Raw genomic sequence first — 113508 nt, forward strand, 5'->3', positions numbered from 1 at the left:
TCGCGGCGGCGACGTCGTTCCTCAGGTTGAACTCGGTCCCCTCGCCGGGCTCGCGGACCTCGTAGCCCGGCCCGCCGATCCAGATCACCGTCGTGTCCGTCTCCACGAGCGCGGGGTCCAGCAGCAGGGCGGCGGCCATGTCGGTGAGCGGGCCGAGGAAGGCGATCTGCAGCGGCCCGGCGTCCGCGCGCCGTGCCTCCTCGATGATGAGCCGGGCCCCGGGGGAGTCGACGGGCGTGTCCTCGTCGGGCAGGGCCTCGGCGGCGCCGTTCTCCGCCCGCACGTCGTCGCGGCCCATCATGCCCAGCAGCAGGTCGATCTCGGCGCGGGAGTCGAGCATGCTGGTCGCCGACCGCTGCGTGCCGAAGTGCGCGGCGATGATGCCGCGCACGTCCAGGGTCTCGGAGAGCAGGGCGTGGACGATGGCGAACTGGTCGTCCGCCTCGTTCTTGGCATCGGTGTCGATGATGACGCGGCGGGTGCGCGGGGTGCGGGACATCGGTGTCCTCCAGGAGGTCGGGATGCAGGTGATCGACCGGTTGACCACCACGCTACCAAGCTGCTCTCCGGGGGTCCCGGCCGCGCGGGGTCAGCCGTGGCGCGTCGGGCGGTAGCGGAGCTCCTGGATGCGGCCGTCCAGGGTGCGGGCGCCCAGCAGCTCGAGGTCGAAGTCCTCGGCGCCGGCGAGGATCGGCGCGGTGCCGGTGCGGCCGCTGATCACGGGGAACACGGTCACCTGCAGCACGTCCACGAGACCGGCGGCGAGCAGGGCCCGGTTCAGGGCGAGGCTGCCGTGGGAGCGCAGCGGCACCGCGGAGGTCTCCTTCAGGGCGCCGATGATCTCCCCGGCGTCCCCGCGCACCAGGCGCGCATCGGGCCAGTCCAGCGGATCCTCGAGGGTCGAGGAGACGACCGTGGTGGGCAGGAACCTCATGCGCGTGTTGACCGGGTCGTCGGCCTCCGATGCGCGGGTCAGGCCGCCCAGGAACCTCTGGAACATGCGGAAGGTCGATGCCCCGAGCACCAGGTGCGAGGCCTCGGCGTACTGCGCGGCGCGATGCGCGAGGAACTCGGGGCCCTGCTTGCCCCAGTAGCCGCCCCAGTCGCCGCCCGGCCCGAAGGAGCCGAAGCCGTCCAGGGTGCACAGCACGTCCCAGGTGTACGTCGCGGTCATGGCGGGCCTCAGAGCAGTCGGCGCAGCGTGGTGATGTTGCGGGTGGTCGTCGTCGCTTTGAACCGGGCGGCCGCGATCTTCTTCGCGAAGGGCTCGGTGGTGCTGGCGCCCTTCCGGCAGCGCCAGTAGACGACGCCCTCGCCTCCGGTGACCGGGTCCTCGGATCCCGCGCAGTCCAGGACGTCGGCCCGCGCCTGCGCGGTGGAGGCGAAGACGACATAGGCGTGATGCTCGGGGTCCTCCGCGAAGGGGTAGCCCTCCACGATGCCCGCGAGCTCGTCGTGAGGGAGCAGCACGATCCAGGCCTCGTAGCCGAAGCGCTCGCCGAGGGCCGCCTCGATGCGCTCCTTGAGCGCTGCGGCCGCCGCAGGGTCGTCGCCATCGACGTCCGCGGTGAAGTCGACGTTCCCGGTGGCCAGGACGGTGCGCACGTCCTCGAACCCGAGCTCGCGGAACAGCGCGGCGAGCTCGGCGCTGCGGATGCTCGCCCCGCCGACGTTGATCCCGCGCAGCAGGGCTACCCAGCGTGACATGCCCCGACGCTAGCACCGGCGCGGCGGGCCCGCGATAGCCTCGCGCATATGTCCTTCCCCTTCGTGCTCCCCGCGCCGCATGCGGTGCGCCGCGGCTCCGGCCTGCCGCTGCTCATGATCCACGGCAACGGGGTGGACCATCGCCTGCTGCTGCCGCTGGACGAGGCGCTCGCCGCTGCCGGCGCCCTCGAGCGCATCTACCTGGATCTCCCCGGTTTCGGGCGGACGGCCCCGCTGGACGGCCCGGGCGGGCTGCCCGAGATCGCCGACTGGCTCGAGGAGGCGGCCGCGGAGCTCATCGGCGAGGCGCCCTTCGCGGTGCTCGGCAACTCGATGGGCGGGCTGCTGGCCCGGGAGCTCGCCGCCCGCCACCGCGAGCGCTGCGCCGGGATCGCGCTGCTCGCGCCCGCGGTCGACCCGGTCCGCGAGCACCGCCGCCTGCCCCCGCGCACCGTGCTGCGCACCGACCCGGAGCTGCTGGCCGCCCTGGACGCGGCCGATGCCGCGGACTACGCGGAGATGGCGGTCGAGCAGTCCGAAGCCGGCTGGGAGCGCTTCGCCGCGGCCGCGCTGCCCGGCATCCGCGCCGCGGATCCCGGCGCCGGCGAGGGCCTCGGGGCCCGCTACGCCCTGCCCGGACTGCCCGATGACCGTCTCGCCGGGATCGAGGTGCCCGTGCTCGTGGTCGCCGGGCGGCAGGACCATGTCGTCGGCTTCGAGGACCAGCAGGACCTCGCCGCACGCTTCCCGCACGCGAGCAGCGCCGTGCTGGACCGCGCCGGCCACAACGTCCACCTCGATCAGCCGGAGCAGGTCGCGGCGATGCTGCGCGCCTGGGCGGGGCAGCTCCTCGCCTGAGGGCGCACGCCGCGGCCCTCGGGCCCTGCCGCCCTGCCTGGTCCGGCGGGTTCTGCCGGACCGCGCCCCTGGTGGCAAGCGCCTCCCGTACACTCCCGCCATGACGACGACGTCCTGGACCGATCTGGCACAGCTCCTCTCCGACCGCCCAGAGGTGGCGACCTCCACGGCGCTCGCCGCCGAGGATCAGGCCGGCTACTTCGACCGGAACCGGCAGCCGCTGCTGGATCGGGGGATCGACCGGGCCGACGGGGTCACCACGGCCATCGCCCTCGTGGACGCCCTCGCGGAGACCGGGGAGCTGGCCTACCTGGACGAGACGGCCGATGCCGAGACCGTCGCCGCGGCCCTCGGCGCCCTCGCCCCGGTGCGGGAGTCCGGGGTCGACCTCTCCTCGGTCGCGGAGCTGGACGTCAGGCTCGAACCGGCCCTCGGCGCCGCGAACCTGCTGCTCACCGAGGCGGGGCTGTACGTCCTGATCCTCGAGGAGGATGTCGACGAGTACCCGCTGGTGGTGGTGCCCACCGCCCGGGTGAGCGAGATCCTCGAGGCGGCCGGCCGGGCCGGCGCGGGGATCCGCGTCCCCGTCGCGCCGAACTGACCCCGGGCTCCGCCCGCTCCGTCCTCCGTCGGGGGAGGGCGCCGGCCGCGGGGTGCCGGCATTCCTCGCGCGTTCCCGGCAGCGCCTGCGCGGCCCGGTCCCGCGCCGGCGACGCTCAGCGCACCAGCTCCTCGGCCGATGCCAGCAGCCGGCCCAGCGTCGTCCGTCCCAGCTCCGCCATCGGCGGGTTGGTCTCGCGGTAGTACCAGACCAGGCCCATGGCCTGGGCGAAGGCCCAGGCGGCGCCGCGCAGCCAGTCGAGCTCCGGCACGTCCAGCCGCTCCCGCAGCGCCTCGCGCGCGGGGCCGTCCAGCAGATGCCAGGCGGCCACCAGGTCCAGGGCCGGATCGGCCGGGCCGAAGCCGCCGGCATCGAGCACTCCCACCAGGCGGCCCCCGCCCATCAGCAGGTTGCCGGGGATGAGGTCCCTGTGGCTCATGACGTCGGCGCTCTCGTGCGGCAGCGTGCGCCACCGCTCCCACAGCGCGGCCAGCTCCTCCACCGGCAGCAGGCCGCGGCTGTTCTCCAGGCAGGTGCGCATCCAGGCGTCGTGGTCGGGCAGCTCGCCGCCGCGTCCTCCGCCCGCGAAGCGTCGACCGCGGGTGGGCACCTCCCGCAGCGTGCCGAGGAGATCGGCGAGCTGCTCGGCGACGGGCACGGAGCCCGCGACGGAGGTCGGGGTCGCGACCTCGCCCTCGACCCAGGTCTGCAGGGAGAACGGCAGGGGGAACCCGGCGTCGCCCTCGCCGATCGCCACCGGGAGCGGCGCGGGCACGGGGCATGCGGCCGCGAACTCCGCCATCGCCGCGTGCTCGGCGACCAGGGCGGCGCGCACGGCGTCCGGGTCCTCGCCCGTCATCGGGAAGCGGGCCACCAGGTCGGTGCCGACCCGCAGCACGTAGCTCGTGGTGCCCGCCCCGGGCAGGGCGAGGACCTCCGCCGCGGGCGGGCGGCCCGCCTGCTCGAGGGCGCGGCCGATGAGCCGGCGCGCATCGGCCTGGGCCAGCGGGACCTGCGCCGCGTGCATCGTCGTCGTGCCCTGCGTGCTCGTGCCCTGCGTGCTCGTTCCGTCCCTCGTGCCCGTGGTCATGGCGGGAGACTACGGGGGCCGCGCGAGCACGTCACGGGGATTCCCTGCGCGCGGGCCGCGCAGTAGCGTGGTGGCCCTCGCGAGGAGGCGACCATGTCCGAGACCGGAGCATCCGCAGCAACGACCCCCGATCCGTCCCCGAGCATCCCGGGGCAGGGCCCGCCGCCCGGGCCCGGCGGCCAGGAGCTGCTGGTGGACTTCATCCTCTCCCTGGACGGCTGCGCCGCGGCGGAGGGCTGGCCCGGCTGGTGGGGTCTGCAGAGCCCCGAGTACCTCGACTGGCTGGGCCGGGAGCCCGAACGCATCCAGCTGATGGGCGCGACCACCTACCGCATGATGTCCGAGATGGCGCAGCAGGCCGAGTCCCTGGACGTCTCCGCGGAGGAGAAGGCGAGCTTCGCGCACATGGCCGAGGTGGAGAAGATCGTCTTCTCCTCCACCATCACGCCCCCGCTGACGTGGCCGAACTCGCGGCTGATCAGCACCGATGCGGCCGAGGCCGTGCGTGAGCTGAAGCGCACCGCGTCCCGGCCGCTGACGACCGTCGGCAGCATCCGGCTGAGCCATTCCCTGCTGCGCGCCGGGCTCGTGGACCGCTTCCGCATCATCCTGTTCCCGGTCATCACCGGGCGCACCGGGCTCGAGCGGATCTGGGAGCGCTTCGAGGACTTCACCCTCGAGCTGATCGGGACGCGCACCTTCGAGGGCGGGCTGCAGCTGCTCGAGTACGCGCCCACGCCGCTGGACGCCCCGCCGGGCACGGCCTGGCAGCGCCCCTGAGCGCGTCGGGCCGGCGCCCCGGTCACAGGACTCGCAGGCGGTGCTCCCCGGGCCGCGGCGTGATGAGCACCCGCGCGCCCTCGCGCAGGATCGAGGCCCGCGCGCCGTCGACGACGAGCTCGACGTCCTGCTCCTCGGGCACCCAGAACTCGGTGGGCGCCGGGCCCTCCGCCCCGTCCCAGGCCGCCTTCCAGCCGCCGCCCGCGGAGGACTCCGCGCGCAGCCCGCGGCCGGTGACCGCGACGGCCCGGGGCCGGCGCAGGTGCCGGGCCGCCTCGCTCCCGGGGAAGGACGCGTCGAAGGACCAGTAGAACCAGCTCCACGCCCAGCGGTCGAAGAGGTCCAGCTGGTGCTGGATGTGGGCCCCGATGCCGGCGAGATCCCCGAGCCCGCCCCATTCCCCGACGATCACCGGGACCCCGAGCCCCGCGGCGGTCTCCGCGGCGCGGGTGAGGATCGTCGTCACCCGGCGATCGCTGGGCGCGGACATGGCCTCGGTGTCCACCACGAGGTCGTAGCCGTGGGGCGAGTACGCCCACGCCCCGCCGTCCAGCGGCGGGATCGCGGCGGGGACGCCGAGGTTGCCGGGATACGAGTGCTCGCGCAGGATCAGCGCCCCGGGCCGATGCTCCCGGATCGCGGCGGCGGCCTGCCGGAAGAGGTCATGGACGGGGCCCTGCTCGAAGGGCGCGAGCAGCGGCGCGGCGGCATCGGCCACCGCCCGGTGCAGCGACTCGTCCTCGAGCCGCGCCAGCTGCGCGAGACGCGCCGCCGGGTCGGAGAGGTCCGCGGCGACCTGCTCCGGGGCCTGGCCGGTGCGCTCGGCGAGCGCCCCAAGGATCGCCTGCTGCACCTCGACCATGAGGGCGCCGGGGGCGGGCTCGTTGAGCACGTCGTAGCCGATCACCGCCGGATGGCCGCCCAGGCGCCGGGCCAGCTCGCCCCACATCGCGGTGAAGCGGGTGCGGATGCCCATCCCGTCCGGCCCGGGGGCATCGGCCCAGAACGCGTCCAGCGCCTCCTGCACGGCGGCGGAGGAGACGTAGGCGTCGCTCCACAGGTCGCTGGGGGTGAAGGGCTGCGCGGTGAGCGTCGCCCAGGCCGGCGCGCCGTCGCCGAAGGACTGGGAGTACAGGTCCTGATGGGCATCGAGCACCACCGCCAGCCCGGCGCGGTGCAGGCGGTCCAGCATGTCCTCGAGCCAGGCCAGGTGCCCGGTGTCGTAGCGCCCGGGCTCCGGCTCCACCGCCGCCCAGATCACGCCCAGGCGCACCGCGTCCAGCCCCGACCGGGCCAGGCCCGCGAGGTCCTCGTCGGACCAGTCGCCGCGGAACGCGGTGCCCGGCACTCCGGCCTGGCCGCGCGGCCCCTTGGCGACGAGGTTGATCCCGTGGAGGATCCGCTGCCGTCCGTGCTCGTCGACCAGGGTCGTCCCGTCGGTCCTCAGCTGCATCGCCTGCTCCGCTCGTTCGGGGCGGCCGCGGCGCCATCGCCGGGCCTTCCCCCGAACCTAGCAGCGACGGGCCCTCACCGGGTCCCGGCGAGGGCATGTGCCGTCAGCGCCTCCAGGACGGCGATCCCGTCGCGGGAGAGCACGGACTCCAGGTGCCCCTGGACCGAGGCGAAGCCCTCCCCGCGCAGGGCGTGGACGATCCCGGTGCCGGGATCGGCGGCGACCTCGGCCGCGAGCGGGCGCAGGGAGCCGGGCGCCTGCGCGGCCAGCTGCGCGGTGCCCGGGGCGACGCGGGCGGCGAAGGTGTTGTAGAAGCCGATCCGCGCCGGGCCGATGCCCGCGAACAGGTCCACCGTGCGGGGCACGCCCTGGTGCGGCGCCGGCAGCGGGGCGAGCTCGAGGCCCAGCTCCTGGCACAGCAGCTGGTGGCTGAGGCACACCGCCAGCAGCGGCTGCGACCGCTCCAGCCGGGCCCGGATCAGCGCGCGCAGGGTCGCCATCCGCGCCGAGGCGGGATCGCGCGGGTCCCCGGGGCCGGGCCCGGCGACCAGCAGCTGCGCGGCCGCGGCCCGCTCCGGCGTCACCGCGTCCCAGGGGAGGACCTCGGCCTGCACGCCGAGATGGCGCAGCTGGTGGGCGAGCATCGTGGTGAAGCGGTCCTCCGCGTCGACGATCAGGGCCTCGGCGCCGGCCAGCGGGCCGGGCGCGGCGGACTGCGGCTCCAGCCAGAACCGGGCCAGGGTCGCGTTGCGGGAGGCCAGCAGCTCGCCGATGCCGGGATCGGCGGCCAGATCGGGGGCCCCGCCGGCCGCCCCGGTGCGGGCGGGCAGCGCGCCGATGGCGCCGAGCACCCCGGCGGACTTCGCAAGGGTCTCGGCGACTTCCCCGTCCGGGTCGGAATGCCGCACGAGCGTCGCGCCGACGGGGACCCGCAGCCGGCCGTCCTCGAGATAGGCGGTGCGGATGAGGATGGGCGCGTCCAGCGCGTGCCCGCCCGCGCCGTCGGGGGTGAACAGGGCCGCCACCCCGGAGTAGTAGCCGCGCGGGCCCGCCTCGTGCCGGCCGATGACGGTGCACGCGTTCTGCATGGGGGAGCCGGTGACGGTGGGCGCGAACATCGTCTCGCGCAGCACGTCGCGGGGATCCAGGGCACTGCGGCCGCGCAGCATGTACTCGGTGTGGGTGAGGCGGGACATCTGCTTCAGGTGCGGGCCGGTGATGCGACCGCCGTCGGAGCAGACGGCGCTCATCATCTTCATCTCCTCGTCGACCACCATGAACAGCTCCTCCGTCTCCTTCGTGGAGGCGAGGAACTCGGCCAGGGCCTCCCGCGTCGGCGGGGCCTCGCCGTGGCGGAAGGTGCCGGAGATCGGGTTCATGAGCACCTCGCCGTCGCGGGCGACGACATGCGCCTCCGGGCTCGCGCCCACCAGGATCCGGTCGCCGGCGACGATCGCGAAGGTCCAGTACGCGCCGCGCTCGCGCTCCAGCAGCGCCCGGAACCAGGCCAGCGCCGCCGTGCGGGCCCCGGCGGCATCGGCCGCCCCCTCGACGTCGGCGAGGTAGTCGCGGCGGATCACGAAGTTCGCGCCCTCGCCCCGGCCGATCTCCTCCTCGATGACGGTGCGCACCACCTCGGCGTACCGGGCGTCGGAGACGTCGAAGGCGCCGCCGTGCAGGGCGGGGACGCGGTCCGGGAGGGCGGCGAGCAGCTGCTCGCGGGCGAGCTCGGCGCGGTCCTCGACGAGCAGGCAGCGCAGGGGGGAGTCCTCGGCGGGCACGTCGTAGCCGCGCTCGCGGATCTGCTGGTAGGGGACCAGGGCGAGGACCTCGCGGGGCACTCCGTCCTCGTCCAGGGGGATGTCGGCGAGCGCCTCGACGTCGCGGAGGCTCCCGCGCAGCAGCTCGATATCGGCCGGGTCGTGCCCGCCGCGGCGGTGCGGCCGCTCGGGGCGGGAGAGCAGGGCGAAGGGCTCGTCGGAGGCGACGAGCGCGGCGAGCAGGGCGGCCGGGTCGGCGGTCACGGGGGTCACGGGCTTCTCCTGGGATGTGCCCGGGACGGCCCACCGGCTCCACGACTGCGAAGACCGCCCCGGAAGGCGGTCTGGTTCGTGCGTACGAGAACAGGGCCGCCTAGGAGGCGGGCCACCAGCTGAGGGTCTCGTGCATCGGGAGCATGGCAGGAGGGTACACCCCCGCGCTCACTGCCCGACGCGGCCGTCCACGCACTCGCGCAGCAGGTCCGCGTGCCCGCAGTGGCGCGCGTACTCCTCGATGAGGTGGACCCGGATCTCGCGCACCGTGCCGTGCGCGCCGACGGCCGCGCCGAGGTCGTGGTCGTGGCGGGAGAGGGCGGCATCGGTCGCGGCCTGCTCGCGGGCCAGGGCCTCGCGGGCCTCGGCGACCACGGCGTCGTCGGCGATCGCGCCGTCGAAGTCCCCGTCGGGATCGCCGTACAGGCTGGGGCGGGCATGCTCGGGATCCAGCCAGCTCTGCCAGTCCCGCTCGACCTCCGCGAGGTGCCGCAGCAGCCCCAGCAGCGACATGGTCGAGGGAGGCACGGAGCGGCGGGCGAGCTGCTCGGAGTCCAGGCCCTCGCACTTCATGAGCAGGGTCGCGCGATAGTCGCGCAGGTACTCCTGCAGGGTCGCCAGCTCGCCCTCCGGCGCGGGGCCGTCGCTGCTGCGGGGGTCCTCGTCCGGGTCGACCCACATGTCGGGGTGCACGGTCGCCTTCGTCCATCGCTGCGTGAGCTCGTCCATGCGCTGATCGTCCCCCGTCCTCGCGCGATGCGCCAGGCGTTTTCCCCGGCCCGCGCGATCAGGGCACCGGGCGCACGGCCGCCCGGGCCCGGGCGACGTCCTCGGCCAGCAGGCGCGGCCAGGTCCGGACGTCCGCGGGGGTCCGCGCGACGCGCAGCTCCGCGTGCGGCAGCAGGCGGGCCAGCTCCTGCGCGGTCGTCAGCGGATGCGAGGGGTCCTCCTCCCAGGCGAGGATCCGCACCGGCACCGTGATCGCGGCGATCCGCGCCGGATCGGGCAGGTCGCTGTCCCCGGCGCCGCGCAGCACCGACGGCAGCAGCTCCGGCGGGATCTCCGGGGTGGCGTCGGCCGGGGGGACGGCCGCGGGCGGCTGCGGGGCCATGGCCCCCGCGGCGACGAACGCGCCCACCCCGCGCGCCTCGACCAGGGCGGCGGAGGCCCGGTAGGCCGCGGCCCGTGCCGTGCGCGTCGCCCACGCGGTCGGCGGGATCATCAGGGTCAGCGAGGAGAAGCGCCCGGGGTCGGCCACCGCCGCATGCAGCAGCGTGCCGCTGCCCATCGAGGGCCCGGCGCCGTGCACCCGCTCGCCGGGGAAGTGCTCCTCCAGCAGCGCCAGCAGGTCCTCCGCGAGGACCTCCCAGCGGTAGTCCCCGGGCTCCGGCCGGCCCGTGGAGCGGCCGTGCCCGCGGGCGTCGTAGCGCAGCAGACGGGTGCCGGACAGGCCCCGCCCCAGGTCCAGGTCGATCTCCCGCTCCCGGGCGCGGCTCGAGGTGAGCCCGTGCAGCTGGACGACGGGGTGGCCGCCCTCGTCGCTGAGCTCGGTGTCGAGCTCGGCATGCGGGACACGGAATCGCATCGGCGCCCGCCTCCGTTCCTCGGGTCGCGGTGAGGACGCTAGGTTAGCGCGCATGCGCCTGACCAACGTCTCGCACCTGCGGCTGCCCTTCGGGCGCCTGATCGGCTACGACGTGGCCGTCGGCACCCCGGGGCGGCCCCTGCCGGTCTCCTTCGACCAGCAGCGCCACGTCGGCGCCGGGGACCGCCCCGGCTCCTGGATGGCCCTGTCCGTCGCGCTGCCGCGGCGGGTGGAGCGGGAGGACCTCGCCGCGGCGTGGCTGTCGGTGATCGCCCGCCACGGCACGCTGCGCTCGGTGTTCTCTCCCGCCCCCGAGGGGCGGGCCGATGCCGCCCCGCTGCTGCACGAGCTGGAGATCGGCCCGGGCGCCTGGCGCGAGCATGCCATCGGCCCCGGGCAGGCGGTCGAGGAGGCGCTGCGCCAGGTGCTCGATGCGCACTGCCGGCCCTTCGCCCGCCCCGCGCACCGCCTGTGCGCCCTCGAGACGGCCGATGCCACCACCGTGGTGATCGGCGTGGACCACGCCCACGTGGACATGTGGTCGATGCTCGTGATCGGCCGGGACCTGCTGGCCCGGCTCGCCGCGCGCGGCGCCGCGCCCGCGCCCCAGGAGCTGCCGGAGCCGGTGCCGTCCTTCGCCGAGCACACCGCGCAGCTCGCCGGCCGGCCCCCGGCGCCCGCGGAGGTCCGCCGGCGCTGGGCGGAGGTCCTCGCCGCCAGCGGCGAGGTCATGCCCCGCTTCCCGCTGCCGCTGGGGGAGGCGGCCTCCCAGCCCGAGCGGGTCGAGGTGCGCGATGTGCTCGACGCCGACGACAGCGCCGCCTTCGCCGCGGAGGCCCGCGCGAGCGGCGCCTCCACGCTGGCGCTGACGGTCTCGGCGATGACCGAGGTGACCCGGGAGCTGGCCGATGCGCCGCTGCGTGCCGTGTTCCCGGTGCACAGCCGCCACGAGGCCCGATGGCACGACTCGGTGGGCTGGTTCATCACCAACTCCGTGCTCGAGTCGACCGACCCGGCGCCGACGGCGTGCGCCGCGGCGATCACGGAGGCGATCCGGCTGGGGTCCTGGCCGCTGGCCGAGGTGCTCGAGCCCTGGGGCGGCATGCCCGAGGCGCCCGGCATGTTCGCGATCTCCTGGCTGGACCTGCGGCGCCTGCCGGTGCGCTTCGACTCGGCGGGGCTCGGCGCCCAGTACGTGAGCGCCGCGATCCGCACCGACGGCGTGATGCTGTGGTTCATCCTCGACGACGCCGGCCTGCACCTGCGCTGCCGCTATCCCGACACGCCGCAGGCGCGCGACGGGGTCGGGAGCTGGCTCGACGCGCTGGTCGCCCGGATGCGCCGGCGCGCCCGGGAGTCCGCGGGGGACGTGCTGCGGTGCGGCGGGCGCAGCTACCGCATCCAGCGGGCCGCCCGGGAGGACGTGCCCGCGATCCGGGCCCTGCTGGTCGATGACGAGATCGGCCGCACCCGCGAGGGCGGGGATGACGCCGCCGAGTACGAGGCCGCCTACGACCGCGTCGCCCAGGACCGCGCCCACTATCTCGCGGTGGTCCGCGACGAGGCCGGGGCCGTGGTGGGCACCATGCAGCTGACGATCCTGCCGGGGCTCTCCCGCCAGGGCAGCGCCCGCCTGCAGATCGAGGCCGTCCGCGTCGCCCGCTCCGAGCGCTCCCGCGGACTGGGCTCGGCGATGTTCGCCTGGGCCCACGAGCACGGCCGTGCCCGCGGCGCCCGCCTCGCGCAGCTGACGACCGACCTCGGCCGCGAGGAGGCGAGGGCGTTCTACGCCCGGCTCGGCTACGTGGAGTCGCATGCGGGGCTGAAACGGCCCCTGTGAGGCGTTAGGGTGACGGCACCGATCCCGCCCCACCTCGGCACCGTCGCCCTGGGCCTCCTGCAGGCATGCCCCGGTGCCCGCACGACAGGAGGACGCCGTTGTCCGACACCCGTCACCCGCCCGGCTCCGAGCCTGAAGGCCCGCGGCCGCCGCGCCGGACCGCCCTGACCGCGATCGGCCTGGCGGTCTCCGCCGGTGCCATCGGCACCGCCGCCTACGGCTCCATCACCTCCGCCTCCGGAGGCGGCGACCTGCGGTCCTCCCTCACGATCATCGCCCCGGCCGCCGCCGGCGGCGGCTGGGACACCTGCGCCCGAGAGATGCAGGCCACCCAGCGCGCCGGCGGCATCGTGAACAACACGCAGGTCCTGAACATCCCCGGCGCAGGCGGCACCATCGCGCTCGGCAACCTCGCCGGGCTCGCCGGCCGCCCGGAGACGATCATGGTCGGCGGCACCGGGCAGCTCGCCGCGACCATCCAGTACGACTCCTCGGTCGTCCTCGAGGACGTCACGCCCCTGGCGACCATCGTCGCCGAGATCGGCGTCGTCGTCGTCAAGGCCGATGCCCCCTACGAGAGCCTCGAGGACCTCGCCGCGGCGTGGCGGGAGGACCCCGCCGCCATCCCGTGGACCGGCGGCGGCTCCTTCGACCAGCTCGTGGTGACCTCCCTCGCGATCGCCGCCGGCGTCGACCCGGTCGAGATGACCTACATCTCCTCCGACGGCGGCGGCGAGGCGATCCAGGCGATCCTCAACGGCACCGCCGTGGCCGCCACCGGCGGCTATCCCGACAACAAGGACCTCATCGAGTCCGGCCGCTTCAAGTCCCTCGCCGTCGTGGCCGACGCCCCGGTCGAGGGCATCGACATGCCCACCACCGTCGAGCAGGGCTTCGACGTGACCCTGACCAACTGGCGCTCCCTGCATGCCCCGCCCGGCATCACCGAGGAGGATCGCGCGGAGCTCGTCGCGATCATCCAGGAGACCGTCGCGGCCCCCGAGTGGCAGGAAGCCGTCGAGCGCTACAGCTGGATGCGCGCCGAGCGCTACGGCGAGGAGCTGGACGCCTTCCTCGCCGCCCAGGCGGAGGAGATCGCCGGACTGTACGAGGAGATGGGCGCATGACGCAGAACCCGACCCCGACCGACCCGGAGGCCACCGTGGAGACCGCCGCGGAGGACGAGGCTCCCCGCCTGAGCGGGCCCGGCGTCCTCGCCGAGCTCGCCATGCCCGCGCTGCTGGCCGCCTTCACGATCTATCTCGTGGTGGGCCTGGCGACCATGCGCATCCCCGAGGGCACCGATTTCCCCGGCCCCCGCTTCGTGCCCGGCATCATCGCCGCCGCCATCGGCATCCTCGTGATCGCGCAGGTGGTCCTCGTGCTGCGGCGGCACACGCCGCTGGCCGCGGACCGCCGCATCCCGGCGGGCCGCGACGACCTCGAGGGCATCGCCGGCACCGTCACCCGCCGCGCCGGGCTGGACTGGCCCTCGTTCGCGTGGGCCGTCGGCGGCTTCCTCGTGTTCTCGCTGCTGCTGGAGGTGCTGGGCTGGGTGCTCGGCGCCGCCCTGCTGTTCTGGTGCGTGGCGAGGGCCTTCGGCTCCCGCCGCGTGCTCCTGGACGTGGTGGCGGGGCTGACGCTGTCCTCCCTGGCGTACATCGCCTTCGACATGATCCTGGGCCTCTCGCTGCCCTCCGGCATCCTCGGATGGGGGTTCTGACATGGATGTGCTCTCCTCCCTGATCGGCGGCTTCGGCGACGTCCTGCACCCGATCAACCTGCTGTGGGTGCTCATCGGCTGCCTGCTGGGCACGGCCGTCGGCGTGATGCCGGGCCTCGGCTCCTCGATGGCCGTGGCCCTGCTGCTGCCGGTCACCTTCGCCCTCGAGCCGACGGCCGCGTTCATCATGTTCGCCGGCATCTACTTCGGCGGCCTGTTCGGCGACTCGACCATGGCGATCCTCATGAACACGCCCGGCCAGGCCTCCGCGATCGCCTCGACCTTCGAGGGCCATGCCATGGCCCGCGCGGGCCGCGCCCCGCAGGCCCTGGCCACCGCCGCCATCGGCGCCTTCGTGGGCGGCTTCGTCGCGAGCATCATCATGGTGTTCCTGACGCCGTGGCTGGCCGCGTTCTCCTCGAGCTTCGGCCCGGCGGAGTACTTCGCCCTGGCCCTGTTCGCCTTCATCTCCACCAGCTCGATGCTCGCCGACTCCGCGATCAAGGGGCTGCTGTCCCTGTCGCTGGGCCTGGGCATCTCGGTGATCGGCATCGACGGGGTCAGCGGCGCCCCGCGCTTCACGATGGGCAGCGCGCTGCTGTTCGACGGGATCAGCCTGGTCGTGGTGACCGTCGCGATGCTCGCCCTCGCCGAGGTCATCTACGTCGCCTGCCGCGAGCGCTTCGACCCGACCGTCCGGCCGATCCGTCCCTCGGGCCGCCCCTGGCTGAGCCGGCAGGAGGTGAAGGAGGCCGCACCGGCCTGGGCCCGCGGCACCGCCATCGGCCTGCCCTTCGGCGTGATCCCCGCGGGCGGCTCCGAGCTGCCCACCTTCCTGGCCTTCGGCCTGGAGAAGCGGCTGGACGGCAAGCGCAGGCCGCCGCGCTTCGGCACCGGCGCGATCCGGGGCCTGGCGGCCCCGGAGGCCGCGGGCAACGCCACCACCGGCATGTCGATGGGCGCGCTGCTGGCCCTGGGCCTGCCGGTCTCGGCGACGGCCGCGATCATGCTCGCCGCCTTCCGCCAGTACGGGATCCAGCCCGGACCGCTCATGTTCGAGCGCTCGGGGGACCTGGCCTGGACGCTCATCGCGAGCTTCTTCGTCGCGATGATCGTGCTGCTGGTGATCAACATGCCCTTCGCGGCGCTGTGGGCGAAGCTGCTGCTGATCCCCAAGCCGTACCTCTACGCCGGCATCAGCGTGTTCTGCGGGCTGGGCATCTACGCCACCAGCTCCTCGGTCGCGGATCTGCTGATCCTGCTGGGGATCGCCCTGGTGGGCTTCGTGATGCGCGTGGCGGACTACCCGCTGGCCCCGCTGATCATCGGCATGGTGCTGGGTCCGCTGGCCGAGACCAGCCTGCGCGATGCCCTGATGAGCGCCGCCGGGAACCCGCTGACCCTCGTGGACGGGCCCATCGTCACCCTCATCTACCTGCTCATGGTGGCAGCCATCGCCTTCACGATCATCACCCGGGTGCGCGATCACCGCGCCGCCCGGCATGACGCGAACCGCGCCGCGAGCGACCAGATCATCCTCTGACCGGCGACGCTCGGCGCCCCGGGAACCCTCAGGGTCCCGGGGCGCCGCCGTGCGGAGCCCGGCCGGGTCGGCGCCGGGCCGGGTCAGCGCCGGGCGGGGGAGAGCTCAGCGACCTTGCGCACGGCCCCGGCCACCGCCGCGAAGTCCCTGCGCAGGATCGCGCCGTGGTCGCTGGAGACCTTCGCGCTCAGGGCGATGCGCGGGTTGCGGGCGATCGCCGCGTCCAGGCTCTCGCGGATGCGCTCCTGCTCATCGGCCCGGCTTCCCAGGGAGGAGCCGGAGGCGACCACGAACCGGGTGGGCACGGCGAGGGCGTCGAGCACCGGGCCGAGGGCGCTCTCGCGGGAGAGCTCGCCCAGCTCGATGTTGCTGTCGGCCATCTGGTCGGCGCTCATCCGCGGGGTGAGCCCGGTGAGGCGCATCGGCACGGTGATCGGGCGCATGCGGCGGAACATGGTGCGGATCCGTCGCGCCATCGCCTCGTCCAGCCAGTCGTGGGGGAAGGCCCCGTCCACGAGCACGGCGCCGAGCGCCCGGTCCGGGTGGCGGTGCGCCCAGTGCGCCGCGACGACCGCCCCGTAGGACCAGCCGACCACGATCGCGCGCCGCACTCCGCGGGCCGCGAGCACGGCGTCGACGTCGCGCAGGGCGGCCTCGAAGGAGTAGTCCGAGGAGGTCCGCGACCGACGCCCGCGGGCGCGCCCGTCGAAGGTGATGTGCCGCCAGGACGGGCCCAGCTCCGCGATGACGCGGCGCCAGTACCCCTGCGTCGCGAACTGCCCGTTGAGGTAGAGCACCGGGAGGCCGGGGCCGCCGCTGTCGGTCACGGCCAGCGCCGTGTCGTCGACCTCGACCATGCCTCGCCAGCGCGGGGCCGAGGGGGATGCATGTGCTGCTGCGTCGCGGGTCATGTCCGCTCCTTCCGTCGATGTTTCATGCAGGAGAAACGCTACGTAGCGTTCGAGGGTCCGGCAACGGGTGTTCTGCGCCGAAGCGACCAAAAAGCCAGGTGATAAGGGTTAAAGCGGAGCATCGGCTCTGTCGATAATGCAACGATCCGCCGCCGCCGGCGTTGCGTTCAGCGGCTCGGCGCGCTACGATGGGCCTCGGTGCGAGACCCGAGGAGGCTCCCGATGGCACGAGGCCGGCTCACCCTGCAGGACCGGCGCCGCATCGCGCGCGGGCTGTCCGAGGGGCTCGCCTATGCGGAGATCGCCCGGCGCCTCGAGCGCCCCACGTCCACCGTCACCCGCGAGGTGATGCGCAACGGCGGCCCCCGCGAGTACCGGGCCGACGCCGCCCAGCGCGCCACCGAGCGGCGCGCCCGGGAGCGCTCCGCCGGGCGCGGCGCCCGCCCGGCGCCCCTGCCCGCCGAGGGCCGCGACCCGCAGGCGCTCGCCCGCCTCTGCGAGACGCTGACGGCGGTGCTCGTGGCGTCCGGCCTGACGCCGATGGCGGCCCGCGTGCTCACCGCCCTGTTCACGACCGACGCCGGCAGCCTCACCGCCGCCGAGCTGGTGCGCCGCCTCCAGGTGAGCCCGGCCTCCGTCTCCAAGGCGATCGCCTTCCTCGAGGAGCAGGGCCTCGTGCGCCGCGAGCGCGAGGAGGGGCGGCGCGAGCGCTATCTCGCGAACGACGACGTCTGGTACCAGTCCACCATCGCCAGCGCCCGGGCCAACGAGCTGCTCGCCGCGACCGCCCGGGAGGGCGTGGCGGTGCTGGGGGAGGGCAGCCCCGCGGCCGAGCGCCTCGAGGGCATCGGCCGCTTCCTCGACGTCATCAGCGCGAGCATCCTGCAGGCCGCCGAGGACGCCCGCGCCATGCTCCACAGCGCGCCGGAGCCGCCCCGCACGGACTGAGCACCCCGGGCCGCCCGCGGTGGGAGCGCTCCCGGCCCGGAGCGCGCCGGTGCCCTCGGCCGGCGCCGCGAACAGGACATTCCGCCCGCGCGTCATCGGGAGTCCACCCTGCGTACGGCAGGGATTCCCCCACGGTGCACGAGGTCGACGCCCACGCTCCCTAGCGTCGAGGGGTCCCTCCCCTCCGAACCCAGGAGCCCCCGTGTCCCCCTCCCCGTGGCGCACCACATCCGCCCTCCTCGCCGCCGCGCTCGCCGTCGGCATGGCGCCCGCCCTCGCCGGCGCGGCCCCAGCCGCCCCCGCCCCTGTCCCCGCGGCCCCGGTCCCCGCCCCGGTCCTCGGCGGCGGCCAGCCCCTGCGCGCGCCGCTGCCCGTGCCCGCCGTCGACGCCCCCGTCCCGGACGTGCTCGACGTCGACATCTCCCGCGGCACGGCCGATGCCGCCCGGGACCGCGCCACCACCGCCTTCGGCGCGGACCCGGAGATCGGCGGCGACGCCGCGCTGGGCCGGGAGGTCGCCTCCTTCGACGGCACCAACGCGGTGCGCTACGACTTCGCCGACGGGTTCGAGGCCACCGCGCGGGCGCTCACCCTGGAGTGCACCGTCCGCTTCGACGACGGCCTGACCGAGGGCACGGAGGAGAGCACCGGGAACTTCTGCGGCGCCAAGGAGGCCGGCGGCTTCTCCCTCACCGCCTACGGCTCGACCCTGAAGATGATGGTCAACGTCGACGGCACCTACTACGGGGCCGGCGTCGAGATCCAGGAGGGCGTGTGGTACCACGCGACCGGCACCTGGGACGGCAGCACCGTCGCGCTGTACCTGAACGGGCAGAAGGTCGCCGAGACCGCCACGGCGGGCACCGCCATCAAGCCCCCGAAGGCCACCGCCCGCCAGTTCTTCCTCGGCGCCGACACCAACGGCAGCGGCGACCCGCAGTTCCACGGCAACGTCTCCGTCGCCGGCGCGGGCATCTACGGGCGCGCGCTGAGCGGCGAGGAGATCACCGCCCGCTACGCCCAGACCTTCGCCGGCCGCACCGAGGACGACGTCGCCGTCACCGTGACCGGCCCCGCCCCCGGCCAGGAGCTCGCCGCGCCGACCGAGCTCGCCGCGAGCATCGACCACGAGGAGCTCCTCGCCGCGCCGCTGACCTGGACCCTCGACGGCCAGGAGGTCGCCCTCGGCGACGAGATCGGCCCCGGCCTCACCGCCGGGGAGCACATCCTGGCCTGGTCGGGGACCGACGCCCTGGGCGAGGACGTCTCCGGCCGGGCCTCCTTCACCTCCACCACCCTGCCCACCCCCGGCGGCGCGAGCCGGTCCGGCGGCCCCGGCAGGGTGCGGCTGTCGGCGCTCGCGACCAGCCCCACCGGCGCGGACCTCAGCACCGTCTTCGTCGAGGGCGAGGTCTCCGCCGCCCAGGACGCCGAGCACGGCATCCTGGACCCGGCGGCCATCGGCCCCGACGGCTCCGTCGCCGGGGACGTCGCCCTCTCCGAGGCCGCGCCGGCGCAGGACGCCCTCCTGCCGGAGGACGGCGCCACGCAGGACGCCCCGCTCACCGCCCAGGTCCCCGCCCTGCGCACCGCCGTCGCCGCCACCGGGCCCGGGCAGACCATCGCCTGGAGCGGCCAGGTCGACCCGGCCCGGGAGATCCGCCTGCTGCTGCTGGACACCGGGACCGGACGGTACGAGGTGGTCGACTCCGCCCGCGGCTCGGCCGACGGGCAGGTCCGCCTGCAGGCGACGGCGGGCGCCGAGCACGACGCCGACGGCTCCGTGCAGATCCTCGTGCTGGGCATCGACCCCTTCGCCGACGACCTCGACAACCCCGTCCGCGACGGCTTCGAGGACCCGGACGACTACGACTTCTCCCTCATGCACATCACCGACACCCAGTACCTCTCCGAGGGCGCCACCCAGCGGCCCACCGCCGCCGAGCGCGAGGTCTGGGCCGATGCCTACGCCGACTCCTACCGCTGGCTCGGGGAGAACCACGAGGAGCGCAAGATCGCCTACGTCGCCCACACCGGCGACGTCATCGAGAACTGGAACACGCGCGACACCGATCGCGCGGTGGCGATCGAGGAGTACGAGTTCGCCTCGCAGACGCAGGAGATCCTCGAGGAGTCCGGCGTGGTCCACTCGGTGCTGCCGGGCAACCACGACAACCGCGGCGGGATGGACGTGGCCCCCGACAGCCTGTTCAACCAGTACTTCGGTCCCGAGCGCTACGATGCCCTCGCCGAGCAGGACTCCTGGAAGGAGGCCGGCGCCGAGTACCACCCGTGGAAGGAGGGGGACAACGAGAACAGCTACACGCTGTTCACCGCCGCCGGACGGGACTTCATCACCGTCTCCCTGGGCTACTCGGTCACCGCGGAGGAGACCGCCTGGGCGAGCTCCGTCCTGGACCGGTACCCCGGCCGCAACGCCATCATCCTCACCCACGCGTACAACAAGCCCTCGGCCGCGCCGGACGGCCGCGGCGGATCCTTCTCCCAGGACGGCGCGATCATCCGCGAGGACATCCTCGCCCACCACCCGAACGTGGCCCTGGTCCTGTCGGGGCACGAGCACGGGGTCAGCATCAGCGTGCGCCGGGACGTCGGCAGCACCGGCAACCATGTCGTCGAGCTCCTGGCCGACTACCAGTTCTACGAGGTCGGCTCCGACCAGCTGGGGCTCACGGAGGTCGGCGGCTACGGCGAGGACACCGGGCTGCGCTTCGGCTCGAGCTTCTTCCGCCTGCTGCAGTTCGACCTGGACCGCGGGGAGATGTGGGTGGACACCTACTCCGCCCACCTCGACGAGTTCGGCGCGAGCGAGTACGACACCCGCGAGCGCTACGACGGCACCGAGGACGACACCCGCCTGCCCGTCCAGTTCGAGGGCCGCACCACCACCTTCCGCACCGACGCGGTGCTGGGGCTGACGCCGACGGACCGGGTGATCGGCGAGGTCGCCCACGCCTCCGGGGAGGCGGCGACCGTGACCTGGAAGGGCATGGGCCGGGGGCAGACCCGCGGCTGGTTCGCGATCTCCCGCGACGCGTCCCGCGCCTCCGCCGATCTCTCCGAGGGCGTCACCCAGGTCAGCGCCTTCACCGTCGGCGGCCCGAAGGGCCCCTGAGCCGCACGGCCCCCGTCCGGGTGTCGCCGATCGCACCATCGGCGAGCACCGGGCCGCCGCCCGCTGCCGGTAGCATCGACGCATTCCCCCGAGCACCAGCGCCGCGCGCGACCGGCGGCACCCGGACGACCCCGAGCATGAGGACCACGATGAATCTCGCCCACCACGCCGACTCCAGCGATCTGCCCGTCAAGGAGATCCTCTCCTGGGAGCTGTTCGGCACCGCCTCGCGCGAGCTGGCCCAGCAGATCGCCGACAGCGACTACCGTCCCGAGATCGTCATCGCCGTCGCCCGCGGCGGCCTGCTGCCGGCCGGCTCGCTGTCCTATGCGCTGGGCCTCAAGCTCGCCGACGCGATCAACGTCGAGTTCTACACCGATGTCCACGAGACCCTGCCGGACCCGGTCCTGCTCGCCCCGCTGCTGGACACCGAGGCCATCGCCGGCAAGCGACTGCTGGTCGTGGACGACGTGGCCGACTCCGGCCGCACCCTCGCCCTCGTGCTCGACCTGCTGCGCGGCCAGGGCGCCGAGGCCCGCAGCGCCGTGCTGTACGCGAAGTCCGCCTCCGTGGTCGCGCCGGACTTCGTGTGGCGCCGCACCGACGAGTGGATCGTCTTCCCCTGGTCGGCGGAGCCGCCGGTCACCCCGGCATCGCGCGGCTGACGCCCCTCGAGCGAGCAGAGCCGTGCGCAGGCCGTCCCGGAGCCTCCTGATCTCCGGGGCGGCCTGCGCCGTCCTCGCGGGCACCCACCTGGTGGCCACGGCCGTCGCCCCCGGCGGTGCGTGGGCCGCCGGCACCCAGGTGCTGCTCATGCCCTCCCTCGCCGCCGTGCTGGCGGCCGGGACGGACCTGTCGCGGCCGCTGCCGCGCCGGGTCCTGGCGGCGCTGTCGCTCTCGTGGCTGGGCGACTCCCTGCCGAAGCTGACCGACCACGAGGACCTCGCCTTCGGTCTCATGCTCGGCCCGTTCCTGCTGGCGCAGGGCGCGTACATCCGCGCCTTCGCCCCGCTGCGGGCGGCGGGGATCCTGGGCCTGCGGCCCGTCCCGCGCGCCGCCGCGCTCGTGCCCTACGCCGCGGCCGTGACCGGGATCGTGGCGCTCTGCGCCCCGGGCGCCGGGCCGATGCTCCCGGCCGTGCTCGTGTACGGCGGGGCGCTCGCCTCGATGGCGGTCCTCGCCACCGGGCTGGGCCCGCTGGGCGCGCTCGGCGGGGCGATCTTCCTGGTCTCGGACGCGATGATCGGCCTGGAGACCTTCGCGGGCCGGGCCCTGCCCGGGCACGAGCTGTGGGTGATGGCGACCTACATCGGCGGCCAGACCCTCCTGGTGCTCGGGGTGCGCCGGCCGGCGGGCCCGGGGGTCTCAGACGGCGCCGTGATCCCGGCGGGAGTCGCCGGTCATGGAGCCGACGCTGTTGGACGGGGTCGCCCCGTCCCGCCAGCGCAGCAGCGCCCCGACGCCCTCGGGCACCGTCGCGACGCCGTCGGCCAGCGCGCTCACGCCCGCATCGGTGCGGATCGCGGCGGCCAGCAGCTCCTCGATGCCGGCGGGCTCCTGCCCCGTGACGAAGATCAGCTCCTCCACCTGGCCGCGCTCGAGCGCCTGGCGCACCTCGTCGACGCCGGCGACGGACGTGCCGCCGCGCCCCTGCTCCTCCGCGAAGCGGTCGGCCAGCTCGCGCTGCCGGGCATCGATGTGCTCCCGCGTCGCCTCCCGGACCGACTCGCGGAAGGTCGGCCGGTCCAGGCTCTGCCCGCGGGTGCCGCCGGGGATCTCCCGCAGCAGCGGCAGCACGTCCGGGCCCAGCTCGTCCTTCAGCAGGGACAGGGCGCGCACGTCGCCGGTGGCCAGCACCATCTGCGGCCGATGCCGCGCGACCAGGCGCTGCACGCTCTGCGCGACCGCCTCCGCGTTGCGCTCCCACGAGTCCTCGACCCGGGCCTCGAAGTTGTCCGAGCGCCAGCCGTGCTGCGAGCCCCCGCCGCGGCCGGTCTTGTGCAGCTCGTCGTGGCCGCCGTCGACCTGCGCCTCGCCGTCCAGGACGTTCTCGCTCTGCGGGATGGAGGGGTTCTCCGGGGCGCGCAGGTGCAGGTCCGCCCCCGAGCGGTCCACCTCGATCAGCAGCTGGCTCACGGCGTACGGCGTCAGCTGCAGCAGCGGCAGCAGGACGGGGCGGTCGGACCAGGCGGCGCACTCCTGCAGCGGCGGCGCCGGCAGCACGCGATCCAGCACGATGCCGCCCTCGGTGGCGAGGACGGCGCGGCCGTGGCGCCCGCCGATCCGGGTGGGGGCCAGCACGGTCTCCTCGACCTCGGCGAGCAGGGCGTCGGGGGCGCCGGCCCCGCGCAGGGTGCCGCGCTGCTGGGCCCATCGGGTGGCGAGCTCGTCCGCGGCGCGCTGGTCGGTGCGCGTGGTGTCGAGATACACGGAGAGGTACGGACCGTCGGCCTCGAGGGCGGGGATGAGCCACGGCAGTTTCACGAAGGACCTCCTGCTTGTTCGCGAGCGGCGAAGGCGCGACCTTCCGGCTCCTTCGCCGAGTGGTGGCCCCACGATTCCACGCCCCCCGCGGCCCCGCAAGCGGATCGGCGGATCGCGCGGGGACGGCCTGTGAGCAGGCGGCCGGCGGCCCCGCCTGCTCAGGACGCCGCGGTGACCCGCGAGATCGGGGTCCGCTCCCCGGCCTCGACGGCGACGGGGAGACGGTTCTCCGGCGGCGGCAGCGGGCAGGTGGCGTGGTCGGTGTACGCGCAGGGGAGGTTCACGGCCCGCGTGAAGTCCAGGACGGTGGCGCCCGAGGCGTCGGGCGGCGGCACCTCCAGCCAGCGGCCGACGGCGCAGGTGCTCTCGCCGCTGGTGGCGTCCCGGAACAGCACGGAGAGCGCGCCGTCGGGCTCCGAGGCGAAGGCCGTCAGCCGGTGCCGCGTCCCGGCGAGCTCGAGCTCGAGCACCCCGGGGGAGCGGAACTCCTGCTCGAGGCCCTCGACGACCGAGCCGACCCGGGAGGTGCGCGCCGGGGCGTCCGGGAGCAGCCGGGCGGGGATCCGCCAGCGCGGATCGGGCGGGAAGGCCGGGGTGCCGGGGTAGGCGGCGAGGTACGGGGCATCGGCGCGGCGGGGGCGCAGGATCACCCGTCCGCCGCGGTCGGCGATCTCCACCGCGCCGGCGACGCCGTCGTCGAGGAAGGCGGCGGTGATGCTCGTGCCCGGGGTCAGGGGGCCGAAGCTGTGGCGTCCGGTGATCACCGTCGCGCCCAGCACCAGCTGCTCGCCGGGATCGAGCTCGACCTCCGGCCCGTCCTCGCCCAGCCGCCAGGTGCCGGGGGCGCCGGGGAGGTGGATCGGGGTCCTCTCGAGCCAGTGCAGCGCGGTCACGGCGAGGAACCCCAGCGGCTCGCGGCGCCGCTCCTCGTGCCGGCGATGCCAGTCCTGCCAGGCGCGGGAGAAGGCCTCCGCATCGGTCGCGGCGGGATCCGGGCTGCTGTGCGGGGTGGTGCTCATGTCCGTCCTTCGTTCGGTGCCCGACCACCCTGTCGCATCGCGGCGCGCCTGTCACGGGCGGCGACATGCTCGGACACGCCGGACGGTGGCGCGACCGCCCGCCGCGCTCTACCCTCGGGGGCATGTCGACGCCCCTGGAGCGCATCACCGCCCTCGTGGCGGACCGTCTCGGCGAGGACGGCCAGTTCACCAGCACCCCCGTGCTCACCCTCGAGGAGTTCTTCGAGGGCAACGAGGCCGAGGGATCGATCCTGTGCAACGTCGTGCGGGATCCGCAGGACCTCGGATCCCTGGTCCCGCCGCAGGAGGCCTTCGAGATCTTCTCCGAGATCCGGGACCGCAGCGAGGTCGCGGACGTCCGGATCGCCCTGACCATGTTCGACGACCCGGACTGGCCGTTCTCCGACACGGTCCTGGTCGAGACGATCGCGACCCCGGAGGAGGCGCGCGGCTGGTTCGAGGAGGAGATCGGGCCCGACGAGGTCGATCCCCTCGCCCCGGACGACGACCTCGTGGACGTGGTGCGCGAGCTGGGCATGGACCCCGATCGGGTGCTCGTGCTGTGGTGGGACTGAGCCGCTAGCCGACCTGCCCCGGCGGCGCCGGGAACCAGGACGCCTCCGGGATCTCGAGCACCTGCCCGTCCTCCTCGCCCGAGGGCACGGGGATGCCTTCGGCGGCCAGCGCCTCGCGCAGCCGGCCGGGGAGGCCGCCGTCGGGGTCCTCGTCCACGCGCAGCGTGAGCACGTCGGTGCCGTCGACCATCTTCTCGGCGTCCCCCCGATGGAAGTACACCCAGCCGCGCACGGCCCGGCCGGTGCGGCGCTCCTGCGCGCGGGCCGCCTCCTCCAGGAGGGTCCGCGCCGAGGCCTCGTCCTCGCCCACGTCCTCGGCGACCAGCGCGTCCTCCTGCGCGAGCCGGGCCAGGGCGCGCCGGATCGCCGCGGAACGGTCGCGCCCCGCGTTCTCCCGGGCGAGGTGGTCGCGCTCGACCCACGCCGCGGCGAGGATCTCATCGGCCCGGGCCGAGGCCACGCCCTCCGCGTCCGCGGACCGGTGCAGGTCGCGGCGGATCTCCTCGAGCTCCTCCCGGCCGAGGGCGAGGCGCACCATCGCCTCGGTGCGCAGCTGCGCGAGCACCTCCTCGGGCTCCAGGACGCTCATCGGGCCGGCTCCGTCCGGGCGTGCGGGGCGGGATTGCTGCGCGGCCGCAGGGTCATCGGCGGGATCGCCGGTGCGGGCAGCCGGGCCTGACCGTGGGCGTTGCGCCCCGGGCCGCCGTGCCCCACATACCCTGCGACCTCGCCGAAGCGCTCGCCGCCGGCCTCCCAGTCGGCCCGCGCCCGATGGATCTCCTCGCTCGTGCGGCCCACGAAGTTCCACCACATGACGATCTCCTCCTCGAAGGGCTCCCCGCCCAGCAGCATGACGCGGGCGGCATGCCCGCCCGCGTTGCGCAGGTGCAGCCGCTCCGCGCCGACGCCGAGATAGGCGAGGGACGCCCGCGGCACCGGGACCCCCTCCACGTCGACCTCCCCGCAGTCCACGAGCACCCCGTGCTCGAAGCCGGGGTCCACGTCGATCTCGAGCCGCGCCCCGGGATCCAGCCGGATCTCGGCCCCGACCAGCGGGGTATGGACCTCGACGGGGGAGGTGCTCCCCAGCAGGGAGCCGATGAGCACGAGGGCGCAGCCGCCGGGCAGATCCACCTCGGGCGGGGCATAGTGCTCGAGACGGCGGGGGAGGGACGCCCTCCGGGACTCCGGCAGGGCCAGCCACAGCTGCACGCCGTGCAGGACGGTGGTCGGCGCGGTCGAGGTCTCCGAGTGCGCGATGCCGTCGCCGGCCGTCATCAGGTTGACCTCCCCGGGCAGCACCTCGCCGCGCCCGCCGCCCGAGTCGATGTGCGCGATCTCCCCGCGGAACAGCCAGCTCACGGTCTGCAGGCCGATGTGCGGGTGGGGCGCGACGTCCATGCCCCCGGTGCGGGAGACGTCGTCGGGCCCGTAGTGGTCCGCGAAGCACCAGGCGCCGATCAGCGATCGTCGGCGCTGCGGCAGGGTGCGCAGCACGGTCATCGAGCGCGGCCCGCCCAGCGGCACCTCGCGCGGCGCGAGGATCTCGACGTCTCTCATGGCTCCTCCTGGTCCGATGGTGCGGGGTCCGATGGTGCGGGGACGGCCTCCCACACCGCGCGCCAGTGCGCGGCCAGGGAGTCCACGGTCTCGTGCGCGTTCAGCCCGCTGGGCTGCGGCAGCACCCACAGGGCCGAGCCCTGCGGCCAGCCGGCGACCTCCGCGGCGTCCTGCCGTCCCATCCTCGCGCGCGGGACGGAGAACGCGGTGCGGAACGCCGTGATCCCCACGACGGCGACGGCCCGCGGCCGCATCTCCCGCACCCGCGCCACGAGCGTCCGCCCGCCCTCGCGCAGCTCCTCGCGGGAGAGCTCGTCGGCCCGCGCGGTGGGGCGCGCGACGAGGTTGGTCATGGCGATCCCGCGCCCGAGGATCTCCTGCTCATCGGCCGCGTCGAGCCCGCGGGAGGCGTCGATGCGCCGATCCAGGATCCCGGCGCGCTGCAGGGAGGGCCAGAAGCGGTTGCCCGGATGGGCGAACGGCGCGTTGACGGCGGCGGTCCACAGCCCCGGGTTGATGCCCACGATCAGCAGGCGCACCGGCGCGCCCGGCGCGGGCAGCACGTCGTCGAGGTCATCGGGCCGGGCGGCGGCGAAGCGCGCGAGATCCTCCCGCGTGGGCTTCGCGCCGCCCAGGGGCGAGGGACGGCGGGAGCTCATGTCGGCACTGTAGACGCCCGATCTAGGATTCGGGGATGACCGATCTCTCCGCCGCCTTCGACCTGGTCCGCCGGCACGTCGCCGAGGACCGCCTGCCCACCGCCGTGCTCGGCGTCGCCGATGCGCAGGGGATCCTCGCCCTGGACGGCTTCGGCGCCCGCGAGGACGCGCGCTACCTGCTGTACTCGGTGACCAAGCCCCTGGTCGGCATCACCGCGGCCCGCCTCGTGCAGCAGGGCCTGCTCACGCCGCAGACCCCGCTGGCCGAGGCGCTGACCGGCTTCGGCGCCGAGCGCGAGGACACCGTCCGGCTGCGCCACCTGGTCAGCCACACCTCCGGGATCGCGGAGCCCCCGCTGGACTCGCGCGCCCCGCTGCGCGAGGAGCTGCTGCGCTCCGGTCGGGACTTCGCCGCGGGCACGGCCTCGCGGTACTCCTCGCTGGCCTTCGAGGGCGTCGCCGCGATGATCGAGCACGCCGGCGCAGCGCCCTGGGACCGGCAGCTGCAGGACTGGGCGGCATCGGCCGGAGCCGCCGGCCTCTCCCTCGAGCCCGGGGACGCCCTGCGCACCGTCGACGCGGCCGCCGCAGGGATGGACGAGGAGCGCCTGCTCGCGCGCCGCCACCCGGGGGCGGGGCTGTCCGGAACGGCGGAGGACCTGCTGAGCATCGGGCGCGCCCTGCTCTCCGGCGGCGGGGAGGTGCTGCGCCCGGCGACGCTCGCGATGATGCTGCGCCCCCTCACCGGAGACATCCCGCGCCTGGGCCCGTACCCCGCCGAGCGCGGCCAGGACTGGGGGTTCAGCTGGAATCTGCCCCGCCGCGCCCCGGGCCTGATCGACACCGACCTGTATGGCCATGGCGGCTGGGCCGGGACCGCGTTCTGGGTCCATCCGGGCGCCGGGGTCTGCTGGGTGCTGCTGACGAACCGGGCCCAGCGCCCGGGGGTCGACGTCGACGCGATCGACAATGCGGTGATCGGCGCCCTGTGAGCGGATAGCCTGATCCGCATGTTCGTCACCGCACAGACGTCGTCCCACGGAGCGACCGGCCCCATCGGTTCTCCGACCAGCAAGGACGGCGCCGGATTCCTCTCCCCGGCCGCACTCCGCTACGCCTTCGCCCCGGGCGAGGAGGCCCGGGCGCCGCTGCCGGTCCTGCCCGGCCTCGAGGACCTGGCCGGCCGCACCGTGCAGCCCGGCGACGTGCTGCGCACCTTCGTCTTCCCCGATCTCGACGAGAACCTCACCTGGGGCGCGACCCACGTCGCCGTCGACCTGGTGTTCGAGGACGGCTCGCGCCTGTCGGAGCTGGACCCGCGCGACCAGTACGGCACCCTCGCCACCGCGCGCGGCATGGGGGAGGGGAAGATCCTCTACGCCGACCAGTGGAACGACGTGCAGGTCTCCCTCGAGGCGGCCGCCGGACGCACCATCGCCGAGGTGCAGCTGGCGGTGCAGGCCCCCGGCAGCGTCATCGCCGGCACCGACACCGTCACGGGCGTGGGCGCGGGGGAGATCCCGCTGTCCGTGTCCGGGACCGACGACCGCCCCGAGGCGGCGCGGGCCGTCGAGCTGACCGGCTGGATCGACGGCCCCTACCTGGGCCCGGCCCCGGCCGATCCGCCGCGCGAGGACCCGGTGGCCTGGGTCGACACCCGCCGCGGCACCTACGCCTCCCGCGACTTCTCCCGCGGCAACACCCTGCCGCTGACGGCCTGGCCCAACGGCTTCGCCTTCTTCACCCCGATGACCGACGCCCGCACCCGGCGCTGGGTGTACGAGTACCACCGCCGCGGCGGCGACGACAACCGGTCCCGGCTGCAGGGGCTCGGCATCTCCCACCAGCCGAGCCCGTGGATGGGCGACCGCGGCCAGTTCCTCCTGATGCCGCTGGCCGCCACGCCCTCGGGGCAGGCGCCCGACGCCTCCCCCGAGGGCCGCGCCGCCGGCTTCGACCACGCCCGGGAGATCGCCCGGCCGGACGTCTACCAGGTCTCCCTCGACGGGGGCACGCATCTGCGGCTGGCCCCGACCGACCACGGCGCGCTCGTGGAGATCGGCCTGCCCTCCGGACCCGGCGAGCCCCATCTGCTGTTCGAGGGTATCGACGAGCACTCGCGGGTCGACGCCTCCGGCGCCGTGCTCGACGGCACGCTGCAGGCGTGGGTCGACTCCGGCCCCGAGCAGGGATACGCGCGGGCCGAGGGCTCGACCCGCATGTTCGTCCACGCCCAGATCGCGCCGCTGCCCATCGGCGCCGGCCCTGCCGAGGGCGCCACCCCCGGCGCGGGGGTGCTCACCTTCCCCGAGGGGACCGAGGTGGTGACCGTCCGCATGGTCACCAGCTACATCGGCATGGAGCAGGCCCGCCACACCTTCGACCTCGAGCTCGCCGGGCGGCGGTTCGAGGAGGTGCGCGAGGCGGCGCACGCCGCCTGGACGCAGCGCCTGTCCGTGATCGAGGTCGAGGGCGCGAGCGCCCCCCAGCTGCGCACCCTCTACGGGAACCTCTACCGCCTGAATCTCTACCCGAACTCCCACTGGGAGAACGCGGGCACGGCGGAGGACCCGGCGCCGGTCCACGCCAGCCCCGTGCTCCCGCCGCGCGGCCCGCTGACCTCCACGGAGACCGACGCCCAGGTCGTGCTGGGGACGATGTACGTCAACAACGGCTTCTGGGACACCTATCGCACCGCCTGGCCGGCCTACGCGCTGCTGTACCCGCAGCTCGCGGCCGAGCTCGCCGACGGCTTCGTCCAGCAGTTCCGCGAGGGCGGGTGGATCGCGCGCTGGTCCTCCCCGGGCTACGCCGACTGCATGACCGGCACCAGCTCCGACGTCGCCTTCGCCGACCTCGCCCTCAAGGGCGTCGACCTGCCCGACCCGCTCGCCGCCTTCGACTCCGGCCTGCGCAATGCGACCGTCGCGCCGCCGTTCCCGGAGGTCGGCCGCAAGGGCAACGAGCGCGCCGTCTTCACCGGCTACGTCGACACCGACACCCCCGAGTCGGTGTCGTGGGCGCTCGAGGCGCACATCAACGACGCCGGCCTCGCCGCGCTCGGCGAGCTGCTGCAGGGCGACGCCCGCCTGGACTCCCGCCGCCGCGCCGAGGTCGCCGAGGAGGCCGCCTACCTGCGCGCCCGCTCCGCGAACTACGCGCTCCTGTTCGACGAGGCCATCGGGTTCTTCCAGGGCCGCCGCCCCGACGGCTCCTTCGCCCGCTCCGCCGAGGACTTCGACCCCTGCGAGTGGGGCGGCGACTTCACCGAGACCGACGGCTGGAACTTCGCCTTCCACGTCCCGCACGACGGCGAGGGCCTGGCCGCCCTGTACGGAGGCCGCGAGAAGCTGCGCGAGAAGCTCGAGGAGTTCTTCGCGACCCCGGAGAACGCGGATCTCAAGGGCACCTACGAGGACGCCATCCACGAGATGGACGAGGCCCGCGCGGTGCGGATGGGCCAGTTCGGCGTCTCGAACCAGCCCGCCCACCACATCCCGTTCCTCTTCCACCACGCCGGTGCCCCGCACCGCGCCATGGAGATCGTGCGGGAGGTGCAGCAGCGGCTCTTCGTCGGCGAGCAGATCGGCCAGGGCTACCCCGGTGACGAGGACAACGGCGAGATGAGCGCCTGGTGGCTGCTCACGGCCCTCGGCCTCTACCCGCTGCAGCTGGACGCCGCGAGGTACCACCTCGTCGCCCCCCTGTTCCCGGAGGCGCGCGTGCGGCCTCTCGGCGGGGAGCCCTTCACCGTCATCGCCGAGGGCGAGGACGTCCCCGCCCCGTACGTCGCGGGGCTGACGGTCGCCGGGCGCGAGCACGAGGTCGCCGCGCTCGACCACGCCGACCTGCGCGGCGAGCTGCGCTTCACCCTGTCGCCGACCCCCAGCACCTGGGGCGCCGTCCCGCCCTCGGCCACCGCTCCGGGGGAGCACCCCGAGCCGCTCGTGGACCTGCTCCCGCCCGACCCGGAGGATCCGCTCCGCGACGACGATTCCCGCACCGAGCTGCACCTCCCCGCCCCCGGTTCGGAGCCGGGCGCGGTCCAGCACGGGATCGTCGTCAGCGAGGCCGGGGAGCTCGTCATCGACCTCGTGAGCTTCGACGAGCCCGTCGACGCCCGCTTCCTCACCCTCACCTCCGGGGCGGAGGAGGGCGGCGATCCCGTCGCGTGGCGCCTGGAGATCTCCGACGACCGGGAGACCTGGGCGGTGCTCGACGAGCGGGCCGGCCAGGAGTTCCGCTGGCGCCGCCAGACCCGCCCCTTCCTCCTCCACGAGCCGCGCCCGGCGATGCACTACCGCCTGGTGATCACCGAGTCGAACGGCCCGCTGGTGCTGGCAGGGGTCGAGCTGCTGTTCTGAACCTGTCTTCCCGCGGCCGATCGCCCTCCGGCGATCGACCGCCTGCGGCCCTCCGTGCATCGCATGGAGGGCCGCGTCGTGTTCGGGGAAGGGCCGATGGCGGGGGACCCGTCGTGCCGGTGGAGTGGACTCTCTTCCAGGAGAATCGCGGGGTGTCAAGCAGGGTTCCGTGATGGTGGATAAAGGCGTTCTGGGGAGGATTGATGCGGGACTTGTACAAGATGTACGTGTCCCGGAACGAGGGTTCGGGCGATGCACGACAAGCCTGTTAAGAGGGGTGTTATTCGCTGATCTGGCAGTGGGGAGGAGGGTCAGGGCATCTTTTTCCACAGATGTCGTGGCGACCCTTCAGTAATGCGGCCCTGGGGTGTAGGCTGGGTTTCGAACAGGCAATCGAAACTGACGGTGGTGGGATCGTCAGTGGCTCCGGGGAGGGGGTGGTCGGCGTGTCGCAGGATCAGGTCTCTGGGGCATCCGGGTCCGGCCCTGGCTCGCGTCCCGGCCCCGGTCCCGGTTTGGGCCCGGGCTCGGGTTCCGGTGCTGATGCTCGGGGTCGTGCGCGGTCCGCTGGGGCCTCGGGGGCGGATGCTGCGGGAAGCGAGGGTGGGCGCCGTGGGGCTGCTGCGGCGCCGACGAGTGTGGGGGATTTCGTGGCGCGGGTGCCGGCGTCGATGGTGCGGGGGCCGGTGCGCCGGGCGGTGTCGCGGGAGGCGCTGCCGGGTCGTGCAGGGGCGGGGCAGGAGCCGGTGCTGTCGGCGGTGGCGGTGGCGGTGTGGGACATCGCGGTGGAGGAAGGGCCGTGGCTGGCGCGGAAGTATGCGGCGTTGAGCATGCTGTGGGACGACCCGGGCGAGGGTCCGGAGTCGGGCGGGGATTGTCATGCGTTGATCGCGGCGGAGGCGCTGCGGGTCAAAGCACCGCGCGCCGCGCGGGAGATCGATGATGGGCATCGGGCGGTGGTGAACTTCCCGGCATGCCTGACGCGTCTGGAAGAGGCGGGGTTCCCCGCGTCGTGGTTCCAGGACATGCTGCGGTGGACGCGGAAGCTGCGCGGGCAGTTCCAGCGGGGTATCGACGAGGTCGTCGCGGGCTGGGACCTGCGGATCACCGCGGAGTCCTTCGCCCGGAATCTGCGGGCCCTGGTGGCGTGGGCGGAGTCCCTGCAGGAAGCGGACGAGGTGCCGGTGCCGGTGGAGCGGGGTGTGCGGGTGCAGGAGGTCGGTGGGGGCATGTCGTGCATGACCCTGACCGGGCCGACGCCCGAGGTGTATTCCGCGGCGCGTCGTCTGGATGTGGCGGCGCGGGCGGTCCAGGCCCAGCAGCGCGCGGCCCTGGCTGCGGGTGGGGAGGTTCCCTGGGATCCGGATGGGACGGTGCGGGAGGATCAGCGGCCGATGTCCCTGGCGACCCTGCGGTTCCTGCTGGCGACCCGTGGACAGGTGGATACGGATGGGGTGGAGGTGCCGGCGGACCGGTTCCGGATCACCGTGACCGTGCCGATCCTGTCGTTGTTGGGGGTGAGTGAGGCGCCGGGGATGCTGGATGGGATGGTGCCGGTCCCGGCAGACCTCGCACGGACGCTCGCGGCGGGGGAGGACGACTGGTACCGGGTGCTGACCGATCCGGTCAGTGGGGCGTTCGTGAAGCTTCCGGCGGCGACGTACCGGCCGACCGCGGCGATGAAAGAGCATCTGCGTCTGCGGGGGTCGCAGTGCGCGGTGCCGGGGTGCGGGAGGCCGGTGTCGCTGGGGTCGGAGTGTGATCACATCGAGGAGTTCCTCGCTGGTGGGGCGACGGATCTGGAGAACCTGCACTGGTTGTGCCGGTTCCATCATCAGGAGAAGACCGACGGGGTCCTCGACCCTGTCCGGATCCAGCCCGTCCAGATCGGTCCGGACGGGGTGACGCGTCCGGGGCGGACGCGGTGGCTGATCGGCAGCAGGGAGGGGCATCACGTGATCCGGGATGTGGTCGATGATGTCGATCTGATCGGGACGATGACCGTCAAGCATCTGATGGACCACTACCAGGACCACCAGGGCGTGCTCTGCGGTCAAGACTGCCGCCATTTCGGCCGACCCATCCCCCTGGACGAGGACGACGATCCCGACGACCCACCCACTCCCGGGGGCGATGACCCCGGAGGCGGAGACCCCGGGGGCAAGGACCCCGGCGGCCGCGGTCCCGGAGGCAAGGACCCTGGAGGTAGCGACCCCGGGGTCAAGGACCCCGGAGACCGGGGTGGAGGACGCGGCGAGACCGGGGAAGACGACTCCGGGCATGGGACTGGAGGGCATGACGGTGGCGCTGACGTGCGCCCCGGAGGCGACAACCTTCTCGCGCGCCCCGGGAGCGACGGTGCCCCTGAGGTCCCGAGGAATGATGCCGACTCCGGCCGCCCCGACGATGCCTCGACCAGCGGGTCGCGGGCGGTCGTCGATCCTGCCGATCCGTGGGGCTTCCAGCAGCGCCGCAAGCCGACTCGGGATCCCGGCCCGACGGGCGGGACAGCGTTCCCCTTCGGCTCGGACGGACCCCCACCCTTCTGACGGCGGTCCGGTCAGTGCGGCGCCGGGGCCTCGGTGGCGGGGCGATCGGCGCGCACGGTCCGGGCGGTGACACGGGCGGGCAGGCGTCGCAGCAGGCCACGGGCGCCCGCCGGGCGATCCAGGCCGCGGCGCGAGAGGCGCACCCACGGCCACGTCATGAGCGCCCAGACGGAGGCGACCAGCACCACCTCCCACAGCACGTAGACCGGCCAGCCGCCCAGCACGTCCAGCAGCGACGGCCCCTCGGGGGCGCGGCTGAGATAGCCGTAGTTGGTGCCGAGAGCGGCGTTCGCACTCATGGCGATCGCGGCCCAGGCGACCGCCGCGGCGAAGGAGACGGCATAGCCGCGCCACGTGGGCCGGTACCCGAGGCCCCACACGAGGATCACCGCCACGAGCAGCGCCGAGCCGTGCGCGAACCAGTACTCGAGGAACTCGAGCACGCGGACATGGCGATACACCAGGTCCGGGGTCAGGATCGACTGGCTGTTCAGCGTCAGGCCCCAGAAGTAGCAGATCGCGATCGCCCAGTCCGGGCGGCAGATCAAGGCGATCGCCGTGAGGTACCGCAGCGCGTCCGAGTAGTGGAGCGGCAGCGACTGCTGGACATCCCAGTGCGCCGGCACCAGTCCCCAGAGCGTCCAGGAGGCCGAGATGACCAGCAGCAGCCATCCCGCAGCGCGCGTCACGCGCGTCTCCGTGCCGGTTCCGCGATACCGGCGTGCCAGCGGCACCAGCACGATGCCTGCCAGCACGATCACCGCCACCGCCGCGAGGTGCTGGGCCCCGTAGGCGGGCATGCTGCCCAGGGACGTGCCGGGGTCGGCGAACGTGCTGGGGTCGGCGAGAAGCATGGTTCCTCCTGGATGTGTCCCCCCGGGCCCGTCGCGCGCCCGATCCTGCATCAGCGATTCTGGCAGGGCCGAGGGCGCCGCAGGGCCGAAGGACGCAGATCGGCCGCGCCCTGCACGATGCAGGACACGGCCGATCGATGGGTCCCGGGGGCGCGGGCCGCGCCGGGCGTCATGCTCAGGCGGCGACGGCGGCCTTCCGGGACAGGACCTCCTTGGCGACGGTCACCAGTGCCGCGGCCACGAGCGTTCCCGCGATGATGGCGGCGATGAAGCCCCACAGCGGCGAGATCGCGAAGGCGACGAAGATGCCGCCGTGCGGTGCCTGGGAACCGACGCCGAAGGCCATGACCAGCGCGCCGGTGACGGCGCCGCCCACCATGCACGAGGGGATGACGCGCAGCGGATCGGCCGCGCCGAAGGGGATCGCGCCCTCGGAGATGAACGCCGCGCCCAGCAGCCAGGCGGTGGCGCCGTTCTCCCGCTCGACCGGGGTGTACAGCTTCTTGCGCACCACGGTGGACAGCGCCATCGCCAGCGGCGGGACCATGCCCGCGGCCATCACGGCGGCCATGATCTGGAAGCTGGCCTCGGTGCCCTGCGACAGGCCCGCGGTCGCGAAGAGGTACGCGGCCTTGTTGACGGGACCGCCCAGGTCGAAGCACATCATGAGCCCGAGGATGATCCCCAGCAGGATCGCGGAGGTGCCGGACATGCCCGTCAGCCCGTCCTGCAGCCAGGTCATCAGCGCGGCGAGCGGCCGGCCCAGGAAGAGCAGCATGAGGCCGCCGACGACGAGGGTGGTCAGCAGCGGGATGATCACCACGGGCATCAGGCCCGCCAGCCACCGCGGCGGCTTCAGGGTCGTGAACCACAGGGCGACCAGTCCCGCGAGCAGGCCGGTGATGAGGCCACCGAGGAATCCGGCGCCCACCAGCACGGAGATCGCTCCGCCGATGAAGCCGGGCGCGATGCCGGGCCGACCGGCGAGCCCGAAGGCGATGTAGCCCGAGAGGGCCGCGACGAGGAAGCCCATGCCGGTGCTGCCGAGGGCGAAGAACACCGCGCCGAGGTACAGCGCGAGGCCGGAGCGCTCGGTGAGCAGCATGCCCGTGGTGCTCTCGTACTCGACCTGTCCCGGCAGGGAGGTCAGCGAGCTGCCCACGGCGACGTCGTTCGCGACGAAGGCGACGTCGAACCCGCCGATGAGGAAGCCCAGCGCCATCAGCAGACCACCGGCCGCGACGAACGGGATCATGTAGGACACGCCGGTCATGACGGCGGCCTGGATGCGCCGCGGCCAGGACTGCGACTGCGCGTCGCTCCCGGAGCCGGAGGACTTCGCCTCCCCGCCCGCGGGCACCCGCTTCGCGCCGGGGTCGGAGACGGCCGCGACGGCCTCGTCGATCATCTGGGGGCCGTGGGAGATGGCGCGCTTGACGGGATGCTCGACCAGCGGCAGGCCGGCGAAGCGCTCCCGGCCGGAGATGTTCACGTCCGCGGCGACGATCAGCGCGTCGGCGCGGGCGATCTGCTCGTCGGTGAAGGGGGTGATCCCGCCGGAGCCCTGCGTCTCCACGTGCAGCTCGACGCCCTTGTCCTTCGCGGCGTTCTCGAGCGACTCCGCGGCCATGTAGGTGTGGGCGATGCCGGTGGGGCACGAGGTGATGGCCAGCAGCACGGGGCCGCCGGCGGAGTCCGCGTCGCCGGTCGCAGCCGTCGCCGCCCCGGTCGGCGCCGCATCGGACGTCGCCGCCCCGGCCGGCGCCGCCCCGCTGGTCGTCGCAGCGGCGGCCCCGCCATCGGCCGATGCCACGGCGGCCGAGGCCTCCGCAGCGGCCTGCGCGGCCGGCTCGAGGACGCCCATGACCAGCTCGGAGACCTGCTCCGGTGCGGTGGCCCCGCGCAGCTGGGCGAGGAACTCGGGGCGGATCAGGGCCCGCGAGAGCTGCGCCAGCAGCTGCAGGTGCTGGTTGTCGGTGCCTGCGGGAGCGGCGATGCCGATGATGAGATCGGCGGGGCCGTCGGCGGAGCCGAAGTCGACCGGCTCGGTCAGGCGCAGGAAGCCCAGGGCGGCCTCGTGGACCGCCTCGGTGCGGCAGTGGGGGATCGCGAAGCCGCCCGGCATGCCGGTGGCGAAGGACTCCTCGCGCTGGAGGAGACCGGCCTCGAGGCCGTCGCGGTCGGCGCGGCCGGTGGCCGCGATGACATCGGCCATCAGGCCGATCACGGCGAGCTTGTCGCCGGGGGGATCGACCTCGAGACGGACGAGGTCCGGGGTCATGAGCTGGCTCGACATGGTGGCTCCTTCGGGGGTGTGCTTCACAGTCGGACGACGCGGTCCGCGGCGATGCTGACCTGGTCGGGACGGGGGATGGTGGTGCCGGGCAGCGTGACGGCGGCGCTGCCGTAGGCGAGGGCGCGGGCCAGGCGGTCGCCGGGCTCCTCGCCGAGGGCGAGACCGATGAGGTAGCCGGCGCTGGCGGAGTCGCCGGCGCCGACGGTGGAGACGACCTCGACCGTCGCCGAGGGGGAGTACCAGACCCCGCCGTCGGTGGCGAGGACCCCGCCGGCGCCGCCGAGGGTCACGAGCACGGCCCCCACGCCCTGGTCGTGCAGGGCGAGGGCGGCCTCGCGCACCGGGGCGAGGTCGCCGGCCTCGGCGCGCCGCTCGAGCTCGTCGCCGGGTGCGCCGACGATCTGGCCGAGCTCCTCCGCGTTGGGCTTGAGGAAGTCCGGGGCGATGGCGGGCAGGGCGTCCGCGATCGCCCCGAGCGGTGCGTCGGAGGTGTCGACGCCGACGTGGACGTCCTGCTCGTGGAGCAGGTCCACCAGACGCACGTACTCGTCGGCGGGCAGTCCGGGGGCGAGCGAGCCGGAGAGCATGACCATGTCCTCCGGGCCGACGGCCTCGGCGAGGACCTCCTCGAGGCTGAGGGCCTCGTCGGGGGAGAGGTGCGCCCCCGGCTCGTTGATCTTCGTGGTGACGAGGCCGGAGCCGCCCTCGTCCGCGGACAGCACGGTGAGGTTGGTGCGGACGCGGCCGGCGATCGGGCTGGCCCGATGGGGCAGGCCCTCCGCCTCGAGCAGGGCGAGCAGGGGGTCGCCGGGGCCGGCCGGGAGGATCGCGAGGACCTCGAGGCCGGCGCGCTGGACGCCGAGCGCGACGTTGATGCCCTTGCCGCCGGGCTGCGTGCGGTCGGTGCGGATGCGGTGCACGCCTCCCGGCGTGAGCGGGGCGCCCAGATCGACGGTGCGATCGAGCGAGGGGTTGGCGGTGAGCGTGATGATCATGCGCGGACGACCTCGATCCCTTCCTCGGTGAGCTGACGCATCGCGTCATCGGACAGGCCGGTGTCGGTCACGAGGGTGTCGACGTCGGCTGCGGTGGCGAAGGTGACCAGGGTCCGGGCCCCTGCTTTGGAGGAGTCCGCGACGACGATGCGCAGGCCTGCGGCCGCCACCATCGCGGCCTTGACGGCCGCCTCATCGGGATCCGGGGTGGTGAAGCCGTCCGGGCCCAGGCCGTTGCAGCCGAGCACGACGACGTCGGGGTGCAGCACGCCGAGGGCGGCGACGGTGGTCGCGCCGACGGCGGCCTGCGTGGTCCCGCGCAGCCGGCCGGGCAGGATCTGCACCTCGAGGCCGGGGTGGGCGAGGGCGCCCTGCGCGATCGCGGGGGCGTTGGTGATCACGGGACCGCGGCGTCCGGCGAGGTGGGGGAGCAGCTCGGCGGTGGTGGTGCCGGCGTCCAGCAGGATCGAGGCGTCGGCGTCGCGGGGGAGCAGGGCGGCGGCCGCGGCGGCGATGCGCCGCTTGACGTCGGTGTTGGTGGCGCGCCGCGTCTCGAGGTCCGGCTCGGCGACGGCGGTGCGGCGCGGCACGGCCCCGCCGTGGACGCGCAGGATCAGGCCCTCGGAGGAGAGATGGTCCAGGTCGCGGCGGATCGTCTCGGTGGTGACGTCGAAGTGCTCCGCGAGCTCGGCCACGGCGACGCGTCCCGTGCGCTCGAGAGCCTCGAGGATCTGCCGCTGCCGTTCCTGGGCGTACATCCGGACCACCTGCTTCGTCGAAGGGGTGCGGTGGGCGCCTCTCCGGCGCGCTCCCGCGATTCCCACAGACTACCGCACGTTCCCACAGAGAACAACAGTCAAACTGTGTGGGTTTGTGTGGGAAAGCAACGGGCCGATCCGGCAGGAGGATGTCCTGAGGGATCGGCCCGAGGGGTCGCGAGCGGTCGCGAGCGGTCGCGAGAGGTCAGTCCTCGTCGTCGTCCTTCGTCTCGCCCTTCTCGTCACGGGTCTTGTTGACCGTCCGGGCGGCGATCTCCTCGGCCCGGTCCTCGTCCCGGCCGCGGTCCAGCTCGCTGTCCTTCACGTGCTCGTACTGGCGCTTGCGCTTATCGCTCCAGGCCTCGCTCATGGCTCCTCCGATGATCGGGAACGGTGTGCCTCCCCATCGTGCCCCCGCCCGCCCGGACGCGTCGAGGGCCCGCCTCAGGATGCCGGCGTCGCGCGGCGCTGCACCGACAGGATGCTCTGGCGCCGGGTGCGGTCCAGGGCGGTGACGGCGTACCAGTCCGCGGGGCTGCCGCCGGGGACCTCGTGCACCTGGGTGCCGCCGGTGGCGCGGACCGTTCCCAGCAGGTACCGCCCATCGGCCCGCTGGCTGTTCAGGCCGCGTCCCTCCGGGAAGCGCCACAGGGCGAAGCTCGTCGCGGCCTGCCCCGAGAAGCGCAGCCGCACCCCGGTGGCCGTGGCGGTCGCCGCATGAAGCTGGGGGCGCGGCGGTGCGGCCCCCGGGATCAGCGGGCTGACCGGCACGATCGCCGGATGCGCGTAGCGCTCGGCGACCATGCGATCCACCGAGCCCGTCGTGTCCGTGCGCAGGCTCGAGAGGCTGAAATGCACGGCCCCGCCGACCCGGGGCAGCGTGCGGCACAGCGCGACATGGCGGGAGAGCTCCGCCGGATCGGTGAACGTCCCCGCGGCCGCCTTGTAGGCCGCCTCGCCGATCCACAGGCTCACATCGGTCCCCGCGGCGACCTCGTCCCACCATCGGACCAGGGTGTCGTAGTCCGCCGCCGGGTGCCCCACCTGCCAGTACACCTGGGGGATCAGCCCGTCGACCCACCGCTCGCGCACCCATCGCCGGGAATCGGCGCTGATGGCCGAGAAGGACTCGGTCCCGGACGTGTCCGATCCCGCCGGGTCGCTCGCACGGTTGCGCCAGATCCCGAAGGGGCTGATCGTGAAGCGCACCCACGGCTTGATCGCGTGCACCCGATGCCCGAACTCCTGCACGAGCAGATCGACGTTCTCGCGCCGCCAGTCGGCGAGGGACTGCCCCGGGGCGGCGTGCGCGGCGTAGGTGTCCGCGTCGGGGACCTCCTGCCCGGCCACCGGGTACGGGTAGAAGTAGTCGTCGAAATGGGCTCCGTCCACGTCATAGCGCTCGACCGCATCGAGCATCGCCTCCAGGGCGAAGGCGCGCACCTCGGGCAGCCCCGGGTCGTAGTACAGCTTCCCGCCGTAGGGCCATACCCAGTCCGGGTTCCGGCGGGCGGGATGATCCGGGACGAGCCCCGCCGGATCCTCGGACATCGCCACCCGGTACGGGTTGAACCAGGCGTGGAACTCGAGATCCCGGGCATGGGCCTCCTGGATCTGGAAGGCGAGCGGGTCATAGCCCGGGTCCCGGCCCTGGGTGCCCGTGAGGTACCGCGACCAGGGCTCGTGCGGGGAGGGCCAGAAGGCATCGGCCGTCGGGCGCACCTGCGAGAAGACGGCGTTCAGGCCCTGCTCCACGGCGAGGTCCAGGGCGGCGCGGTACTCGTCCTGCTGGGCCTGCGCGCTCAGCCCCGGCGAGGAGGGCCAGTCGATGTTCGCCACCGACGCGATCCACACCCCGCGCATCTCGCGGGCGGGAACGGCCCCGGAGCCCCCGGGTTCGGCGAGGGCGCGGCCGGGGCGGGCCGATGCCGCCGCCCCGGCCGCAGCCAGCGCCGCGGTCGTCACCGCGCCCCGTCGGAGGAACGTGCGGCGGTCTGCGGGATCCATGGGGAGAACCTCGCACACCCGGCCTCCTGTGGCAAGCGTCACTCTGCGGCGTCCGGGCCGGGGGTGACACAGTGGAGGCATGAAGATCACGCTCATCGGAGGACATGGCAAGGTCGCGCTGCTCGCGGAGCCGCTGCTGACGCAGGCGGGGCACGAGGTGCGCGCGGTGATCCGCAACCCCGAGCACGGGGCGGAGGTCGAGGCCACCGGAGCGCAGGCGGTCGTGGCGGATGCGCAGCCCCTCGACGCCGACGGCTGGGACGCGCTCCTGGCGGGCTCCGACGCGGTCGTGTGGTCGGCCGGGGCCGGGGGCGGCAGCCCCGAGCGGACCTACGCCATCGACCGCGACGCGGCGATCGCCTCGATGGACGCGGCCGCCCGGGTCGGCGCCCGCCGCTACATCATGGTCAGCTACTTCGGCGCCGGTCCCGACCACGGGGTCCCCGAGGACCACTCCTTCTTCCCGTACGCCGATGCCAAGGCGGCGGCGGACGCCCACCTGCGCGGCACCGACCTGGACTGGACGATCCTGGGGCCCTCGGGACTGACCCTCGAGGAGCCGACCGGACGCATCGACACGGCCGCCGCGAGCTCCGGCACCGTCTCGCGGGCGAACGTCGCCCGGGTGATCGCAGCGACGATCGAGCGCCCCGGGCTGGCCGGGCGCACGATCCCGTTCAACGACGGCGAGCAGGAGATCGGCGCGGCGCTGGACGCCCTCGCGGGCTGAGCCCCGCGCCGCGTCAGCGGGCCGCGGGCGCGGAGTCCGCCTCCGCGGGCTCGTCGTGCTTCTTCCCGAAGGGGAGGTAGTGCACCACGACGGCGACGAGGGCGCCCCAAATGAGCCCCAGCACCAGGCTGGCGAAGGTGTTCGCGCACCAGGCGAGGATCCCGCCGACGCCGCGGACCTCGGCGAGGACCTCCTCGAGATGGTGAACCCAGCCGTAGGGCTGGGCCGCGCCCAGCTCGTGCACGCCCACCAGGATGATGTGGCCGCCCACCCACAGCATGGCGACCATGCCGACGTAGCTGATCACCGTCATGACGTGGGGCATGGCCTTGACCAGGCCCTCGCCCACGCGGCGGGAGGTCGCCGAGCCCTTCTGCACCATCGACAGGCCCACGTCGTCCATCTTCACGAGCAGGCCGACCGCGCCGTAGACCAGGATGGTCAGGCCGATGCCCACGACGACGAGGATCGCGGCGCGCATCCAGAACGTCTCGGCGGCGACCTCGTTCAGCGAGATCACCATGATCTCCGCCGAGAGGATGAGGTCGGTGCGCACCGCTCCCTTGACGATGCCGTCCTCGGCGTCGCCGCCCCGGGTGGCGGCCGGGGCCTTCTCGTGGTGCGAGCGGCTGACCAGCTCCCAGATCTTCTCGGCGCCCTCGAAGCACAGATAGGTCCCGCCGAGCATGAGCAGGGGCGTCAGCGCCCACGGGGCGATCCAGGACAGCAGCAGCGCGACGGGCAGGATGATCGCGAGCTTGTTGATGATCGAGCCCTTGGCGATGCGCCAGATGATCGGCAGCTCGCGCTTGGGGGAGAGGCCGCGCACGTACTGCGGGGTCACCGCGGCGTCGTCGACGACAACTCCTGCCGCCTTCGCGCTCGCCTTCGCGCTCGCGGCGGCGACGTCGTCCGCCCCGGCCGCAGCCAGCCGCGCGAGCGCGGCGATGTCATCGAGCAGTGCTGCCAGGCCTCCGGCCATCGTGATGCCTCTCGTTCCGGTCGTCGGGGCGGTCTCGGGCCACCCCGGTGCCAGGGCACAGAGTAGTCGGTGAGGGGCCCCGCGCGCTCAGCCGGCGATGCGGACGCCCTGCGCGCCGCGGGGCGCGGCGGAGCGTACCTCCACCTGCTCCACCCGGGCCGTGGGCGGGCCGTGCTCGAGCCAGGCCAGCATCTCCTGGACGGCCTCGGACGAGCCCTCGAGATCGGCCTCGACCGTGCCGTCCAGCAGGTTGCGCACCGTGCCGGCCAGCCCCAGCCGCTCCGCCTGCGAGACCGCCGCCCAGCGGAACCCCACGCCCTGGACGAGGCCGTGGACGCGGGCCACCCGACGGATCGCGCTCATACGTTGTCCCCGCCGGTCTCGTCGGCGCCGCCCGCGGCGGCATCGGCGTTCTCGTCCCAGGTCCATCCCGAGATCTCCGGCAGGTCCTCGCCGTGGGTGTAGGCGTGGGCGCGCGCCCGGATGCGGGCATCGGCCATCCGCTGGCGCAGCCCGGCGGCCCGGCTGCCCAGCTGCGGGACCCGGTCGATCACGTCCATCACGAGATGGAAGCGGTCGGCGTCGTTGCGCATGAGCATGTCGAAGGGCGTCGTGGTCGTGCCCTCCTCGGTGTAGCCGCGCACGTGGATGCGGCCGCCGCGGTCATGGCGGTAGGCCAGGCGGTGGATCAGCCAGGGATAGCCGTGGTAGGCGAAGACCACCGGGACATCGGTCCCGAAGATGCCGTCGAAGTCCCGCAGCGAGAGCCCGTGGGGATGCTCGGCGTCCTCCTGCAGGCGCATCAGATCCACCACGTTGACCACGCGCACCGCGAGGTCGGGCAGCTCCTCGCGCAGGATCTTCGCGGCCGCGAGGGTCTCGACGGTGGGGATGTCCCCCGCACAGGCGAGCACGAGGTCGGGGTCGGAGCCGGGGGTCTCGGTCCCGGCCCACTCCCAGATCCCCAGCCCGCGGGTGCAGTGGGTGATCGCCTCGTCGATGCCCAGCCACGACGGACCGGGCTGCTTGCCCGCGACCACGACGTTGACGTACTGGCGCGAGCGCAGGCAGTGGTCCATCGTCGACAGCAGCGTGTTGGTGTCCGGCGGCAGGTACACCCGCACGATCTCCGCCTTCTTGTTGACCATGTGGTCGATGAAGCCCGGGTCCTGATGCGAGAAGCCGTTGTGGTCCTGACGCCACACATGCGAGCTGAGCAGGTAGTTCAGCGAGGCGATGGGGCGGCGCCAGCCGATCTCGTTGGTCACCTTCAGCCACTTCGCGTGCTGGTTGACCATCGAGTCGACGATGTGGATGAAGGCCTCGTAGGAGCTGAACAGGCCGTGGCGCCCGGTGAGCAGGTAGCCCTCGAGCCAGCCCTGGCACTGGTGCTCGCTGAGCACCTCCATCACGCGGCCGCGGCGGCCCAGATGCTCCTCGCGGTCATGCGGCTCCAGCTGGGCGGCCCACTGCTTGTCCGTCTCCTCGTACACCGCCTGCAGGCGGTTCGAGGCGGTCTCGTCCGGCCCGAAGATGCGGAAGGTCTCCGGGTTGCGGGCGATCACATCGCGCAGCCAGGTGCCCAGCACCCGCGTCGGCTCGGCCTGCACCGCGCCGGGGGAGGGCACGTCGATGCCGTAGTCGCGGAAGTCGGGCAGGCGCAGCGCCTGCAGCAGCTCCCCGCCGTTGGTCGCCGGGTTCGCGGACATGCGCAGCCGGCCCTCGGGAGCCGTCCCCGCGATCTCCTCGCGCAGGGCCCCGTGCTCGTCGAACAGCTCCTCGGGCCGGTACGAGCGCAGCCAGGCGTCGAGGTCGGCGAGATGCTCGGGAGTGTCGCGGGCGCTCGCCAGGGGCACCTGGTGGGAGCGCCAGCTGCCCTCGGTGCGCTTCCCGTCGATCTCCTCCGGGCCGGTCCAGCCCTTGGGGGTGCGCAGCACGATCATCGGCCACGCCGGACGCTCGCTCTCGCGGCCGGCCCGGGCGTCCTCGGCCGCCTGCCGCTTGATCGCGGCGATGCTGTCCAGCGCCTCGTCGAGGACCGCGGCGAAGCGCCGATGGATCTCGAGCGGGTCCTCGTCGTCGAAGCCGCCGGTGAAGAACAGGGGCGTGTGGCCGTAGCCGCGCATCAGCTCCGCGAGCTCCGGCTCCGGGATGCGGGCGAGCAGAGTGGGGTTGGCGATCTTGTAGCCGTTCAGGTGCAGGATCGGCAGCACCACCCCGTCCGTCTGCGGGTTGGTGAACTTGTTCGAGTGCCAGGCCGTCGCCAGCGGGCCCGTCTCCGCCTCGCCGTCCCCGACCACCGTCAGCGCGATCTCGTCGGGACGGTCGAGCATGGCGCCGTAGGCGTGGGACAGGGAGTACCCCAGCTCCCCGCCCTCGTGGATGGAGCCGGGGGTCTCCGGCGCGACGTGGGAGGGGATGCCGCCGGGGAACGAGAACTGCGTGCACAGCCGCCGCAGCCCCTCCAGGTCCCGCGAGACGGCCGGGTAGATCTCGGAGTAGGTGCCTTCGAGGTAGGTGGCGGCCACCAGCCCGGGGCCGCCATGTCCGGGGCCGGTGATGTACATGGCCTTCAGCCCGCGCTGCCGGATCGCCCGGTTCGCGTGGGCGTACAGGAAGGTCAGCCCCGGCGTGGTGCCCCAGTGGCCCAGCAGGCGCGGCTTCACGTGCTCGGGGCGCAGCGGCTCGCGCAGCAACGGGTTGTCCATGAGGTAGATCTGCCCGACCGACAGGTAGTTCGCGGCGCGCCACCAGGCGTGCATGCGCCGCAGCTCGTCCTCCTGCGGTGCAGCGGCGGGGGCATCGGGCCAGGTCCAGGTCGTGCTCACAGGGTCCTCCTCGAGGAGATGCGGAGATCGGTTCCGGTGGAAGTGCTCCAGCACCTCGACCGTAGGCCACGCCGACCCCTCAGCGGAAGGACCGAGGTCCCGCCGGCCGTCCCCGGCCGCCGGTGAGGGCGGCCACCGGGAGATGACGGCGGTCGGCGCGGCGTCCTACAGTGGTGATGCCCGGTCAGGCCGGTGCGGACCGCCTCCCGGCGACGAGGACGGCGGCGCATCCGTGAGCGCGGGCCGACGCAGCGCGGTGTCCCGATCGCGCACCGAAAGGACCGTCCTCCGATGCAGTCGTCGACCCGTTCGACAGGATCCGTGCGCCCGATGCGTGCGGACGCCCCCGCCGTGCCCGCCCCCGCCGTGCCCGAGGCCTCCTCGCCTCCCCTCCGCTCCCGCGGCGCGCAGATCGCCGCGGTGCTCTCGCTGGCCCTGGGCATCTTCATCCTCATCACGATCGAGGAGCTGCCCATCGGCGTGCTCACGATCATGTCCGCCGATCTCGGCGTGACCCCGGGCATCACGGGGCTCGCCGTCACGCTGCCCGGCGTGATCGCCGCGCTCGTGGCCCTGGCCACGCCCGTGGTCATCGGCCTCATGGACCGGCGCCTGGTCCTCGTGATGGCCCTGGCCAGCGTGGTGCTCTCCTGCGTGCTCAGCGTGCTCGCCCCGAACATCCAGGTGCTGCTGGCCTCCCGCGTGTTCACCGGGATCGCGATCGGCATGTACTGGTCCGTGCTCCCCGTGGTCGCGACCCGCCAGGTCGCCCCGCAGCACCGCACCCGCGCCCTGACCCTGGCCATGTCCGGGACCGGCGCCGCCCTCGTGCTCGGGGTGCCTTTCACCGCATGGCTCGGCAGCGCCGTGGGCTGGCGCGCCTCCTTCGCCGTGGTCGCGGTCCTCGCCGTGGTGATGCTCGTGACGATCGCGCTGGTGGTCCGCCCGGTCCGCTCGGACGAGGCGATCCGCCCCGCCGACATGGCCCGTGCACTGCGCCATCGCGGGGTGCGCTACGCCGCCGCCATGACCGGCATCATCGTCACCGCCCAGTTCATCACCTACAGCTACGTCAGCCCGCTGCTGCAGGAGCGGGCCCACGTCTCCGCCGGGAGCATCGGGGCCATGCTGCTGGCCTTCGGCGTCGCCGGCCTGATCGGCAACTTCGCCGTCGCCCCGCTGCTGCGGCGCCACCCGGCGCTCGCCGTGCTCACCATCGCCCTCGGCATCGCCGGCTCCCTGGGTGTGCTGGCCCTGGCCGTGCACGGGCCCCTCGGGGCCGCGCTGGTGATGCCGCTGTGGGGCGCGTTCGCCGGCGCCGCGAGCGTGTCGATCCAGTCCTTCGTCAGCCGCGCCGCGGCCGAGGTCGAGGAGCCCGGCACCGCGATCAACAGCGCCATGTTCAACGTGGCGATCGCCGCCGGCGCCGCCATCGGCGGGCGCATCGTGGACTCCCTGGGGCTGGGGGCGACGGTGGCGACCACCGTCGTGCTCGCCCTCCTCGGCGCCGCGATCTGCGTGCGCTACCTGGTGCGCCACGCCCGATCCGAGGCCTGAGAGGTCGCCCGGCGCGCTACTCTGCGGCCATGGCGAGCACCGAGACCGCATCCGAGGACCACGGCACCCCGACCGCGCACCGCATCGCCCCCGGCTGGGACGGCGACCTGGCGGAGCTGGACCCGCACGGCACCCCCGGCTACACGGGCGACAAGCGGGACGGGAAGGCGCGCCTGGCCGCGCTGGACGACGAGCTCGACGAGCTCCAGGAGCGCCTGTACGCCCAGCACCACGGCCAGGACGAGGGCCGCAGCGTGCTGCTCATCGTCCAGGGCATGGACACCTCCGGCAAGGGCGGGATCATGCGCCACGTCGTCGGCGCGGTGGACCCCCAGGGCGTGGACATCACCGCCTTCAAGGCCCCCACCGACGAGGAGCGCGCCCACGACTTCCTGTGGCGGATCCGGCCCCGCGCCCCGCGTCCCGGGATGATCGGCGTCTTCGACCGCTCGCACTACGAGGACGTGCTCATCCACCGCGTGCACGGCTGGGCCGACGAGGCGGAGATCGCCCGGCGGTACCGGGCGATCATCGACTTCGAGCAGGAGCTCGCCGACGCCGGCACCGTCGTGGTCAAGGCGATGCTGCACATCTCCCACGCCGAGCAGGGGGAGCGGCTGCTGGAGCGGCTCGAGCGGCCGGACAAGCACTGGAAGTTCAACCCCGGCGACGTCGACGAGCGCGAGCACTGGACGGCCTACCAGGAGGCGTACACCGCCGCCCTGCGCGCCACCTCCACCCCGCAGGCGCCGTGGACCGTGGTCCCGGCCGACCGCAAGTGGTACGCCCGCATCGCCGTCCAGCAGCTGCTGCTGGAGGCCCTGCGCGGCATCGACCCGCAGTGGCCGGCCGCCGACTTCGACGTCGCCGAGCAGACCGCGCGGCTGCGCGCGACCATGGAGCCCTGAGCGGGGACCGCGCGCCTGCGCAGCGGACGAGATTGTGGCCGGGGGCCTGCCGGGTCCAGGATGGGGGCATGGCTTCCATCACGTTCCAGCAGAATCCCGTCTCCACCGTCGGCGAGCTCCCCGCGCAGGGAACCGCCGCCCCCGACGCCGAGCTCGTGGGCGCCGACCTCTCTCCCGTGACGATCTCCGGCCTGCGCGGCTCCCGGGTGGTCCTGAACATCTTCCCGTCCCTGGACACCGGCACCTGCGCCCTGTCCGTGCGCACCTTCAACGAGCGCGCCGCCGGGCTGGAGGGCACCACCGTGCTGTGCGTCTCCAAGGACCTCCCCTTCGCCCAGGCCCGCTTCTGCGGCGCCGAGGGCATCGAGAACGTCACCGTGGCCTCCGCCTTCCGCTCCGACTTCGGCGAGGCCTACGGCGTGACCATGACCGACGGCCCGCTGGCCGGCCTGCTCTCCCGCGCCGTCGTGGTCCTGGACGCCGAGGGCACGGTCCTGTACACCCAGCAGGTCCCCGAGATCGCCGACGAGCCCGACTACGACGCCGCCCTCGCCGCCCTCTCCTGAGGATGCGGCCTCCCGCACCGTCCCCGCACCCGGGCGATCCGGTCCTCCGGATCGTCCGGGTGCGCGACGTGCTGGACACCTCCGCCGAGCCGGCGGAGCTGCGCGTGCTCGTGGACCGGCTGTGGCCGCGCGGCGTGCGCAAGGACCGTCTTCCGGGGATCGCCTGGGACACGGATGCCTGCCCCTCCGACGCGCTGCGCCGCGCCCTGCACGGCGGGGACCTGTCCCGTGAGGAGTTCGCCGCGCGCTATCGCGCCGAGCTCGCGCGCTCCGGGGCGGCCGATGCGCTCCTGGCCCGCGCCGCCGGCTCCGGCGCCCGCACCGTGAGCCTCCTGACCGACGTGCGCGCGGCGGAGTCCTCCCATGCCGCGGTCCTCGCCGCGGTGCTGGAGGAGGCGCTCGCCGAGCCCCGCGGGGCCGCCGGGTGAACGACCCGCTCTCCCTGGCCGTGCTGCTGGTGATGGGCACGCTGGCCGGGATGATCAACGCCGCCGTGGGCTCCGGCTCCCTGCTCACCCTTCCCGTCCTGCTGGCCCTCGGCGTCCCGCCGGGGACGGCCGTGCGCACCAACACGATCGGCATCCTCTTCTCGACCATCGGCGCGGTCTACGGCTACCGGCGGGAGATCCGGGCCGAGGGCCGCGCGCTCACGGGCCTGGTCGTGGTCACGGCGCTGTGCGCCGCCGCCGGGTCGGTGCTGCTGCTCGCCTCGCCCGCCGCGGCCCTCGAGGCCGTGGTGCCGGTGCTCATCGTGGTGGCTCTCGTGCTCGTGGTCGGCCAGCCGCGGCTGACCCGATGGCTGGCCGCGCGCCGGGCCCGCCGGGAGGCCGCCGGTCGCGGGGCCGATGCCGACGCCTCCCGGCGCGCCGGTCCGTACACGCGCGCGGCGCTCATCGCGCCGCTGGGGGCCGCGGCGGTCTACGGCGGGTACTTCACCGCCGCCCAGGGGATCCTCTACATGGGCATCCTCGCCGTGGGCACCGGGCGCAGCCTCGCCCGGATCAACCCGGTCAAGAACCTCCTCGCCCTGGTCGTCAACGCGACCGCCGCGCTGGTCTACCTCATCGCGCACCTCGTCCTCGGGGCGCCGATCGTCTGGATCGGGACGGCGGCGATCGCCGTCGGCGCGCTGGTCGGGGGATACCTGGGCTCCCACGTCGCCCGGAAGCTCCCGGACGGCGTGCTGCGCGGGACGATCGTCGTGGTCGCCGTCGGCGCGCTGGCGCGGCAGCTGCTCGGCTGATCCCTGCCGGATCCGCGGGCGATCGCCCGGCCCGGGCCCTTGACGCGCGGCGCGCGGCTCCGTAGATTCCTATTCCGTAACCGGGTTTCGAATCCATCGGCCCGCGGAGCGAGGCGATGAGGCGGGTGAGCGCATGGCGGTGTCCGATCCGACGCATGCCGCCGTCCGCCACGCCACCACCCGCGACTGCTTCCTCGCCCTGCGCGAGGCCGACGGCCCCCTGACCGTCGCCGAGATCGCCGCCGGCACGGGCCTGTCCCGGCCCACCGTCGACAGCGTCCTGCGGGACCTCGCCGCGACCGGGCTCGTGGTCACCGCGCCGCCCGGCGCGGGAGGACAGCCCGGACGGCCCGCCCGGCGCATCGCGCTGGACCCCGGCAGCGCGAGCGTGGCCGCCCTGGACATCGGATCGCGCACGGTGCGCTGCGTGCGCGCCGACGCCTCCGGGGCGATCCTGTCGCGCAGCGCGGTGCCGGTCGCCGGCGGCGGCATCGCCGACGCCGTGCTCGCGGCGGTGCGGGAGACGGGCGGGGCCCCGCGCTCCCTCGGCGTCTCCGTGCCGGGCATCATCGGCCCCGACGGCCGCATCGCCCACAGCCTCGTGGTGCCGGAGCTGAGCGGCCACGACCTCGCCGGGACCCTGCACGACCGCCTCGGCTGCGAGGTCGTGGTGGAGAACGACATCAAGCTCGCCGCCTACGCCGAGCGGCACCTGGGCGCCTCCGCGCAGGACATCGTCTTCGTGCAGATCGGCCACCGCATCTCGGTGGCCGTCATCGTCGGCGGCGAGATCCTGCAGGGCAGCCATCGCCTGGCCGGGGAGCTCGGGGCCCAGCGCGGCATGCGCTGGACGCCGAGCTCCCAGCGCGGGCGCCTCGTCTGGTCCACCGGCGACGAGGCCCGGCCCCTGCTCGAGCGCGCCGCCGCCGGGGACGCCGCGGCCCGCGCGGAGCTCGAGGAGTTCTGCGCGCAGATCGCCCCGCGCCTGGCCGGGCTGCTGCTGGCCGTCGACCCCGAGGTCGTCGTCATCGGCGGAGGGGTCTCCCGCGCGGGGGAGACCCTGCTCGCCCCGCTCCGCCGCGCCCTGCACCACCAGCTGATGACCCCGCAGCATCCCGAGGTCGTCGCCGCCCGGCGCCCGGGCGACGGCTCGCTGCTGGGAGCGCTGGGCCGGGCCTTCGAGCACGGCTCCGCAGCGCTCATCGGCGTCCCCGGCGTCCCGCCGCCCTGGCACCGCCTGAACCCCGCCCTCCGAGAGGACCATCCATGACCACCGACCTCCGCTTCGGCTTCAGCTCCTACAGCTTCTGGCCCAAGCTCGCCTCCGGCGAGATGACCCTGCTCGACGTGATCGCCTGGGTCGCCGACAGCGAGGGCGAGCACCTCGAGCTCGCCGTCCTCGGCGACGACCCGGACAGCCCCATCCCGAACATCGAATCGGACCCGGCCTACGTCCGCGAGGTACGAGAGGCGGCCGCGGCCGCCGGCGTCGTCCTGTCGACGATGGCGATCGGCGCCGACCTCTCCTCCTCCGATGCCGAGGAGCACGCCGCCCAGGTCGCCCGCGTGCGGCGCTACGTCGACCTGGCCGACGCGATGGGCATCCGCCAGATGCGCCACGACGTCGTCGCCCACGCCGGCCGGGAGGGCGACGACACGCCCCTGTTCGAGCAGGCCCTGCCCGCGATCGTCTCCGCCGGCAAGGAGATCGCCCGGTACGCGGCGACCAAGGGCATCACCACGAGCCTGGAGAACCACGGCTTCTTCGTGCAGTCCTCCGACCGCATCCGGCGCATCGTCCACGCCGTCGACGAGCCGAACTTCCGCACCACCCTGGACGTCGGCAACTTCGTGTGCGTCGACGAGGACCCCGCGGTGGCCGTCCCGCAGAACCTCCCGTACGCGATGGTCGTCCACCTCAAGGACTTCTACATCCGCCCCGCGGATGCCGACCCCGGCGAGGGCTGGTTCCGCAGCCGCGGCGGCAAGCACCTGCGCGGCGCGGTCGTCGGCAACGGCGACATCGACCTGCGCGCCATCGCCCGCGCCATCGCCGAGTCCGACTACGCGGGCTTCGTGTCCCTCGAGTTCGAGGGCTGGGAGGACAGCCTGCTGGGCTGCTCCCGCGGCCTCGCCAACGCCAAGCGCCTGCTCGAGAACGCCTGACCCCCGGCCATCGGCCGGATCCATCCCTGGAAGAACTGAGGAAGACACCCCATGACCAAGCTCCGCATCGGCGTGATCGGCGCCGGCAGCATCGCGCAGATCCACCTGGAGTCCTACCGCGGCAACCCCGACGCCGAGATCGTCGCCGTCGCCGACATCAACCACGAGCGCGCCCGCTCGGTGGCGGACAGCTTCGGCGCCCCCGACGCCTACGGCGATCCCCACGAGATGCTCGCGGACCCGCGCATCGACGCGGTGAGCGTGTGCACCTGGAACAACTCGCACGCCACCTGGGCGATCGCGGCGATCGAGGCCGGCAAGCACGTGCTGGTGGAGAAGCCCATCGCCCGCACCCTCGCCGAGGCCCTCGAGATCCAGCGGATCGCCGAGGCCCACGACGTCGTGGTGCAGGTCGGCTTCGTGCGCCGCCACGCCCCGAACTGCCAGGTGCTCAAGTCCTTCATCGACGCGGGGGACCTGGGCGAGATCTACTACGCCAAGGCCAGCTGCATCCGCCGCAACGGCAACCCCGGCGGCTGGTTCGCCGACAAGGAGATCGCCGGCGGCGGCCCGCTGCTGGACATCGGCGTGCACGTGCTGGACCTCGCCTGGTACCTCATGGGCAGCCCGAAGGCCGTCGCCGTGAGCGGCACCGTCGCCCACCGGCTGGGCAACCGGGCGCACATCACGACCATGCCCCGGTACCAGGTCGCGGACTACGACCCGACGAAGAACAGCGTCGAGGACATGGCCAGCGCCATGATCCGCTTCGAGAACGGCGCCACGCTGATGCTCGACTGCTCGTACTCGCTGCACGCCACGAAGGACTCGATCGCGGTGTCCGTGCACGGGGACAAGGGCGGCGCGGACCTCGAGCCCTCCCTCCAGATCGCGACGGAGATGCACGACTCGGTCGTCAACATCACCCCGCAGATCTCCTCGGGGACCTTCGAGTTCGGCCCCGGGTTCGCCCGCGAGATCCAGAACTTCGTCGACACCTGCCAGGGCCGTGCGGAGTCCGTCGCCCCGGCCTGGCACGGCGTCGAGGTCGTGCGGCTGCTCGAGGCGATCTACCGCTCGGCCGAGGAGGGGCGCGAGATCTCGCTGGTCTGAGCCGCGCCCGGCGCCCCCGGCCAGGGGCCGTCCAGGAAGGGGAGCACCTCGTCCAGGACGTCCCGGGCCGGGGAGAGGGTGCTCGCATGCGTGCGGCCCGGCAGCGGGACGAAGCGCCCGCGGGGCATGAGGCCTGCGGCATGGCGGGACTGCGCGAGACGGGGCACGTCCCGCTCGCCGGTCATCCACAGCGCCGGGACCTCGCAGGCCGACAGCCGCTCCTCGGCGACGCCGGGCGTGGCATCGGTCGCGGTGAACAGGGCCGCCATGGCCTGCGGGTCCGCCCGGAGGAAGGCGGTGCGGGTGGACTGCGCGGTGCGTCCCGGAGCATCGGCGCCCAGGCCCTGACGGGTGCAGAAGGCGTCCATGCCCTCCTCGCGGAGGGTGTCGACGGTGCCGGGGAAGAACAGGGAGTCCACCGCGCCGCGCTGATCGGCCGCGGAGCCGCCCAGGCACACCAGGCGCGCCACGCGCCCGGGATGCTCGAGGGCCAGGGTGAGGGCCAGGCGCGCGCCCAGGGAGTAGCCGATGACCCCCACCGGCTCCTGCGCGCCGAGGCGGTCCAGGACCGCGAGGACATCGGCCGCGAGCACCTGCTGGGTGTAGGCCCGCGGATCGTGGGGCTTCCCGGAGCGCCCGTGGCCGCGCAGGTCCAGCCGCACCACGCGGTGCCCGGCGGCGAGCGGCTCCAGGTAGCCCAGGCCCCGCCAGATCGCGCGGGAGAGCACCGAGCCGTGCAGCAGGACCAGCGTGCGCGGGGCCGCGGCGGCATCGGCCGGCCCGGTCACGTCGTAGGCGATCGGCACGGCGTCGACCGGGGACGGGACGATGGGCATGAGGCTCCTCGGGGCGGGCGCGGGCGGGACGGGCAGGGGAACGGACGGGCAGGGGAACGGACGGGGCCGAGGCGCCGGGAACTCAGGATCCCGGCGCCTCGGCCCCGTGCTGCGGCCCTCCGCGGGCCGCGCGCGTCACAGCGCGGAGCTGATCTTCTCGACCAGGGCGTTCAGGGTCTGCGAGGGACGCATGACCTCGGCGGCCCTGGCGGGGTCGGGGCGGTAGTAGCCGCCGATGTCCGCGGGCTTGCCCTGCACCGCGAGCAGCTCGGAGGCGATGGCCTCCTCGGCGGCGGTGAAGTCCTCGGCGATCGAGGCGAACGCCGTGGCGAGCTCCGCGTCCTCGGACTGGGCCGCCAGCTCCTGCGCCCAGTACAGGGCCAGGTAGAAGTGGCTGCCGCGGTTGTCGATCGTCCCCAGCTTGCGCTGCGGGGACTTGCCGTTGTTCAGCAGCGACTCCGTCGCCCGGTCCAGCGCATCGGCGATCACGGCGGCGCGCGGGTTCCCGGCGGTGCGCGAGAGGTGGCGCAGGGACTCGGCCAGCGCGAGGAACTCGCCCAGGCTGTCCCAGCGCAGATAGTCCTCCTCGACGAGCTGCTGGACGTGCTTGGGGGCGGAGCCGCCCGCGCCCGTCTCGAACAGGCCGCCGCCGTTCATCAGCGGGACCACCGAGAGCATCTTGGCGCTCGTGCCCAGCTCCATGATCGGGAACAGGTCGGTGAGGTAGTCGCGCAGCACGTTGCCGGTCACCGAGATGGTGTCCTCGCCGCGGCGCACCCGCTCCAGGGTGTGCTTCGTCGCCTCGACGGGGGAGAGGATCCGCAGGTCCAGGCCCTCGGTGTCCTCCTCGGCGAGGTAGGCCTCGACCTTGGCGATGAGGTTGCGGTCGTGGGCGCGGGACTCGTCCAGCCAGAACACGGCCGGCATGCCGGACTCGCGCGAGCGGCGCACCGCCAGCTGCACCCAGTCGCGGATCGGGGCGTCCTTGGCCTGGCAGGCGCGGAAGATGTCCCCGGCGGCGACGTCGTGGGACATGAGCACCGCGCCGGAGGCGTCGCGGACCTCGACGCGGCCCTCGGCCGCGATCTCGAAGGTCTTGTCGTGGCTGCCGTACTCCTCGGCCTTCTGCGCCATCAGGCCGACGTTGGGGACGGTGCCCATCGTCGTGGGGTCGAAGGCCCCGTTCTTCTGGCAGTCCTCGATGGTCGCCTGGTAGACGCCCGCGTAGGAGGAGTCGGGGATCACGGCGAGGGTGTCCTGCTCGGCGTCGTTCGCGTTCCACATGTGGCCCGAGGTGCGGATCATCGCGGGCATCGAGGCGTCGACGATGACGTCCGAGGGGACGTGCAGGTTCGTGATGCCCTTGTGGGAGTTGACCATCGCCAGCGCCGGGCCGGCCGCCAGGTCCGTCTCGATCGCGGCGGAGATGCCCGCACGCAGCGTCTCCTCGAGGTCCTGCGCGCCGGAGAGGATCCCGCCGAGGCCGTTGTTGGGGGACAGGCCGGCCTGCGCGAGGACGTCCCCGTACTGGGTGAACAGCGTCGGGAAGAAGGCGCGCACCGCATGCCCGAACAGGATCGGGTCGGAGACCTTCATCATGGTCGCCTTCAGGTGCAGGGAGAACAGCACGCCCTGCTCCTTGGCCGCGGCGATCTGCTCGGCCAGGAAGGCGTCCAGCGCGGCGGCCCGCATGACGGTGGAGTCCACGACCTCGCCCGCGAGCACCGGCACGGAGGGCTTGAGCACGGTCTCGATGCCGTCGGCGGCGACGTGGACGATGGACAGCGCGCCCTCGTCCTCGATGACCACGGACTGCTCGTTCGAGCGGAAGTCGTCCTGGCCCATGGTCGCGACGGAGGTCTTCGAGTCCGCGCTCCAGGCGCCCATGCGGTGGGGGTGGGAGCGGGCGAAGTTCTTCACCGCGGCGGGGGCGCGGCGGTCGGAGTTGCCCTCGCGCAGCACCGGGTTCACGGCCGAGCCCTTGACCGCGTCGTAGCGGGCGCGGATGTCCTTCTCCTGCTCGGTCTCGGGGGACTCCGGGTAGTCCGGCAGGTCGATGCCCTGGGCCTGCAGCTCGGCGACGGCCGCCTTCAGCTGCGGCACGGAGGCGGAGATGTTTGGCAGCTTGATGATGTTGGCCTCGGGCGTCTTGGCCAGCTCGCCGAGCTCGGAGAGGGCGTCGGGCTCGCGCTGGTCCTCCGGCAGTAGGTCGGAGAAGGCCGCCACGATGCGGCCGGCCAGGGAGATGTCCCGGGTCTCGATGTCGATCCCGGCGGTCGCGGCGAAGGCCTCGAGGATCGGCAGGAAGGAGACGGTCGCCAGCATCGGCGCCTCGTCGGTGTGGGTGTAGATGATGCGCGACATGGTCGGGGGTGCTCCCTCGGGTCGGGGACGAAGAACTCTCTTGAGGTCAAGACTATCGAAGCTCCGCAGGGCCTGCCGGGCCGCGGCGCCCGCCCCACCATGGTGGCACCGCCCGGGGGCCCGCGTCGCGCCGCGCGGGATTCCGGCCGGCGGAGCGTCCCCGGGGCCGCGCGCGCGGACGCTCTAGACTCGGAGCCATGACCTATCTCGCCGTCACCGACCTGCGCGGGCAGACCCTCACCCCTTCCGAGCTGGCCGCGGCCCTGCCGCGCGCCGAGGTGGACGTCGAGTCCGCCGTCGCCGCCGTGCGGCCCCTGGTCGAGGACGTCGCCCATCGCGGTGCCGCGGCGGTGCTGGAGGCCTCCGAGCGCTTCGACGGCGTGCGGCCGGCCCACCTCCGCGTCCCGCAGGCCGAGCTGGACCGTGCCCTCGCGGAGCTGGACCCGGCGATCCGCGCCGCGCTCGAGGACGCCATCTCCCGCGTCCGCGCCGTGTCCCAGGGCGATGTGCGCTCCGAGGAGCGGGTCCAGGTCGTCCCCGGCGGCATCGTCACCCAGCGCTGGGTGCCGGTGCGGCGGGTGGGGCTGTACGCCCCGGGCGGCCGCGCCGTCCTGCCCAGCAGCGTCGTGATGAACGTCGTCCCGGCCCAGGTCGCCGGCGTCGAGCAGATCGTCCTCGCGTCCCCGCCGCAGAAGGAGTTCGGCGGCCTCCCGCACCCCACGGTCCTGGCGGCCTGCGCGCTGCTGGGGGTCACCGAGGTGATCGCCGCGGGCGGCGCCCAGGCCATCGCCGTGCTCGCACACGGCGCGCCGGACCTCGGCGACGGCACCGTCCTGGACCCCGTCGACCTCATCACCGGCCCCGGCAACGTGTACGTCGTCGCCGCCAAGCGCCTGGTCTCCTCCCGGGTGGGCATCGATGCCGAGGCCGGCCCCACCGAGATCGCGATCCTCGCCGACTCCTCGGCCGATGCCCGCTTCGTCGCCGCCGATCTCATCTCCCAGGCCGAGCACGACCCGCTGGCCGCGAGCATCCTCGTCACGGACGACGCCCCGCTCGTCGCACGGGTCGAGGAGCAGCTCGCGCTGCAGGTGCCCGATGCCCTGCACGCCGAGCGGATCGCCGAGGCCCTGCGCGGCCGCCAGAGCGGCGCGATCCTCGTCGAGGACATGGACCGCGGCCTCGAGGTCGTCAACAGCTACGGCGCCGAGCACCTGGAGATCCAGACCCGCGAGGCCGCGGCCGTCGCCGCGCGGGTGAGCAACGCCGGGGCGGTGTTCGTCGGCGACCACAGCCCCGTGAGCCTCGGGGACTACGCCGCCGGCTCCAACCACGTGCTGCCCACCGGCGGCACCTCCCGCAGCACGGGCGGGCTGGGCGTGCAGACGTTCCTGCGCGGCATCCACGTCGTCGAATACGACCGCACGGCGCTCGAGGGCGCCCGCGCCACGGCGACCACGCTCGCCGTCGCCGAGGGCCTGCCCTCCCACGGCCGCGCCGTCGACATCCGCTTCGAGGACTAGCCCGGGGCGGGCGGGCCCGCGCCGGGTCCGCGCACGCCGCACGCGCACGCGCCCGCGCCGCGCCGCGGAACGCAGTTCCCGGAATTGTCACTCCCTATGCCATCCGGACGCCCCGGATGGCATAGGGAGTGACAATTCCGGGACGGTCGGCGGGGTCTGGCGACCGATGGGGTCAGGAGCGGGGGTCGGCGGGCCCGTCCGCGGTGCTCGCATCCTCCCCGGCCGCCGCATCGGCGGTCCCGGCGGAGGAGAGGTCGATGACCTGCAGGCGCTCGCCGCGGGTGAGGAACAGCGCCACCGCGCGCCAGCCCAGCATCAGCACGCCCGTGACGATCGCGGTGACGACCACGAAGCTCGTCTCGGTGCCGGCGGAGAACAGGGTGCGGATCGCCATGCAGCAGACCACGGTGATCGCCCAGATGAACACGCCGTGCGGCCACAGCCGGAAGGGCGCGCGCCAGGAGCGGATCGCCAGGTGGCCGATCAGCACGCCCACCAGGAACGGCCAGCCGACCAGGAACATGTTCTGGGCCGACATCTCCTGCCCGTGCTGGAAGAGGCCGATGATCACGAACAGCATCACGGCGAGGACATCGCCGATCAGGGCACCCACGGAGCGGAACATGCGACCCAGGGTAGTGCGGGAGGCTCGGAGCGCCCTGCGCCGACGGCCTCGATCCGGGCCCGCCGCGACGAGCGTCACGCCCGGCCCTCCGGTGCCCGGACGCGCCCGAGGCGCAGGCGCGCTCAGGCTCTACCATGGGGCCATGCCCGCACCCAGCCCTGCGCCCACGACCGTCCCGGCACGCCCGGGCATCCCCGTCCCGCGCGAGGACCTGGCCGGCATGCATCCCTACGGCGCGCCGCAGCTCGACGTGCCGCACATGCTCAACGTCAACGAGAACCCCTTCCCGCCCTCGCCGGCGCTCGCCGCCGCCCTGGGCGCGGCGGTGACCGAGGCCGCCGCGGGCCTGAACCGCTATCCCGACCGCGAGTTCACCGCCCTGCGCTCCGACCTCGCCGCCTATGTGGGGGCGGAGGCGCAGGTCCCCACGCCCGAGGTCGACCAGGTGTGGGCCGCGAACGGCTCCAACGAGGTCATGCACCAGCTGATGCTGGCCTTCGGCGGGCCGGGGCGCACGGCGCTCGGCTTCGCGCCCCACTACTCCATGTACCCCGAGTACGCGCGGGACACCTTCACCCGCTGGGTCGCCGCGCCGCGCGGCCCGGCCCCGGACTTCGCCCTCACCGCCGAGCAGGTCACCGACGCGATCGCGCAGCACGACCCGGACGTGGTCGTGCTGACCAGCCCCAACAACCCCACCGGCACGGCGCTGGACCTCGAGCTGGTCCGCGCGGCCGCCGCGGCCCTGGCGCCGCGCCGCGGGCTGCTGGTGGTCGACGAGGCCTACGGCGAGTTCCGCCGCGACGGCGTGCCCAGCGCGCTGACCCTCCTGCCCGAGCTCCCGAACCTGGCCGTCTCCCGCACGATGTCCAAGGCCTTCGCCCTGGCCGGGGCGCGGGTGGGCTACCTGGTGGCCGATGCCGCGATCGTCGATGCGATCCGCATCGTCCGCCTGCCCTACCACCTCTCCGCCGTCACGCAGGCCGTGGCGCGCACCGCGCTCGCCCACGCCGAGGAGCTGCTCTCGCAGGTCAAGGTGCTGCGCGAGGAGCGCGACGCCCTCGCCGAGCACCTGCTCGCCCGGGGCCACGAGGTCGCCCCCTCGGATGCGAACTTCATCCTGTTCCACGTCGGCGGCGACCGCCACGCCGTCTGGCAGACGCTGCTCGATCACGGGGTCCTGATCCGCGAGGTCGGCCCCGAGGGCTGGCTGCGGGTCTCCATCGGCACCCCCGACGACAACGCCGCTTTCCGCACCGCCCTCGAGGAGGCCGACCCCCGATGACCGCTCCCCGCACCGCCCGCATCAGCCGCAGCACCCGCGAATCCTCGGTCGAGGTCTTCCTCGACCTCGACGGCACCGGCGCGGTGGACGTGTCCACCTCCGTGCCGTTCTTCGACCACATGCTCACGGCGCTGGGCACGCACGCCCGCTTCGACCTCACCGTGAAGGCGACCGGCGACACCCACATCGACGTGCACCACACCGTCGAGGACACCGCGATCGTGCTGGGCCAGTGCCTGCGCGAGGCGCTCGGCGACAAGCACGGCATCACCCGCTTCGGCGATGCGATCGTGCCGCTGGACGAGGCGCTCGCCCAGGCGGTCGTGGACGTCTCGGGACGCCCCTACTGCGTGCACACGGGCGAGCCGGAGGGGCAGGAGTACCACCTCATCGGCGGGCACTTCACCGGCGCCCTGACCCGGCACGTGCTGGAGTCCCTGGCCCACCACGCCGCGATCTGCCTGCACGTGCGCGTGCTCGCCGGCCGCGACCCCCACCACATCGTCGAGGCCCAGTTCAAGGCGCTCGCGCGGGCCCTGCGCGCCGCCTGCGAGCCCGATCCCCGGGTCACCGGGGTCCCGTCCACCAAGGGAGCGCTGTGAGCATCACCCCCGAACCGCCGCGCGAGGGCGAGGACCCCCGCGAGGACGACATCGACGCCGAGTTCGCGCGGCTGACCCAGGGCCTGTCCCTGGAGGAGGCCCCGCTCACGGTGGAGGACGTGCTGTCCGCGCCGTCGACCGGGAGCGAGCCCGAATCCGACGATGCGGCCGACGAGGAGCCGGCGATCGCGGTCGTGGCCACCTCCGTGGCCGCCGCCAAGGCGCTCGCCGGGGCTATCCGCCTGGGCCGGGAGGCCCGCACCGACGGCATCGACATCCCGCAGGGCACCCTCGTGTACTCCTCGGAGACCGGAGCCATCGCCGCCGGCCCCCTGCAGGAGGTCTCCGCCCACGACCTCGCGGCCGTGGTCTCCACCGCGCTGCAGCGCCACGGCGTCGTGCTGTTCTGGCGCCGCGGCGACCGGATGACCGCCACCCGCTACCGCGGCGGCGAGCGGGGCGAGGACGTCTCGCCGGCGCTCGTCCTCGGCGCCGTCGACCCGCTGGTCGAGCAGCTGCTCGTCGGCGGGGTCGGGATCGACGAGCTGGGGGAGGGCATCGACCCCTCGCAGGTCTCCCGCGCCCAGGCGCTGCGGTGGATCGCCTTCGGCCGGAGGAAGGACTCATGAGCGAGCCCGGACCCCGCATCGTCGTCCTGGACCACGGCAGCGGCAACGTCCGCTCCGTGGTGCGGGCGCTCGAGGCCGCCGGCGCGCAGGTCGCCCTCACGGCCGATGCCGACCAGGCCCTCGCGGCCGACGGCCTGGTCGTCCCCGGCGTCGGCGCCTACGAGGCCACCATCGCCCAGATCCGCGCCGTCGGCGGCGACCGCATCATCGAGCGGCGCCTGGCCGGCGGGCTGCCGGTCCTCGGGATCTGCGTCGGCCTGCAGGTCATGTTCGAGCGCGGCACCGAGCACGGCGTCACCAGCACCGGGCTCGGCCAGTGGCCGGGAGAGGTGACCCGGCTGCAGGCGCCCGTGGTCCCGCACATGGGCTGGAACACCGTCGAGGTCCCGCAGGGCACGCGCCTGTTCGCGGGCCTCGAGGAGGAGCGCTTCTACTTCGTGCACTCCTACGGCGCGCGGCAGTGGACGCTCGAGCCCGTCGGGCCGATGCCCGCGCCCCTGGTGACCTGGGGCGAGCACGGCGGCGACCGCTTCGTGGCGGCCGTCGAGAACGGTCCGCTGTGCGCCACCCAGTTCCACCCGGAGAAGTCCGGGGCGGCGGGCGCCCGGCTGCTGCGCAACTGGCTGGGGACGCTGCGCCCCGCCCCGACGGCCGCATGATCCTCGCGTTCGTCATGCTGTTCACCGGCGGCCTGCTCGCCGGCGGCGCCTGGTCCTTCTTCCGCGGGCGCAAGCCGTGGTGGGCGACCACGCTGCTGTCGCTGCTGGCGCTCGCCTGCATCGGCATCTCCCTGCTGCGGATCCTCAGCTGATCCCGCCCCTGCTCCCGGGCGACCGCCCGACCCTCGTGACCCCCTTCACCCCCTACCGCATCCCGGAGGTGCCCGTGTCCGCTCCCATCCTCGAGCTGCTGCCTGCCGTCGACGTCCAGGACGGCCAGGCCGTGCGCCTGGTCCAGGGCGCGGCCGGCACCGAGACGTCCTACGGCTCGCCGCTGGAGGCGGCGCTGTCCTTCCAGGAGGCCGGCGCCCGCTGGCTGCACCTGGTCGACCTCGACGCCGCCTTCGGCCGCGGCTCCAACGCGAAGATCCTCGCGGAGGTCTGCGCCGCCATGGACCTGCAGGTCGAGCTCTCCGGCGGCATCCGCGACGACGAGTCGCTCGCCGCGGCCCTGGCCACCGGCTGCCGTCGCGTGAACATCGGCACCGCGGCGCTGGAGAACCCGGACTGGACGGCGGAGGTCATCGCCGAGCACGGCGACCGGATCGCGGTGGGCCTGGACGTGCGCGGCACGACCCTCGCCGCCCGCGGCTGGACCCGGGACGGCGGGGACCTCTGGGAGGTGCTGGACCGCCTGGACGAGGCCGGCTGCGCCCGCTACGTCGTCACGGACGTCACCAAGGACGGCACGCTCCAGGGACCGAACCTCGGGCTGCTGCGCGAGGTGTGCTCCCGCACCGACGCGGCGGTCATCGCCTCCGGCGGCGTCTCGACCCTCGAGGACCTCGCGGCCCTGCGCGAGCTCGTGCCCGCCGGCGTCGAAGGAGCCATCGTCGGCAAGGCGCTGTACGCGAAGGCGTTCACCCTGCCCGAGGCGCTCGAGGTCGCCGGACTCCCGTGACGGCGCCGCGTCCCGAGCAGCGACAGGAGGGGGACCTGCCCGCGGCGCAGCGCGCGCTGCCGGCCCACTTCCGGGAGAAGTCCCCGTTCACGGACACCGCAGGCACCCCGTGGGCGGGGCGCGACTACAGCGTCAGTCCCTTCCCCGACGACGACGGCTCCACCCCGGCGGCGGTGGCGGAGGCGCTGGCCGCGCACCGCGCCGGGCGCGACCCCCATCGCACCGCCCTGGTCGCGGCGATCTCCGCCGAGCGCCTGCTGGTGCCGATCATGGCCATCGCCGGGGAGACCGGCACCACCGCGCACGGGCTGACGGGGGACAACGGCGCCGACATGGCGATGGTCTCGATCACCGCTCCGGACGGCTCCACGATCCTGCCGGTGTTCACCGGCGTCGCGGAGCTCGCCGCATGGCGGCGCGACGCCCGCCCCGTGCCGGTGCCCGCGGCGCAGGCGGCGCAGGCCGCGGTGCAGGAGGGATGCACCGCCCTGGTGCTGGACCCCTCCCGGCCGGGACCGGACGGGACCCCGATCCTGCTGCCCCGCTCGGTGCTGTGGGCCCTCGCCCAGGGGCGCGGCTGGATCCCGCCCTACGAGGACCCGGAGGTCGCCGCCGAGCTCACGGCGATCGCCGGCGACACCGAGGGGGTGCTCGCGCTCACCGCGCTGCCGGGGGAGCGCACCGAGGTCAAGCTGCAGGTCCGTCTGGTGGCGGGCCTGGATCAGCAGGGCGTGCAGGCGGTCGTCGCCGATCTGAGCCGGCGCCTGGGGCTCTCGCAGCTGGTCGCCGAGCGGATCAGCTCCCTCACGCTCGCCCTGGTGGGCTGAGCGGGCCCTGCGCCCCGGGCCGCTGCGCCTCCGGCCCGCCGCGTCGTCCGGGCCGCCGCGCCGGGGCGGGCTCAGCTGACGCGCCCGGTCCACTTCTCGCCGGGGCCCTGGCCGGGCTCGTCCCGGAAGGGCAGCGCCTCGGCGAAGGCGAGCTGCAGGGTGCGCAGGCCGTCGCGCAGCGAGCGCGCATGATCCCCGCCGATCTCCGGGGAGGCCGCCGTGACCAGGCCGGCCAGGGCGGTGATGAGCTTGCGGGCCTCGGCGAGGTCCTGGTACTGGCCCGTCTCCTCGTCCTCGGCGAGGCCGATCTTCACGGCGGCGGCGCTCATCAGGTGCACGGTCGCGGTCGTGATGATCTCCACCGCGGAGACCTCGGCGATGTCGCGCGCCTCCTCGCCCCCGTCGATCAGGCTCGGGTCTGCGGCATCGGGCGTGGGATCGGTCATGCGGTCCTCCTGGGGATCGGGCGCCCGGGCGGTCGGCTCACAGGGGGAGCTCGCCCGAGCCGCCCGCGGGGTAGCGGCTGAAGTCGACGGCGGCATGGTCGATGACGGTGCCGACCGGCACATCGTAGACGGCATGGAAGACCTCGGTGCCTCCGGGCTCGACCATCCCGTACGGCGCGCTGTCCGCCAGATGCACCACGGTCGCCTCGCGGTCCGGCGCATGGACGGTGCCGGCGTCGTCGACGAGGGTCACGGAATCTCCGAGGTTCACCGACTGCGCCGAGCCGTTGGTCACCGAGATGGTGAGGACGGCGTACTCGCCGTCGGCGTCCCGGCGGTCCCCGGCATCGCCCACCGAGGGGATCCCCGGCTCGTAGGAGACCAGCTCCACCTCCAGGTCGCCGAGGACGAGGGACCCCGGTGCGGCGGCGTCCCCGGTTCCCGGGTCCGCGGCCGGGGCGGAGGCGGCCGGATCGGGCAGGGAGCGCAGCGCGAGATAGCCCCCGCCGAGCGCGACGGCCAGCAGCAGCGCGGCGATCGCGCCGACGGCCAGGAGCAGGGGGCGGGTCCGCAGCGGCGAGGGGGAGCCGGCGGCGGCCTCCTCCTCGCGCAGCCGCCGGCGGTTCCAGTCCGCGGGCCGCGGCGGCGGGGTGGGGAAGGAGTCCGGGACGGGGCGCATGACGGCCTCGCGCGGGCGGGTGGTGGTGGGCTCCGATCCCGCGGGCAGGGGGGTCTCGGACGGGGAGGCGGCCGGATCGGGCGACGAGGCAGGATCGGCGGGCGCGCCGTCCGGGGTGCCGTAGTCGTAGGAGCGGTCCCCGGATGCAGCGTCCTTCACCTGGTCAACCTTCGCTCGAGAGGCACGGGCCGGCCCCGGCGGCGTCTCCCGGGGGAGGCGGCCGTGAGGCGCGATGCACATCACCTGGACGGCACGTGCATCGCTGGTAGGATAGTCGATCGGAACATGTCGTTCCCGTCGAAGTGGAGTCCCTCCCACCTCGCGGCACCGCTCCAGGGCGGCCGTCGCCGGGTCAGTATCGCAGCCGGATCCTCGGATCCGGCGGGCGCGTCCGCGCGTCCGGTGTGCTCGGGGCCTCCGCTGCTGCAAGCGGGGGCCTTCGTCATGTCCGATACACCGAGGTGAGGAGCCACCATCAGCGAACAGCGAATCAACGGACAGATCAGGGTGCCGAAGGTCCTTCTGGTCGGCCCGGCCGGCGAGCAGGTCGGCATCGTCCGCGTCGAGGACGCCCTGCGTCTTGCCACGGAAGCAGATCTGGACCTGGTCGAGGTCGCACCTGGGGCGAATCCGCCCGTCTGCCGTCTCATGGACTACGGCAAGTACAAGTACGAAGCCAACATGAAGGCGCGCGAGGCCCGGAAGAATCAGGCCAACACGGTCCAGAAGGAAATCCGGATGGGCCTGAAGATCGATAAGCACGACTACGAGACCAAGCGTCGCAACGTCGAGAAGTTCCTCTCGGGCGGCGACAAGGTCAAGGTCATCATCCGCTTCCGCGGCCGTGAGCAGTCGCGCCCCGAGATGGGCATCAAGCTGCTGGGCCGCATGGCGGAGGACGTCGCCGAGTACGGCTTCGTCGAGGCGCACCCGCGCCAGGACGGTCGGTCCATGGTGATGGTCCTGGGCCCCCACAAGAAGAAGGCCCAGGCGATGGCCGAGGCGCGCAAGCGCAAGTCCGACGCCGAGAAGGCAGCCAGCACCGAGCAGGCGCCCCAGGACACGGAGAGCACCGGCGGCCCCCCCGCCGAGCCCGTCGAGTCCTGACAGACACTGAAGGAGATACGGCACATGCCGAAGAACAAGACCCATTCGGGCACCAAGAAGCGCGTCCGCGTGACGGGCTCCGGCAAGCTCATGCGGGAGAAGGCCAACGCGCGCCACCTGCTCGAGCACAAGTCTTCGAACCGCAAGCGCCGCCTGGGCAGCGACACCACCGTCGCCAAGGCCGATGTCAAGCGCATGAAGAAGCTGCTGGGCCGCTGAGCCCCCGTGCGGGATCGCTCCCGCACCCCAGAACTCGTCACCATCGAAGGAGAATCACGTGGCACGCGTGAAGCGGGCGGTCAACGCCCATAAGAAGCGTCGAGAGATCCTCGAGCAGGCCAGCGGCTACCGCGGTCAGCGCTCTCGCCTGTACCGCAAGGCGAAGGAGCAGGTCCTCCACTCGCAGACGTACAACTACCGCGACCGCAAGAAGCGCAAGGGCAACTTCCGCCAGCTCTGGATCCAGCGCATCAACGCCGCGTCGCGCGCGAACGGCATGACCTACAACCGACTCATCCAGGGCCTCGGCCTCGCGGGTGTCGAGGTCGACCGCCGCATGCTCGCCGAGCTCGCCGTCAACGACGCGCCGGCCTTCGCCGCGCTCGTCGAGGTCGCCAAGAACGCCCTCCCCAAGGACGTCAACGCTCCTGCCGCCTGATCGCGCGGACGTCGACTCCATGAGCACCACGGAACGCCCGGACGACCGGACGATCTCCTCGCCCCGATCCGATCGGGTGCGGCGGATCGCCGGGCTGTCCGGGCGTTCCGCGCGTCGCCGCCACGGCCTGTTCCGCGTCGAGGGCCCGCAGTCCGTGCGCTCCCTGGTGGAGCATCGGCCCGATGCGGTGGAGGAGCTCTTCCTCACCGCCGAGGCGGCGTCCGACCACGGCGAGATCGTCGACCTCGCCGGGGCCGCCGGCATCGCGGTGCGTCCCATCGCCCCCGAGGCGCTGCGCGCCATGGTCCGCGACCAGGACGCCGCCGGTGCTCTCGTCAGCCCGCAGGGCGTGGTCGCGACCGCCCGCACCGCCGCCGTCGATCTCGCGCTCGAGGACGCCCTCGCCGCCCTGCCCGCCGCCGGGGAGCCCGCGACCGTCCTCGTCCTGCACGAGCTGCGCGATCCCGGCAACGTCGGCACCCTGATCCGCGCGGCCGATGCCGCCGGCGCGGACCTCGTCCTGCTCACCGGCGCCAGCGCTGACGTGCTGGCCCCCAAGGTCGTGCGCTCGAGCGCCGGCAGCCTCTTCCATCTGCCCGTGGCCGGCGGCGCCGACGCCGAGCTGCTGTACCCCGCCCTCCGCGCGGCAGGCGTGGCCATCGCCGCCACCAGCGGCTACGCGCAGGACGAGCTCTTCGCCGCCGAGATCCCCGCCCGCATCGCGTGGGTCATGGGCAACGAGGCCCGCGGCCTGCCCGCGGCGGTGCTCGCCGATGCGGACCTCGCCGTGCGCATCCCGCTGGCCGGCGCCGCCGAGTCCCTCAACGTCGCGACCGCCGCGACGGTGTGCCTGTTCGAGACCCTGCGCCGCCGGGGCCGGGAGTGAGCGCCCTGCTGCGACGCGGCGCCGCCCTGGCCATCCCCGCCGCGCTGGTCCTCGCGATCGTCACCGCCCTGCTGGGCCTGCTCGTCACGGGCGCCGCCTCCGGCGACCGGCTCGTCCCCGCCTCGCCCCTGGTCACCTGGGGCATCCCCGTCGTGCGCGCCCTCCACCACCTGGGTCTGCTGCTCGCCGTCGGCGCCGGCGGGACGGCCGTGCTGCTGATGCCCGGCCCCTCGCGCAGCCGGGTCCTCGACCTCGCCCCGCCCCCGAGCGGCACCGCGGCCGGCGGCGTCGGGCGCGGCGCGGTGCTGCGGCTGGGCGCGGCGGGGGCGGCGCTGTGGGCCGCGGCCTCGCTGGTCCTCGTCCCGCTGGGCGCGCTCGAGGCCACCGGCGCCGGCACCGACCGCGACCTGTGGCAGCTGGCCCTGAGCATGGACCTGGGGCGCATCCAGCTCGCCGTGGCGATCGCCGCGGCCCTCGCGGCGCTGCTCATGGGCCTGGCCCGCTCGACGGTCGCCGGGTGCTGGGGCCTGGCCTTCGCCGGCATCGGCGCCGCCCTGCTCGGGCTGGCCGGCCACGCCGGTGCGAGCCTGGACCACACCAACGCCGTCAACGCCATGGCCGTGCACATCGTGGCCGTCTCCGTCTGGGCCGGCGGGCTGCTGGTGATCGGGCTGCTGCAGGGCTCCCTCTCCGCGGCGGACCGCGTCGCGGTGGTGCGGCGGTTCTCCCCGTGGGCCCTGGCCGCCGTCCTCGCCCTGGCCTTCAGCGGCGTGCTCAGCGCCTCCCTGCGCCTGGACTCCCCGGCCCAGCTGCTCACCGAGGGCTACGGCCGCCTGGTGCTGCTCAAGGCCGTGCTGCTGAGCGTGCTCGCCGTGCTGGGCGCCCTCCAGCGCCGGCACCTGGGCGATGCGGTCCGCTTCCGGCACCTCGCCGCGACCGAGGGCGCCCTGCTCGCCGTCGTCATCGGGACCTCGATCGCCCTGGGCCGCACCGCCCCGCCGGTGCCGCAGGAGATCCCCGCCGACGGTGCGCTGCGCGTGCTGTCCCTGGTCGGCTTCGAGCCTCCCGCCCGCCCCTTCTCGATCCTCACGCTGCTGACCGGCTTCGAGCCCGACTGGACGGCGCTCGCGCTGGCCGGACTGCTCGGCGGGCTCTACCTGGCGGGCGTCCTCCGGCTGCGGCGGCGCGGCGACGCCTGGTCGCTCGCCCGCACCGTGCCCTTCCTGCTGGGCTGCCTCGCCTTCGCCTGGGTGATGAGCGGCGGGCCGGGCGCCTACGGCCGCTTCCGCTTCGACGCGCACATGGTCCAGCACATGGCGATGATGATGATCGTGCCGCCGCTGTGGGTCCTGGGCGGGCCGGTCACCCTGCTCTCCCGCGCGGTGGCCCCGCGCACCGACGGCTCCCGCGGCGTGCGCGAATGGGTGCTGGCGGCGCTGCACTCCGGCTACGCCCGGGTGCTCTCCACCCCGCCGCTGGCCGGGGCGATCTTCGCCGGGTCCCTGGTGCTGTTCTACTTCACGCCCCTGTTCGAGCTGGCGATGCGCACCCATGTCGGCCATGTCGTGATGACCGTGCACTTCCTCGCCTCGGGCTACCTGTTCGCCTGGGTGCTGATCGGCGTGGACCCCGCCACCCGCCCCGTGAACCCGATGCTGAAGCTCATGACGCTCCTGGTGACGCTGAGCTTCCACGCCTTCTTCGGCGTGGCCGTGGTCTCGGCCACCTGGCTGATCGCCCAGGGCTGGTACACGGACCTCGGCATGTACTCGGTGCCGCAGCTGACCGAGATCCAGAAGCGCGGCGGCTCGATCATGTGGGGGATCTCCGAGGTCCCGACCCTCGCCTACGCGATCATCCTCGCGATGACCTGGGTCCGCTCCGATGCGCGGCGCGCCCGCCAGTGGGACCGCAAGGCCGACCGCGACGGCGGCGCGGAGCTCGAGGCCTACAACGCCTACCTCCAGAGCCTGCGCGGCGAGGCTCCCGCCCCGCCGAGCGATGCGGGCCCGGGAGCCGGTGCGAGCGCGCAGGACGGTGCCGGCGCCGGGCCCGAGGCGGATGCCCGCCGGAGCTGAACCTCGCCGGAGGCGCGCCGCCGGGGCGGTTCAGGAGGCGTCGAGCACGCGGGTCGCCGCGAGACGGTCGTGCAGGCCCAGCCCGGGGGAGAGGACCACGGACCCGATCATCGCCCCGAGCAGCGGGTAGGTGAGGACCGCGGCCGCCAGGGTGGCCGGGGCCCGGGTGTCGAAGTCCCCCCATGCGGCGCCGAGGGCGACGGTGTGCCCCAGCTGCCACGGGATCGCGATCTTCACCGTGCTGCGCAGCAGGGCCCGGCGGAACGAGATCCCGCCCGGTCCCGGCGGCTCGCCGGGGACGCGGGCCGCGACCTGCAGGGATTCGCGGCGCTTGCCCCAGGTGGCGGCGTGCGGCCCGGATTCGGCGCGGGCCGCCCAGCACGCCGCGAGGACGGGAGGGAGGGCGCTGGCGGCGGTGACCACGGGGCGCAGCACGGCGGGATCGGTGATCCTGCGGGAGACGACCACGCCGAGCGGCACCATCGCCGCAGCGATCCCCAGGTAGCCCAGGCAGTCCCGGGCGTACGCCCGCCCGCGCCGGAGCCCCAGCGCGGACGGGCGCAGGCGGGTCATGACAGCCAGTCCCCGCGGGCGCGCTCGAGCTCCGCGCCGATGGTCGTGGACGGGCCGTGCCCGGTGTGGACCACCGTCTCCGGCGGCAGGGTGAACAGGCGATCCCGGATCGAGGCCTCGATCGTCTCCCGCGAGGAGAAGGAGCGTCCCGTCGCGCCGGGCCCGCCCTCGAAGAGGGTGTCGCCGGTCAGCACGAGGCCGAGCTCCGGCACGTGGTAGCAGGTCGAGCCCGGGGAATGGCCCGGGGTGGCGATCGCGACCATGTCCACTCCCGCGATGGAGAACTCGTCGCCGTCGGCGACGTCGTCGTCCCAGGGGAGATCGCCGTGGGTGAGCTTCCACAGCTCCGCATCGTCCGGGTTCAGGAGCATCGGCGCCTCGAGGGCCTGGGAGAGCTCCGGCGCCATCCGCACGTGGTCGTCGTGGGCGTGCGTGAGCAGGATGCCGACGCACTCGCGATCGCCGACGAGCTCGCGGACGGCGGCCACGGAGTGCGGGGCGTCGAAGACCACGCACTGCTCGTCGTCGCCGAGCACCCAAATGTTGTTGTCGACTTCGAAGGTCTCCCCGTCCAGCGAGAAGGTCCCCGAGCTCACGGCGTGGTCGATGCGCGCGCTCATGCGGGGGCCACCGCCGATCCGTTCTTCACGACCGTGCGCAGCACGTCGCCGTGGTGCAGGCAGTTCAGGGCCTCCTCGACGCCGGCGAGGTCCGTGGTGCCGGTGACGAAGCGGTCCAGCGGCAGGCGGCCGCCCAGGTACAGGTCGGTGAGGTAGGGGAAGTCCCGCTCGGGGAGGCAGTCGCCGTACCAGGAGGACTTCAGGGCGCCGCCGCGGCCGAACACGTCCAGCATCGGCAGCGTCAGCTCGACGCCGGGGCGGGGCACGCCCACCAGCACGACGCGACCGGCGAGGTCGCGGGCGTAGAAGGCGGTCTCGTAGGTGGCGGGGATGCCGACGGCGTCGATCACCACATCGGCCCCGAAGCCGCCCGTGAGGGCCTGCACCTTCTCGACGATCTCGTCGCGGGAGAGGCCCGCGGTGTTGATCGTGTGGGTCGCGCCGAGGTCCTTCGCGGCCTGCAGCTTCTCCTCGACGATGTCGAGGCCGATGACGGTGGTCGCCCCGGCGAGCACCGCGCCGGCGATCGCGGCGCTGCCCACGCCGCCCAGGCCGATCACGGCCACGGACTCGCCGCGCTGGACGGCGCCGGTGTTCAGCGCCGCGCCGAGGCCCGCCATGACGCCGCAGCCCAGCAGGCCGGCGACCTCGGCCGGGGCGTCGGGGGAGACCTTCGTGCACTGGCCCTCGTGGACGATGGTGCGCTCGATGAAGGCGCCGATGCCCAGCGCCGGCGACAGCTCGGTGCCGTCGGCGAGGGTCATCGGCTGCGAGGCGTTGTGGGTGGCGAAGCAGTACTGGGGGACGCCCTTGCGGCAGGCCCGGCACTCGCCGCAGACGGCGCGCCAGTTCAGCACCACGTAGTCGCCGACCTCCACGTGGGTGACGGCGTCGCCGACCACGGCGACCCGGCCGGCGGCCTCGTGGCCCAGCAGGAAGGGGAACTCATCGGAGATGCCGCCGTCGCGATAGGCGAGGTCGGTGTGGCAGACGCCGCACGCGTCGATGTCGACGATGACGTCGTGGGCGCCGGGATCGGGGACGACGACGTCCACGAGCTCGGCGGGCTGCTTCTCCGCACGGGCGATGACGCCCTTGACGGTCCAGGACATGGGGTGCTCCAGACTCCTCCGAGGAGGGGTAGACGGTGTCCCCACCAGGCTAAGCGGTCCCGGCGGCCCGGGCGATCCGTTCCCGCGGCGCGAGGCCCCCGGCCCAGCTCCTAGAATGGTCGGCGGTGCGGGCGCGCCCCGCGGCGCCCCTCCCCGCACGCCAGCCCACCGGACGAAAGCGATCCCCGTGTCCGAGACACCCTCGAACCCCGACCTCCCGGTCATCGACGAGCCGACCATCGGCGCGGCCGTCGACGCCGCCCTCGCCGCGATCGCCGCGGCAGGCACGACCGCCGCCCTGAAGCAGGTGCGCATCGACCACGTGGGCGATGCCAGCGTGCTGTCCACGGCGAACCGTGCGATCAAGGACCTCCCGAAGGACCGCAAGGCGGCCGCCGGCAAGCTGGTGGGCCAGGGCAAGGGCCGCGTGCAGCAGGCCCTCGCCGCCCGCCAGGCCGAGCTCGCCGCCGCCGAGGAGGAGGCCGCGCTGGCCGAGGAGACCGTGGACGTGACGGTCCCCACGGACCGCCGGCCCCGCGGCGCGCGGCATCCCCTGCGCACCCTCGAGGACCGCATCGCCGACTTCTTCGTCGGCATCGGCTGGGAGATCGCCGAGGGCCCCGAGATCGAGGCGGAGTGGTTCAACTTCGACGCCCTGAACTTCGACGCGGACCATCCGGCCCGCCAGATGCAGGACACCTTCTACGTCGCCGGCCCCGACGGCGGCGAGGACTCCGGCCTGGTCCTGCGCACCCACACCTCGCCGGTCCAGGCGCGCGCCATGCTCGAGCGCGGCGCCCCGCTGTACATCGCCTGCCCCGGCACGGTGTTCCGCACCGACGAGCTGGACGCCACCCACACGCCCGTGTTCCACCAGGTCGAGGGCCTGGCCATCGACAAGGGCCTGACCATGGCGAACCTCGTGGGCACCCTGGACGCCCTGGCCGCCCACCTGTTCGGCGGCGCGCCCATCACCCGGCTGCGCCCCAGCTACTTCCCCTTCACCGAGCCCAGCGCGGAGATGGACTTCCGCTGCTTCTCCTGCGACGCCCGCGAGGGCCTGGACCACGACGCGGACCCGGCCTGCCGGGTGTGCGGCGGCACCGGGTGGATCGAGATGGGAGGCTGCGGGATGGTCAACCCGGCCGTGCTGCGCGCCTGCGGCATCGACCCCGAGGAGCACCAGGGCTTCGCCTTCGGACTCGGGATCGAACGGATCCTCATGCTGCGCAACGGCGTGAAGGACATGCACGACATGGTGGAGGGCGACGTGCGCTTCCCCCAGCACTACGGGACGGAGATCTGACATGCCCCGCATTCCTCTCACCTGGCTCGCCGACCACGTCGCCCTGCGCGACGGGGCCGATGCCGAATCGGTCGCGGCCGACCTCGTCTCCGTCGGCCTCGAGGAGGAGGCGATCCACGGGGCGCAGGTCACCGGCCCGCTCGTGGTCGGCCGCGTCCTCGCCCTGGTCAAGGAGCCCCAGAAGAACGGCAAGACCATCAACTGGGTGCGCGTGGACGTCGGCCCGGAGCACAACGAGGCCCTCGACTCCCCGAAGGACCCGCAGCCGGGCGACGAGGTCCCCAGCCGCGGCATCATCTGCGGCGCCCACAACTTCGTCGAGGGCGACCTCGTGGTCGTCTCGCTGCCCGGCACCGTGCTGCCCGGGCCGTTCCCGATCGCGGCCCGCAAGACGTACGGCCACGTCTCCGACGGCATGATCTGCTCGGGCGAGGAGCTGGGCCTGGGCCCGGATCCCGACGGCGAGGACGGCATCATCGTGCTGGGCCGCGGCCACGCCCGCGGGCTGGACGCCCAGCCCGGGGACGATGCGATCTCCCTGCTCGGACTGGGGGAGGAGGTCGTCGAGATCACCGTCACCCCCGACCGCGGCTACGCCTTCTCGATGCGCGGCGTCGCCCGCGAGTACTCCCACGCCACCGGGGGCGCCTTCACCGACCCGGCCGCGGCGATCACGGTGCCGGAGGCCTCCGGTCCCGGCGTCGAGGTGCTGCTCGAGGACGAGGCGCCCATCCACGGCCGCCCCGGCTGCTCGCGCTTCGTCGCCCAGACCGTCACGGGCATCGACCCGCAGGCGCCGTCGCCCCGCTGGATGCAGCAGCGCCTCACCCTGGCCGGCATGCGGCCGATCTCCCTGGTCGTGGACGTCACCAACTACGTGATGCTGGACCTGGGCCAGCCGATGCACGCCTACGACGCCGCGCAGCTGGTGGCGCCGATCCGGGTGCGCCGCGCGCATCCGGGCGAGAAGCTCGAGACCCTCGACGACAAGCCCCGCGCCCTGCACGGCGAGGATCTCGTGATCGCCGACGGCGGCGGCACCGGCGATCGCGCGATCGGCATCGCCGGCGTGATGGGCGGCGCCTCCACGGAGGTCTCCGCCGCCACCACCGACGTGGTCCTCGAGGCCGCGACCTTCGACCAGGTCAGCGTCGCCCGCTCGGCGCGCCGGCACCGCCTGCCCAGCGAGTCCTCCAAGCGCTTCGAGCGCGGCGTGGACCCGCAGCTGCCGGCGCTCGCCGTGCGCCGCGCCGCCGAGCTGCTGGCCGAGCACGGCGGCGGCACGATCGCCTCCGAGCGCACCGACGTCGGGACCGTCCCGGCCCGCGCGGCGATCTCGCTCCCCGTCGGCGCCGCCGAGCGCCTGGTCGGCGTCGCCTACACGCCCCAGCAGGTCGTCGAGAGCCTCGAGAAGATCGGCGCCCGGGTCGAGGGGGAGGCCGCCGCCGGCTCCGTGCTCACGGTCACCCCGCCCAGCTGGCGCCCCGATCTGCGCTTCCGCGAGGACCTCGTGGAGGAGATCGCGCGGCTGGTCGGCTACGAGGGCATCCCCTCGATCCTCCCGCAGGCTCCCGGAGGGCGCGGCCTCACCCGCGCCCAGCGCGGGCGCCGGTCCGCCGCGCTCGCCCTCGCCGAGTGGGGGCTGACGGAGGTCACCTCCTATCCCTTCGTGCCCGAGGGGATCTTCGACGCCCTCGGCTACCCGCAGGACGACGAGCGCCGCACCGCGGTGCGGCTGCTGAACCCCCTCGCGGAGGACGAGCCGCTGCTGCGCACGGCGCTGCTGCAGACGCTGCTGCCCACCGCGAAGCGGAACCTCGGCCGCGGCCAGGAGGCCGTCGCGATCCAGGAGATCGGCACCGTCTCGCGGGCCTCCGGGGCCGCGGTCCCGATCCCGAGCGCCGCCGCCCGTCCGCGCGAGGACGAGCTGCGCGCGATCGATGCGGCGATGCCCCCGCAGCGCCGCCACCTGGCGGCCGTGCTCGGCGGGGCCAGCGGCCCCGGCTCGTGGTGGGGCTCGGCGGAGGACTGGGGCTGGGCCGATGCGATCGAGGCGGCCCGCCGCGTCGCCGCCGCCGTCGGGGCCCGCCTCGAGGTGCGCCAGGACCAGCTCGCCCCGTTCCACCCGGGCCGCTGCGCACAGCTGCTCGCGGAGGACGGCACCCTCATCGGCCACGCCGGGGAGCTGCACCCGCGGGTCGTGAAGGCCTACAGCCTGCCCGCGCGCTCCGGTGCGCTGGAGCTGGACCTCGACGCGCTGATCGCCTCCGCGCCGGCCGTCGTCCGCGCCGAGCCCGTCTCGACCTACCCGCCGGCCAAGGAGGACTTCGCCTTCGTGGTGGACGCCTCGGTGCCCGCGAGCGCGGTCGAGGCCGCGATGGTGGTCGGCATCGGCGACCTGCTCGAGTCGATCCACCTGTTCGACGTGTACACCGGCGACCAGGTCGGCGAGGGGCGGAAGTCCGTCGCCTTCTCGGTGCGGCTGCGCTCGGAGACCGGGACGCTCACTGCGGAGGAGATCGGGGCCGCGCGCACCCGCTGCATCGAGGCGGTCTCCGCCGCCGTCGGAGGCGAGCTGCGGGCCTGAGCAGGCCAGCCGCGGGACGGGAGCTCGCCGAGTCCCGTCCCGCGGGGCATCCGCGCAGCGGCCTCGACGAGGGATGCTGTCGCGGGCTCAGCCTCGACGTGGCCCGCCGTGCCTCCACGATCGAGGGACCGTCCGGCTCCCCGATGGCGTAGCGGAGCGAGGGCTGACCGCCCTGTACATGCACGGACGGTGACAGGGCAGGTCGGTGCCTCCATGGACGCGCTCGCGGAGATCGCCTGGCGCCCTTCGCAGCCTCCTCCGGGGCAGCGGCTCGAGCCGCTGCGCCCGCCGCCCTGGAGGGCGGCGGGCAGGCCCGGCTCAGGCCACCGGCATCATGACGGCGGCCGGCTCCGACGTCCGTCCGTTGGGAGCGGTCGCCCGCAGCAGCAGCTCCACCGACGTCTCGCCCTCCTGCACGGGGACTTTCTGCAGGTAGCAGCGGTCTGCGGTGATCCGCCCGAGCCAGACCAGCTGCGCGGCATCCTCGGTGCTGCCGCGGCGCAGGACGTCGTAGTACGCGACCGAGCTCTCGATGTCCCAGATCAGGCGTGCCTCGGCCGATGCTCCGTCGGGGCGGAGCCGGCTGTCCTCGAGGACGAGGCCGGTCGGTGCTTCGGGGGTCTGCTCCTGGAGGTGGTTCGCGGACACGGCGAGCTCCCCGATGCGAAGGTCGACATCGGTCCCGGCCGGCGCTGTGACTGCGAGGGAGACACCGACGATCGTGCGCCCCTCCTCGCCGCCGAGGCCGATGACAGCCTGCTGCCAGTCCGAGCCCGTGCGTGTGGTCCGCCATCCCGCCGCCCACGAGCTCGTCGGCTCCCAGCCGCCTCGGCCCCAGCCGCGGCCGCCGCTGCCGTAGCCCCAGGTCGGGCCGAAGTCGTCATTCTGCGGGAGGTCGTCGAGGTCGTGCCATGTCGTCGTGCCCGGATCGTCCTCGAAGACGAGGCCCAGGGACAGGTGCGCGACCGAGCGGGAGGTGTAGGTGAGACTCGCCCAGGACTCCGCGGGGAGTTCGAGCTCGGTGCGGTACAGGCGGATCTCGACGCCGTCGTCGTCCTGGGGAGTGCCCGTGATCGAGAGGCTCGCACCGCCGTCGAACGCGGCGCTCAGGTCGTAGTCGACGTCGAGCGGACCGGTCACGGGCTCGCCCGTGGTGAGGTTCCGCGTCCAGAACTGCCAGGTCGGCAGGAGGTCCTGGATTCCCAGGTTGTACCAGGGCTCCGCCGAGCTGCGTCGCCCGGCGAGGGAGAACTGATCCGAGGCACCGGTGTTGAAGCGGGTGAGGAACGGCAGCTCGGCGACGGCGGAGCGGGCGTGGACGTAGTCCGCCATCCCATAGAGGCCGATCGGGCCGTCGGCCGGGAGCGCCGGGTTCTGGTGCGGACCGGACCAGAAGCGGCGCTCGCCGCGGTAGACGGCGTGGCGGACCTCTTCGAAGTCGGGCAGCTCGCCGCCGTGGGCGTCCTTCAGCTCCGCGTGGACGCGGCGGGTCGTCTCTGCGGTGAGGCTGAACAGCGCGGTGCTGCCCAGCGGCTGGCGGGAACCGTGGGGCGGGATCGCCTCGGCGAGCGGGGACCGGGTCGTGTCCACGCCGATCTCTCCCCGGAACCCCTCGAGCTCGATCCCGAAGAAGACCTGCCCGTAGGGGTCGATGTCGGTGACGGCGAGGGTGTCCCTCGTCGTGTCCAGGTAGTCGGACCAGCTGTAGTCCAGGAACCAGCTGTCGGCCGCATCGGGGGTGGTGAGGTAGTCCGCCTGCTCCTGCGAGATCGATTGCCAGTCGGCGTAGCTGCGCCCATCGGGATTCGGGCCGTAGATCTGGAGGTGGATCTCGAAGCCGCTCATGCGGGCGCGCTCGTGCATCGACTGGAACATGGCGAGCAGGAGAGGCTTGTCCGCCGAGTCGACGACGCCTTCCTCCATGTCGAACATATATCCGTCGAAGCCGAAGTACGCGGCGAGATCGACGAGGCGGTCCCCGACCGGGAAGGAGCCGTCCGGGTCCTGCCGAAGCATCGCGTCCCGGGAGAAGTTGGTCGGCCCGGAGTTGAACATGAAGGCGAGGCAGCGCCCGCCGTTGCGGTGGACGACGTCCGTCAGGGCCGCGTTGGGGACGGCCGTGAACACCTGCCAGTAGGAGACGAGGTCGCGATACTGGTGGAAGCGGGGGACCTGCACGTCGCGCGCGTTCCCTGCACGGAAGTCGTGGGCGTACGTGAACCCGTCCGCTCCGTGCTCCACGAAGCTGTAGAACTCGGAGAAGTCAGCCACCTGAGGACGGGCGTCGAGCTCCGGCTGAGCTGCCAGGAGGGACGGGTCGGTGACGCGACGAGCGCGCGGCACGAACGAGCGGTGATGGGCGAGATCCGCGTTGCGGTAGTCGAAGGCAAGGAACTCGTCGAGATCGGTACGGCTGTCGAGGTAGAAGGCGAAGGAGCCTTCGCCGTCCTCGCGGGGCCATTCGCGGAAGAGGGGAGCGATGGAGTCAGGGTCGCCGCCGGCGGCCCGGGAAGCAGGGGTCGGCATCGGGGATCCCGGGAGGTAGGGGACAGCGCCGACGGTGGCCGCCACGGCGCTCATGCGCAGGACGGTCCGTCGGGTGAGGGGGTGGCGTGAAGGTCGAGGGGAACCGGGACGGTGGGATGACATCGGGAGCCTCCTTGCTCGCGCGATCGAGGTGCTTAACCGCTGTAGTTCAGCGTAGGCGTCGCTGTCCTCGCTGTCCACGGAGAGCTGGAGGGGCCGTTGTCTTCCGCGGCCCCTCCAGCCTTCATCGGAACGAGACCCCGAGAAGCATGGTGCGCTGTCTGCTCGTCAGGCCTTGGACGGAGTGAAATCCGTGACCGTTCTGATGAGGTTGTTGTAGCCGTCCACGCGCGGGAAGTAGTCGATATCTGAGGCCTCTTTCAGTCCGGACCACTTCTTCGTGGTGAACATCCCCCCGGCGCCGTTGGACTGCACCGGGATATAGGGCGCCTCATCGGCTACCGCCTGCTGCAGGATCTGGCAGTTCTCCGTGATCTTCTCGACCTGGTCCGGAGGTGTCGTGGTGATCGCCATGATCGCATCGTTCGCCGCGTCAGGCATCTTCCACCGGCCGTAGTTGCCGTCCGCCGTCTCGTCGCCGATCTCATAGATCTTGGTGTGCATGTACATGGTGAAGGCCTGGAATGCTCCGCCCGCGGCGTTGGTCGTCCACAGCGAGAGCTCGTAGTCGCCCTTGGCCTGCGCGGGTCCGAACACATCCGGGGGGAGCGGCGTGAAGGCGACTTTGAGTCCGAGGTTCTTCGACCACTGGTCCACGACGATCGGCATCGTGGTCATCTCCGCCGGATTGTCGTTCTGGATGTGGAGCTTGAGAGGATGCTCCGTGCCGTCCTTCTCGAGGTTTCCGGCCTCGTTCACCGTCCAGCCGGCGTCCGCGAGCTCCTTCTTGGCGGCCTCGAGGTCAGGCATCATCGAATCCTTGAACTCGTCCTTCAGCATCGAGGCGTAGATGCCGGTGTCGAGCCCGGTGATCGACGGGACCGTGTAGGCGATGCCCGCGGCCTCGGCGACGATGTTCATGTCAGCGGCGGCGCGCAGGGCGCGACGGACCGCGACGTCCTGCGTGGGTCCCTTGTGCGTGGCCATGATGATGCCGCGGGTCGAGCCGTCCGGGTAGTAGTAGTACCCGTTGTGGTCTTCCATCGTGACGAAGTTGGTCACGACGCCGGGCGCCCCGCCCTGGGACCAGTCGACGTCTCCCTTGGTGATCTGGGACTCGATGTTGCCGGCTGTGCCGGACGGTACGAGGTGGACCTCGGTGAGCTCCGGGGCGATCTCGCCCCAGTAGTCGTCGCGGATCTCGATCTCGATCTGCTGCCCGGCGAACTTCTTCAGCCGGCCGGGACCGGTGCCGACGGGGTCGCGGTCCTGGTAGTTCTGGCGGTCGAGATCCTTGTAGATGTGCTCGGGGTAGATCGGGAAGTACAGCGACAGCGGAAGGTCCTCGGTGTACTGCGGCTCGTTGTAGGTGACCACGACGGTCTTCTCGTCGGGTGTCTCGATCGCCTTCGCGAGCCAGGGGAGATTGCCGTTCTCGTCGGGCGTGGTCCCAGGCTCCTCGAAGATGAACCCATAGGTGAAGGCGACGTCCTTCGAGGTGAACTTCTCTCCGTCGTTCCAGGTCACGTCGTCTCGCAGGACGTAGGTCGCGACCTTGCCGCCCTCGGTGTACTCGACGCTCTCGGCGAGGTTCGGCGCGAGCTTGGAGCCGTCCGTCGAGGAGATGCGGAAAAGGGTCTCCCAGAACAGGGCGTTCCCGGGCGCGGAGTCGCCGCCGCCGAAGACGTTGAAGTTCTCGGGGAAGACGTTCGACGTCGCGACGGTCGCGCCGATGCGGAGGATGCCGTCGTTGTCGATCGTCCCCTCCGTGGCGCGTGCGCCGGAGCCGCCTGCGGGATCCGAGGTCGTCCCTGTGTCGGATCCTCCGCCGCAGGCGGCGAGAGCAGATGCGGTGAGCGCCGCAGCGCCGAGGCCGAGAATCGAGCGTCGATCGAACGAGGTGCGCGTCATGCGCTGTGTCATGGAACTACTCCTTCTTCGCAGAGTTCGTGGGGGTCCGAGATCGGTCAGACGACGCGCGTTCGTAGTCGGCGTCGTCCTCCGCCTGCCAGCAATGCACCGTGTGGGAATCCCGGATGCTGCGGAACAGGGGGAGGTCTTCAGAGGTGCACTTCGGCATGGCCACGGGGCACCTGTCCGCGAATCGGCAGCCCCGGATGTCCGACGTGTTGTCGACCGGTCTCGAATCTGCGATCGGCTCGTGCGTCGGCTTCCCGGAGCCCTTGTACCGGGCGGGATCGGGAGCGGCGCTCAGCAGCAGCTTCGTGTACGGATGCACCGGCGCGGAGATGATCGACTCAGTGCTGCCCGCTTCGATGATCTTTCCGCCATACATCACGTTGATGCGGTCGGAGAGGTATCGCGCGCTCGCGATGTCATGCGTGATGTACATGACCGCGACCTTCTCGGACTCCCGCAGGTCGCTGAGCAGGTTGAGCACATCGAGGCGGATCGAGGCGTCGAGCATGGAGGTCGGTTCGTCCGCGAGCAGCACCTTCGGGTTCACTGCGAGAGCACGGGCGATGGCAACGCGCTGACGCTGTCCGCCGGACAGATCTGTCGGATAGCGGTCGAGATATCGAGAAGTGGGGGTCATGTTGGCTCGCTCGAGGAGCTCTGCGGCGCGCGCCCGGATTCCTGCCCGTCCCAGCCGAGGGAAGTGGATCTTCACGACGCGCGAGATGATGGTTCGGATCTTCTTGAGCCCATTGAGAGACGCGAAGGGATCTTGGTAGATGAGCTGCACGTTGCGGTAGTACGCCCGCTCGGCGCGTCCTCCACGGACTCGGATGGGTGTTCCGTCGTACAGCAGCTCCCCGCTCGTGGGCCGGTAGATGAGTGCGAACAGCCGAGCGATCGTGGTCTTTCCGGAACCGGACTCGCCCACGAGCGCGCTGATCTGCCCGGGGTAGAGGGCGAGGTCGACGCCGTCGAGAGCGCGGATCGTCACGGCCCGACCATGGCTGTCGGTGCCGTGGAAGTGCACGTGCACGTCACGAGCTTCCAGGACGGGCACTTCGTCGTCGTCGGGCCTCCCGAGGCTGCGTCGCGAACAATCCTCCTGCCCGCGAGCAAGCTCGGGGACGGGACTGCGGTGTGCGGGCGAAGTCATGCGCTCTCCCCTCCCTCCGGTGCGTGGTCGCCCGAAGCGGCGGCCTGCTGACGCGCACGTTCGGCCTCGTCGAGCTCGCCGTTCGTGATGAAGCATGCGCTGCGCCCTTGGGGGATCTCGCGCAGCTCCGGGGGCCGCTCATGGCAGACGGGCATGGCGAGCTCGCAGCGTGGGGCGAATGCGCAGCCCGACGGAAGGTCGAGCAGGTCCGGCGGGGATCCGGGGATGCCCGAGAGACGCCGGACCGGTTCCGACAGCGGGGGGAACGCGCGGCGCAGCGCCCGCGTGTACGGATGCTTCGCGTCGTGATGGAGTCGCGCTGCCGTCCCCACCTCGACGATCTTCCCCCCGTACATGATCGCGATCCGGTCGGAGATCTCGAGCAGCAGGGAGAGGTCGTGGGTCACGAAGACGACGGCGAAGCCGAGACGCTCCTGGGCGGCGAGCACCTGGTCCAGGATCTGGCGCTGCATGACGACGTCGACGGCCGTGGTGGGTTCATCCATGAGCACCAGGTCCGGGTCGCAGGCGAGCGATAGGGCGATGAGGGCTCGCTGCTGCATGCCGCCCGAGAGCTGGAACGGGAAGGCGGTCAGCCGGTCGCGGCTGATGCCGACCATGGTCAGCAGGTCACCGGCCTGCGCCAGGGCCTCCTTCTCACCCAGGCGGGGGTCGTGGGTCCGGATGACGTCGGTGAACTGCTCTCCGAGGCGGATCACCGGGTTCAGGCTCGCCATGGCGGACTGCATGACCACGGAGACCTTCGTCCAGCGGTAGGGCGCGAGCTCCTCCTCGTCGAGGACTGCGAGGTCGACGGGAGGCTCGTCGCCCCCGGGGTGGTACCAGATCGAGCCCGCGCTCGTGGCGGCGGGCATGCGCTGCAGTCGTCCGAGGGCGTTGAGCAAGGTGGACTTCCCGCTCGCCGACTCGCCGGCGACCCCGAGGATCTCGCCGCGCTTGAGCGTCAGCTCGATCTCATCGCAGGCACGGATGTTCCCTGCCTCGGTCACGTAGTCGACGGACAGGCCGCGGACGTCCAGAAGGATGGGCGATCTGTCGAGCCGGTCGAGGATCTGGGCCTCGGTCTCCTTGTTCTGGGGGACGGTGAGGGTCATCGCACAGCCACCTCCTGGGGGGCCTGCGCAGCGGTCCGGCGTGCCTTGTCACGCAGGAAGATGCGCATGAGCTTCATCCGCTTGCTGGAGAGCGTGGGGTTGGTGATCTCGTCGAGACCGAAGTTGACCATCGTGGTCGCGAAGCCGATGAGGCACAGCGCGAGGCCCGGTGGGACGAACCACCACCAGAGGCCGCGGAAGAGCGCGTTCTGGGTCATCGCCCAGTTGATCATGAGGCCCCAGGACGGCTCCGAGGGGTTGCCGATGCCGAGGAAGGCGAGAGCGGCCTGCTGGTTGACTCCTGCGGCGATGAGGCCGAGGAACAGCGGGGAGATCACTCCGAGCAGGTGGGGCATGACCTCGACGAGGATGATGCGGGCACGGGATTCGCCGACGGTGCGCAGGGCGGTCGTGAAGTCCCGGCCGCGCAGGCTCATGGTCTGAGCGCGGATCTGGCGCGCGCCGCCGGACCATTCGATCCCGCCGATGACGATCGAGACGAGCAGCCAGTTCGCGTTCTGGAACGCGGCGGCGACGATGAACAGCAGCGCGAATGTCGGGAAGTTTCCGAATACCAGGATCGCGCCGTTGAGGATCTTGTCCGCCAGGCCGCCGGAGAACCCGGCCCATGCGCCGATCACGATGGTCAGAACCGTGCCGATGATCGCGGACGCGAATCCGACCAGCATCGAGGTCCGGGTGCCGTGGAGCATCCAGGACAGGACGTCCTGTCCCTGGCTGGTGGTGCCCAGCCAGTGCGTGGAGTCGGGAGGGCCACCGGTGAGGTGCTGGTAGTCGACGTCCTGGGGTGACATCGCCAGGACGGTGCTGCTGAACCAGGGCCCGAAGATCGCGACGAGGGTGAAGACCGCGATGATGGCGAGGCCGATCTGCACCTTGCCGATGAGGAGAAAGCGCTTCAGCATGTCAGTTCGCCTCCCGGGTGCGCGGATCGAGCAGGACGTAGACGGAATCCGCGATGAAGTTGAAGAGAAGGGAGGCGAAGATGACCATGAGCATGACGCCCTGCATGATGGGGTAGTCGCGGGCGGCTTGCGCGCCGGTCAGGAGCGAGCCGATGCCCGGGTAGATGAACACGGTCTCGGCGAGGATGACTGCGGTGAGCGCTCCGCCCATGCTCTGCGCGAGCCCGGTGAAGTTGGGCAGCAGGGCATTGCGAGCGGCGTAGCGGTTGCGGATGCGGTTCTGTGCCAGGCCCTTGGCGCGGGCGAGCTGGACGTAGTCCTCATTGACGGTCGTGATCATCATGTTGCGCATCGAGAAGAGCCAGCGCGCAAAGCCGACGATGATCAGGGTGAAGAAGGGCAGCGCCCCGTGGTGCAGGACGGAGAGCAGGAACGACGGGCTCAGCAGATCGATGTCCAGGGAGTTGTCGTAGGCGCCTTGGTTCGGGAACCAGCCATGGGTGTAGGCGAAGTACCAGACGATCAGCAGGCCGAGCCAGAAAGCCGGGATCGAGCTGAAGAACATCGAGACCGGAGTGACGATCGCATCGAGCCGGCGTCCGGGCTTCCAGCCGAGCCGCGCGCCGAGGTAGGTCCCGACGATCCAGCCGAGGATCGTCGAGAAGATGGCCAGATAGAGAGTCCAGGGCAGGGCCTTTCCGATCATCTCCGTGACGGTGATCGGGTAGTACTGCGCGGACACTCCGAGGTCACCCTTGAAGAGCTGCGAGATGTAATCCCAGAACTGCAGGGCGAGAGGGCGGTCGGGATCGCCATAGCGGGCCTTGATGAGGCGGGTCTGGTAGCCCGAGGGCGGTGCACCGGTCCGGTTGGTGATCTCACGGATCATCTGTGTCGCCGGATCTCCCGGCATGAATCGCGGAAGAATGAAGTTCAACAGCACGCTGGCAATGGCCACGACGGCGTAGAGCGCGAGGCGCTGACCGAGGAACGAGAGACCTGCGAGTCGCCCGGTCCACGTCCGGCGGGGACGGCGCATTTCGTCGGATCTCGTGTCAAACGGTGCGTCGGCGCCGGGCGGAGGACCCGCGGGCGCCGGAGCATCCGGAACGGCAGAACCGGTCATGATCACCACCTTGTGAAAAGGACGCTCCGCGACTCCGGCGCAGTCGTCGTGACTGGTTGTCCTGCGTCACTATAGCGCTTAAGCTCAGGCGCATCGTGCGCCGCTGCCGAGGTCGACCTTCCGGGCGGCCGGGCGCGGGTGTGCGTGCCTCCCTCTGACCTGGAGGGACGGTGGAAGCGCCGGGCTCGAGCCCGGAAGTGAACGGAGGACACCGATGTCAGCATCCGCATCTCGCCGCACATTCATCACCGGAGCAGGAGCCGTCGCGGCCGCGACCCTCGGCGCGGGCTCGGCCGCGGCTGCTCCGCCTGAGCACTCGCAGGGCACCGGGGCGGGGGAGGGGGTCACAGGGCGCGGAAGCATGCCCGACCATGCGCAGCGTCCGGCCCCGGCCTCCGGGAAGGTGCTGCCGGAGCTCGCCCCGCCGCTCGAGTTCGCCTACTTCCGTACGTGGCATGATCGGGCCGTGGACCCTGCGCGCCCCAACAGCTTCGCGGACGTTCCGCCGGAGATCGATGTGGTCTTCGTCTTCCCTGACTACACCCCTGACGACAGTCCTTTCTGGGCCACGCTGCGTGACGAGTACGTCCCTCACCTGCATGCGCAGGGCACCCGGGTCGTGCGGACGGTCGATATCGGCGCGATCCTGGACCCCGCCGTCCCGGCGACGCCGGAGGGATTCCGAGCCCACGCGGAGCATCTCGTGGCGACGCTCGTCGATGCCTGCGGGCTCGACGGGTTGGACGTCGACATGGAGCGCACGCTGAGCGAGGCCGAGACGGCCCGCGCGAGCGGCGTGTTCCGCGAGCTCGCGCGGCTGATCGGGCCGCTCAGCGGGACGGGCAAGCTGTTCATCTACGACACGAACCGCGACGGCTCCGTGCCGCTGTTCCGGCAGGCGGCCGACTGCTTCGATTTCGTGCTCGTCCAGTCCTATGGGCGGTCGCTCTCCTCTCTGCAGGGCACCTGGGACAGCTTCGCGGGGCAGATCGACCCAGCCCAGTACCTCATCGGGTTCTCCTTCTACGAGGAGCGCTCGACGAACCTCTGGGGTGATGCCGAGGAGCCGTTCGAGACCTCGCGCGCCGCCGCGTACGCGGACTGGCAGCCGGCCGGGGAGACGAAGGGGGGAATCTTCTCGTATGCCGTGGATCGGGACGGAGTCGCCGAGGGTGACGACGAGATCCGACGCACGGACTACAGCTGGTCGATCCGGCTCAAGGAGCGGATGCTGGCGGGGAGCTGAGCGCATCCGACCGCCGGACGACCTACGGGTTGGCTGATCATGCACTGAGCTGTATATAGTTGCTCCATGGATGCTCAGCCCCTCGTCGGTGACTCGTCGCGCCCCCTCTCCGCCTCCGGAGGAGGGGGCGCGCGTCCCCGCGTCGCGATCGTCGGCGCCTCCGGCTACGCCGGGGGAGAGACGCTGCGCCTGCTCGCGGACCACCCGGCCCTCGAGGTCGCGACCCTGGCCGCCCACTCGAGCGCCGGGAAGCGGCTGTCCGAGGTCGCACCGCACATCGACCTGGGCCGCGACCCGGAGCTGGTCCCGTCGGACGTGGAGAACCTGCGCGGGCACGACGTCGTCGTCCTGGCCCTGCCGCACGGGCAGTCCGGTGCCCTGGCCGCGCAGCTGCGCGCGGAGGATCCGGACGTCCTCGTCGTGGACCTCGGGGCGGACCATCGGCTCGAGAGCGCCGAGGACTGGGCGGAGTACTACCGCAGCGAGCACTCGGGCACCTGGACCTACGGCATGCCCGAGCTCCCGCTGCACGACGGCCCGGGCGGCGCCGCGCGCCAGCGGGAGCTGCTGCGCACCGCCCGCGAGATCGCCGTCCCCGGCTGCAACGCGACCGCGGTCTCCCTCGCCCTGGTCCCGCTGGTGCGGGCGGGGCTGGTGGACCCCTCGGCCCTGGCGGCCGTCCTGCCCGTGGGGTATTCCGGGGCGGGGCGCTCGGCCAAGCAGCACCTGCTGCTCTCCGAGGCCGCCGGCGGCGCCGTGCCCTACGGCGTCGGCGGCACGCACCGGCACATCCCCGAGATCCTCCAGAACGTGCGTCGCGCCTCCGGCGTGGCGGACGCCCGGCTCACGTTCACGCCGGTCCTGGTCCCGATGAGCCGCGGCATCCTCGCCGTGGCCACGGCCCCTGCCCTCGAGGGCATCGGGCAGGACGAGGTGCTGGCCGCGCTGCACGCCGACTACGCCGACGAGCACTTCATCACCGTGCTGCCCGCGGGCTCGTTCCCCTCGACCCAGCAGGTCACCGGGGCGAACACCGTGCGCATCGGCGCCACGGTCGACCGCCGCAGCGGCGTGGTGACCGTGATCAGCGCGATCGACAACCTCGTCAAGGGCACCGCGGGCGCCGCGGTCCAGTCCCTGAACCTCGCCCTGGACCTGCCCGAGGGCACCGGACTGACCCGCACCGCCCTGGCTCCCTGAGCCCGGCCCCCGAACCCGCCGTCCCCCGCCCGTCCCCTCGGAGGAACTCCATGTCCATCACCGCACCCCAGGGCTTCCGCGCCGTCGGCGTCGCCGCCGGCATCAAGGCCGCCCCGAAGCTCGATCTCGCCCTCGTCGTCAACGACGGCCCGCTGGACGTGGCCGCCGGCGTCTTCACCACCAACCGCGTGCAGGCCGCGCCGGTGGTCTGGTCCCGCCAGGCCGTGGCCGACGGCCGCGCCCGCGCGGTGATCCTCAACTCCGGCGGGGCCAACGCCTGCACCGGCCCCGAGGGCTTCGCCGACTCCCACCGCACGGCCGAGCACGTCGCCGAGCTGCTCGAGGTCTCCGCCCAGGACGTCCTGGTCGCCTCGACGGGCCTGATCGGGGAGCGCCTGCCGATGGACGCGCTGCTCGAGGGCGCGCGCACGGCCGCGGGGGCGCTCGCCGCCGGTCCTGCGGCCGATGATTCCGCCGCCCGCGCGATCATGACCACCGACACCGTCCCGAAGCAGGCCTCCGCCACCACCGCCTCCGGCGTCGTGGTCGGCGGGATCGCCAAGGGCGCGGGCATGCTCGCCCCGCAGCTGGCGACCATGCTCGTGGTGCTGACCACCGACGCGGTGATCAGCGCGGAGGCCGCCGATGCCGCCCTGCGCGAGGCCACCCGCACCACTTTCGACCGGGTGGACTCCGATGCCTGCATGTCCACCAACGACACGGTGCTGCTGCTGGCCTCCGGGGCGAGCGGCATCGAGCCCGGCGCCGAGGAGCTCGCCGACGCCGTCCGCGCCGTCTCCGCGGATCTCGCCCGCCAGCTCGTGGCCGATGCCGAGGGCGCCAGCCACGACGTGCACGTCGTGGTGACCTCCGCGACCTCGGAGGCCGCGGCGCTCGCCGTCGCCCGCGAGATCGCCCGCTCCAACCTCGTCAAGGCCGCGATCTTCGGCAACGACCCCAACTGGGGGCGCATCGTCGCCGCCGCCGGCTGCGTCCCCGAGGACGTCGCCCCCTTCGACCCGGCCGCTCTCGCCGTGAGCGTGAACGGCGTGCAGGTCAGCCGGGGCGGGGGCGTCGGCGAGCCCCGCGAGAGCGTGGACATGACCCCGCGCGAGTGCCTTATCGAGGTCGACCTCGGCGCGGGCGATGCCACCGCGGACATCTGGACCAACGACCTCACCCACGACTACGTCGAAGAGAACAGCGCCTACTCCTCATGAGCACCGACGCCTCCACGCCGCCGATGGCCGGCAAGAACCCCCTGGCCCAGCTCGACGACGCCCGCACGCAGGCGCGCGAGAAGTCCGAGGTCCTCATCGAGGCCCTGCCCTGGATGCAGCGCTTCCGCGACCGCATCGTGGTGGTGAAGTACGGCGGCAACGCCATGATCGACGACGAGCTGCGCCGCGCCTTCGCCGCGGACATGGTCTTCATGCGCTCGGCCGGGATCCATGTGGTCGTCGTCCACGGCGGCGGCCCGCAGATCACCGGCATGCTCGAGCGGGTCGGCAAGAACAGCGAGTTCCGCGGAGGGCTGCGGGTGACCGACGCCGAGACGATGGACATCGTCCGGATGGTCCTCGTGGGGCAGGTGGGGCGCGAGCTGGTGGGTCTGATCAACCAGCACGGCCCCTACGCCATCGGCATGTCCGGCGAGGACGCCCGGCTGTTCTCCGCGGTCCGCCGCGGCACCGTGGTCGACGGCGAGGACGTCGACCTCGGCCATGTGGGCGCCGTGACCGATGTGCGCCCCGGCTCCATCCGGGACCTGCTGGACGCCGGCCGCATCCCGGTGATCTCCTCGATCGCCCCGGAGATCGGCGCCGACGGCGTCCCCACCGGCGAGGTCCTGAACATCAACGCCGATCTCGCCGCGGCCGCGATCGCGCAGGGCCTGGACGCGGAGAAGCTCGTCGTTCTCACCGACGTCGAGGGGCTGTACGCGCAGTGGCCCGACCGGTCCTCGCTGATCCACGAGATCGCGGCGGCGGAGCTGCGGGACATGCTGCCCTCGCTCACCGCCGGGATGATCCCCAAGGCCGAGGCGCTGCTGTCCGCGGTGGACGCGGGCGTGCGCACGGCCGCCATGATCGACGGCCGCATCGAGCACGCCGTGCTGCTGGAGGTCTTCACCACCGAAGGCGTGGGAACGATGGTCAGGAGGGACGACTATGTCTGAGCAGAGCACCGCCCCCGAGCAGGGCGCCCCGTCCGCGCAGGGCGCCCCGTCCGAGCCGGGCGCCGCGACCTCCGGCACGGGCATCGCCGACCGCTACCGCGAGGCGATGATCCCCGTCTTCGGCACGCCCCAGCGGGTGCTGGTGCGCGGCGAGGGCGTGCACGTCTGGGACGACGAGGGCCGTCAGTACCTCGACCTGCTCGGCGGGATCGCCGTGAACGCGCTGGGCCACGGCCATCCCGCCCTGGTCTCCGCGATCACCAAGCAGGCCGAGACCCTCGCCCACGTCTCCAACGTCTTCGCCTCCGCCCCGCAGGTCGAGCTCGCCGAGAAGCTCCTGCGCCTGGCCGATGCCCCGGACGGCTCGGGCGTGTTCTTCGCGAACTCGGGCGCCGAGGCCAACGAGGCCGCGTTCAAGATCGCGCGCCGCACCGGGCGGCCGCGGATCATCGCTCTCGAGAACGCCTTCCACGGCCGCACCCTGGGCGCTCTCGCGCTGACCCACAAGGAGGCCTACCGGGCACCCTTCGCGCCGCTGCCGGGCGGGGTCGAATGGCTCCCGGCCGGGGACGTCGAGGCGCTGCGCACCGCCCTCGCCCCCGGCGACGTCGCCGCGGTCTTCGCCGAGCCCATCCAGGGTGAGGCCGGGGTCCGCCCGCTGGGCGCCGACTATCTGCGCGCCCTGCGCGAGCTCACCCGGGAGGCCGGCACCCTGCTGGTGCTGGACGAGATCCAGACCGGCATCGGCCGCACCGGGCGCTGGTTCGCCCACCAGGGCGTGCCCGGCGTGGTGCCCGACGTCATGACGCTGGCCAAGGGGCTCGGCGGCGGCTTCCCCATCGGCGCCGCGATCGCCTTCGGCCCCGAGGTGCGCGGGCTGCTCACCGCCGGGCAGCACGGCACCACCTTCGGCGGGAACCCGCTGGGCGCCGCCACCGCCCTGGCCGTCCTCGGCACGATCGAGGAGGAGGGCCTGCTCGAGCACGTCCGCGCCACCGGCGAGGCGCTGGTGCGCGGGATCGACGCGCTCGAGGACCCGCGGATCCTCGGCGTGCGCGGCGAGGGCCTGCTGCGCGGGGTGATGCTCGCCGAGCCCCTGGCCCCGCAGGTCCTGCAGGCCGCCCTCGAGGCCGGGTTCATCATCAACGCCCCCGAGCCGACCACGCTGCGCCTCGCGCCGCCCTTGATCATCACCGCCGAGGAGCTCGGCACGTTCGTCGCGGCGCTGCCCGCGCTGCTGGACCGCGCCGCGCAGCTCGCCGGCGCCGAAGAAGGGAACTGAGATGCCCCGTCACTTCCTGCGGGACGACGACCTCGCACCGGCCGAGCAGAAGGAGGTTCTGGCCCTCGCCCTCGCGCTGTCCCAGGACCGCTTCGCCGCGCGCCCCCTGGAGGGGCCGCGCACCGTCGCGATCATCTTCGACAAGTCCTCCACCCGCACCCGGGTCTCCTTCGCCACGGGCGTCGCCGAGCTCGGCGGCAGCCCGCTGGTGCTGGACGCCGGCTCGAGCCAGATGGGCCGCGGCGAGTCGATCGCCGACACCGCGCAGGTCCTGACCCGGCAGGTCTCCGCGATCGTGTGGCGCACCTTCGGCCAGGAGCGCATCGAGGAGATGGCCGCGCACGCGAGCGTCCCCGTCGTCAACGCCCTGACCGACGAGTTCCACCCCTGCCAGATCCTCGCGGACCTGCAGACCATCGCCCAGCACACCGGCGGGCTCGCCGACGGCGAGGCCGCGCTCGCCGGCCGCTCGATGGCCTACCTCGGCGACGGGGCGAACAACATGGCGCACTCCTACCTGCTGGGCGGCGCGACCGCCGGCATGGACGTGCGCGTGGCCGCCCCGGCCTCCCACCTGCCCGATCCGGCCGTGGTGGCGCGCGCCGAGGAGATTGCCGCCGCGACCGGCGGATCGGTGCTCCTCACCCAGGACGTGCGCGAGGCCGTGGCCGGGGCGAGCGCCGTCATCACCGACACCTGGGTGTCGATGGGCCAGGAGGGCGAGGACGGCCGCGGCGAGGAGACCTTCGCCCCGTACCAGGTCACCGAGGAGCTCATGGAGCTCTCCGGCGGGATCTTCCTGCACTGCCTGCCCGCCTACCGCGGCAAGGAGGTCGAGGCCTCCGTGATCGACGGCCCGCGCTCGGTGGTGTGGGACGAGGCGGAGAACCGGCTGCACGCGCAGAAGGCGCTGCTGACCTGGCTGCTCGAGCACCCCGATGCCGGGACCGCCGCGCATGCGGTCCCCGGGGACGCCCGACGATGACCGAGCAGCCGCGCACGAAGACCTCCCGCCAGCAGCGCATCATCGACCTGCTGGAGCGCGGGGAGGTCTCCTCGCAGGCGCAGCTGGCCGACCTCCTCGCCGAGCAGGGGATCGAGGTCACCCAGGCCACCCTGTCGCGGGATCTCGTGGAGCTGCGGGCCGACAAGGTCCGCGGCTCCTCCGGGGCCCTCGTCTACCGGGTCCCGCCGGAGGGACCGGACGTCCGGCCCGGCCGGACCCCGCTGACCTCCGAGCATCTCGGGGCGCGCCTGCCCCGCCTGGCGGAGGACCTGCTCGTCTCGGCCGAGGCGAGCGGTAACCTCGTGGTCGTCCGCACGCCCCCCGGTGCGGCGCAGTTCTTCGCCTCCGCGGTGGACCGGTCCGTCATCCCTGACGTGCTCGGCACCATCGCCGGCGACGACACCATCATGCTCATCACCCGCAGCGTGGACGGCGGCGCCCGCCTCGCCGACCGCCTCCTCGAGCTGGCCTCCGGCCGGCGCGAGTCCCTGCACGACCCCCAGACCTCCAAGGAGAACTCATGACCGAACGTATCGTCCTCGCCTACTCGGGGGGCCTGGACACCTCCGTCGCCATCGGCTGGATCCACGACGCGACCGGCGCCGACGTCATCGCCTGCGCGGTGGACGTGGGCCAGGGCGGGGAGGACCTCGAGGTCATCCGCCAGCGCGCCCTGGACTGCGGCGCCGTCGAGGCGTACGTGGCCGATGCCCGCGACGAGTTCGCCGACGAGTACTGCATGCCCGCCCTCAAGGCGAACGCCCTGTACATGGACGCCTACCCGGTCGTCTCGGCGATCTCCCGCCCGGTGATCACCAAGCACCTGGTCAAGGCCGCCAAGAAGTACGGCGCGACCACCGTCGCCCACGGCTGCACCGGCAAGGGCAACGACCAGGTCCGCTTCGAGGTCTCCATCACCTCGCTGGCGCCGGAGCTGAAGTGCATCGCCCCCGTGCGCGACCTGGCCCTGACCCGCGACCGCGCCATCGAGTACGCCGAGCGCAAGAACCTGCCGATCGCCACCACCAAGCACAACCCCTTCTCGATCGACCAGAACGTGTGGGGACGCGCCATCGAGACCGGCTTCCTCGAGGACATCTGGAACGAGCCGACCAAGGACGTCTTCAACTACACCGACGACCCGGCCTTCCCGCCGGTCGCCGACGAGGTCGTCATCTCCTTCGAGCGCGGCGTGCCCGTCGCGATCGACGGCCGCCCCGTCAGCGCCCTCGAGGCGATCCAGGAGCTCAACCGCCGCGCCGGCGCCCAGGGCATCGGCCGTATCGACATCGTCGAGGACCGCCTGGTGGGCATCAAGTCCCGCGAGGTCTACGAGGCGCCGGGCGCGATGACCCTCATCGCCGCGCACCAGGAGCTCGAGCGCGTCACCCTCGAGCGCGAGCAGGCCCGCTTCAAGCGCCAGGTCGGCGACCGCTGGACCGAGCTCGTCTACGACGGCCAGTGGTTCTCCCCGCTGAAGAAGTCCCTGGACTCCTTCATCGAGGACACCCAGCGCTACGTGAACGGCGACATCCGCATGTCCCTGCACGGAGGCCGCGCCACCGTCACGGGCCGCCGCTCCGAGACCGGTCTGTACGACTTCTCGCTGGCGACCTACGACGAGGGCGACACCTTCGACCAGTCCCAGGCCCGCGGGTTCATCGAGATCTACGGCCTGGCCGCCAAGCAGGCCGCGGCGCGCGACGTCGCCCTCGGCAACGGCGAGGACCTCGGCTCGGAGGACGAGGCGTGAGCACCCCGGACGGGCAGGCCCCCGCGGCGGGCGCCGGCGCGCCCGCGCAGGCCGCCACCGGCGCGGAGCGCCTCGCCCTGTGGGGCGGCCGCTTCGGCTCCGGCCCGGCGGCGGCGCTGGCGGCCCTGTCGGTCTCCACGCACTTCGACTGGCGCCTGGCCCAGTACGACATCCGCGGCTCGCGCGCCCATGCGGACGTGCTGCACGCCGCGGGTCTGCTCAGCGACGACGAGCTGGCCGGCATGCAGGACGCCCTGCAGCGCCTGGCGGCCGATGTCGCCTCCGGCGCCTTCGCGGCCGACCCCGACGACGAGGACGTGCACACCGCCCTCGAGCGGGGGCTCATCGAGCGGGCCGGCACGGAGCTCGGCGGCAAGCTGCGGGCGGGCCGGTCGCGCAACGACCAGATCGCCACGCTGATCCGGCTGTTCGTGCGCGACCAGGCGCGCAGCATCGGCGCCCAGGTGCTCGACCTGGTCGACGTGCTGCAGGCGCGGGCGGTGGAGGTCCACGGCGCGCCGATGCCGGGGCGCACCCACCTCCAGCATGCGCAGCCGGTGCTGCTGAGCCATCACCTGCTCGCCCATGCCTGGCCGCTGCTGCGCGACGTCGAGCGCCTGCGGGACCTCGATCGCCGTGCGGCGATCTCCCCCTACGGCTCCGGGGCGCTGGCCGGCAGCTCGCTGGGGCTGGACCCGGAGGCCGTCGCCTCCTCACTGGGCTTCGACGGCAGCGTGTGGAACTCGATCGACGGCACCGCCTCGCGGGACATCGCGGCGGAGTTCTCCTTCGTGCTGACGATGATCGGCATCGACCTCTCCCGCCTGGCGGAGGAGATCATCCTGTGGAACACCAAGGAGTTCTCGTTCATCACCCTGGACGACTCCTTCTCCACGGGCTCCTCGATCATGCCGCAGAAGAAGAACCCGGACATCGCCGAGCTCGCCCGCGGCAAGGCGGGGCGCATCATCGGCGATCACGTCGGGCTGCTGGGCACCCTCAAGGCGCTGCCGCTCGCGTACAACCGGGATCTGCAGGAGGACAAGGAGCCGATCTTCGACCAGGTCGACTCGCTGGACCTGGTGCTCCCGGCCTTCACGGGCATGGTCGCCACGCTCACCTTCCATCTCGAGGAGATGGCCGCGCGGGCCCCGCAGGGCTTCTCGCTGGCCACGGACATCGCCGAGCATCTCGTGCGCCGCGGCGTCGCCTTCCGCGACGCCCACGAGATCTCGGGGGCGTGCGTGCGCGTGGCGGAGGAGCAGGGCAAGGAGCTGTGGGACCTGAGCGACGAGGAGTTCGCGCAGATCTCCGAGCACCTGGACGCCTCCGTGCGCACCGTGCTCAGCGTGGACGGGTCCATCGCCTCGCGCGATGCGAAGGGCGGCACCGCCCCGGCCCGCGTCGCCGAGCAGGAGGACGCCGTGCGCCTGGCCTCGACCAACCTGCGCTCCTTCGCCGGGGCGTCGCCGCAGGCCTGAGCGCCGGCCTGGGCGGGATCCGCGCGGACAGCGCGTGCCTGGCACAATGACGGGGAGCCGATGAGCATCGGCTCCCCGTCCCCGCATCCGGGGCTCGGCGCCCCTCCTGCAGAAGGACATGATCGATGACATCCATCCTGGACGAGCTCTCCTGGCGAGGACTCGTGGTGCAGTCCACCGGGCTCGAGGCGCTCGGCACGGCACTCGCGGATGGACCGGTCAGCCTGTACTGCGGCTTCGACCCGACCGCCGCCTCCCTGCACGTCGGGCACCTGACCCAGGTGCTGACCATGCGGCGCTTCCAGCTCGCGGGGCATCGGCCCTACGCCCTGGTGGGCGGCGCGACCGGCCTCATCGGCGACCCGCGCATGTCGGGGGAGCGGGTCCTGAACGACCCCTCGATCGTGGCCGGCTGGGTCGACGGGCTGCGCGACCAGATCTCCCGCTTCCTGGACCTCGAGGGCCCCAGCGGGGTGCAGATGGTCAACAACCTCGACTGGATCGGGCAGATGAGCGCGCTCGAGTTCCTCCGGGACATGGGCAAGAACTTCCGCATGGGCACGATGCTCGCCAAGGAGACGGTCGCCCGCCGTCTCGCGAGCGAGGAGGGCATCAGCTACACCGAGTTCAGCTACCAGGTGCTGCAGGGCATCGACTTCCTCGAGCTGTACCGCCGCCACGGCGTGACGCTGCAGTACGGGGGCAACGACCAGTGGGGCAACCTGCTCTCCGGCGTCGAGCTGATCCACAAGACGGAGGGCGTCAGCGCCCACGCCCTGACCACGCCGCTGGTCACCAAGGCCGACGGCACCAAGTTCGGCAAGAGCGAGGGCGGCGCCGTCTGGCTCGATGCCGAGCTGACCAGCCCCTACGCCTTCCACCAGTTCTGGCTGAACGCGGCCGATGCGGACGTTGTGAAGTACCTGCGCTACTTCACCTTCCGCGACCGGGAGGACATCGCCCGGCTCGAGGCCGCGACCGAGGCCGAGCCGCACCGGCGCGCCGCGCAGCGAGCCCTGGCCGACGACCTCACGACCCTCGTCCACGGCGAGGCCGCGACCGCGCAGGCCACCGCCGCGGCGGCCGTCCTGTTCGGCAGGGGCGACGTGCGCGAGCTCGACGAGCCCACCGTCCTCGCCATCGGCCGGGAGCTGGGCATCGTCGACGTCGCCGGGACCACCACCCTGGCCGACGCCTTCGTCGCCACGGGGATCCTGGAGTCCAAGGGCGCCGCACGTCGCGCCGCGAAGGAGGGCGGGCTCTCGATCAACGGCGAGAAGATCGCCGAGTCCGCCCTGGACGGGGAGGTCTCCGCGATCGGCGCGCTGCCCGGGGGGCACCTGCTCCTGCGGCGCGGCAAGAAGAACGCGGCCATGGTCCGTCGCGACGGCTGACCCGGTCCGGTCCGGGCGGGCATGCCCGGTCCACGGCATCCGCTCGCGGCAGCATGGCGCAGACGACGGCGGTCCCTCTCCTGGAGGGGCCGCCGTCGTCCGCATCCGGGCGGATCGAGGGGCGCTGCCGAGGCGCGCCCCGGGGGCGCGGATCCGTGCCGGCGCGCGTCCAGGGGCATCCCGGCGCGCTGTGCCGCATCCTTGTGAGGCCGACCTCAGACGTGGGTCACAGGAGCGGGAACACGGAGTTAATGTCGATGCACAAAAACTCCTGACCTGCACAGATGTCGACGGTCGGACTCCGCGGCGGGGCGACAGGGCGGTTTGACGCCGGTGCGCGGCGCCCGTAATGTTTCCTCTTGTCAACGACGAGGGCGGCCAGGAAGGCCCCGAGAGATCCCCAGGATCCGACGGGCACCGAGAGGCCGACCGAGACGGAGACCCGGCCATCTGGCCGGCCGCAGTCGCGGGACGCAGGAGGAACCTGATCGGTTCCGAGTGTGACCCAGGACATGCGGGGCGGAGTTGGACCGGGCCGCGAAACACTGCTAGAGTAGTGACTCGCGTCGGAACGACGACGCAACGCCGAGCGGGAGACCGCAGGCAAGGGCCTTCGGGTCGGACCACGGATGTGGGACGGACCGGATGTGCGCGTGCTGTTTGAAATCTCAATAGTGTGTCTGTTTGTTGATGCCAAATGTTTTGTTTGGCAGTTGACGGATGATGTAGCAGATTAAATTTGCTAGTCGTTTGAAATTGCTAGGATTGTTTTCATTTTTTATGGAGAGTTTGATCCTGGCTCAGGACGAACGCTGGCGGCGTGCTTAACACATGCAAGTCGAACGATGAAGGCCGTGCTTGCACGGCTGGATTAGTGGCGAACGGGTGAGTAACACGTGAGTAACCTGCCCTTCACTCTGGGATAACCTCGGGAAATCGGGGCTAATACCGGATACGAGTGCCCACCGCATGGTGGATGCTGGAAAGTTTTTCGGTGAAGGATGGACTCGCGGCCTATCAGTTTGTTGGTGAGGTAATGGCTCACCAAGACGATGACGGGTAGCCGGCCTGAGAGGGCGACCGGCCACACTGGGACTGAGACACGGCCCAGACTCCTACGGGAGGCAGCAGTGGGGAATATTGCACAATGGGCGAAAGCCTGATGCAGCGACGCCGCGTGAGGGATGACGGCCTTCGGGTTGTAAACCTCTTTCAGTAGGGAAGAAGCGAAAGTGACGGTACCTGCAGAAGAAGCGCCGGCTAACTACGTGCCAGCAGCCGCGGTAATACGTAGGGCGCAAGCGTTGTCCGGAATTATTGGGCGTAAAGAGCTTGTAGGTGGCTTGTCGCGTCTGCCGTGAAAATCCAGGGCTTAACTCTGGACGTGCGGTGGGTACGGGCAGGCTAGAGTGTGGTAGGGGAGACTGGAACTCCTGGTGTAGCGGTGAAATGCGCAGATATCAGGAAGAACACCGATGGCGAAGGCAGGTCTCTGGGCCATTACTGACACTGAGAAGCGAAAGCATGGGGAGCGAACAGGATTAGATACCCTGGTAGTCCATGCCGTAAACGTTGGGCACTAGGTGTGGGCGACATTCCACGTTGTCTGCGCCGTAGCTAACGCATTAAGTGCCCCGCCTGGGGAGTACGGCCGCAAGGCTAAAACTCAAAGGAATTGACGGGGGCCCGCACAAGCGGCGGAGCATGCGGATTAATTCGATGCAACGCGAAGAACCTTACCAAGGCTTGACATGCACCGGACAGCTGCAGAGATGTGGCTTTCTTTGGACTGGTGCACAGGTGGTGCATGGTTGTCGTCAGCTCGTGTCGTGAGATGTTGGGTTAAGTCCCGCAACGAGCGCAACCCTCGTTCTATGTTGCCAGCGCGTTATGGCGGGGACTCATAGGAGACTGCCGGGGTCAACTCGGAGGAAGGTGGGGACGACGTCAAATCATCATGCCCCTTATGTCTTGGGCTTCACGCATGCTACAATGGCCGGTACAAAGGGTTGCGAAACTGTGAGGTGGAGCGAATCCCAAAAAGCCGGTCTCAGTTCGGATTGGGGTCTGCAACTCGACCCCATGAAGTCGGAGTCGCTAGTAATCGCAGATCAGCAATGCTGCGGTGAATACGTTCCCGGGCCTTGTACACACCGCCCGTCAAGTCACGAAAGTCGGTAACACCCGAAGCCAGTGGCCCATCCTCGTGAGGGAGCTGTCGAAGGTGGGATCGGTGATTGGGACTAAGTCGTAACAAGGTAGCCGTACCGGAAGGTGCGGCTGGATCACCTCCTTTCTAAGGAGCATCACCAAGTATGGTGGCCATCTGCTTGCCCACGTGTGGTGAGGGTGGTTGCTCATGGGTGGAACATCAACGGATGGGCGCTTGGCCGTGCTGGTCTCGCTGCGAGTACACCCCTCTTCGGGGTAGGAAAGCTGTATGCGGGTGCTGGTTTCGGTGTCAGGTGGAGACACACTATTGGGTTTTGAGGCTGCACGCGGCCTGTGACCTCTTCTCTTGTGGGGTTCTGGTTCGTCCTTCGGGGCGGGTCGGGATGCTCGGGGGTGGGGGTTGTGGGTGTGTGGCTGGTCCTCCCTGCGCATGACTGGACGGTTGTCTGGTGTGTGTGGTGTGGGGTTGTTTCTTGAGAACTGCATAGTGGACGCGAGCATCTTTGTAAGCAATTAGTGTCTTTGTGTTGCTAAGTTTTAAAGAGCACACGGTGAATGCCTGGGGCACAAGGAGCCGAAGAAGGACGTAGGAGTCTGCGATAAGCCTCGGGGAGGTGACAACCGACCTGTGATCCGAGGATGTCCGAATGGGGAAACCCACCGGGAGTCAAGTCCCGGTACCCGCCACTGAATGTATAGGTGGTGTGGAGGGAACGCGGGGAAGTGAAACATCTCAGTACCCGCAGGAAGAGAAAACAACAGTGATTCCGTGAGTAGTGGCGAGCGAAAGCGGAAGAGGCTAAACCTGGTCTGTGTGATACCCGGCAGGGGTTGCAGGTTGGGGGTTGTGGGACGTGTCGATGGGGTCTGCCGGCCCTGTGACGTGTCGTGTGATGGTAGTCGAAGTCGTGGTGAGTGCGACGGCGTAGAGGGTGTGACCCCCGTAGACGAAACTGTCATGCAGCGTGACGCTGTTCCCGAGTAGCACCGGGCCCGTGAAATCCGGTGTGAATCTGCCAGGACCACCTGGTAAGCCTGAATACTTCCTTGTGACCGATAGCGGACAAGTACCGTGAGGGAAAGGTGAAAAGTACCCCGGGAGGGGAGTGAAATAGTACCTGAAACCGTGTGCTTACAATCCGTCGGAGCCTTACGGGGTGACGGCGTGCCTTTTGAAGAATGAGCCTGCGAGTTAGTGGTCGGTGGCGAGGTTAACCCGTGTGGGGTAGCCGTAGCGAAAGCGAGTCTGAACGGGGCGTTCAGTCGCCGGCTCTAGACCCGAAGCGAAGTGATCTATCCATGGGCAGTGTGAAGCGCGGGTAAGACCGCGTGGAGGCGCGAACCCACTTCAGTTGAAAATGGAGGGGATGACCTGTGGATAGGGGTGAAAGGCCAATCAAACTTCGTGATAGCTGGTTCTCCCCGAAATGCATTTAGGTGCAGCGTTGCGTGTTTCGTGCCGGAGGTAGAGCACTGGATAGGCGATGGGCCTTACCGGGTTACTGACCTTAGCCAAACTCCGAATGCCGGTACGTGAGAGCGCAGCAGTGAGACTGTGGGGGATAAGCTTCATAGTCGAGAGGGAAACAGCCCAGAACATCAGCTAAGGCCCCTAAGCGTGTGCTAAGTGGAAAAGGATGTGGAGTTGCTGAGACAACCAGGAGGTTGGCTTAGAAGCAGCCACCCTTGAAAGAGTGCGTAATAGCTCACTGGTCAAGTGATTCTGCGCCGACAATGTAGCGGGGCTCAAGTACACCGCCGAAGCTGTGTCACTCCACCGTGTGTGGGGTGGGTAGGGGAGCGTCGTGCAGCCAGCGAAGCCGCGGGGGAACCCAGTGGTGGAGGCTGCACGAGTGAGAATGCAGGCATGAGTAGCGAAAGACGGGTGAGAAACCCGTCCGCCGATTGATCAAGGGTTCCAGGGCCAGGTTAATCCGCCCTGGGTTAGTCGGGACCTAAGGCGAGGCCGACAGGCGTAGTCGATGGACATCGGGTAAATATTCCCGAACCGATTCTAGGAGGACCCATACCGAGGCGTCTGATGCTCACCACCCGAGTCAGCCATCCTCCCTTCGGGGTGGGTGGTGTGGATGAGGCTGGGAACCAAGGACGTAGTAGGTCAGCGCATGGGATGACGCAGAGAGGTAGCTTCCGCGGACTTAATGGAATAGTCCGTCTAAGCGAGCAGCCCGAGCACCGGTAATGCGGTGCCGTATTGGGTGAGACGTGATGGGGATCCCGTATGGGCGTAGGTGAGTGATCCTGTACTGCCGAGAAAAGTTCCGGCGTGACGAATAGAGTCGCCCGTACCCTAAACCGACTCAGGTGATCAGGTAGAGAATACCAAGGCGTTCGAGAGAATCGTGGTTAAGGAACTCGGCAAAATGCCCCCGTAACTTCGGGAGAAGGGGGGCCCGATGGGTGAGAGCCCGGACGGCCGCAGAGACCAGGGAGAAGCGACTGTTTACTAAAAACACAGGTCCGTGCGAAGTCGTAAGACGCTGTATACGGACTGACGCCTGCCCGGTGCTGGAAGGTTAAGAGGACTGGTCAGCTCTTCGGAGCGAAGCTGAGAATTTAAGCCCCAGTAAACGGCGGTGGTAACTATAACCATCCTAAGGTAGCGAAATTCCTTGTCGGGTAAGTTCCGACCTGCACGAATGGCGTAACGACTTCTCCACTGTCTCAACCGCGAACTCGGCGAAATTGCATTACGAGTAAAGATGCTCGTTACGCGCAGCAGGACGGAAAGACCCCGGGACCTTTACTACAGTTTGGTATTGGTGTTCGGGACGGCTTGTGTAGGATAGGTGGGAGACTGGGAAGCGTGGACGCTAGTTCACGTGGAGTCGTTGTTGAAATACCACTCTGGTCGTTCTGGATTCCTAACCTCGGTCCGTGATCCGGATCAGGGACAGTGCCTGATGGGTAGTTTAACTGGGGCGGTTGCCTCCTAAAGAGTAACGGAGGCGCTCAAAGGTTCCCTCAGCCTGGTTGGCAATCAGGTGTTGAGTGTAAGTGCACAAGGGAGCTTGACTGCGAGACAGACATGTCGGGCAGGTGCGAAAGCAGGAACTAGTGATCCGGCACCTCATTGTGGAATGGGTGTCGCTCAACGGATAAAAGGTACCCCGGGGATAACAGGCTGATCTTGCCCAAGAGCTCATATCGACGGCATGGTTTGGCACCTCGATGTCGGCTCGTCGCATCCTGGGGCTGGAGTTGGTCCCAAGGGTTAGGCTGTTCGCCTATTAAAGCGGTACGCGAGCTGGGTTTAGAACGTCGTGAGACAGTTCGGTCCCTATCCGCTGCGCGCGTTGGATATTTGAGAAGACCTGTCCCTAGTACGAGAGGACCGGGATGGACTGACCTCTGGTGTGCCAGTTGTTCTGCCAAGAGCATGGCTGGTTGGCTACGTCGGGAAGGGATAACCGCTGAAAGCATCTAAGCGGGAAGCCTGCTTCAAGATGAGATATCCGTACACCCTTGTGGTGTGAGAGACCCCCAGGAGATGACTGGGTTGATAGGCCAGATGTGGAAGCGTGGCAACACGTGGAGCTGACTGGTACTAATGGTCGATGACTTAACAACACACGATCTGCTTGTGAAGCGTGTTCGCGTCCACTGTGTGGTTCTCGGGGAGCAACCCCTGGAACACTCGGCCCTGTGATGGGGGTGTGTGTTCTGGGGTCCAGGAGAGTCTCGTCGTGTTACGGCGGTCATAGCGTTGGGGAAACGCCCGGTTCCATTCCGAACCCGGTAGCTAAGCCCTTCAGCGCCGATGGTACTGCACTCGGGAGGGTGTGGGAGAGTAGGACGCCGCCGGACATTCTTCTAGTACGGAGCGGGTGACACCATGGTGTCCTCCCTGCCGCAGCCATCCGATGGGTGGCGCGCAGGTCGAGGACCGGGTGTCACCCGCTTCGTCATTCCCCAGAACCTTTTCTGTTTTGCCCTGCTGCCGGTCGTGCAGCGGGGCTTTTTCGCGTTCCAGGGTCCTTCCTCGGGCCGGTACGACCCGGCGCTCGCCCACGCTCCGGGGCGACCTGTCCGCGAGCTGGAGAGGGGTGGTCGATGCTCGTCCTGCCCTGCGCGTGCAGACCGTGCTCGGAGGGCCCGCCCTGCCGGCTGTGCTGTCGCCAGCCGGCGCCGAAGGGGCGGAGCCGCGGAGGAGGAGGTGTCCGTGCTCTGAGGCCGCTGCGTGCCGTTCCGGGCGTCGGCGAGGTTCCTCGGCCGTCGGGCCGGGCTCGTCGGCGTCACGAGTTCTGTGCAGTGCGCCACTGCGCGGCACGTCGCGCGACCGCGGCATGCAGCTCCTCGAAGGCGGCATCGACCCGCGCCGTGTCCCCCGTCACGAACCGATCGCTGATCAGTCCGCGCAGGGCGCCGAGGATCCATGTGGCGTGCGTCTCCGCATCACGCGGCGGGCAGCCGGCGCGGACGAGTCCTTCGGAGAGTGCTGCGATCCGCGCACGCATCGAGCGGACGAGCGCCTCGTGGACCGGCGAGGTGCCGAACATCGACATGCCGGCCAGCTCGAGGAACAGCCGGACGTACGGCGAGCCGCCGTCGGCCGTCGCCCGGTCCCACAGCGTGCGCAGCGGATCAGGATCCGCCTCGTCGAGCGAGGGGACGGAGAGGGCTCGGGCGACGACCTGGTCCACCACCTCGGCGACGAGTTCGTCCCGGGTGCGGAAGTGGTGCAGGAGCGTCGCATGGCTGATCCCGACGGTCTGGGACACCTTGCGCAGCGACAGCTCGCGCACGCCGTGCTCGAGGACATGCGCCGTCGCGGCCTCGAGGATCTCCCCGCGCCGGTGCTCGTACCGGCGCCGGCGGCCGTCCACCTGTTCGCTCATCCCTCTCGTATACCACCTCAGCATCCGCGCGGGCTGCGAAGGACCGTCGGCCGGGGCCCGGGCCGCATCGCTCCGACGGCGGCCGGGAGGACGCTCGGGGAGGGGGCTCCTCAATAGCTCTACCACTAGGTAGAGTAACTGGCGGAACGCATACCCGAACCCAGGAGCACCCCATGCGTACATCCCTCACCCGACTGAGCTCAGGGCTCGCGGCCCTGACCGTCCTCTTCGCCTCCGCCGTCTTCGCCCAGAGCGCCGCCCTGGCGGACGAGAACCCCTACGCCCGCGGCCCGGAGCCGACGCAGCAGAGCATCGAGGCCACGCGCGGCAGCTACGACGTCTCCCAGACGCGCGTCCCCTCCTACTCCGTGCGCGGATTCGGCGGCGGGACGATCTACTACCCGACCTCCACGGCCGACGGCACCTTCGGCGCCGTCGCGATCGCCCCCGGCTACACCGCCTCGCAGAGCAGCATGGCGTGGCTCGGGCCGCGGCTGGCGTCCCAGGGCTTCGTCGTCTTCACGATCGACACCACCTCCCGGTACGACCAGCCCTCCTCCCGCGGCGACCAGCTGCTCGCCGCCCTGGACTACCTCACCACCTCCAGCGACGTGCGCAGCCGCATCGACCCCGAGCGCCTCGCCGTGATGGGCCACTCGATGGGCGGCGGCGGCACCTTCGAGGCCGCGAAGGACGATCCCGCCCTGCAGGCGGCCATCGGCCTCACCCCGTGGAACACCGACAAGACCTTCCCCGAGGTCAGCACCCCGATGCTCGTCATCGGCGCCCAGAACGACACCGTCGCCCCCGTGCGCACGCACGCCGAGCCCCTCTACGAGGGTCTCCCGGACGACGGCCAGAAGGCCTACATCGAGCTGCGCGGCGCCTCGCACTTCGCGCCCAACACCTCCGACACGACGATCGCCAGCTCGAGCATCGCCTGGCTCAAGCGCTTCGTCGACGACGACACCCGCTACGACCGGTTCGTGTGCCCCGGCCCCAGCACCGGCATCGCCGTGAGCGAGGTGCGCAGCACCTGCCCGTTCTGATCGGCTCAGCCGACCAGTGCCCCGCCGATGCGCCAGTAGCCGAGGAACGCGACCTGTGCCTTCGGGATGCCCGCGTCCTGGGTGAGGTGGGCGCGGATCCGGGCGACCGCGCCCGTCTCGCCGGCGATCCACACGGACAGCCCGGGATCCTGGGCGGGACCGTCCCCGTGCTCCGCCGTCCACTCCCGCACCAGCTCCTCGAGGCGGCGGCCGGGACCGGCGCCGTCGCGCAGCGCTCGGCGGATCCGGGCTCCGGCCGGGGCCGACGGGCTCACCAGATCGTCGCGGAGGTCGGAGAGCTCGAGCAGCACATCGGCCCGCGCTCCCCGCGGCAGGGAGGCCAGGATGCCGCGGATCGCGGGGAACGCGGTCTCGTCGCCGATGAGCAGGGCCCGCTGCACCGGGCGCTCCGGCTTCCAGTGGAGCCCGTACCCGGTCCAGCCGGCGCGGGCATCGGGGCCGGTGATGACGAGGTCGTCCCCGGGCCGCGCCGACCTCGCCCAGCGCGATGCGGGGCCGGGCGGGTCGTGCAGCAGCACGTCGATGTCGAGCTCCCGCGCCTGCGGGCGGATCGCGGCCGGGGTGTAGGTGCGCAGCACGTTGCGATCGCCCTCGGGCAGCTGCTTCCACCGGGTGTACCAGTGCGAGGGGTGGGGCGTGGGCTCCTCGAGCAGGCCGAAGTCGGCGATGCCGCCGCCGGGGAGGGGGAGCACCAGCTTGATCCGCTGGTCCAGGCCCCACGGGGCGAAGTGCTGCAGCGCCTCGCCGGTGACGGTGATCCGCATCCAGGCCGGGCTCACCGCCTCGGCCCGCGCCACCGTCACGGGGAAGGCGCTGTACTCCCAGGGGCGCTCCGCCTCCGCATCCGATGCCGGCGGTCCGGGGCGGGCCGGCACAGCGCGCGGGCTCATCGGCCCTCCCCGGCGGCCGAGGGGACGGGAGCCGCGGGGACCTCGCCGTGGACGGCGTCAGGGGGCGCTGTGCTCGGGGCGCGGCCGCCTCGGGGCACCACCAGCGGCCCGCCGGTGACGGGATCGGCGATCACCACGTTGGGCAGGCCGAACACCGCCTCGACCCGGGCACTGGTGATGACCTCGCGCGGAGGGCCCTCGGCGAGGATGCGCCCCTCGCGCATGGCGATCACGTGGGTGGCGTAGCGGGCGGCCTGGTTCAGGTCGTGCAGCACCGCCACGACGGTGCGTCCGGCCGCGTGCAGGTCGGAGAACAGCTCCATGAGCTCGATCTGGTGCGCGACGTCGAGGTAGGTGGTCGGCTCGTCCAGCAGCAGCAGATCGGTCTGCTGGGCCAGCACCATCGCCACCCACACCCGCTGGCGCTGCCCGCCGGAGAGCTCGTCGACCTGCCGCTCCGCGAGCTCGGTGGTGGCGGTGTCCTCCAGGGCGCGGGCGACCGCCCGCTCGTCCTGCGGGGACCACTGCCGCACCAGGTGCTGGTACGGGTATCGGCCGCGGGCGACGAGGTCCGCGACCGTGATGCCCTCGGGGGCGATGGCGCTCTGCGGCAGCAGTCCCAGGCGGCGCGCGACCTCCTTCGCCGGGTAGCGGGAGATGGACCGGCCGTCGAGCACGACCTGCCCGCGTGCGGGGGCCAGCAGGCGGGACAGGCCGCGCAGCAGGGTCGACTTCCCGCAGGCGTTGGGGCCGATGATCACCGTGAAGCCGCCGTCGGGGATGTGCACCGAGAGTTCGGAGATGACCTCGGTGCGGTCGTAGGTCAGGGCGATGCCCTCGGCGGAGAGCCGGGAGGCGGCGGAGGCCGGGGGAGCAAGGCGGTCAGGCACGGCGACGGATCTCCTGGATGAGGGTCAGCACGAGGTACAGCCCGCCGACGGACACGGTGACCACACCGGCCGGCAGCGGGACGGGAGCGGGGCCGGCGGGCAGGTGCGCGGCCAGGGCGGGCAGCGCGGCGGCCACGGCCTCGCGCGTGCGCGCCAGCAGCGGCAGCAGATGCTCGGCCACCAGATCGGACAGGAGCAGCAGCGCGGCGCCGGTCAGCCCGGACAGCATCGGGGAGAGGTGCGGCGCGCGGGCCAGGCGCCGGGCGATCTGCGGGGCGGCCAGGGCGATGAACGAGACGGGGCCGATCACGGCCGTCGCGAGGGAGACCAGGGCGACGGCGATGAGCAGCGCCGCGCTGCGCACCCGCGCCGGACGCACCCCGGAGGCGGCGGCCATGTCATCGCCCAGGTCCAGCTGGCGCAGCGAGGGGCCGAGCACCGCCAGGACCGCCAGCAGCGGGACGGCGCAGAGGACGGCGCCGATCACCGGGGGCGCGGTGAGGCCGTTGAGGGTCCCGGCGCCCCAGGCCGCCGCGAACATGGCGGTCTCCAGCTCGATCTGCAGCAGCATCCACGTGTTCAGCGAGGCCAGCATCGCGGAGACGCCGATGCCCACCACGATCAGCCGGAACCCCTGCACCCCGCCGGTGCGGGCCAGGGCCCAGATGAGCAGGGCCGTCGCCGCCCCGCCGAGGACCGCTCCGGCGCTCAGCAGCGGCCAGGAGGAGGAGACCAGCACCAGGGTGAGCAGCATGCCGGTGAAGGCCCCGTTGGCCAGGCCCAGGATGTCCGGGCTCGCCAGGGGGTTGCGGGTGACGGTCTGGAACAGGCCGCCGGAGATCCCCAGCAGGGCCCCCAGGGCGACGGCCGCGACGGCGCGCGGGAGGCGCCACTGGAGCACGACGGTGCGGTCCATCGGCCGCCCGCCGCCGCGCAGCACCTCGAGCACCTCGGCGGGGGCGAGGCGGTAGGTGCCCGACCCCAGGGCGACCACGGTCAGCAGGCAGATCACGGCGAGCAGGATGCCCGCCACGATCAGGGCGCGCGGGCGCAGCACCAGCGAGATCGGCCCGCGGCGCAGGGGCAGCCGTCCTTCCGCGCGGCGCAGCGGGCGCCGGGCCAGGTCCGGGCCGGCGCTCACCGGAGGGCCCCCAGCCCGCGGGCGCGGCGGCGCCGGGCCAGCAGCACCAGCACCGGCGCGCCGACGAAGGCCGTGACGATGCCGACCGGCACCTCCGCCGGGGCGATGAGCAGCCGCCCGAGCACGTCCGAGACGAGGACGATCAGCGGCGCGAGCACCGCGGAGACCGGCAGGATCACCCGCTGGTCCGTCCCGAACACCCAGCGGGCGGCGTGGGGGACCATCAGGCCGATGAAGGAGATCGGGCCGGCGATCGCGGTCGCGGAGCCGGCCAGCAGGGTCACCGCGACGACCACGCCGAGGCGGATCAGCCGGACGTCGGCGCCCTGGGCCCGGGCGACGTCCTCCCCGAGGGCGATCGCGTTCAGCCCCGGCGCCAGCAGCGCGGCGACGATCAGGCCGATCAGCGCGAACGGCAGCACGCCCAGCAGCACCTCCCCGCCCCGCCCCAGCAGGGAGCCGGCGTGCCAGCCGCGCATCGCGTCGAAGGCCTCCGGGTTCGAGAGCGTCAGGCCCGTGGTGACCCCGGAGAGCACGGCGCCCAGCGCGACGCCCGCCAGGGTGAGCCGCACGGGATCCGCGGCCCCGCGACCGGAGGAGCCGATGAGGTAGACCGCGACGGTCACCGCGAGGGCGCCGCCGAAGGCCGGCCAGACCATGGCGGAGACGTGGTCCAGCCCCAGCAGCGCGACGCCGAGGGCCACCGCGAACGCCGCGCCGGCGTTGACGCCGAGGATCCCGGGATCGGCCAACGGGTTGCGGGTGAAGGCCTGCATCAGGGCGCCGGCCACGCCCAGGCACGCCCCCGCGAGGATCCCGGCGAGGGTCCGCGGGCCGCGGGTGCCGAGGACGAACTGCGACTCCGCCGTCCCGCCGCCCTGCAGCGTGTCCCACATCAGGGCGAGGGGGAGCGGATTCGCGCCCAGCGCGAGGGACAGGGCGACGGCGATCAGCACGCCCAGCAGCAGCGCCGCGGCGCCGAGGGGCCGTCGGTGCCGGGGGATCACGAGCGGTCGGCGAGGATCGCCTCGATGTCGTCCAGCACCCTCTGGGCGCCCACCGGACCGACGCCGGAGACCCAGTAGCTCGTGTCGACCAGGCGGACGTCGGGGAAGGCCTCGGCGTTCTGGGCGATCGCGGCGGGGATGGTGGTGGGGTCCTCGACGTCGGTCGTCGTCACCAGGACGAGGTCGGCCTGCGCCTCGAGGATGTTCTCGGGGGAGATGTCGCTCTGGATGGCGTCGGCCCATTCGCGCTCGGGGATGCTCAGCCCCACGCTCGCCAGCAGGCTGCCGGCGAAGGAGGTCGGGCCGTAGAGGGAGAGGGTGGTCTCGTCGCGCGGGCGCACCATGTTCACGGTGGTGCCGGACGGCGCGTGCTCGGCGGCGATCTCCTCGCTGCGGGCGTCCACGGCCTCCAGCAGATCGGCCGCCTCCTCGGACCTGCCGAGCGCCTCGGCGATGAGGCCCATGTTCTCCCGCCACGGCGCGGCGTGGTCGGCGATGAAGACGGTGGGGGCGATCGAGGCGAGCTGGTCGTAGAGCTTCGCGTGGCGGGTCTCGGTGCCCAGCACCAGGTCGGGTGCGAGGGCGGCGATGGCCTCCAGGTCCGGCTCGGGCACGGTCCCCACGGGCGCGACGCCGGTGACGCCCAGGTACTCCGGCAGGGTCGTGATGTTGCCGGCGACCGCGGCGCCCACCGGCGTCACGCCGAGGCCCACGGCCGTGTCCAGCTCGAGCGGCTCGAGGACGACCACACGCTGGGGATCCTCGGGGACCGCGGTGGTCCCGCGGGCGTGGACGACGGACCGGGTGGCGCCCGCGGCTCCGCCGGCGTCGCTCGCCGCGCCGCCGCCGGCTGCGGCCTCGGTCTCGGCGGAGCCGGAGGAGCAGGCGGTCATCAGGGCGGCGGCCAGCGCCGTGGCGGAGCCGAGGACGGCGGTGCGGCGGGGCACGCGGAGGGGACGGACGGTCACGGCGAGGCCTCTCGGTGAGGGGTCGGTCGGCAGGGCCCGGGCACGACAGAGCCACTGGGCTTAGGTAAGGCTAACCAACCGTGGCGATGTGATGCGTGCGGTCCGGATCCTGATCACAGCGCCGGCATCACCCCGAGGGCGACGAGCAGCGCCGGGGCGAGCACGAGGATCCCGGCCAGCAGCACCGGTGCGCCGAGGACCCCGAGGGCGATCGGCACGCGGCGCCAGCCGGTGCGATGGGAGCAGGAGACCGCGGTCGCCCCGAAGGCTCCCGCGAAGGCCGTCATGGCCAGGACGTACCCGATGCCGGCCGCATCGATTCGCCCCGGCCCGCCGGCCCAGCCGAGCAGCATGGCGATCGCCTCCCCGATCGACCCGAGCGCGTAGAGCGAGAAGACCGCGAACGCGCCCCAGAGCAGCAGGGTCGTCAGGGCCGATCCGCCGGCGCGGGAGGGAGTGCGCAGCGACAGCAGCAGGACGGCGGCCCCCAGCAGCTTCAGTGCGACGACCAGCCAGTTCATCACGGAGAGCCCGTCGGCATAGGCGGCCGTCGAGCCGGTCGCGAAGCGATCCCCGGCCTCGAAGGAGACGTTCACCGCCGCGAAGGCGAGCAGGCCCAGCGCCCCGAGCACCGCCGCCGCGCGGACCGCCCGTCCCGGCGCCGGCACGATGCCGGGACCCGGCCGCTCCGCCGCGGCGGTCATGCCGCGTCCCGAACGGCTCGGCGCGCTCGCCGACGTGCCAGGAGCAGCAGGGTCGAGGGGACCAGGACCATCACGAATCCGCTCGGACCCACCATCCAGATGCACAGCAGGGCCCAGATCCCGAGCACCGCGCCGACGTACCCGGGCACGGTGCCGCCGCGCCGCCCCACCTCGAGCACGAGCAGCGCGAACAGCACCCCGGGCACGACGAATCCGCCGGGCAGTCCCCAGAACGGGATCATCGCCTCGGCCGGCATCGGTCCCGTACGGAAGGGGCCGGCGAGCCAGGCGCTCCACCAGGGATGGATCGCGAAGACCACGGTGTGCAGGATGCAGATGATCAGCAGGGACACGGCCGCTGCGACGGTCAGCGCGTCGGCGGGCGGCCGGGAGGCGGCGGTCGAGGGCGAGGAGCTGGGGATGGTGCGTGAGGAGGTCATGCCTCGAGCCTGCGGTGCGCCGGGCCGGTGCTCTTCCCCGGGGCGGGGGAATCGGCTCCCCCGCACGGGGGAGCGGGGCGCGCCGCCCGGCCACGCCGGTGCGGCGCGCAGGCGGCTCAGGGGCGGGGCGTGCGCCGCCGCAGGATGCCGTGCAGGGCGAGGCCGCTCAGCAGCGCCCAGAACGCGGCGCTGACGCCGAACGCGGCGATGCCGGAGGCCGCGACGATGAAGGTCGCGGCGGCGGGCAGCTGCTCGGAGGCATCGGCGAGGGCGCCGCGCAGCGCCGAGGCGAAGGTGCCGATCAGCGCCAGTCCCGCGACCGCGGCGATCACCCCCGCCGGAGCGACCGCGATGAGCTGCGCGGCGGCCGTCGCCGCGAGGCCCAGCACGACCATGGCGATGCCCGCGGTGAGGGAGGCGATCCAGCGGCGGTCGCGATCAGGACCGGCCTCGGGGCCGGCCGCCAGGGCGGCGCTGATCGCGGCGAGGTTGATGCCGTGACCGCCCGCCGGGGCGCCGAGGAGGCTGCCGGCGCCGGTGACCAGCATCGAGGCGCGCCACGGCACCTCGTAGCCCAGGCCCTTCATCACCGCGACCCCCGGGACGTTCTGCGAGGCCATCGTGACCAGGTACAGCGGCAGCGCGATGCCCACGAGGGCGCCGAGGGACAGGGTGGGCGCCGTGAGCTCGAGCCGCGGCACGAGCGCCGATGGGGACAGGCCGGTGCCCGAGGACGCCATCGAGACCACGATGACGGCGGTCGCGGTGAGGAACGCCAGCGGTGCGGCCCAGCGCGGGGCGAAGCGGGAGGCCAGCGCCCACACCACCACGACCGGCGCGACCCCGAGCGGATTCTCCATCAGGCCGGTGACCGGGCCCAGGCACAGCTGCAGCAGCACCCCGGCGAGCATCGCCTGGGCGATGGAGGTGGGGATGCGGGAGATCAGACGGCTCAGCTGCGGGACCATCCCCGTGAGCATGATCAGCGCCCCGACCACGAGGAACGCGCCGACGGCGGCGCTCCAGCCCCCGGTGATCGCGCCCGTGGTCGCCAGCAGCGCGGCTCCCGGCGTCGACCACGCGACGGTGATCGGCAGGCGCGTGCGCAACGACAGGACGATCGACCCCAGCCCCATCAGGACGCTCACGGCCACCAGCCCGCTCGCCGCCTGCGCGGGGCTCGCGCCGACGCCCTCGAGGCCGCTGAGCACGACCACGAAGGAGCTGGTGAACGCCACCAGCGCGGAGACGAGGCCCGCGGTGACGGGCTGCAGCAGCGACCCGGCCGGCCCCGGAGCCCCGCCGGAGGACGTCTCCGGGACGACGGGCGGGGGAGCGGGGCGGGACTCGGCGGGCATGGCCCCACGGTAGGCATCGGGGTCGCGGTGCGGCGCGGCGGTCCGATGCGTGGCCCCGCCCCGCCTCGCCCCGACCGCCCGACCGTGCGGTCGAGGTGCGCCGGGACCGCGGGGACGACCATGTGGTCGAAAAATGATCATCGCTGGTCACGGATGGATAACGGAGAATGCCGATTGCGGGGTCGCCATGGGGGTTGTGCGGCCCGGAGGGTCGTGCTTAGTCTCGAGGTGGAGCATCTGCTCCAGGGAAAGATCGACCGACTCGATGAGAGGATCTGATCTCCATGGCAGACACCAACAACCCCGGACAGTTCGGCAACCGCGAGGACACCGAGCAGCAGGCGAGCAGGGGCGGCCAGGCCTCGACCGGCAGCTTCGGCTCGGAGAACGGCGCGGATCCCCGCGCTGCGGGCCACGAAGGCGGCCAGGAGTCCTCGGGCAGCTTCGGCTCGCAGAACGCGGCCGACCCCAGCGAGGCCGGTCAGCAGGGTGGCCGGGCGTCCTCGGGCAGCTTCGGCTCCCAGAATGCGGCCGACCCCAGCGAGGCTGGTCAGGAGGGTGGTCGAGCGTCCTCGGGCAGCTTCGGCTCCCAGAACGCGGCCGATCCCAGCGAGGCCGGTCAGCAGGGAGGTCGAGCCTCCTCGGGCAGCTTCGGCGACGAGAACTCCGCCGACCCGAGCCAGGCCGGCCGGGCGGGTGCCGACGCCCAGTCCACCGAGGCCAAGCGTGAGGGCGGCCGCAACAGCCACAGCGGCGGCTGACCCCTTCCCCCTCTTCCGTCCGACAGCGGGCGCAGGCGCACGGCGCCTGCGCCCGCTGTCGCTGTGCGTGGGCGTGTGTGGGGCGCCGGTTGGCGATGAAAGACATGACCGATGGACGACCGGCCAGATAATCTGGCCGGACGCGTCGAGAAGAAATACCCGTGTGCCGCGGGAGAAGAAATGAAGATTCTTTCCTGACAAGGATCTGCGTGCCCGCCCAGAATTCCCGGGAAGGACAGGGCCCGGCCCCCCGGAGATCCGGGGCGCGCGGGCCCTGTCCTTCCCTCCACGGGCCCTCACAGGCCCTCACGGGCACTCCCGGGCCCTCCCGGGATCAGCTCGCGGCCGGCTCGAACCGGGTCCAGACGCGATGCTCGGCGAGCAGGTCCCGCAGGGCCTCGGCGGCGGCCAGGCCGTCCGCGGCGATGACCACGCCGGCCGCCGCGCCGCTGCCGGCCCCGCTCGGGTCCAGCCCTGCCAGGCGCCCGGCGACGCCGCTGTCCTCGACCACCTGCTCGCCGTCCTGCCAGGCGGCGATCGGCTTCGCATGGCGCCAGCACCCCTGCACCAGGGCGATGACCCGCGGATCGACCGCGCTGGCCACCGCACGACCGGCGCCGTCGACCACGGCCGCGGCGCCCGTCACCGGCGTCCCGGCCCGGGCGTCGACTGTCGGGCGGGCATCGACCGCCGCCGCGGGCGCTCCGGCCAGGAGGATCCCGTCCAGCTCGAAGGTCTGGGCCGTGGCGAAGGTGCGATCCACCGGGCGCCCGACCACCTCGCCGCCCTGCGGGGCGATGATCAGCGGGCGCAGCCGGGCCGTCTCCAGCTCCGCGAGCGTCGCCTCCAGGTCGCGCGGCAGCACATCGGGATCCACGACCACCCCGACCACCCGGCCGTCGACCGGCCATCGGCCCCCGAGCTGCGAGAGCGCAGCGCTGGGCGGCATGTCCTCGGCGGGCGGCTCCTCGGCCTCCGGGGCCGGCAGCCCGAGCGCCGCGGCGACCCGGCGGCACAGCTCGGCGTCGATGCGCGCCAGGCACTGCACCTGGCGCTCGCGCACCGCCACCTCGCGGCAGCGTCCCAGCTCGAAGGAATAGGCCGCCACGACGTGGTCCCGCTCGAGCGCGGTCAGCGATCGCCAGAACAGGCGCGCCTGGCTGAAGTGGTCCTCGAAGGAGGCGGGCGCCCGGCGCTCGCGGACCGACCCGGCCACGGGCGCCGGCACGTCCAGGAAGGCGGACGGGTCGGCGCCGGCGGTCATCGGGCATCCGCCGTCCAGGCTGTTCGGGGAGTACGGGGCGATGCCCTCGTGGACCGCTTGCTGGCCGAAGCCGTCGCGCAGCATGTCGTCCACCGGCGCATGGGGGCGGTTGATCGGCAGCTGCGAGAAGTTGGGCCCGCCCAGCCTCGTGATCTGCGTGTCGATGTACGAGAACAGCCGTGCCTGCAGCAGCGGGTCGTCGGTGACGTCGATCCCCGGCGCCAGGTTCCCGGGATGGAAGGCGACCTGCTCCGTCTCGGCGAAGTAGTTGGTGGGGTTGCGGTCCAGCGTCAGCAGGCCCACCGGCTGCACGGGCGCGAGCTCCTCCGGGATCAGCTTCGTGGGATCCAGCAGATCGATCCCCTCGAACATCTCCTCGGCGCTGTCGGGGAGGACCTGCATCCCCAGCTCCCAGCGCGGGAAGTGGCCGGCGTCGATGGCGTCGGCCAGGTCCCGGCGGTGGAAGTCCGGATCGGCCCCGCCGAGCATCTGCGCCTCCTCCCAGGTCAGGGAATGGACGCCGAGCAGCGGCTTCCAGTGCAGCTTGACCAGGCAGGTCCCGCCCTCGGCGTCGGTCAGGCGGAAGGTGTGGATGCCGAAGCCCTCCATCATCCGGTACGAGCGGGGGACGGCCCGGTCGGACATCTGCCAGATCGCGTGGTGCTGTGCCTCCGTGTGCAGGGAGACGAAGTCCCAGAAGGTGTCATGGGCGCTCTGGGCCTGCGGGATCTCCCGGTCGGGGTGGGGCTTGGCGGCATGGATGATGTCGGGGA

Annotated in this window: 97 protein-coding genes, 3 rRNA genes and 1 pseudogene (2 of these 101 running past the window's edge); 54 read left to right on the forward strand and 47 right to left on the reverse strand. The window is 72.6% G+C overall.

The features are described from left to right. From BF93_RS03885 to BF93_RS03895, 3 genes are all read right to left on the reverse strand, one after another. Positions 1–499, reverse strand: the 5' portion of a protein-coding gene (locus tag BF93_RS03885; protein WP_038370751.1) for a nucleoside hydrolase. 395 nt of this gene lie to the left of the window's left edge; 499 of the gene's 894 nt are visible here — the first part of the coding sequence; it begins with the start codon at positions 497–499; the stop codon falls past the left edge of the window. 90 nt (positions 500–589) lie between these two features. After that, positions 590–1174 carry a dihydrofolate reductase family protein gene (locus BF93_RS03890; RefSeq protein ID WP_038370752.1) on the reverse strand — a complete coding sequence of 195 codons (585 nt, stop codon included), beginning with the start codon at positions 1172–1174 and terminating at the stop codon, positions 590–592. A gap of 8 nt (positions 1175–1182) precedes the next feature. Further along, a complete protein-coding gene (locus tag BF93_RS03895) occupies positions 1183–1707 on the reverse strand; it encodes a DUF1697 domain-containing protein (RefSeq protein WP_038370753.1) in 525 nt (174 codons plus the stop codon). Positions 1708–1755: 48 nt separating this feature from the next. Between BF93_RS03895 and BF93_RS03900 the strand changes: the two genes are divergently transcribed. Together BF93_RS03900 and BF93_RS03905 are read left to right on the forward strand one after the other, a co-directional pair. Next, the gene (locus BF93_RS03900; protein ID WP_038370754.1) at positions 1756–2565 is read left to right on the forward strand and encodes an alpha/beta fold hydrolase; all 810 of its coding nucleotides are present in this window, start codon (positions 1756–1758) and stop codon (positions 2563–2565) included. Positions 2566–2665: 100 nt separating this feature from the next. After that, positions 2666–3166: a DUF6630 family protein gene (locus tag BF93_RS03905; protein WP_038370755.1), complete on the forward strand. Its 501-nt coding sequence runs from the start codon at positions 2666–2668 to the stop codon at positions 3164–3166. 115 nt (positions 3167–3281) lie between these two features. Here the strand turns inward: BF93_RS03905 and BF93_RS20180 are convergent, their stop codons facing one another. Continuing rightward, on the reverse strand, positions 3282–4256 hold the full coding sequence (locus BF93_RS20180; protein ID WP_269518939.1) for a phosphotransferase: 975 nt from the start codon (positions 4254–4256) through the stop codon (positions 3282–3284). A gap of 93 nt (positions 4257–4349) precedes the next feature. Here BF93_RS20180 and BF93_RS03915 point away from each other — a divergent pair, with 93 nt between their 5' ends. Next, positions 4350–5036: a dihydrofolate reductase family protein gene (locus BF93_RS03915; protein WP_084148233.1), complete on the forward strand. Its 687-nt coding sequence runs from the start codon at positions 4350–4352 to the stop codon at positions 5034–5036. 22 nt (positions 5037–5058) lie between these two features. Here the strand turns inward: BF93_RS03915 and BF93_RS03920 are convergent, their stop codons facing one another. From BF93_RS03920 to BF93_RS03935, 4 genes are all read right to left on the reverse strand, one after another. Then, positions 5059–6489 carry a glycoside hydrolase family 5 protein gene (locus BF93_RS03920; RefSeq protein ID WP_038370757.1) on the reverse strand — a complete coding sequence of 477 codons (1431 nt, stop codon included), beginning with the start codon at positions 6487–6489 and terminating at the stop codon, positions 5059–5061. A gap of 74 nt (positions 6490–6563) precedes the next feature. Continuing rightward, positions 6564–8513, reverse strand: a complete 1950-nt coding sequence (locus BF93_RS03925; RefSeq protein WP_038371059.1) for an anthranilate synthase family protein — start codon at positions 8511–8513, stop codon at positions 6564–6566. Positions 8514–8690: 177 nt separating this feature from the next. After that, a complete protein-coding gene (locus BF93_RS03930; protein WP_038370759.1) occupies positions 8691–9251 on the reverse strand; it encodes a DinB family protein in 561 nt (186 codons plus the stop codon). A 58-nt stretch (positions 9252–9309) separates the two neighbouring features. Then, a complete protein-coding gene (locus BF93_RS03935) occupies positions 9310–10107 on the reverse strand; it encodes an alpha/beta fold hydrolase (RefSeq protein WP_038370760.1) in 798 nt (265 codons plus the stop codon). Positions 10108–10159: 52 nt separating this feature from the next. On the opposite strand from BF93_RS03935, the gene BF93_RS03940 reads away from it, so the two are divergent. The 4 genes from BF93_RS03940 to BF93_RS03955 all read left to right on the forward strand — a co-directional run bounded on the left by BF93_RS03940 (position 10160) and on the right by BF93_RS03955 (position 15213). Beyond that, positions 10160–11947, forward strand: a complete 1788-nt coding sequence (locus tag BF93_RS03940; protein WP_038370762.1) for a GNAT family N-acetyltransferase — start codon at positions 10160–10162, stop codon at positions 11945–11947. A 98-nt stretch (positions 11948–12045) separates the two neighbouring features. After that, positions 12046–13074 carry a tripartite tricarboxylate transporter substrate binding protein gene (locus BF93_RS03945; RefSeq protein WP_232226184.1) on the forward strand — a complete coding sequence of 343 codons (1029 nt, stop codon included), beginning with the start codon at positions 12046–12048 and terminating at the stop codon, positions 13072–13074. Continuing rightward, positions 13071–13670: a tripartite tricarboxylate transporter TctB family protein gene (locus BF93_RS03950; RefSeq protein WP_084148235.1), complete on the forward strand. Its 600-nt coding sequence runs from the start codon at positions 13071–13073 to the stop codon at positions 13668–13670. The genes BF93_RS03945 and BF93_RS03950 overlap by 4 nt, the downstream gene beginning before the upstream one ends. A gap of 1 nt (position 13671) precedes the next feature. Next, positions 13672–15213 (forward strand): tripartite tricarboxylate transporter permease, encoded by a 1542-nt coding sequence (locus BF93_RS03955; protein WP_051486495.1) that lies wholly within the window; start codon positions 13672–13674, stop codon positions 15211–15213. Between the two features lie 83 nt (positions 15214–15296). Here the strand turns inward: BF93_RS03955 and BF93_RS03960 are convergent, their stop codons facing one another. Beyond that, positions 15297–16124, reverse strand: coding sequence for an alpha/beta fold hydrolase (locus BF93_RS03960; RefSeq protein WP_038370763.1), 828 nt, complete (start codon positions 16122–16124; stop codon positions 15297–15299). Between the two features lie 222 nt (positions 16125–16346). Here BF93_RS03960 and BF93_RS03965 point away from each other — a divergent pair, with 222 nt between their 5' ends. The 4 genes and pseudogenes from BF93_RS03965 to BF93_RS20280 form a co-directional block, all read left to right on the forward strand. Continuing rightward, a complete protein-coding gene (locus BF93_RS03965) occupies positions 16347–17072 on the forward strand; it encodes a MarR family transcriptional regulator (RefSeq protein ID WP_038370764.1) in 726 nt (241 codons plus the stop codon). Between the two features lie 202 nt (positions 17073–17274). Further along, on the forward strand, positions 17275–20208 hold the full coding sequence (locus BF93_RS03970) for a LamG-like jellyroll fold domain-containing protein (RefSeq protein ID WP_051486496.1): 2934 nt from the start codon (positions 17275–17277) through the stop codon (positions 20206–20208). Between the two features lie 149 nt (positions 20209–20357). Beyond that, positions 20358–20873 (forward strand): phosphoribosyltransferase, encoded by a 516-nt coding sequence (locus BF93_RS03975; RefSeq protein WP_038370765.1) that lies wholly within the window; start codon positions 20358–20360, stop codon positions 20871–20873. Positions 20874–21012: 139 nt separating this feature from the next. Then, positions 21013–21537 (forward strand): annotated as a pseudogene (locus tag BF93_RS20280) (lysoplasmalogenase family protein); the annotation flags it as partial. A 36-nt stretch (positions 21538–21573) separates the two neighbouring features. Here the strand turns inward: BF93_RS20280 and BF93_RS03985 are convergent. Beyond that, positions 21574–22692, reverse strand: coding sequence for a baeRF2 domain-containing protein (locus BF93_RS03985; protein WP_038370766.1), 1119 nt, complete (start codon positions 22690–22692; stop codon positions 21574–21576). A 158-nt stretch (positions 22693–22850) separates the two neighbouring features. Next, positions 22851–23711, reverse strand: a complete 861-nt coding sequence (locus tag BF93_RS03990; protein WP_038370767.1) for a DUF1684 domain-containing protein — start codon at positions 23709–23711, stop codon at positions 22851–22853. Between the two features lie 122 nt (positions 23712–23833). Here BF93_RS03990 and BF93_RS19505 point away from each other — a divergent pair, with 122 nt between their 5' ends. After that, positions 23834–24286, forward strand: coding sequence for a hypothetical protein (locus tag BF93_RS19505; RefSeq protein ID WP_038370768.1), 453 nt, complete (start codon positions 23834–23836; stop codon positions 24284–24286). A 4-nt stretch (positions 24287–24290) separates the two neighbouring features. On the opposite strand, the gene BF93_RS04000 is transcribed toward BF93_RS19505, so the two are convergent. From BF93_RS04000 to BF93_RS04010, 3 genes are read right to left on the reverse strand one after another with little or no spacing between them, the layout of a single operon-like run. Next, complete coding sequence (locus tag BF93_RS04000) at positions 24291–24875, reverse strand: DUF6891 domain-containing protein (protein ID WP_038370769.1); 585 nt, start codon at positions 24873–24875, stop codon at positions 24291–24293. Beyond that, positions 24872–25846 (reverse strand): pirin family protein, encoded by a 975-nt coding sequence (locus BF93_RS04005; protein ID WP_084148236.1) that lies wholly within the window; start codon positions 25844–25846, stop codon positions 24872–24874. Before BF93_RS04005 ends, BF93_RS04000 begins: the two co-directional genes overlap by 4 nt. Beyond that, positions 25843–26505 carry a mismatch-specific DNA-glycosylase gene (locus BF93_RS04010; protein ID WP_038370770.1) on the reverse strand — a complete coding sequence of 221 codons (663 nt, stop codon included), beginning with the start codon at positions 26503–26505 and terminating at the stop codon, positions 25843–25845. The genes BF93_RS04005 and BF93_RS04010 overlap by 4 nt, the downstream gene beginning before the upstream one ends. Before the next feature lie 35 nt (positions 26506–26540). Here BF93_RS04010 and BF93_RS04015 point away from each other — a divergent pair, with 35 nt between their 5' ends. From BF93_RS04015 to BF93_RS20185, 3 genes are all read left to right on the forward strand, one after another. Further along, positions 26541–27497 carry a serine hydrolase domain-containing protein gene (locus tag BF93_RS04015; RefSeq protein ID WP_038370771.1) on the forward strand — a complete coding sequence of 319 codons (957 nt, stop codon included), beginning with the start codon at positions 26541–26543 and terminating at the stop codon, positions 27495–27497. A gap of 18 nt (positions 27498–27515) precedes the next feature. Beyond that, positions 27516–30869, forward strand: a complete 3354-nt coding sequence (locus tag BF93_RS04020) for a GH92 family glycosyl hydrolase (protein WP_038370773.1) — start codon at positions 27516–27518, stop codon at positions 30867–30869. Positions 30870–31507: 638 nt separating this feature from the next. Then, positions 31508–33418 (forward strand): HNH endonuclease signature motif containing protein, encoded by a 1911-nt coding sequence (locus BF93_RS20185; protein WP_038370774.1) that lies wholly within the window; start codon positions 31508–31510, stop codon positions 33416–33418. A gap of 11 nt (positions 33419–33429) precedes the next feature. Here the strand turns inward: BF93_RS20185 and BF93_RS04030 are convergent, their stop codons facing one another. From BF93_RS04030 to BF93_RS04050, 6 genes are all read right to left on the reverse strand, one after another. Then, entirely contained in the window at positions 33430–34272 is an 843-nt protein-coding gene (locus BF93_RS04030) for a YwaF family protein (protein ID WP_084148237.1), read from the reverse strand. A 175-nt stretch (positions 34273–34447) separates the two neighbouring features. Next, entirely contained in the window at positions 34448–36568 is a 2121-nt protein-coding gene (locus tag BF93_RS04035) for a PTS fructose transporter subunit IIABC (RefSeq protein WP_038370775.1), read from the reverse strand. A 23-nt stretch (positions 36569–36591) separates the two neighbouring features. Further along, positions 36592–37563: a 1-phosphofructokinase family hexose kinase gene (locus BF93_RS04040; RefSeq protein WP_038370776.1), complete on the reverse strand. Its 972-nt coding sequence runs from the start codon at positions 37561–37563 to the stop codon at positions 36592–36594. Beyond that, entirely contained in the window at positions 37560–38321 is a 762-nt protein-coding gene (locus BF93_RS04045) for a DeoR/GlpR family DNA-binding transcription regulator (protein WP_038370778.1), read from the reverse strand. The genes BF93_RS04040 and BF93_RS04045 overlap by 4 nt, the downstream gene beginning before the upstream one ends. Before the next feature lie 205 nt (positions 38322–38526). After that, positions 38527–38691, reverse strand: a complete 165-nt coding sequence (locus BF93_RS19250; RefSeq protein WP_198025336.1) for a hypothetical protein — start codon at positions 38689–38691, stop codon at positions 38527–38529. Between the two features lie 74 nt (positions 38692–38765). Next, on the reverse strand, positions 38766–40328 hold the full coding sequence (locus BF93_RS04050; protein WP_038370779.1) for a glycoside hydrolase family 10-like protein: 1563 nt from the start codon (positions 40326–40328) through the stop codon (positions 38766–38768). A gap of 79 nt (positions 40329–40407) precedes the next feature. Here BF93_RS04050 and BF93_RS04055 point away from each other — a divergent pair, with 79 nt between their 5' ends. Continuing rightward, on the forward strand, positions 40408–41058 hold the full coding sequence (locus tag BF93_RS04055) for an NAD(P)H-binding protein (RefSeq protein ID WP_038370781.1): 651 nt from the start codon (positions 40408–40410) through the stop codon (positions 41056–41058). A gap of 13 nt (positions 41059–41071) precedes the next feature. Here the strand turns inward: BF93_RS04055 and BF93_RS04060 are convergent, their stop codons facing one another. The 3 genes from BF93_RS04060 to BF93_RS04070 all read right to left on the reverse strand — a co-directional run bounded on the left by BF93_RS04060 (position 41072) and on the right by BF93_RS04070 (position 44868). Next, a complete protein-coding gene (locus BF93_RS04060; RefSeq protein ID WP_038370783.1) occupies positions 41072–42040 on the reverse strand; it encodes a DUF808 domain-containing protein in 969 nt (322 codons plus the stop codon). Between the two features lie 87 nt (positions 42041–42127). Next, positions 42128–42403 carry an acylphosphatase gene (locus BF93_RS04065; protein WP_038370784.1) on the reverse strand — a complete coding sequence of 92 codons (276 nt, stop codon included), beginning with the start codon at positions 42401–42403 and terminating at the stop codon, positions 42128–42130. After that, complete coding sequence (locus BF93_RS04070; protein WP_038370785.1) at positions 42400–44868, reverse strand: phosphoketolase family protein; 2469 nt, start codon at positions 44866–44868, stop codon at positions 42400–42402. The genes BF93_RS04065 and BF93_RS04070 overlap by 4 nt, the downstream gene beginning before the upstream one ends. Positions 44869–45198: 330 nt before the next feature. Between BF93_RS04070 and BF93_RS04075 the strand changes: the two genes are divergently transcribed. The 8 genes from BF93_RS04075 (at position 45199) to BF93_RS04110 (ending at position 52421) form a co-directional block, all read left to right on the forward strand. Next, positions 45199–46425: an MFS transporter gene (locus BF93_RS04075; RefSeq protein ID WP_051486497.1), complete on the forward strand. Its 1227-nt coding sequence runs from the start codon at positions 45199–45201 to the stop codon at positions 46423–46425. Positions 46426–46454: 29 nt separating this feature from the next. Then, positions 46455–47333, forward strand: coding sequence for a polyphosphate kinase 2 family protein (locus tag BF93_RS04080; RefSeq protein WP_038370788.1), 879 nt, complete (start codon positions 46455–46457; stop codon positions 47331–47333). Positions 47334–47401: 68 nt separating this feature from the next. After that, positions 47402–47899 (forward strand): thiol peroxidase, encoded by a 498-nt coding sequence (gene tpx, locus BF93_RS04085; protein ID WP_038370789.1) that lies wholly within the window; start codon positions 47402–47404, stop codon positions 47897–47899. A 68-nt stretch (positions 47900–47967) separates the two neighbouring features. Continuing rightward, positions 47968–48327 (forward strand): DUF488 domain-containing protein, encoded by a 360-nt coding sequence (locus BF93_RS04090; protein WP_232226185.1) that lies wholly within the window; start codon positions 47968–47970, stop codon positions 48325–48327. After that, a complete protein-coding gene (locus BF93_RS04095) occupies positions 48324–49142 on the forward strand; it encodes a sulfite exporter TauE/SafE family protein (protein WP_232226186.1) in 819 nt (272 codons plus the stop codon). Before BF93_RS04090 ends, BF93_RS04095 begins: the two co-directional genes overlap by 4 nt. A gap of 133 nt (positions 49143–49275) precedes the next feature. Further along, the gene (locus tag BF93_RS04100) at positions 49276–50412 is read left to right on the forward strand and encodes an ROK family transcriptional regulator (RefSeq protein ID WP_038370790.1); all 1137 of its coding nucleotides are present in this window, start codon (positions 49276–49278) and stop codon (positions 50410–50412) included. Continuing rightward, a complete protein-coding gene (locus BF93_RS04105) occupies positions 50409–51308 on the forward strand; it encodes a sugar phosphate isomerase/epimerase family protein (RefSeq protein ID WP_038370792.1) in 900 nt (299 codons plus the stop codon). Before BF93_RS04100 ends, BF93_RS04105 begins: the two co-directional genes overlap by 4 nt. A gap of 51 nt (positions 51309–51359) precedes the next feature. Then, complete coding sequence (locus BF93_RS04110; RefSeq protein ID WP_038370794.1) at positions 51360–52421, forward strand: Gfo/Idh/MocA family protein; 1062 nt, start codon at positions 51360–51362, stop codon at positions 52419–52421. Here BF93_RS04110 and BF93_RS04115 read toward each other — a convergent pair. Both BF93_RS04115 and BF93_RS04120 read right to left on the reverse strand, forming a co-directional pair. Continuing rightward, entirely contained in the window at positions 52379–53257 is an 879-nt protein-coding gene (locus tag BF93_RS04115) for an alpha/beta fold hydrolase (protein ID WP_051486499.1), read from the reverse strand. The two genes, BF93_RS04110 and BF93_RS04115, sit on opposite strands and share 43 nt — an antisense overlap. A 135-nt stretch (positions 53258–53392) precedes the next feature. Then, positions 53393–55621 (reverse strand): NADP-dependent isocitrate dehydrogenase, encoded by a 2229-nt coding sequence (locus BF93_RS04120; RefSeq protein WP_038370795.1) that lies wholly within the window; start codon positions 55619–55621, stop codon positions 53393–53395. A 197-nt stretch (positions 55622–55818) separates the two neighbouring features. On the opposite strand from BF93_RS04120, the gene hisD reads away from it, so the two are divergent. Beyond that, the gene (gene hisD / locus BF93_RS04125) at positions 55819–57144 is read left to right on the forward strand and encodes a histidinol dehydrogenase (RefSeq protein WP_038370796.1); all 1326 of its coding nucleotides are present in this window, start codon (positions 55819–55821) and stop codon (positions 57142–57144) included. A gap of 172 nt (positions 57145–57316) precedes the next feature. On the opposite strand, the gene BF93_RS04130 is transcribed toward hisD, so the two are convergent. After that, positions 57317–57769 (reverse strand): DUF3054 domain-containing protein, encoded by a 453-nt coding sequence (locus BF93_RS04130; protein ID WP_038370797.1) that lies wholly within the window; start codon positions 57767–57769, stop codon positions 57317–57319. Positions 57770–57911: 142 nt separating this feature from the next. On the opposite strand from BF93_RS04130, the gene BF93_RS04135 reads away from it, so the two are divergent. The 7 genes from BF93_RS04135 to BF93_RS04160 all read left to right on the forward strand — a co-directional run bounded on the left by BF93_RS04135 (position 57912) and on the right by BF93_RS04160 (position 62732). Further along, entirely contained in the window at positions 57912–59054 is a 1143-nt protein-coding gene (locus BF93_RS04135; protein ID WP_038370798.1) for a histidinol-phosphate transaminase, read from the forward strand. Beyond that, the gene (hisB, locus tag BF93_RS04140) at positions 59051–59656 is read left to right on the forward strand and encodes an imidazoleglycerol-phosphate dehydratase HisB (RefSeq protein ID WP_038370800.1); all 606 of its coding nucleotides are present in this window, start codon (positions 59051–59053) and stop codon (positions 59654–59656) included. Before BF93_RS04135 ends, hisB begins: the two co-directional genes overlap by 4 nt. Then, entirely contained in the window at positions 59653–60285 is a 633-nt protein-coding gene (locus BF93_RS04145; protein WP_232226187.1) for a hypothetical protein, read from the forward strand. The genes hisB and BF93_RS04145 overlap by 4 nt, the downstream gene beginning before the upstream one ends. Beyond that, entirely contained in the window at positions 60282–60944 is a 663-nt protein-coding gene (gene hisH, locus BF93_RS04150) for an imidazole glycerol phosphate synthase subunit HisH (protein WP_038370802.1), read from the forward strand. The genes BF93_RS04145 and hisH overlap by 4 nt, the downstream gene beginning before the upstream one ends. Next, a complete protein-coding gene (locus BF93_RS19740) occupies positions 60941–61096 on the forward strand; it encodes a hypothetical protein (protein ID WP_198025337.1) in 156 nt (51 codons plus the stop codon). The genes hisH and BF93_RS19740 overlap by 4 nt, the downstream gene beginning before the upstream one ends. Positions 61097–61170: 74 nt before the next feature. Continuing rightward, positions 61171–61905 (forward strand): bifunctional 1-(5-phosphoribosyl)-5-((5-phosphoribosylamino)methylideneamino)imidazole-4-carboxamide isomerase/phosphoribosylanthranilate isomerase PriA, encoded by a 735-nt coding sequence (gene priA / locus BF93_RS04155; protein WP_038371075.1) that lies wholly within the window; start codon positions 61171–61173, stop codon positions 61903–61905. After that, the gene (locus BF93_RS04160; protein ID WP_084148238.1) at positions 61902–62732 is read left to right on the forward strand and encodes an SseB family protein; all 831 of its coding nucleotides are present in this window, start codon (positions 61902–61904) and stop codon (positions 62730–62732) included. The genes priA and BF93_RS04160 overlap by 4 nt, the downstream gene beginning before the upstream one ends. Before the next feature lie 71 nt (positions 62733–62803). On the opposite strand, the gene BF93_RS04165 is transcribed toward BF93_RS04160, so the two are convergent. Next, positions 62804–63178 carry a DUF1844 domain-containing protein gene (locus BF93_RS04165; RefSeq protein ID WP_038370804.1) on the reverse strand — a complete coding sequence of 125 codons (375 nt, stop codon included), beginning with the start codon at positions 63176–63178 and terminating at the stop codon, positions 62804–62806. A 37-nt stretch (positions 63179–63215) separates the two neighbouring features. Then, the gene (locus tag BF93_RS04170) at positions 63216–64016 is read right to left on the reverse strand and encodes a DUF4352 domain-containing protein (protein WP_038370805.1); all 801 of its coding nucleotides are present in this window, start codon (positions 64014–64016) and stop codon (positions 63216–63218) included. 348 nt (positions 64017–64364) lie between these two features. On the opposite strand from BF93_RS04170, the gene infC reads away from it, so the two are divergent. From infC to BF93_RS04195, 5 genes are read left to right on the forward strand one after another with little or no spacing between them, the layout of a single operon-like run. Then, positions 64365–64964: a translation initiation factor IF-3 gene (gene infC, locus BF93_RS04175; RefSeq protein WP_038370806.1), complete on the forward strand. Its 600-nt coding sequence runs from the start codon at positions 64365–64367 to the stop codon at positions 64962–64964. Between the two features lie 24 nt (positions 64965–64988). Next, on the forward strand, positions 64989–65183 hold the full coding sequence (rpmI, locus tag BF93_RS04180) for a 50S ribosomal protein L35 (protein ID WP_038370807.1): 195 nt from the start codon (positions 64989–64991) through the stop codon (positions 65181–65183). Between the two features lie 58 nt (positions 65184–65241). Further along, a complete protein-coding gene (gene rplT / locus BF93_RS04185; RefSeq protein WP_038370808.1) occupies positions 65242–65622 on the forward strand; it encodes a 50S ribosomal protein L20 in 381 nt (126 codons plus the stop codon). Between the two features lie 19 nt (positions 65623–65641). Beyond that, positions 65642–66508 carry a TrmH family RNA methyltransferase gene (locus BF93_RS04190; RefSeq protein ID WP_038370810.1) on the forward strand — a complete coding sequence of 289 codons (867 nt, stop codon included), beginning with the start codon at positions 65642–65644 and terminating at the stop codon, positions 66506–66508. Next, positions 66505–68586: a bifunctional copper resistance protein CopD/cytochrome c oxidase assembly protein gene (locus BF93_RS04195; RefSeq protein ID WP_038370811.1), complete on the forward strand. Its 2082-nt coding sequence runs from the start codon at positions 66505–66507 to the stop codon at positions 68584–68586. Before BF93_RS04190 ends, BF93_RS04195 begins: the two co-directional genes overlap by 4 nt. Before the next feature lie 30 nt (positions 68587–68616). On the opposite strand, the gene BF93_RS18820 is transcribed toward BF93_RS04195, so the two are convergent. The 3 genes from BF93_RS18820 to BF93_RS04210 are packed head-to-tail and all read right to left on the reverse strand — an operon-like array spanning position 68617 to position 70891. After that, complete coding sequence (locus tag BF93_RS18820) at positions 68617–69159, reverse strand: hypothetical protein (protein ID WP_051486500.1); 543 nt, start codon at positions 69157–69159, stop codon at positions 68617–68619. Continuing rightward, positions 69156–69779: an MBL fold metallo-hydrolase gene (locus BF93_RS04205; RefSeq protein ID WP_038370812.1), complete on the reverse strand. Its 624-nt coding sequence runs from the start codon at positions 69777–69779 to the stop codon at positions 69156–69158. Before BF93_RS04205 ends, BF93_RS18820 begins: the two co-directional genes overlap by 4 nt. After that, a complete protein-coding gene (locus BF93_RS04210) occupies positions 69776–70891 on the reverse strand; it encodes an S-(hydroxymethyl)mycothiol dehydrogenase (protein WP_038370813.1) in 1116 nt (371 codons plus the stop codon). Before BF93_RS04210 ends, BF93_RS04205 begins: the two co-directional genes overlap by 4 nt. Positions 70892–71078: 187 nt before the next feature. On the opposite strand from BF93_RS04210, the gene pheS reads away from it, so the two are divergent. Beyond that, a complete protein-coding gene (gene pheS, locus BF93_RS04215) occupies positions 71079–72197 on the forward strand; it encodes a phenylalanine--tRNA ligase subunit alpha (protein ID WP_038370814.1) in 1119 nt (372 codons plus the stop codon). A 1-nt stretch (position 72198) separates the two neighbouring features. After that, positions 72199–74784 carry a phenylalanine--tRNA ligase subunit beta gene (gene pheT / locus BF93_RS04220; RefSeq protein ID WP_038370815.1) on the forward strand — a complete coding sequence of 862 codons (2586 nt, stop codon included), beginning with the start codon at positions 72199–72201 and terminating at the stop codon, positions 74782–74784. Positions 74785–75102: 318 nt separating this feature from the next. On the opposite strand, the gene BF93_RS04225 is transcribed toward pheT, so the two are convergent. From BF93_RS04225 to BF93_RS04250, 6 genes are all read right to left on the reverse strand, one after another. Further along, entirely contained in the window at positions 75103–77364 is a 2262-nt protein-coding gene (locus BF93_RS04225; protein ID WP_038370816.1) for an endo-beta-N-acetylglucosaminidase, read from the reverse strand. A gap of 234 nt (positions 77365–77598) precedes the next feature. Next, a complete protein-coding gene (locus BF93_RS04230; RefSeq protein ID WP_198025338.1) occupies positions 77599–79353 on the reverse strand; it encodes an ABC transporter substrate-binding protein in 1755 nt (584 codons plus the stop codon). Positions 79354–79357: 4 nt separating this feature from the next. Next, complete coding sequence (locus BF93_RS04235; protein ID WP_084148242.1) at positions 79358–80503, reverse strand: ABC transporter ATP-binding protein; 1146 nt, start codon at positions 80501–80503, stop codon at positions 79358–79360. Further along, a complete protein-coding gene (locus tag BF93_RS04240) occupies positions 80500–81618 on the reverse strand; it encodes an ABC transporter ATP-binding protein (protein ID WP_051486502.1) in 1119 nt (372 codons plus the stop codon). Before BF93_RS04240 ends, BF93_RS04235 begins: the two co-directional genes overlap by 4 nt. Next, entirely contained in the window at positions 81615–82544 is a 930-nt protein-coding gene (locus BF93_RS04245) for an ABC transporter permease (RefSeq protein WP_038370817.1), read from the reverse strand. Before BF93_RS04245 ends, BF93_RS04240 begins: the two co-directional genes overlap by 4 nt. A 1-nt stretch (position 82545) precedes the next feature. Then, positions 82546–83670, reverse strand: coding sequence for an ABC transporter permease (locus BF93_RS04250; protein ID WP_084148243.1), 1125 nt, complete (start codon positions 83668–83670; stop codon positions 82546–82548). Positions 83671–84031: 361 nt separating this feature from the next. On the opposite strand from BF93_RS04250, the gene BF93_RS04255 reads away from it, so the two are divergent. From BF93_RS04255 to rrf, 13 genes are all read left to right on the forward strand, one after another. Next, positions 84032–84916: an EndoS/ChiA family endoglycosidase gene (locus tag BF93_RS04255; protein ID WP_051486503.1), complete on the forward strand. Its 885-nt coding sequence runs from the start codon at positions 84032–84034 to the stop codon at positions 84914–84916. Positions 84917–84982: 66 nt separating this feature from the next. Beyond that, on the forward strand, positions 84983–86116 hold the full coding sequence (gene argC, locus BF93_RS04260; RefSeq protein ID WP_084148244.1) for an N-acetyl-gamma-glutamyl-phosphate reductase: 1134 nt from the start codon (positions 84983–84985) through the stop codon (positions 86114–86116). A gap of 50 nt (positions 86117–86166) precedes the next feature. Next, positions 86167–87336: a bifunctional glutamate N-acetyltransferase/amino-acid acetyltransferase ArgJ gene (argJ, locus tag BF93_RS04265; protein WP_038370819.1), complete on the forward strand. Its 1170-nt coding sequence runs from the start codon at positions 86167–86169 to the stop codon at positions 87334–87336. Continuing rightward, the gene (argB, locus tag BF93_RS04270) at positions 87333–88295 is read left to right on the forward strand and encodes an acetylglutamate kinase (RefSeq protein ID WP_038370820.1); all 963 of its coding nucleotides are present in this window, start codon (positions 87333–87335) and stop codon (positions 88293–88295) included. The genes argJ and argB overlap by 4 nt, the downstream gene beginning before the upstream one ends. Beyond that, positions 88288–89577, forward strand: a complete 1290-nt coding sequence (locus BF93_RS04275) for an acetylornithine transaminase (protein WP_084148245.1) — start codon at positions 88288–88290, stop codon at positions 89575–89577. The genes argB and BF93_RS04275 overlap by 8 nt, the downstream gene beginning before the upstream one ends. Before the next feature lies 1 nt (position 89578). Beyond that, positions 89579–90562 (forward strand): ornithine carbamoyltransferase, encoded by a 984-nt coding sequence (argF, locus tag BF93_RS04280; RefSeq protein WP_038370821.1) that lies wholly within the window; start codon positions 89579–89581, stop codon positions 90560–90562. After that, on the forward strand, positions 90559–91107 hold the full coding sequence (locus tag BF93_RS04285; RefSeq protein ID WP_038370822.1) for an arginine repressor: 549 nt from the start codon (positions 90559–90561) through the stop codon (positions 91105–91107). The genes argF and BF93_RS04285 overlap by 4 nt, the downstream gene beginning before the upstream one ends. Continuing rightward, positions 91104–92336: an argininosuccinate synthase gene (locus BF93_RS04290; protein ID WP_038370823.1), complete on the forward strand. Its 1233-nt coding sequence runs from the start codon at positions 91104–91106 to the stop codon at positions 92334–92336. The genes BF93_RS04285 and BF93_RS04290 overlap by 4 nt, the downstream gene beginning before the upstream one ends. Next, on the forward strand, positions 92333–93817 hold the full coding sequence (argH, locus tag BF93_RS04295) for an argininosuccinate lyase (protein WP_084148246.1): 1485 nt from the start codon (positions 92333–92335) through the stop codon (positions 93815–93817). Before BF93_RS04290 ends, argH begins: the two co-directional genes overlap by 4 nt. A gap of 125 nt (positions 93818–93942) precedes the next feature. Then, entirely contained in the window at positions 93943–95211 is a 1269-nt protein-coding gene (gene tyrS / locus BF93_RS04300) for a tyrosine--tRNA ligase (RefSeq protein ID WP_038370824.1), read from the forward strand. A 777-nt stretch (positions 95212–95988) separates the two neighbouring features. Further along, positions 95989–97507: ribosomal RNA gene (locus BF93_RS04305) — 16S ribosomal RNA — on the forward strand. A 404-nt stretch (positions 97508–97911) separates the two neighbouring features. Beyond that, positions 97912–100974 (forward strand): 23S ribosomal RNA (locus BF93_RS04310). 120 nt (positions 100975–101094) lie between these two features. Then, positions 101095–101211 (forward strand): 5S ribosomal RNA (rrf, locus tag BF93_RS04315). Together the 16S, 23S and 5S rRNA genes form the textbook arrangement of a ribosomal RNA operon. Before the next feature lie 428 nt (positions 101212–101639). Here the strand turns inward: rrf and BF93_RS04320 are convergent. Next, positions 101640–102242 (reverse strand): TetR/AcrR family transcriptional regulator, encoded by a 603-nt coding sequence (locus tag BF93_RS04320; RefSeq protein ID WP_198025339.1) that lies wholly within the window; start codon positions 102240–102242, stop codon positions 101640–101642. A 173-nt stretch (positions 102243–102415) separates the two neighbouring features. Here BF93_RS04320 and BF93_RS04325 point away from each other — a divergent pair, with 173 nt between their 5' ends. Then, positions 102416–103291 (forward strand): alpha/beta hydrolase family protein, encoded by an 876-nt coding sequence (locus BF93_RS04325; RefSeq protein ID WP_038370826.1) that lies wholly within the window; start codon positions 102416–102418, stop codon positions 103289–103291. A 5-nt stretch (positions 103292–103296) separates the two neighbouring features. On the opposite strand, the gene BF93_RS04330 is transcribed toward BF93_RS04325, so the two are convergent. From BF93_RS04330 to BF93_RS04365, 8 genes are all read right to left on the reverse strand, one after another. Next, the gene (locus BF93_RS04330; protein WP_051486505.1) at positions 103297–104202 is read right to left on the reverse strand and encodes a siderophore-interacting protein; all 906 of its coding nucleotides are present in this window, start codon (positions 104200–104202) and stop codon (positions 103297–103299) included. Further along, the gene (locus BF93_RS04335; RefSeq protein ID WP_084148248.1) at positions 104199–105092 is read right to left on the reverse strand and encodes an ABC transporter ATP-binding protein; all 894 of its coding nucleotides are present in this window, start codon (positions 105090–105092) and stop codon (positions 104199–104201) included. Before BF93_RS04335 ends, BF93_RS04330 begins: the two co-directional genes overlap by 4 nt. After that, complete coding sequence (locus tag BF93_RS04340) at positions 105085–106233, reverse strand: FecCD family ABC transporter permease (RefSeq protein ID WP_232226188.1); 1149 nt, start codon at positions 106231–106233, stop codon at positions 105085–105087. The genes BF93_RS04335 and BF93_RS04340 overlap by 8 nt, the downstream gene beginning before the upstream one ends. Next, entirely contained in the window at positions 106230–107240 is a 1011-nt protein-coding gene (locus tag BF93_RS04345; RefSeq protein ID WP_198025340.1) for an iron chelate uptake ABC transporter family permease subunit, read from the reverse strand. Before BF93_RS04345 ends, BF93_RS04340 begins: the two co-directional genes overlap by 4 nt. Beyond that, on the reverse strand, positions 107237–108208 hold the full coding sequence (locus BF93_RS04350) for an ABC transporter substrate-binding protein (protein WP_038370827.1): 972 nt from the start codon (positions 108206–108208) through the stop codon (positions 107237–107239). The genes BF93_RS04345 and BF93_RS04350 overlap by 4 nt, the downstream gene beginning before the upstream one ends. A gap of 113 nt (positions 108209–108321) precedes the next feature. After that, the gene (locus tag BF93_RS04355; RefSeq protein WP_038370828.1) at positions 108322–108912 is read right to left on the reverse strand and encodes a hypothetical protein; all 591 of its coding nucleotides are present in this window, start codon (positions 108910–108912) and stop codon (positions 108322–108324) included. Next, positions 108909–109352: a hypothetical protein gene (locus BF93_RS19510; RefSeq protein ID WP_156954033.1), complete on the reverse strand. Its 444-nt coding sequence runs from the start codon at positions 109350–109352 to the stop codon at positions 108909–108911. Before BF93_RS19510 ends, BF93_RS04355 begins: the two co-directional genes overlap by 4 nt. A gap of 116 nt (positions 109353–109468) precedes the next feature. Next, on the reverse strand, positions 109469–110710 hold the full coding sequence (locus BF93_RS04365) for a benzoate/H(+) symporter BenE family transporter (RefSeq protein WP_084148250.1): 1242 nt from the start codon (positions 110708–110710) through the stop codon (positions 109469–109471). Between the two features lie 284 nt (positions 110711–110994). On the opposite strand from BF93_RS04365, the gene BF93_RS04370 reads away from it, so the two are divergent. Then, positions 110995–111471 carry a hypothetical protein gene (locus BF93_RS04370; protein WP_051486506.1) on the forward strand — a complete coding sequence of 159 codons (477 nt, stop codon included), beginning with the start codon at positions 110995–110997 and terminating at the stop codon, positions 111469–111471. A 334-nt stretch (positions 111472–111805) separates the two neighbouring features. On the opposite strand, the gene BF93_RS04380 is transcribed toward BF93_RS04370, so the two are convergent. Continuing rightward, on the reverse strand, positions 111806–113508 hold the 3' portion of the coding sequence (locus BF93_RS04380; RefSeq protein ID WP_051486507.1) for a catalase. It continues 529 nt past the right edge of the window; 1703 of the gene's 2232 nt are visible here — the last part of the coding sequence; its start codon lies beyond the right edge, outside the window; the stop codon is at positions 111806–111808.

Origin of the sequence: Brachybacterium phenoliresistens, from assembly GCF_000576425.1 — a bacterium.
Taxonomy (GTDB): Bacteria; Actinomycetota; Actinomycetes; order Actinomycetales; family Dermabacteraceae; genus Brachybacterium; species Brachybacterium phenoliresistens.

Coding starts and splice junctions, on each gene's coding strand:
- BF93_RS03890 (WP_038370752.1), bottom strand. CDS start 1,174: ATGACCGCGACGTACACCTGGGACGTGCTGTGCACCCTGGACGGCTTC.
- BF93_RS03895 (WP_038370753.1), bottom strand. CDS start 1,707: ATGTCACGCTGGGTAGCCCTGCTGCGCGGGATCAACGTCGGCGGGGCG.
- BF93_RS03900 (WP_038370754.1), top strand. CDS start 1,756: ATGTCCTTCCCCTTCGTGCTCCCCGCGCCGCATGCGGTGCGCCGCGGC.
- BF93_RS03905 (WP_038370755.1), top strand. CDS start 2,666: ATGACGACGACGTCCTGGACCGATCTGGCACAGCTCCTCTCCGACCGC.
- BF93_RS20180 (WP_269518939.1), bottom strand. CDS start 4,256: ATGACCACGGGCACGAGGGACGGAACGAGCACGCAGGGCACGAGCACG.
- BF93_RS03915 (WP_084148233.1), top strand. CDS start 4,350: ATGTCCGAGACCGGAGCATCCGCAGCAACGACCCCCGATCCGTCCCCG.
- BF93_RS03920 (WP_038370757.1), bottom strand. CDS start 6,489: ATGCAGCTGAGGACCGACGGGACGACCCTGGTCGACGAGCACGGACGG.
- BF93_RS03930 (WP_038370759.1), bottom strand. CDS start 9,251: ATGGACGAGCTCACGCAGCGATGGACGAAGGCGACCGTGCACCCCGAC.
- BF93_RS03935 (WP_038370760.1), bottom strand. CDS start 10,107: ATGCGATTCCGTGTCCCGCATGCCGAGCTCGACACCGAGCTCAGCGAC.
- BF93_RS03940 (WP_038370762.1), top strand. CDS start 10,160: ATGCGCCTGACCAACGTCTCGCACCTGCGGCTGCCCTTCGGGCGCCTG.
- BF93_RS03950 (WP_084148235.1), top strand. CDS start 13,071: ATGACGCAGAACCCGACCCCGACCGACCCGGAGGCCACCGTGGAGACC.
- BF93_RS03955 (WP_051486495.1), top strand. CDS start 13,672: ATGGATGTGCTCTCCTCCCTGATCGGCGGCTTCGGCGACGTCCTGCAC.
- BF93_RS03960 (WP_038370763.1), bottom strand. CDS start 16,124: ATGACCCGCGACGCAGCAGCACATGCATCCCCCTCGGCCCCGCGCTGG.
- BF93_RS03965 (WP_038370764.1), top strand. CDS start 16,347: ATGGCACGAGGCCGGCTCACCCTGCAGGACCGGCGCCGCATCGCGCGC.
- BF93_RS03975 (WP_038370765.1), top strand. CDS start 20,358: ATGAATCTCGCCCACCACGCCGACTCCAGCGATCTGCCCGTCAAGGAG.
- BF93_RS03990 (WP_038370767.1), bottom strand. CDS start 23,711: ATGAGCACCACCCCGCACAGCAGCCCGGATCCCGCCGCGACCGATGCG.
- BF93_RS19505 (WP_038370768.1), top strand. CDS start 23,834: ATGTCGACGCCCCTGGAGCGCATCACCGCCCTCGTGGCGGACCGTCTC.
- BF93_RS04000 (WP_038370769.1), bottom strand. CDS start 24,875: ATGAGCGTCCTGGAGCCCGAGGAGGTGCTCGCGCAGCTGCGCACCGAG.
- BF93_RS04005 (WP_084148236.1), bottom strand. CDS start 25,846: ATGAGAGACGTCGAGATCCTCGCGCCGCGCGAGGTGCCGCTGGGCGGG.
- BF93_RS04010 (WP_038370770.1), bottom strand. CDS start 26,505: ATGAGCTCCCGCCGTCCCTCGCCCCTGGGCGGCGCGAAGCCCACGCGG.
- BF93_RS04015 (WP_038370771.1), top strand. CDS start 26,541: ATGACCGATCTCTCCGCCGCCTTCGACCTGGTCCGCCGGCACGTCGCC.
- BF93_RS04020 (WP_038370773.1), top strand. CDS start 27,516: ATGTTCGTCACCGCACAGACGTCGTCCCACGGAGCGACCGGCCCCATC.
- BF93_RS04030 (WP_084148237.1), bottom strand. CDS start 34,272: ATGCTTCTCGCCGACCCCAGCACGTTCGCCGACCCCGGCACGTCCCTG.
- BF93_RS04035 (WP_038370775.1), bottom strand. CDS start 36,568: ATGTCGAGCCAGCTCATGACCCCGGACCTCGTCCGTCTCGAGGTCGAT.
- BF93_RS04040 (WP_038370776.1), bottom strand. CDS start 37,563: ATGATCATCACGCTCACCGCCAACCCCTCGCTCGATCGCACCGTCGAT.
- BF93_RS04045 (WP_038370778.1), bottom strand. CDS start 38,321: ATGTACGCCCAGGAACGGCAGCGGCAGATCCTCGAGGCTCTCGAGCGC.
- BF93_RS19250 (WP_198025336.1), bottom strand. CDS start 38,691: ATGAGCGAGGCCTGGAGCGATAAGCGCAAGCGCCAGTACGAGCACGTG.
- BF93_RS04050 (WP_038370779.1), bottom strand. CDS start 40,328: ATGGATCCCGCAGACCGCCGCACGTTCCTCCGACGGGGCGCGGTGACG.
- BF93_RS04055 (WP_038370781.1), top strand. CDS start 40,408: ATGAAGATCACGCTCATCGGAGGACATGGCAAGGTCGCGCTGCTCGCG.
- BF93_RS04060 (WP_038370783.1), bottom strand. CDS start 42,040: ATGGCCGGAGGCCTGGCAGCACTGCTCGATGACATCGCCGCGCTCGCG.
- BF93_RS04065 (WP_038370784.1), bottom strand. CDS start 42,403: ATGAGCGCGATCCGTCGGGTGGCCCGCGTCCACGGCCTCGTCCAGGGC.
- BF93_RS04075 (WP_051486497.1), top strand. CDS start 45,199: ATGCGTGCGGACGCCCCCGCCGTGCCCGCCCCCGCCGTGCCCGAGGCC.
- BF93_RS04080 (WP_038370788.1), top strand. CDS start 46,455: ATGGCGAGCACCGAGACCGCATCCGAGGACCACGGCACCCCGACCGCG.
- tpx (WP_038370789.1), top strand. CDS start 47,402: ATGGCTTCCATCACGTTCCAGCAGAATCCCGTCTCCACCGTCGGCGAG.
- BF93_RS04100 (WP_038370790.1), top strand. CDS start 49,276: ATGGCGGTGTCCGATCCGACGCATGCCGCCGTCCGCCACGCCACCACC.
- BF93_RS04105 (WP_038370792.1), top strand. CDS start 50,409: ATGACCACCGACCTCCGCTTCGGCTTCAGCTCCTACAGCTTCTGGCCC.
- BF93_RS04110 (WP_038370794.1), top strand. CDS start 51,360: ATGACCAAGCTCCGCATCGGCGTGATCGGCGCCGGCAGCATCGCGCAG.
- BF93_RS04115 (WP_051486499.1), bottom strand. CDS start 53,257: ATGCCCATCGTCCCGTCCCCGGTCGACGCCGTGCCGATCGCCTACGAC.
- BF93_RS04120 (WP_038370795.1), bottom strand. CDS start 55,621: ATGTCGCGCATCATCTACACCCACACCGACGAGGCGCCGATGCTGGCG.
- hisD (WP_038370796.1), top strand. CDS start 55,819: ATGACCTATCTCGCCGTCACCGACCTGCGCGGGCAGACCCTCACCCCT.
- BF93_RS04130 (WP_038370797.1), bottom strand. CDS start 57,769: ATGTTCCGCTCCGTGGGTGCCCTGATCGGCGATGTCCTCGCCGTGATG.
- BF93_RS04135 (WP_038370798.1), top strand. CDS start 57,912: ATGCCCGCACCCAGCCCTGCGCCCACGACCGTCCCGGCACGCCCGGGC.
- hisB (WP_038370800.1), top strand. CDS start 59,051: ATGACCGCTCCCCGCACCGCCCGCATCAGCCGCAGCACCCGCGAATCC.
- hisH (WP_038370802.1), top strand. CDS start 60,282: ATGAGCGAGCCCGGACCCCGCATCGTCGTCCTGGACCACGGCAGCGGC.
- BF93_RS19740 (WP_198025337.1), top strand. CDS start 60,941: ATGATCCTCGCGTTCGTCATGCTGTTCACCGGCGGCCTGCTCGCCGGC.
- BF93_RS04165 (WP_038370804.1), bottom strand. CDS start 63,178: ATGACCGATCCCACGCCCGATGCCGCAGACCCGAGCCTGATCGACGGG.
- rpmI (WP_038370807.1), top strand. CDS start 64,989: ATGCCGAAGAACAAGACCCATTCGGGCACCAAGAAGCGCGTCCGCGTG.
- BF93_RS04190 (WP_038370810.1), top strand. CDS start 65,642: ATGAGCACCACGGAACGCCCGGACGACCGGACGATCTCCTCGCCCCGA.
- BF93_RS18820 (WP_051486500.1), bottom strand. CDS start 69,159: ATGACCCGCCTGCGCCCGTCCGCGCTGGGGCTCCGGCGCGGGCGGGCG.
- BF93_RS04205 (WP_038370812.1), bottom strand. CDS start 69,779: ATGAGCGCGCGCATCGACCACGCCGTGAGCTCGGGGACCTTCTCGCTG.
- BF93_RS04210 (WP_038370813.1), bottom strand. CDS start 70,891: ATGTCCTGGACCGTCAAGGGCGTCATCGCCCGTGCGGAGAAGCAGCCC.
- pheT (WP_038370815.1), top strand. CDS start 72,199: ATGCCCCGCATTCCTCTCACCTGGCTCGCCGACCACGTCGCCCTGCGC.
- BF93_RS04225 (WP_038370816.1), bottom strand. CDS start 77,364: ATGAGCGCCGTGGCGGCCACCGTCGGCGCTGTCCCCTACCTCCCGGGA.
- BF93_RS04230 (WP_198025338.1), bottom strand. CDS start 79,353: ATGACACAGCGCATGACGCGCACCTCGTTCGATCGACGCTCGATTCTC.
- BF93_RS04235 (WP_084148242.1), bottom strand. CDS start 80,503: ATGACTTCGCCCGCACACCGCAGTCCCGTCCCCGAGCTTGCTCGCGGG.
- BF93_RS04240 (WP_051486502.1), bottom strand. CDS start 81,618: ATGACCCTCACCGTCCCCCAGAACAAGGAGACCGAGGCCCAGATCCTC.
- BF93_RS04245 (WP_038370817.1), bottom strand. CDS start 82,544: ATGCTGAAGCGCTTTCTCCTCATCGGCAAGGTGCAGATCGGCCTCGCC.
- BF93_RS04250 (WP_084148243.1), bottom strand. CDS start 83,670: ATGACCGGTTCTGCCGTTCCGGATGCTCCGGCGCCCGCGGGTCCTCCG.
- BF93_RS04255 (WP_051486503.1), top strand. CDS start 84,032: ATGCCCGACCATGCGCAGCGTCCGGCCCCGGCCTCCGGGAAGGTGCTG.
- argC (WP_084148244.1), top strand. CDS start 84,983: ATGGATGCTCAGCCCCTCGTCGGTGACTCGTCGCGCCCCCTCTCCGCC.
- argJ (WP_038370819.1), top strand. CDS start 86,167: ATGTCCATCACCGCACCCCAGGGCTTCCGCGCCGTCGGCGTCGCCGCC.
- argB (WP_038370820.1), top strand. CDS start 87,333: ATGAGCACCGACGCCTCCACGCCGCCGATGGCCGGCAAGAACCCCCTG.
- BF93_RS04275 (WP_084148245.1), top strand. CDS start 88,288: ATGTCTGAGCAGAGCACCGCCCCCGAGCAGGGCGCCCCGTCCGCGCAG.
- argF (WP_038370821.1), top strand. CDS start 89,579: ATGCCCCGTCACTTCCTGCGGGACGACGACCTCGCACCGGCCGAGCAG.
- BF93_RS04285 (WP_038370822.1), top strand. CDS start 90,559: ATGACCGAGCAGCCGCGCACGAAGACCTCCCGCCAGCAGCGCATCATC.
- BF93_RS04290 (WP_038370823.1), top strand. CDS start 91,104: ATGACCGAACGTATCGTCCTCGCCTACTCGGGGGGCCTGGACACCTCC.
- tyrS (WP_038370824.1), top strand. CDS start 93,943: ATGACATCCATCCTGGACGAGCTCTCCTGGCGAGGACTCGTGGTGCAG.
- BF93_RS04320 (WP_198025339.1), bottom strand. CDS start 102,242: ATGAGCGAACAGGTGGACGGCCGCCGGCGCCGGTACGAGCACCGGCGC.
- BF93_RS04325 (WP_038370826.1), top strand. CDS start 102,416: ATGCGTACATCCCTCACCCGACTGAGCTCAGGGCTCGCGGCCCTGACC.
- BF93_RS04330 (WP_051486505.1), bottom strand. CDS start 104,202: ATGAGCCCGCGCGCTGTGCCGGCCCGCCCCGGACCGCCGGCATCGGAT.
- BF93_RS04355 (WP_038370828.1), bottom strand. CDS start 108,912: ATGACCGCCGCGGCGGAGCGGCCGGGTCCCGGCATCGTGCCGGCGCCG.
- BF93_RS19510 (WP_156954033.1), bottom strand. CDS start 109,352: ATGACCTCCTCACGCACCATCCCCAGCTCCTCGCCCTCGACCGCCGCC.
- BF93_RS04365 (WP_084148250.1), bottom strand. CDS start 110,710: ATGCCCGCCGAGTCCCGCCCCGCTCCCCCGCCCGTCGTCCCGGAGACG.
- BF93_RS04370 (WP_051486506.1), top strand. CDS start 110,995: ATGGCAGACACCAACAACCCCGGACAGTTCGGCAACCGCGAGGACACC.